The organism is Nocardia gamkensis NBRC 108242 (genome assembly GCF_001612985.1).
Taxonomy (GTDB): domain Bacteria; phylum Actinomycetota; class Actinomycetes; order Mycobacteriales; family Mycobacteriaceae; genus Nocardia; species Nocardia gamkensis.
This window is the reverse complement of the sequence record NZ_BDBM01000019.1, coordinates 1-114,289: the sequence shown is the minus strand read 5'-3', so window position 1 is coordinate 114,289 and position 114,289 is coordinate 1. Positions and strand designations below refer to the sequence as shown.

The window sequence follows — 114,289 nt, the reverse complement described above, 5'->3', positions numbered from 1 at the left end:
GGTCAACGGGGGTAGGTCGAGGGTGGTGCGGATCCCGGGCGGCGCGGCGCAGAGGTAGGTGACGGCGTTGACGGCGCGGTTGGCCGCGTATCGCGGCGACATGGCGCTCATCCGGCTCGGGTCCACCGGGTAGCGCAGATCCATCTCGATCGGTGTCTCGCCGTCGATGGCCACGTGCCATCCGGTCTCGCGCACCGGCCAGCCCGGCCGCAGTGCGGAGGTGCAGTACCACGTGGACCGTAAGCGCAGCAGGACACGGCCGCCGCCCCGTCCGGAGACCGTGATGCGCTGTGCGGCCACGGTTCCCGCCGCCAGCGTGGTGAACTCCAGCGGCACGTCGTGCTCGGCGAGCGCGACCTCGCCGACCACTTCGAACGCGTCGAGGGGCAGGCGGACGGCGTCGGCGACGAGCCGCAACGACGGACCGAAGGTATGGATGGCGTGGGCGAGGCGCTGTTCGTCGAACGGTGCCGGCGAGGTACCGAAACCCATTGTCTCCACGAGCAATCGCGACATACCCGGGCGGGCGAGGTCGACACTCTCCTCGATCGTCAGCCGGTCGATCCTGCGCTGGACCGAGCTGAGTGCGACGGGAAGCGTTTCGGTCACGAAACCCGGCGCGATGCCCGTGCTCAGGATCGAGGCCCCGCCGAACCAGCACGCCGCCTCGATCCGCGCGCATACCTCGGGGTCCACGGTGTCGGGGTGCCGCAGGTCGCCGTGCGTGGTGACCACGTTGACGCCGGCGACCAGGAGACGGCAGACGTCGTCCACGTCGAAAAGGCGCGGCATGTACAGCACGCAGTCGGCGCCCAGTGCCAGAATCTCGTCGACGTCCGTGGTCGCGGCGACGCCGGTGGTGCTGCCGGATCCGCACAGGACGCCGGCGTCGACGCCTGCCTTGGCGGGATCGTGCACCCGAACACCCGCGAGCACGAGGTCGGGATGATCGAGCACGGCGCGCAACGCGTGCGCCCCGACGCCGCCGGTTGCCCACTGGATGACCCGATAGGGGCCTGGTGTGGCGTCGTGACCGTGCGGCCGTCGATTCGGGTTCATGGGGGCGTCCATTCCGTAGTCGGGGAGGGAGGAGTTACGGCCGGAACCTGAGCAGGCCCTCCTGCGCGAATGATGCGACGAGCGTCCCGTCTCGGTCGAAGACGTCGCCCTTGCCGAAACAGCGGCCGTGTGCGACGAGTGGACTGTGGTGGCGCAACAGCAACCACTCGTCGGTGCGGAACGCGCGGTGGAACCAGATCGAATGCGTGATAGTCGCCGAGGTGAACGCGGTGCCGTTACCGCTCTGGCCGAATCCTTCCAACGGGCGCAACGCGGTTCCGATGGGGCTCAGGTCGGTCGCGTAGGCGGTCAGAGCGGCGTGTAAGTCCTCGGGTACCCGTGGGGTCCGCATCCACAGCTCGTAGTCGGGCGGATGCGCGTCGGTCGAATCGAGGTCGGTGGTCGATCGGGTCTCCCAGGGCAGGATCGGCACGTCGGTGCGGTGCCGCGGTCCGGGCACAGGGGGGATGCCCGGAACGGTCTGGTGCTCCGGACCGTCCTCATGGGCATGCATCGAGACGACCGCGGTGGCGACGACGTCCCGCTTCTGCCGGGCCGTGACGGTGAGCGCGGCGAACGAGCGGCCTTCGTGCTGGCGCTGCACGATGTAGAAGACCGGCGAGTCGCCCTTTCCTTCGTGGGCGAACACCACGTGCAGGGATTTGACCGCCTTGGCGGGGCAGGCGGACATGGCCGCACGCACGATCTGCGCCAGTAGCTGCCCCCCGTACAGCCAACCGTGGTCGAGCCGCTGGCTGGGACCCTCGTACACGGTCAACGTCTCGCGGCGGCGGCCATCGGTCGCGGGCCGGGTTTTCGCCGCTCCGGACGCCGGTGAAGTCGGCCGCTGGCGTAGGTCGAGGCAGGTGAGCAGCTCACTCCAGAGGTCAGGCATACCTAATTGTATGTCGATTCTCGTAAACGAGAATTAAATTTCCCGAAGCGGCCGCAATCGGCTAGACCGGGTCGAACGCCGAGATCCGCCATGCGCTGTCGGCCTTGCGCAGGGTGACCCGGACGCTGCTCGCGGCGAGGGCCGGGTCGGGTTTCTCCGCGCTCGTGGTGCTCTGGTTGATGAACACCAGGACCACCGCCTCGTCCTGCCGCTGTTCCGACACCGCGGCGCGCACGACGGTCGCGGTGGTCCGGACCGACTTCTGCTTGGCGGCGGGCGCCACGACCTGCTGGGTGAACTGGCTGTAATACGACAGGAAGTCGCCGGTGAGAAAGGACTTCGCGGAATCCAGATCCCGGTCGAGGGTGTCGGGTGCGTAGGACAGCAGCGCCACCGTGCCGCGCGAGGCGGCATCCAGCGCCGCCGCGGCGTCGTCATCGGTCCGGCTGTCGGGCCGGTATTGCAGGAAGAACAAGCACGCTGCGGTGGCGACCGAGGCGACGACGAGTACGGCGAGTAGGGCCGGGACGTACTCGGTCCGCAGCGTGTGGGACAAACCGCGCGCTGAGCCCGGCTTCCTGATGCGCTTCGTTCCGGGAGATTTCGTGTCCGTCGGCGCGTGCGCGTCCTGCTCGGTTCCGGTCTCACGCGCGACGACCGATGCGCTGTCGGTGGTCACGGTACGAACTCGACTTTCGACATCTTGAGCTGATCTCCGTCCCGGGTCACGGTCACGCTCAGCCGCCAGGCGCGAGGTTCTTGGCGTGCCCCGGCGGAATTGGTGACCTGCGAGGTCGCGGCGACGAGGACGACCGCGGAATCCTTCGTCATCGACTCGATCGCGGTGGCGTTCACCTTGCCCTCGGTGGCGACCTGCGATTGCTGGATCACGGTTGTGAAATCGGTGGCCCGCGCTTGGAAGTCGCCGCGGAAGGATCCGGTGGAATTGTCCAGGACCCGCTGCACGTCCTCGTTCGCCCGTTTGAAGTCGAGAGTCGTCAAAGCGACGACGCCTTGCCGTGCGGCGGCGGTGAATTCCGCTGCGCGACGGTCGTTCTCGGTGATGTCGTGATGGTGCCGGATCGAGTATCCGCTGCCTGTCAGTGCCAGGGCGATCACGACGAGGGCGGCGGCGACCATCGTGGAACGACTGCGGAGGCGGCCGATGAGAGTGCTGCGGAACCGGGTGCGCCGCGGAAGCGACTCGGCCTCGGCCGGATGCGCGATGTCAGCGGGGTGGTCGTCCGCCGACGTGGTTGGCTGCGCCGGATCGGCCGAGTGCGTGTCCGCGCGGTGGCCCGGCGTCTGTTGTTCGCCGGGTTCATCCTCCGCGGCTGCCTGCTCCGCAGGTGCCTGTGCGCTTTGCGTTTCCACAGCGACGGGCCGCTGCGGGGCGGTGCGCGCTCGGCGGCGCGACTCGGCCGCCCGAACCCGGGCGCGGGCTGCCTCGGCGCGCGCCTCGGCTGCCTGTGCCTCCGCCTCCGCGGCCTCGGCGGCCAGCGTGAGTTCTTCGGCGTCGGCCTCGTCGAGCGGGCTGCCGGCCGAAGCCTGTTCATCACCGTCCGACAGGGGTGGCGATTCGACGGTGCGTCCGGTGCTCGGGCTCATCACCACCTCCGCGGTGTCGCAACGGATCGTCGAGCGGGACTGGTCATCACGACTCCGATTGCGTCGACTTTGACGAGAATGACGTTATCACAGCAATGTGCATACGAGCCGCGATCGGCCGCTGCTGCCGCCGATAAACGCCAGTTAGCCAGCGAAAATAGCATTTTCGATGGATTCGGATGAGGCCGTGCCACCTTGGGTCAGTCCAGCGGTCCGCGCATGCGGATCATTCCTCACATGAGCGTCGCGCGGCTCGCGCGGCGACGACCTGCCGGACCGCCGTGGTGTCCGCGCCGAGCGCGGAGGCGCGCGAAGCGGGGCGGGCCTCCAGGCCAGCGCGGTCGAGGCCGGGATGGTGCGGCCGCTGAGCACCAGGTAGCCGGTTCGCCAGCGGCCGATGCGGCGGGTGACGCTGACCGTCCCGCCCGCCCCGGGGAGGAGCCCCAGGTTCAGTTCGGGCAGGCCGAATTTGCCCGGGTGCGGTTGTCGAACGCGTTGTGCCGCTGCGGCCGGTCGAAACGGATCGTCACCATGTGGCCGCCGCGGACGACTTCCAGCGGGCCGGACACCTCCGCCGGGATCACCGCCGGTTCGCGTTCACGCAGCCAGGTGCGGAACTCCGGCCCGCCTTGCAGGGTCGAGTACGCCAGCGACTCGGTGAGCAGGCCGGTCCGCACGTCCGTCGTCTGCGCGGCGCGCAGGACGTCGTCGCAGATCGTGGCGGCGATGAGGCAGCGTTCGAAGTGTTCGCGCAGTTCGGCCACGGTCTCCTCGACCGAAGCGACGGTGACGACCCGCGGATCGTCGCTCTCCGCTTCGGTCAGGGTGAAACTGGCGGTTCCAGCCAGTGCTCGGCCGCGGGCCCGGTGGGGTTCGTGGCGACCGCCACGACGACTCCCGATGGCGCCGCGTCGATTCCCGCGTCCGGTGCGGAGGTCGCCTCGATCACTCGGAACACCAGTCTTCGACCTTCCTCGTGCGTCGGCATCCTCGCCGGTGGCGGCCACGAAAGGGCTCCTCGGCCGACCTTGCATCCAGTGTGAATATGCTATTCTCCGAAATCGAGAATGACGATACCGTCGTGCGGAGGGTGCGGAATGAGCGTTTCGCTCTTGCTGGACATGGCTGCCTCGAGCAACCCGGACCGGCTCGCGGTGGTGTGCGACGAGGTGCGCTGGACCACGTCCGAGCTGAGCGCGCGCGTCCAGGGAGCGGCCGCGGTGATCGCGAACTCCGGCGCGCGGAGCGTGGCCTACGTCGGTACCGGCGGACACCTGCTGCCGTTGTTGATCTTCGGATCGGCGGGCGCGGGAATTCCGTTCACGCCCTTGAACTATCGGCTCGCCGCCGACTCCTTGGCCGAACTGATCGCTCGGCTGGAGGATCCGCTGGTGGTCTGCGACGAGGAGTACCACGACATCGTCGCGGCCTCCGGCGCCAGGATCATGCGCTCGTCCGCGTTGGTCGAGGCGGCGGCCGCCGTCGATCCGGTCACCGACGCCGAGCCGCCCGATCCGGATCAGGTGGCCGTCGTGCTGTTCACCTCCGGGACGACCTCCAAGCCCAAGGCGGTCGAGCTCTCGCACAACAACCTGGTCAGCTACATCACCGGGACGGTCGAATTCGACTCGGCCGAACCCGCGGACGCGGCGCTGATCTGCGTACCGCCCTACCACATCGCCGGTATCGGCGCGGCGCTGTCCAACCTGTACGCGGGCCGAACGATGGTGTACTTGCGCAACTTCGACGCGGCGCGGTGGATCGAGCTGGTCGCCGGTGCGTCGGTCACCACCGCGACCGTGGTGCCGACCATGCTCGATCGCATCGTGACCGAATTGGAGCGCTCGGGGGCGAGGTTGCCGACCCTGCGCACCCTCGCCTACGGCGGATCCAAAGTCGCGCTGCCGCTGGTTCGCAAAGCACTCGACCTGTTGCCCGAAGTGGGTTTCGTCAACGCATACGGCCTGACCGAGACCAGTTCCACGATCGCGGTGCTGGGACCGGAGGACCACCGGGCCGCGCATCGCTGCGCCGACCCGGCGGTCGCGCGGCGGCTCGGCTCGGTGGGGCAGCCGGTGCCCGGCATCGAGGTGCAGATCCGGGACGATCACGGGCGGGTGCTGCCCGCCTGCGCGACCGGGGAGCTGTTCGTCCGAGGGCCTCAGGTGTCCGGCCGGTACACCGGGATCGGCTCGGTGCTGGACGACGAAGGGTGGTTCCCGACCAAGGACGTGGCGATGCTCGACGCGGACGGTTACCTGTTCGTCGGCGGCCGCTCCGACGACACGATCATCCGCGGCGGCGAGAACATCGCGCCTGCCGAGATCGAGGATGTGCTGGTGGAGCACCCAGCGGTGCGCGAGGTGGCGGTGATCGGCGTGGAGGACGCGCAGTGGGGCCAGATCATCGTGGCGGTGGTGGTGCCCGCCGACGGCGCCGCACCGGACCCCGAGCGACTGCGCGACTACGTCCGAGCCGGGCTGCGCGGCTCCCGCACGCCCGACCGGGTCGTCTTCCGGGATTCGCTGCCCGCGACACCGACCGGGAAGGTGTTGCGCCGCGCACTCGTCGACGAGTACGGCCCGCAGCCCGCGGCGGATGTCGCCGTCAATACGTAGTCACCGTCAGGAAAGGATGACAATGGTCAAGAACGGCACTCGCCTGCGCAGCCAGGTGTGCGACACCGAGGTGATCGTGGTGAAGGCGGCGGACAGTCTCGCGGACCTGCGCGCCGGGGGCGTCCCGATGATCCCGATCGGCGCCGAACGCCCTGCGGGCGCCGAGCCCGCCGCGGGCTGCACCGACGGCAACCTGATGGGCAAGCGCTATGTCGACGATTCCGGCGCGGAGATCCTCGTGACGAAGGCCGGGATCGGCACGCTCAGCGTAGGTGCCACACCCTTGGCGCTGAAGGAAGCAAAGCCCCTGCCGGCCAGCGACTGACCTGACCGGGTTCTCGCAGCCTCACGGCTCCGGCGCGTGGCCGGTGTGAAGGCGAAGCGGAAGGAAGCGAAACGTGGCGGAATCGAAGATGCTGGTGTTCTCCAATGCCGTGGAGGGCCAGGACGATGCGTTCAACGAGTGGTACGACAATCAGCATCTCGCCGAGGTGGTCGACGTGCCGGGCGTGTCGAGCGGGCAACGGTTCGAGATCGTGCCCGCCGCCCTGCCCGGCGGAAGCGGCGAGGCGCCCGCGCACCGGTATCTGGCGGTGTACGAGCTGAGCGACGATCCGGACGCGGTCGTGCAAGTGTTCCTGGCCCGGGCGGCCAACGGGGAGATCCGGCTCAGCAAGGCGCTGGATGTCTCGACGCTCGCCGTGTCGGTGTGGCGCGCCCGCGGCGACGGGCACGCGGCGGACTGACGGATCCACCGGGGGCGCGTCGAAGGCGTCGCCCCCGGTGACTCATCGCCGTGCCACCGCCAGCATCTCCTCGACGGAGAAGAACTTGACCCGGGGTCGAGCGGCCGCGGCGCCGCGCTCGCGCTCCGCGGCGTCGATGGCACGCCACCCCGACCAGCCGACCGCGTCGGCGCCCCGCTCGGCCAGCCGTGCGCGCAAAGCCGCCCGGTCGGCCACCTCCCGGGACAGGGCTCCGCTGTGGAAGTCGGCCAGCAGCGCCGCGACGGTTTCCGCGGCGCAACCGCGGTTGGTGCCGATCACGCCGCGCGGCCCGCGTTTGATCCATCCGGTGACGTAGACGCCGGGCAGCGCGGCGCCGGTGTCGTCGATCACACGGCCCCGCTCGTTGGGGACGGTGCCGGTGCGCGCGTCATACGGCAGGCCGTCGACCGGACTTCCCGTGTAGCCGATCGACCGCAGCACCAGTGCGGTCTCGATCGAGTCGGTGTCGCCGTCGGGGGAAGCCGCGAGGAAAGCTCCCTCGGCGGTGATGTGGTTGCGGACGGTACGCACGTGCTCCACCCGTTCGCCACCGACGATCTCGACCGGCGAGGTGAGGAACCGGAACACGATCCGCTTGTTGCCGGAAGTGGCGGGGCGCGCGGCGAATTCGCGCGCGATCTCCAATTTGAGCGCCGTCTCCACGTCGTCGTCCTGGTGCGCGGCGAGGTCGCCGCCCTCGATGATCACGTCGACACCGGCGAGGTGTCCGAGCGCGTGGAACTCGCCCACCGAGAACGCGGCGTCGCGCGGACCGCGGCGCCCGAGGACGACGACCTCCTCGATGCGGCTGTGCGCCAGGGCTTCCGAGGCGTATTCGGCGATATCGGTGGCGGCGAGGTCCTCCGGTGTCATCAGCAGTACCCGGGCCACGTCCAGCGCGACGTTCCCGTTTCCTACGATCACCGCCCGGCGCGACGACAGGTCGAATCGGTGCGCGGCATGGTCGGGGTGGCCGTTGTACCAGCCGACGAAATCGGCGGCCGCGTGGTGGCCGGGCAGGCGCTCGCCGGGGATGCCGAGATCGCGGCTCGCGGAGGCGCCGACCGCGTAGATCACCGCGTGGTGGTGGGCCAGCAGATCGGCATGGGTCAGCGTCCGTCCGATCTCCACATTGAGATGGCAGGCGAAGCGATTGTCGGCGAAGGCGGCATCGAAGATGCGCACCACCGACTTCGTGCGCTGGTGGTCGGGCGCCACTCCGGCCCGGATCAGGCCGAACGGCGTTGGCAGCCGCTCGAAGAGGTCGACCTCGACGCCGCTGTCGAGGAGTTCGGCCGCGGCGTAGCAGGCCGCGGGCCCCGCGCCGACCACCGCCACGCGCAGCGTGCCCTGAGCGATCGGCGCGCGCGTGCTCGGCGGCTCGATCACCCCCGGCTCCAAGGGGTGGCGGCGGAAGTACGCCGCGTTGATCTCCCTGAACCGTTCCAATTCGGGCGGAAGGTCGTACTCGGAGTAGATCGCGTCGACCGGGCACTCATCGACACACGCGCCGCAATCGATGCAGGTCTCCGGATCGATGAACAGCATCTGGGTGCCGGGTGCGTCGGCCCCCTCGGTGGGGCGGATGCAGTCGACGGGGCATGCCGCCACGCAACTGGCGTCTTTGCAGCAGTTCTGGGTGATGACGTAAGCCACCGGCCGACCTCCTCGAAGTATGGCGCGAACCGCCAGGGCCCACCGGAAGTGTAAGTCAAATTATCTACATAGGAGAATATCATTCTTGCTCAGGACGTGCGGCGGCCCGTGATGCCGTGGGCGCAGAAGGCCCAGACCTCCTCGGGCGTGAGCGGTTTCGCGTCGGGATCCGCGTTCGCCGGCTGCGAGGTGAACATCACCGTATGCATGATCATCGCGGCGAGACGGCGCGGATTGGCGGCGGCGGTGAGCCTTCCCGCCGTCTGCGCGTCCGTCATCAGCTCGGTGAACAGGGCGAACAGCGACGCATGCGCCATCCTGACCTCGGTGGGATGGGAGCTGAGCAGCTGCGGTGAGAACTCGGTGAACAGCGGCCGCCGCGCGTCCGGATCCGGTCGGCACAACTGGAACAGCAATTCCACCGCTGTCCGCAATCGGTCCAGGGGTTCGCCGCTGTTGATCGTGGCCGCCCGGATCTGCTCCACGGTGCGGCCTAGCGCGTCCTCGTAGAGTGCGAGCAGCAGTTCGTGCTTGCCGTCGAACTGTAGATAGAAGCTGCGCAACGACTGCCGCGACCGGTCGACGACCTCCTGGACGGTGAAATCCGTACTGCCCTTCTCGGTGATGATCGCCTGCGCCGCGTCCAGGAACCGTTGCACTCGCTGCCCGGCCCGCAGCTTCGCTGTTCGCAGCGACCGCTCCACCGCGCGCTGCTTCCAGGCAGGCTCGCGCCGCCCCTCCACGTCAGTCATGGTCGCCGCGTCCCGCGCGCCGACTCGCCCGCATTCGCCGCGAACCACGCATCACCGCATGATACTCGTTCGGAACCCTCATTCTTCGCCTCCGGCGCTTAGCATCTGAGAATTGAAACTACTATTATCTTGAATGAAGAACCATATTCTCAATACGATGCGAGGGAACGGGTTTCCCGGACAGTCGTCGAGGAGGACGATCGGATGTTGCTGGAGTTCGACTCCGATCAGCGTTTGTGGCAGGACACTGTGCGCGAGGTGCTCGCGCGGCACTGTCCCGCCGCGCTGATCAGGGACATCGCCGATCGTGGCGCGGATGCCGGGCCCCTGTGGAAGGTCTATCGCGACCAGGGGTGGACCTCGCTGACCGACCCGGGTGACACGGTCGAGCTGACGATCCTGCTGGAAGAACTGGGGCGAGCCACCGATCCGACACCCTACCTGGCCACGATGACCCACTACGCGCCCTTGACCGGTGATCCCGACCCCGCGACGGCGGGAACCGCGGTGTTCGACGGCATCTCGGCGCATCGCGACGGGGCGACATGGATCTTGAACGGCACCGCCCAAGCGCTCGACGGCGACCGGGCCGAACGGGTGGCGGTCGCTACCCCGGCCGGGGTGTTCGTGCTTCCCGCGGATCGAGTCGCCGCGCGCCGGATCACGGTCTTCGACCCGCTGCTGCACGTCGCCCAGGTGACGCTGGAACAGGTACGCGTCGATGCGGGCGACCGGCTCGACCGCGATGTGCGGCACGCCAGGGAGGTCGCGCTCACCGGCCTGGCGGCCACCATGGTGGGAGCGTGTCAGCGGGTGCTGGACCTGGTCGTCGAGCATGTCGGCGTGCGCCGCCAGTTCGGGAAGCCGATCGGCGCGTTCCAAGCGGTCGCGCACAAGGCCGCCGACATGCACGTCGCCGTACAGCGTGCGCGCGCGCTGACCTATTGGGCCGCGCTGACCGTCGCCGCGGGCGATCCGCGGCGGCATCTGGCCGCCGTCATGGCCAAGGCGGCCGCGGGCGAGTGCCAGGCGGTGGTCTTCCGGCACGGCCTTCAGCTCTTCGGCGCCATGGGCTACACCTGGGAGAACGATGCGCAGTTCGCGCTGAAACGGGCCAAGGCCGGGGAACTGCTCCTCGGCGGCGCCGACGAGCATCGCGCCACGATTGCGAGGGAATACCGTGCAGCTGAGCTTCGATGACAATGTGGAAGCGTTCCGCGCCGAGTTCGTCGAATTCCTCGACCGGCATCTGCCGCCGCAGGCCGCGGCGGGCGAACGTCCGCGATCGACCTCCCATGTCCCCGACTGGGCGCGGCAGTGGCAGCGGTTGCTGTTCGAGCACGGCTGGCTGGTGCCGGGCTACCCGCCGGAGTTCGGCGGCCGCGACGCGGGAATCCTCCAGCAGTACGTGCATCGCGAGGAGCTGGCCCGGCGCGGCATCTACGAGAACTTCAATCCGCAGGGCGTGGGTATCGTCGCCGCCTCGCTGATCACCTTCGGGACGCCGGAGCAGCAGCGGCGCTGGGCGGTGCCGATCCTGCGCGGCGACCTCACCGCCGCGCTCGGGATGAGCGAGCCGGAGGCGGGCTCGGATCTGGCCGGCCTGCGTACCAGGGCGGTCCTGCGCGGTGACCGGTTCGTCGTGGACGGGCACAAGATCTGGACCTCGGGCGCGCACGATGCCGACGTCGTGCTCGCGTTCGTGCGGACCGATCCCGACGCGCCGAAACACCGGGGCATCTCGGCCCTGCTCGTTCCGACCGATGTGCCCGGAGTGCGCTGCCGTCCGTTCGCCTCGGTGTGCGATCCGGACGACCTGGATTTCAACGAGGTGTTCTTCACCGAGGTGGAGGTGCCCGCCGAGAACCTGGTCGGCGAGCTGAACAAGGGCTGGCGGGTGGCCAACGGCTCGCTCGGGCACGAGCGCACGCTGCTGTGGCTCAGTTTCGCCGACCGGCTGGACGGCCTGCTGGCCGACTTCCGGCCGGACACCGCCGTGGCCGCCGATCGCTACGCCGGTCTCGTGCTCGACGCGCACGCGCTGCGCCTGCTCGGATCCGACGCGCTTGCCAAGGCCGCCCGCGGCGAAGACGACGGGGCCGCGCTCTCGGTGCTCAAATTGCTGGGATCCGAAGCGGTGCAACGCGGGGCCGAACACGCCCTGGCGGCCGCCGGGCCGAACGGTCTGCCGCATCCCGATGTCACCGCGCGGCACAGCGTGTTCAACCTGGAAGAGACCGCGCCGGGTTGGTTCGAGCGGTTCGTGCGCAGTTTCGCGGGCACCATCGCGGGCGGCACCTCGGAGATCCAGCGCAACATCATCGCCGAGCGGATCCTCGGCCTGCCCCGGCAGTGACGGGCCCGCCCGGTCGGCATCGGCTCACGCCGCCGACCGTGAACCCATTGCGCACCAGCGTATTTCGAATCGACCGGCCGCCGGTCGGGTGTCGGCCCCAGGATCACTCGATGAGCGAGATGGCGGCGCGCGGGCATTGCGCCACCGCGTCACGCACGGGGGATTCGACGTCCGGGGTCACCTCCGGCCGCAGAACGTGCAGTTCGTCTTTGTCGTCCAGTTCGAACACCTCGGGGATGATGCCCACGCAGATGCCGTTGCTCTCGCAGGCCCGGTAATCGACCTCGATCCTCATCGCGCCGCCTTCGTCTCGCAGTGTGACCGGCCCGCCGTGCGAACCGCCGATGCCGTGGTTGCGGTGTGTTCCGCCCGCTTGCCGTGTTCGCTCATCGAACCGGCACCCGGTCTGCCCGGCGGATCGCCGACGCGGGGTGCCGATGTGCGCCGCCACGCTTGCCGTGCTCATTCATCGAAGCGGCTCCTGACCCGCCCCGTCGGCCGCCGGAACCGTTGGGAGAGCGGGGGCTTCGGGTTCGGGCATCGCGATGATGGCGTGCACGGGGCAATCCAGCAGCGCGCGCAGCACCGCGTCCTGGTCGGCCGCGGCCACGACACCGGTCCCCTCCAGCGCGGCGTAGCCCCAGTCGTCGAGCGAGAAGTGCGCGGGCGCGTGCTTGGCGCACAGGCCGAATCCGTCGCACAGCGTGCGGTCGAGACGAATCCTCATCAGGCCACCCCTTCCACGCCGAAGGGTCGCTCGGCCACCCGGACACCGCAGGCGCAGAGGGGGCAGCGGCCGTCGAGATGCGCGCTGACCTCCGCGCCGAACCGCGCCAGCAGTGTGGCCGCGGCGTTGGCCGCGCCGTCGAGGGTTCCGCACGCGCCGCGGCCGCGCAGCACCACCGACCATCGCCGCAATCGTTCGATGTCCGCGGCGTTGGCCTGCCCGTCACGCAGCGCGGTGGCCGCCGCCGCCATCGCGGCGGTCCCGTTGAAGCAGGACCCGCACTGGCCCGCGTTCTCGCGGTCGAAGTAGCTCAGCACCGCCGCGGCCACGGCGACGGGGCACTCGTCGGTGAGCACCGAGATCGCCCCGCACCCGAGCCCGCTGCCGAGGGCCCGGATCGACTCGTGGTCCAGGGTGGCCGTCAGCACCGCGCGGTCGAGCATGCCCGCGAAATAGCCGCCCATCAGTGCGCCGCGCACGCTCTCGGACGCCACGCCGTGCAGGGCGAGGACATCGGTGAATCTCGTGCCGTGCGGCAGTTCGTACAGTGCGGGCGGACGCCCGCCTCCCGTGACGGTGGCCAGGAAGGTACCCGGGGAATGCTCGGTGCCCACCGCACGGAACGCGGCGGCGCCGTGCCGCTGGATGAACGGCAGATGCGCCAGGGTCTCCACATTGCCGACCATCGTCGGCAGCCCGTCGACCCCTTGTTCGAACGGTCGCGGCGGCTTGTCGGAGGGCTTCGCGGGGCCGCCGTTGATCGCCCGGATCGCCGCGGTCTCCTCACCGGCGACATAGGCCGGGTCGACGGTGACCAATTCGATGGCGACCTCGCCGATTCCGGCGGCGTCGAGTTCGGACAGCGCGGCGTCGATACAGCGCGCGGACTCCGGATCCGAGACGTAGACGTAGGCCCGCCGCGCGTCGACGATAGCCGCTGCCAGGCGCACTCCGTCCAGCACCAGGTGCGGGCGGTGACGCATCAGCCACTTGTCCTTGACGGAGGCGGGTTCGCCCTCCTCGCCGTTGGCCACGACCACGGTCTCGCGCCCGCGCCGCCCGGCGTCCCGGACGCCGGTGAGTTTGATCGCGATCGGGAATGCCGCGCCGCCACGGCCGAGCAGCCCGCTGCGCCGCACCTCTTCCAGCACGGCCTCGACCGAGCCGAGCGGCAGGTAGCCTCCGGCCTCCCGGTACGCGGCGAGATCTTCGGCGCTGTCGCTCATCCGCAGCAGGCGCGGCACGCAGCCGGGCGCGGGGGCCACGGTGAGCCCCGCGACCGGCTCGACAGTTTCTTGCATGGCAACCTCTTCTGGCTGGATTCCGAGCGAGGGACGCCCCGTCGTCCGGATGCGGCGGTTACGCTTTCCGCCATGAGAACCGCGGTGCTGCGTATCAATGTCGACCCGGCCGGGCAGCTCACCGCGGCGCAGATGGCGGACGGGTCGGCCGAGCTGCGCGCCCACGCCGCCTCGATTCCGGCCCAGCTCATGGACGACGATCCGGCGGCGCGGCCCACGGGAGGACGTGAAGTCCGATTGCTGGTCGAGACAGACGATCCCGACGCCGCGATGGGCGAGGCGGTGCGGGTGTGCGCCGCGGCGTTCGGCACCGCCCCGGTGGCGGGTGTGGTCACCTTCGCCAGCCGAGGGACCGATGACGACGCCCACGGCGTCCTGGCCGGTTTCGGCGTGACCGGTGAGATCACCCGGGCGCCGGACGCCGACGGCTTCGACGTGGTGTCGGTGACGCTGCTCGAGTCCGACCTGGAACGGGTGCCGGAGAGCCGGATCCACACCGCCCTGGAGGCATCGTTGAACTGCGAGGTACGAATCCTCACCCGGTGAACGGGGCGAGCGGGCGCGGGGCAACCATGGGGGCCCGGCCATCAGCCGTCCAGGAACTTCAGGATCGCGGGCGCGGCAAGCACCCAGGTGTCGAACATGTTGTAGTGGACGACCTTCCCGGCGGCGCGTTCCTCGATCGCGCGCTCCCAGGCATCCTCCGGCCACGGTGGATCGATCAGCGTCGAGCCCTCGATCAGGCAGCTCACCTCGAGTGACGTGCGTTTGGGATGGTCGAGATCCCCCGCCCCGCCACGGATGATCAACGTGGGGACGCGGATGCGGTCGAACATCTCGTCGTCCACGCCGGGGATCGTCTGTCCCGGCTTCGGGACATAGGCGCCCAGCCAGCGCAACGACAGTTTCACGAACTCGTCGCGGTCCAGGTTCAGCAGGCGTTGCTCGTTGGCGGGGTTCGCGGCGATACGCTCGCGCCACTCCCGCAGCCGCGGCAAGCCCGCGACGCCGCTTCCGCGCACGACCTGCAGGCTGGGCAGCACGTAATACGCGCCCAGGTTGAACACCCCGTAGATGCCGCCCACGATGTTCCAGAGCACCAGTTTGCTCACCCGGTCGGGGTAGAGCATGGCCGTGAGCATCGAGTCGCGGGCGCCGCCGGATCCGCCCGCGAGCACGCACGGGCCCGCGCCCAGCACGGCGAGCAAGCCGTCGAGCGTCTGCGCCCGCATGTGCGACTCCGTCTGCCCGTAGAACTGCACATCGGAGCCGCCGCAGTTGGGGCGGTCCCACAGCAGCACCGTGTAGCCGCCGGCGACGATGGCTTCGGCCAGCGGGCGCAATCCCGGCACGTCCATGCCGAACCGGCCGCCCGGCGTCAGGACGACGAGTTCGCCGCGGTCACCGAGGACCTCGTACACCACCTTGCCGCCGTTGATCTCCACCGAGGACACGCCCGCGGCGCCGATTTCGCTGTTCACGCGGCGCCTCAGGCCATGACCACGACGTCGTCGCCGACGATCCGGACGGGATAGGTGCGGATGCTCCACTCGGGTTTCACCGCGGTGGTGCCGGTCGCCAGTTCGAAACCCCACTGATGCCAGGGGCAGTAGATGTATTCCTTGTCCCGCACCATGACCGCGTCACCGGGAACGGACTCGTCGACGACTGTGCGTCCGCGGGCGCGGCCCGCGCACAGCGGGCCGCCCTCGTGCGGACAGTAGTTCGCGATGGCGTAGAAGGTCCCGTCGACGTTGTACACGCCGACCCCGTGCCTGCCGATCGGCACCACCTTGGACGAGCCCGGGGGGATCTCGTCGACGGTCGCGACGACGTGCTCGCGCCCTTGTGCCAGCCGTGGCGTCTCGGATTCGTCCGGCACTCAGAACACCCGCCTCTGGCCGTCGATGGCGGGCACCGTCTCCGGCAGGTGATAGGTCTCGATGCCGTTGCGGTACATCACGCGGTCGCGGGCGTATGCCGGGAGGTGTTTGACCAGCCAGCGGGGGTCGTCGAAGGTCCAGTGCGGGTAGTCCGAGGAGTACAGCAGGATCTTGTCCGCCTCCATCCATTCGAACGCCCGGGTGAGTTCGGTCTTGTCCTCGGGATAGTCCAGTGGCTGGGTGGTGAATCTGATGTGCTGCTTGACGTATTCCGACGGTTTGCGCCGAATTCCGGTCCAGGACCTGCGCGCTGCGTAGATCGCGTCCATCCGCCACATCAGGGGCAGGATCCAGGTGAAGGCATGCTCCACGAACACGATTCGCAGCGTCGGGAAACGGTCGAACACCCCGTCGAAGATCAGGCTCATGATCTGGTTCGCCGCCAGCAACGAGTAGGTGACCATGAAGTCGTGGTTGTAGCTGGGGAAACCGACCGGCGGCATGGGCATCGTCTCGTAGGCGCCGCGGCCGAGATGGCAGCTGACCACCAGATCGTGCTTGGTGGCCGCCGCCCAAATCGGGTCGTACCTCGGATCGCCCCAGGCCGGGCGTGGTTCGGCCTTGATGAGGATCTGCGCCATGTACGGGTGCCCGGCCCAGTGCTCGATCTCGCGGACCGCGCCGTGCGGGTCGTCGATCGCCGCGCAGATCGAGCCGCGCCACCGCTGGTGCCAGTTGTTCTCCGGGTCCAGCCAGTGATTGGCCAGCCAGTGGTTGACTCCGGTCGCCAACGCCTGGGTGGCCTCGGGAAGGCGGGTGGCCTTGACCGTGGGCTCGAGGATCGCGATGTCCGAGCCGGCTTCCACGATCAACTGCCGGAAGGCCAGTTCCGGGTCGCTACCGGGGAATTCGCCGTCGGCGGGAAAGGTGTCCACGCGCATCGCGAAGGAATGCGCGTAGTCGGGAGCGTCGTAGATGATCGTCTCGCCGACCCGGTGGCTGAGAAAATACGAGCTGCGATACGGCTCCGGGATGTACTCCACGAGTTCGCGGCGCCGTGGCACGGGGTGCACGTCCGAGTCGACAACCCGGACGGCGACCTGATCGGGCGCCGGGGCGCGGTGCTGCTGGTGGGACAGCGTCATGGTCGTCTCCCTTGTTCGCGACTACTCGGAGACCAGCCCGGCCGGGACATCGATCCCGTAGAGCTGGGCGGCGTTGCGCCAGCAGATCTTTTCGCGCTGCTGGGTGGTGAGCGTGGACGGCAGCACATCGACATTCGCGCAGTGCCAGTGCGGATAACTGGAGCCGAACATCACCATGTCCTCCTTGCCGGTGAAACCGAGCCATTCGGAGGCCCATTCGGTGTCGCCCGGCCCGTCGAGGCTGCCGTGGACGAAGAAGACGTGACCGGGCAGGTAGTCGCTGGGCATCCGTGGCGCCCACGGCGTCTGCTCCAGGTGTGGCCTGCCGAAGGTGTCCATCCGCCAGGTGAAGGGGGTGAGCAGATCGGCCGCGCCGTCGGCCCAGACGAACCGCAACCGGGGCAGCCGCTCGAACACTCCTTCGGCGATCATGTTCATCAAGTGGTAGACGTAGTTCAGCGACATGAACCCGAGGTACTGCTCGTAGGTGCGGGTGTGCCCCGACGGCGTGGGCGGGAAGGCGATACTCTCGCCGGTTTCGATGTGCGCGGCCACCGGCAGCCCGGCTTCGGCCGCCGCCTCCCACAACGGCCAGAACTGCGGCTTGCCGTACAGTTCGCGCGACTGCAACGGGACACCGACCTGGACCACGCCGGGATGGTCCGCCCACCTGCGGATCTCGCGCAGCGCGCCCGGGGTGTCCTCGGGGTTCACCCGAATGGTGCCGCGATAGCGGGACGCGTACGCCCCGGAATCCAGCCACCGCCCCACCATCATCTCGTTGTGCGCCGACAGCATCGCCGTGGTCAGGTGCCGGTCGGGCAGGATGCCCCGGGTCATGGGATGCAGGATCGCGACGTCCACGCCTCGCGTCTCGAACAGCTGCTCGCCGACCACGTCCGGATCGGAACCCGGGTATCCGCGGGAAGGTCCCCTGGTTCCCTCGGCGTACTCCCCGCCGGGAGCGCCGTACCAGTCCAGCTCGGCATCCGGGATGCCACGGCTCTTGTACGGCTCGCGCAGGAAGCCGCGCATATCGTCGTTCGAAGCGAAGAAGATGTGCACGCTGCCGTCGATGACGGGCATGCTGGTGCCGTCGGAAAGCGTAATCATCCGATGTCTCCCGGTGGCGTCAGTCGATCCGCGCGACGTCGGGGCGCTCGGTCACCGGCGCCGCCAGTCGCTGCTCGTCGCAGATCCGCTGCAATCTCTCCAAGGTCTCCTCCAGTCCGGCGCCCAGGCGCGGCCCCGGTGTGAAGGTGGCGGGCAGATGCCGCATGCCCTGGATCACCCCGATGGTCTCGTAGTGCACGGTGCCCTCGGGATCGCAGCGGTAGTCGGGCATCCGGTCGAGCACGGCGGTGAGCATGGATTTGAACACGGTGCGCGCGACGTTCGACCCGATGCAGCGATGCACGCCGAGGCCGAAACTGAAGTGCCGGTTGCCCTTGCGATCCAGGACGACCTCGTTCGGATCGGGGAAGATCGCGGGATCGCGGTTGGCCATCGCCCAGGAAAGCCACAGGCGGTCACCCTCTTCGAATCGGGTGTTCTCGACGACACAGTCGGCCGAGATGGTGCGCCCGTCACCCGGCGCGGGGGTGAAGAAGCGCAGGAACTCCTCGGTCGCCGGGGCCAGCAGAGTGTCGCGTTCGCGGCTGAGCAGCTCGCGCTGGCCGGGGTGATCCGACAGCCATTCCAGCGAGTGCGCGGTGAGCGCGGTGGTGGTGTCGAATCCGCCGCCGATGATCAGGCCGAGCATGCCCAGCAGTTCGAGGTCCGGCGCGGGCTCGCCGTCGATCCGCAGTTCGGTGAGGGCGTGCACCAGGCCGGGCCGCGGGTTCTGCTTGATCTCGGCCAGGTTGGTCAGCAGATCGATGCCCATCGCGCGGTGCATCTCGGCGACCCGTGCAGCGTCGGGCGAATCCTCCGGCGTGTACACCGAGGCGTGCACCGGCTCGCTGTAGATGGACCACTGTCGCAACGGGATTCCGAGCATGGCCAGGGTCAGCACGGCCGGAACGACATTGGCGAGGTCGTCGACGAAATCGATGCGCCCGCTCTCGATCCTCTCGTCCAGGCTCGCCCGCACGATCTCGTCGATGACCGGCTCCCAGCGCCGGACCGCGGCAGGCGAGAGGTAGGGATTGAGCACCTGGCGGTAGAGCCGGTGCTCCGGATCGTCCATCTCCAGCATGCCGCCGCGCACCACCTGCGCGCGCCGGGCGGATGGGATGGAGATCCCTTTGTAGCCCTTGCGTTCGCCGTGCAGATCGTGGTCGTTGGAGACGTGCGGGCAGCGGGCGAGTTCGAAGACCGCGTTGCCGCCGCCGGCCACCCAGTGACCGTCGTAGGTGTCGCTCCACGCGATCGGGCACTTGGCGTGCAGTTCCTCGGTGATCTCCTGGAACCGGTGCCGGTATTCCGGTGTGTGCCGGTCGAACTGGTACCGGTTCTTCTTGCGGTCCTCGTCGGCGACTGCGTCGTCAATGCTCACAATGTGTTCCTCTGCTGCTCACGGAATGCGGCGCGCCCGACGCCGAGCGCCTCAGGCGAGGGAGATGGCCCGTTCGGGGCACTGCTGGTCGGCCGGGACTTCGCCAGCGATGGCCGTCGCGTGTCCGTCGACGTCGCTCAGCTCGAATGCCGCTGGTGCGTTGATCGAGCACGGGGTGTGTCCCTGGCAGCGATCCGGATCCACTCGGACCTTCATCGTTCGTTCCTCCGCAATCGTCGTGGGGTGCCACGGGGCCGGCGCGTCGATCAGCTAGGCGCCGGTGATGAACGCGGCCTCGCCTTCGGCTCGCACCACAGCTGAACCTTCCGTTCTCTTCGATGGCCACAGCGCCAGGCCGTGACGACCGATCACGCGTCGGCTGGTACGCCGCGGTGTGCCCGCACAGGCGGTGCGTCCGCCGGGCGGCCGACGTTCGCGCAGCCGGGGTCCTGGCGCAAGGCTCGCCGGATCGGGTACGGGCTGGCCGTCTCGGTGCAAGAATCAAACTTGCCGTCAATGAGAACGGTACTCTACCAAAAGTGTCGCCACAAGCCGCGCCTATTCAGCGGATTTCACCTGCTCAGGCGGCATCCGGGTGTGGCTCGGTGGATCAGTCGGACGCCTGAGGCAGCGCTGCCGACGCATGATCGGATGAATTGATCTCGTTTTTGGAGAATATTGTTTCCGTAATGGCGGGAAGCGGTTCGTCCGGACGCATCGGCCGATGCCGGCCGTGCCGGGTCGTTGCCCGCCGATACCGAACGGCCGCGCACGACGGCGCCGGTCCCGAGAAGTGAGTGAGAGTGCCGAGATGCGAACGGTTCCCGAGGAATTGCGAGTCCGCTATGAGCGGGAAGGCTGGTGGCGCCGGGAGACGCTGGGCGAGCTGCTGGTCCGTGGTCTCGCCGCCGCCCCCGGCACCGAGTTCCGGGTGCATTCCGATGTCCGCCCGTGGTCGGGCACTTTCGCCGATGTCGAACGCGTCGCCCGCAGGCTCGCGGCGGGTCTGCGGGCACGTGGCGTCGGTCCGGGTGACGCGATCGCGTTCCAGTTGCCGAACTGGATGGAGGCCGCCGCGACCTTCTGGGCCTCCGCGATCCTCGGGACGGTGGTGGTGCCGATCGTCCACTTCTACGGCCGCAAGGAAGTCGGGCACATCCTCGAGGTCGTCCGGCCCGCCGTGTTCATCACGGCCCACCGGTTCGGCAGGCTGAGTTTCGACCCAGACGTGAGCGCCGGGGTTCCGCTGGTCGGGCTGGTGGAGATCGACTTCGATCACCTGCTCGCCGACGAGCCCATGGCGGGGGTGGCCGCCGTGGATCCGTCGAGTCCCGCGTTGATCGCCTTCACCTCGGGAACCACCAGCGCGCCGAAGGGCGTCGTGCACAGTCATCAGACACTGGGTTGTGAAGCAAGGCAGCTCGCCGAGCGGACCGCGTCGGATCGGGGCAAGCAGCTCACGGCCACCCCGGTGGGGCACTTCATCGGCATGGTCGGCGCCTTCCTGATTCCGGTGTTGCACGCCAAGCCGGTGCACCTGGCCGACGTCTGGGACCCGGGCCGCGCGCTGGCGCTGATGCGCAGCGACGGCATCTCGATCGGGGGCGGTCCGCCCTACTTCGTCACCAGCTTGCTCGACCACCCGGACTTCACCCCCGAGCATCTGCGGCACGTCCGATATGTCGGACTCGGCGGATCCGCTGTCCCGGTCTCGGTGACCCGCAGGCTCGCCGATCTCGGCCTCGTCCCGTTCCGCGCCTACGGCAGTACCGAGCATCCGTCGATCACCGGGTCGCGGTACACAGCGCCCGAGGAGGAACGGCTCTACACCGACGGCAGGCCGATGCCGGGTGTGGAGATCCGGCTGGCCGAGGACGGCGAAATCCTCAGCCGCGGACCCGATCTGTGCCTCGGCTACACCGATGACCTGCTCACCGTCCGCGCCTTCGACGCGGACGGCTGGTATCACACCGGTGACATCGGCGTGCTCGGCGCGGACGGCTGCCTCACGGTCACCGACCGCAAATCCGACGTGATCATCCGCGGTGGCGAGAACATCAGCGCGCTGGAAGTGGAGGAGGTGCTCGCCGAACTGCCCGCGGTCGCCGAAGCGGTGGTCGTGGCCGTGCCGGACGAGCGCTTCGGTGAGACGGTCGGCGCCGTGCTGCGCATCCGGCCGGGGCGCGTGCTGCCGTCCGCGGAGGAGGTGCGCGCGCACTTCGCCGCCGCGGGCATCGCGCGCCAGAAGTGGCCAGAGCGGTTGTTCGAGGTCGAGGACTATCCGCGGACGGCGAGCGGCAAGGTGCAGAAACATCTCGTCCGGGCGGGGATTGCCACATCCGCGAGATGAGAATACCATTCTTCTCAGTTGCAAATGGAGGTCTCGCTACTTCGATCGCCCGCAGGTCGCTCGAAGCATCCGCCCGGCGGATTCGCGGTTCCCCCACACGCAGTCCTCCGGGCCCCGGCTCGGAGTCGACCGTGCCGATCCGATCCGGGCGCCCGCGCGGTCTCGACTTCGAATCCGTCGGCTCGGTAGGGGCCCCGAAGCGCCCGCCGAGTCCGGCTCCAACGAGCGGGTCCGGCGCGCCAGAGGCTCACCCGTGCAGCCGAAAGGAAGTCGCCGCAGTGCCTTCGCAGCAGCAGGAACGGTCCGCCAGCACGGCGGACGCCGAGGTCGACGTCGTGGTCCTCGGGACCGGCGCCGCCGGCCTGACCGCCGCCCTCGGTGCGGCGGTGCACGGCGCGTCGGTGGCGGTCTTCGAGAAGGCGGCGACCGTCGGCGGGACGAGCGCGGTGTCGGGCGGCATCGCGTGGATTCCCGCCCACGACCGCTGCGCCGACGGACCGCTGAGCGTGGCCGACGCGCTGAGTTACCTGCACGCCCAATCGCTGGACTCGATGGACGACGAGCTGGTCGAGGTCTTCGTGCGCACCGGTGCGGCGATGGTCGACTTCGTCGAGGCGCACAGCGGTGTGCGCTTCGAGATCGCCGACGGCTTCCCGGACTACAAACCGGAACTGCCCGGCGGCAGGCCCGGCGGCGGCCGCTCGCTGAGTCCGGTCGCCTTCGACCTGGCCCGGCTCGGAGTGTGGCGCGACCGCATCACCGCCTTCCCGGCGGACTGGAGCAACGTCGGATTCGACGCCGAGACGCGCGCACGGCTGCACGCCACGGTCGCCGACGAGTCGGCCGACCTCTGCGTAGCCGGAACCGCGCTCGTCGCGGGCTTGCTCGCCGGCGTGCTCGACGCCGGAGTGATCCCACGAACCGGGGCAAGGGCCACGGAGTTGATCGCCGAGGACGGCGCTGTCACCGGTGTCCGGATCGTCACGGCCGCGGGCGAATCGACGATCCGGGCGCGCAGCGGTGTCGTCCTGGCGACCGGCGGATTCGAATGGGACCCGACCCTGATCCGCTCCTTCCTGCGCGGCCCGATGCACGGCGCCGTGTCGCCGCCGAACAACACCGGAGACGGGCTGCGCATGGCGATGGCGCACGGCGCGGACCTCGGCACGATGAGCGAGGCGTGGTGGGTGCCGATCGTCCGGATTCCCGGCGACACCATCGAGGGCAAGCCGCGCAGCCGCAGTGTGCGCCTCGAACGGACGCGCCCGCGCAGCATCATGGTCAATCGCGCGGGCAGGCGGTTCGTCAACGAGGCGTCGGAGTACAACTCGATGGCAGGCGCGTTCCACTATCTCGATCCCAAGGGCGGCTACGTCAACGATCCCGGCTGGATCGTCTTCGACGCCGTCCATCTGCGACGCTACGGCTTCCTCGGTATCGCGCCCGGCGATCCGGTCCCCGAATGGTTCTGCGAATCCGCGGATCTCGCCGAGCTCGGGAAGAAGACCGGTATAGACCCGGACGGTCTCGCCGCGACCGTGTCCGCGTGGAATCGTCATGTCGCCGCCGAGGTCGACCCCGACTTCGGGCGCGGCTCGAGCGCCTACGACGGCTGGTGGGGCGACGAGCGCGCCGCCACCGTCGCCGGCCGCACCCTCGGTCCGATCGATACCGCTCCCTACTACGCCGTGCCCGTCACCGTCGGGGCGATGGGAACCAAAGGCGGCCCACGCACCGACCGGGACGGACGCGTGCGGCACGTCAGCGGGACGGTCATCCCCGGGCTGTTCGCCGCGGGCAACGCGATGGCCGGGGTGACCGGCCGGGCCTACGGCGGAGCGGGCGGAACCATCGGCCCCGGGATGGTGTGGGGCTTTCGCGCCGGATACGCCGCGGCGACCGGGAAATCGGTCGAGATCTGAGCACAGAGCGAGAGGCATCGCGCCTGCCCCGCCGCGATGGCGAACAGGCCTGGTTCTACGGAGGATAACGAGTTGCCGGAATACGAGAGCATCTGGAGCGATCTCCAAGGCGTCCCCTTCACCCAGGGATACCTGGACGTCGGCGGCGTCCGGACCCGCTACCTACACGCGGGCGATCCGACCTGCCCGGCTCTCGTCCTGCTGCACGGGTCCGGGGGGCACGCCGAAGCCTACGTCCGCAATCTGGAGTCCCACGCCGTGCACTTCTCGACGTGGTCGATCGACATGCTGGGGCACGGCTACACCGGCAAACCCGGGCATCCGCTGGAGATCTCGCACTACGTCGAGCACGTCATCGGATTCCTCGACGCGGTGGGCGCGCGCCGCGCCTGCGTCAGCGGCGAGTCGCTGGGCGGCTGGGTGGCCGCCCGCGTGGCGATCGATCATCCCGAGCGTGTCGACCGCTTGGTGCTCAACACCGCGGGCGGGTCCCAGGCCGACCCGGAGGTCATGCGCCGCATCGTCACGCTGTCGATGGCGGCGGCCACCGACCCCACCTGGGAGACGGTGCAGGCCAGGATCAAGTGGCTGATGGCCGACAAATCGAAGGACTACGACGACGTGGTCGCCAGCAGGCAGCGCATCTACCGGCAACCGGGCTTCGCCGCCGCCATGCGCGACATCATGGCCTTGCAGGACCCGGAGATCCGGCGGCGAAACCTGCTGGGGCCCGGTGACTACGGCCGGATCACCGCGCCGACCCTCGTGCTGTGGACCAGTGACGACCCCACCGCAGACGTCGGTGAGGGCAGGCGGATCGCGTCGATGATCCCCGGTGCGCGCTTCGAAGTCCTGCCGGGTTGCGGGCACTGGCCGCAGTACGAGGACGCCGAGACCTTCAACGCCCTGCACCTCGACTTTTTGCTGGGCGGCTGACCATGGCCGAGCGGAGGATCTCCACCGCCCCCGACGTCGACGTGCTCGTCGTGGGTGCGGGCCCGGTCGGCTTGACGCTGGCCAACATGCTCGGGATGTACGGTGTGCGCGCCCGGGTGGTCGAGGAACGCCCGAGCCTCATCGACTACCCGCGCGGCGTCGGCCTGGACGACGAATCGCTGCGGACGTTCCAGGCGATCGGGTTGGCCGACCGCGTTCTGCCGCACACCACCCCGAACCAGATCATGCGGTTCGTCGACGCCCGGCGCAGGCTGCTCGCCGAGATCGCCCCCACCGACGAGCAATTCGGCTGGCCGAAACGCAACGGGTTCGTCCAGCCGCTGGTCGACGCCGAGCTGCTCGCCGGGCTGGCCCGTTACCCGCACGTCGAGGTGGCCTGGGGGACGGCCATGGTCTCGTGCGCGGAGGCCGGCGGGCGGGTGACGGTCGAACTCGCCACCGACAGCGGGCCCTCCACCGTGACCGCGCGATACGTGGTGGGCTGCGACGGCGGGCGCAGCGCCACCCGGCGGCAGATGGGGGTCTCGTTCGAGGGCACCACCTCGCCGACGCGCTGGCTGGTGGTCGATCTCGCCTCGGATCCGCTGGGGCATCCCAACATCGAGGTCGCCGCCGATCCGGCGCGGCCGAACGTGTCGGTGTCGATCGCGCACGGCATCCGGCGCTTCGAGTTCATGATCCACGACGACGAACCCGACGAACTGGCCGAGGATCCGGCGTTCGTGGCGCGGATGGTCGCGCCGTTCGTCCCGCATCCCGAGCGGCTCGAGGTCATCCGGCGCCGGGTCTACACGCACCATTCCCGGATCGCGGGCGCCTTCCGGCGCGGCCGCCTGCTGCTGGCAGGCGACGCCGCGCACCTGATGCCGGTGTGGCAGGGGCAGGGTTACAACAGCGGGATCAGGGACGCGGCCAACCTCGGCTGGAAACTCGCCGCTGTCGTCCGGGGGCAGGCGGGCGACGCCCTGCTCGACAGCTACGACCTGGAGCGCCGCAAGCACGCCAGGGCGATGATCGATCTTTCGACGATGGTCGGCCGGGTGATCTCGCCGACCGATCGCAAAGTGGCGGCGGTCCGCGACGCGCTTGTTCGCGCCGCGGCCGCGATTCCCCCGGTGAAACGCTATGTGCTGGGCATGCGGTTCAAGCCGATGCCACGCTACGAGCGCGGGGCGGTGGTGCACGACTGGTCCCGTTCGCCGAAGTCCTCGGTCGGCACCCTGTTCGTGCAGCCCCGGGTGGACACCAGAGACCGCACCGACGTCCTGCTCGACGAGGTGCTCGGACCGTGGTTCGCCGTGCTGTGCTGGAACAACCGGCCCCGCGATGTGCTCGGAGCGACGGCGTTCGAACGATGGAAAGCCCTGGGAGCGCGGTTCTTCGAGGCCCGCCCGTCGGCCCAATTGCGCTGGACCGGTCACGACGACCCCGACGTCGTCGTCGTGGGCGACCGAACCGGCGCGCTGAAACGCTGGTTCGACGGCCAGCTCGACTCGGTGCTGTTCCTGCGGCCGGACCGCTGCGTGGCGGGGGCGTCCATCGCGCAACAGGCGCCGGAACTGAGCGCGGCCCTGCTCGACACGCTCGACCTGCTCCGAGGAGGAAACGATGCCGCTGGCCGTGTGCTGCGTCTCGCACAGCCCTCTTCTTGACCTCCCCGGGCCGGAACGAGAATTGCTCGAGGACATCGAGTCGGCCCTCGACGAGGCGTCGCGGTTCGTCCGCGACTTCGACCCGGAACTGGTCGTGGTGTTCGCGCCCGACCACTACAACGGGTTCTTCTACAAGCTCATGCCGCCGTTCTGCATCGGCACGGCGGCCACCGGAGTCGGCGACTACGGCACGCACGCCGGGCCGCTGGACGTCCCCGCCGACCTGGCGGCCGAGCTGGCCGAGGCGGTGCTCGCGGCCGGTGTCGACGTGGCCGTCTCGATGACGATGGAGGTCGATCACGGGACGGTCCAGCCGCTGCAGCGGCTGCTGGGCGCCGCGACCGCGCGACCGGTCGTCCCGATCTTCGTCAACTCGGTGGCCGTGCCGCTCGGTCCGCTGCATCGTGCCAGAGCGCTGGGCGCGGCCGTTGGCGCGTATCTGGCGACACTCGGCAGGCGGGTGCTGGTGCTGGGTTCGGGCGGGCTGTCCCACGACCCACCGGTGCCCGCGCTGGCCACGGCCACCGGACCCGCGCTGGAGCGGATCGTGCACGGCGGGCAGATGACCCCGCAGCAGCGAAATACCCGGCAGGAGAGGGTGATCGAAGCCGCCCGCGAATTCGCCGCCGGGCGCGGCGGGCTCCGGCCGCTCAACCCCGAGTGGGACGGGCGCTTCCTCGAGATCCTCGACCACGGGCGGCTCGACGAGTTCGACGACTGGGCCAACGCGGCGATCACCGAGGCCGCGGGCAACTCCGCGCACGAGGTGCGCACCTGGGTCGCCGCCTTCGCGGCGCTGGCAAGCCAGGGGCCGTACCGGACGACGGTGCGCTACTACCGATCCGCTCCCGCGCTGATCGCCGGGTTCGCCGTGCGAACCGCCCTCGCGGACGCGGGCCGGGACAACGATTCGACCGCCAGGAGGTGAGCGTGACATCCGAACCGATCGACGCACCCGTGTCCGGCACCGCGAAGTCCGGAAACACCGGAGAATCAACGGAGTTCGACCATGCCGTCGATGTCCTGATCGTCGGCTCCGGCGGCGGCGGGCTGACCGCCGCGCTGGCGGCCGAGGCGTCCGGACTGTCCGTCCTGGTGGTCGAGAAGGCTGCCTACTACGGCGGATCGACCGCGCTGTCGGGCGGCGGCATCTGGGTGCCCGGCGCCCCGGCGCAGAAGCGCGACGGCTACACACCCGATCCCGACGGGGTGGTGGAGTACCTGCGCGCGATCACCGAAGGCCTGGTCGGCGACGCTCGCCTGCGGGCCTATGTCGCGAAGGCGCCGCGGATGATGGAATTCCTCGAACAGCGCAGTCCGTGGCTGCGGTTCGTGTGGAAACCCGGCTACGCCGACTACTACCCGGAACTGCCCGGCGGCTCCGCGCAGGGCAGCACCATCAACGTGCCGCCGATCGATCTGCGCATGCTCGGCGACGAAGAGCAGAACCTGCTGCGTCCGCTGGCCTTGGCCCCGAAGGGAATCTGGCTGGGGCCCAAGGATCTGCGGCTGTTCTACCAGGTGCGCCAGTCCTGGCGCGGCAAAGCCGTGCTGGTGAAACTGGTCTGGCGGATGTTCCGCGCCAGGGTGTTCGGTGACCGGATCGCCGCCATCGGCCAATCCCTGGTGGCCCGGCTGCGGCTCGCACTGCGGGAGCGCGACATCCCGCTCTGGCTGAACGCGCCGATGACCTCCCTGATCACCGGAGCCGAGGGCGGCGTGGTCGGCGCGGTGGTCGAGCGCGACGGGCAGCCGTCGCGGATCCGGGCCGAACGCGGCGTGATCCTGGCCACCGGCGGCTTCGATCACGACATGGCCTGGCGCAAGGAGCACCAGCCGGTCGTGGACCAGGACTGGAGTTTCGGCAATCCGCAGGCCATGGGCGACGGCATCCGCGCCGGGCAGCAGGTCGGCGCGGCCACCGACCTGATGGACGAGGCGTGGTGGTTCCCGGCCATCCAATGGCCGGACGGCCGGCTGCAATTCATGCTCAACGAGCGCATGATGCCTGCCCAGTTCATCGTCAACGGCGCGGGCGAGCGGTACATCAACGAGGCCGCGCCGTACATGGATTTCGGCCACGCGATGATCGAGGGCCAGCGGTCGGGTACCACGCACATCCCGAGCTGGCTGATCACCGACGTGCGCTCCTGGCGCCGCTACGTCGTCGCCGGGCACCTGCCGTTGCCGAAGATCCCGTTCGCACCGGTGCCGACCGGCCGGAAGATCCCGCAGGCCTGGCTGGACTCGGGCGTCGTCGTGGCGGCGAACTCCTGGACGGAACTCGCGGCGAAGATCGGCGTGCCCGAGGATCGCCTGCGCGCCACCGCGAAGCGATTCGACGAACTCGCCCGCAACGGCCACGACGACGACTTCCAGCGCGGCGACAGCGTCTACGACAACTACTACGGCGACCCCACCCTGCCCAACCCCAACCTGTATCCGCTGGGCAAGCCCCCGTACTACGCGTTCCGGATCATCCTCGGCGATCTCGGCACCTCGGGCGGCCTGCGCACCGACGAGCACGCCCGGGTGCTGCGGTCCGACGGCACCGTCATCCCGGGTCTCTACGCCGTGGGCAACACCTCCGCGGCGGTCATGGGCCGCAGTTACGCGGGCGCGGGCGCCACGATCGGGCCCGCGATGACGTTCGGCTACGCCGCCGTCGAGCACCTGGCGGGTAGCGCGACGGCGGCCCACACCGAAACCGCCCGCGACAACTCGACATTCGATTCCATCGGAGGAAGTAAGTAAATGAAGATATCCCTGTTCTACGAATTCGCGCTGCCGCGGCCGTGGGTGCCGGACGACGAGCGACTGCTCTTCAAGGAAGGTCTCGCGGAGGTGGAGGCCGCCGACAAGGCGGGGTTCTCCACCGTCTGGCTGACCGAACACCACTTCCTCGAGGAGTACTGCCATTCCACCGCGCCGGAGATCTTCCTGGCCGCCGCCAGCCAGCGGACCGAGAACATCCGGCTCGGTTTCGGCGTCATGCATCTGCCTCCGGCGATCAACCATCCGGCCCGGGTCGCCGAACGGGTCGCCACACTCGACCTGATCTCCGATGGACGGGTGGAGTTCGGCACCGGCGAATCGTCGTCGGTGGGCGAACTCGGCGGATTCGACATCGATCCCGCCGATAAGCGCGGGCAGTGGGAGGAGGCCCTGGAGGTCGCCATCCGCTGCATGATCGAGGAGCCGTTCACCGGTTTCGAGGGCGAGCACATCCAGATGCCCGCGCGCAATGTGATTCCCAAGCCGCACCAGCGCGCGCATCCCCCGGTGTGGGTGGCCTGTACCCGGCCTTCCTCGGTGCAGATGGCGGCACGGTTGGGCGCGGGTGCGCTGAGCTTCGCCTACACCGGACCCGGGCCGCTGGCGGATCGGGTCCGCGGGTACTACCAGGAGTTCGAGGACAAGGCCGAGCCGTGGCTGCCCGTGCTCAACCCGAACATCCTGGCCATCGGCGGCGATCTGTCGATGATGGTCGCGCCCACCGACGAGCAGGCTCTCCAGCGACTGGGACTCGGCGGCGGGTTCTTCTCCTTCGGGATCATGCACTACTACATGACCGGCCAGCACACCCCCGGTCGCACGGGTGTGTGGGACCGCTACCTCGACGCTGTCGAGGAGGACGAGACGCTGGCCTACGGGCCGGGCCGGGGCGCCATCGGATCGCCGGACACCGTACGCGAATTCCTGCGCGGCTACGAGGAGAGCGGCGTCGACGAGATCATCCTGCTGCTGAACCCGCGCAGCCACGAGGCCACCATGGAGTCCATCGAACTCATGGGCAAGCACGTGCTGCCGGAGTTCATCGAGCGCGACGAGAAGGCCGTCGCCGCGAAGGCCAAGCGCCTCGAGCCGGTCATCGAGAAGGTCGAGGCGCGGCGTAAGCCGTTGGCCTCCCCGGCATTCGACGAGAACTACGCGTTCGGCGGCCTGCCCACCGGCCGGGGCGGCTCCTTCACCGCCAGCGAGATCCCCGAAGCCATGGCCGAGATCAACGAGGGCCGGGTGCAGGCCGCGCAACGCGCCAAGGAAGAAGCGCAGTGATCCCCGGACGAGAGGGAGACAGAGCAGATGCCCGAGGTCGAACGAGCAGATGAGCTGTGGCGCTACGACGGCAAGCGGGTCGTCGTGACCGGATGCTCGTCCGGGATCGGCGCCTGCGTGGCCCGTCAGGTCAGGGCACTCGGCGGCCGCGTGACCGGTCTGGACGTGGCAGAGCCGGCCGGTGACCTCGACGAATTCCATCGAGTGGACATGGCCGACGCCGCGTCGATCGAGCGCGCCGTCGCCACGCTAGGCGGCGGCGTCGACTCCCTGTTCAACGTCGCGGGCGTCTCCTCGGGCATCGGCGACCCCATCCGCGTGGTCACGATCAATTTCCTCGGCCTGCGGCAGTTCACCGATGCGCTGACGCGGTCGATGGCGCCGGGAGCCACGATCGCGAGCGTGTCCTCGCTCGCGGCGGCCGGCTATCTCGAGCACCGCGAGCAGGTCGGCGGCCTGCTGGACACCGCGGACATGCAGGCCGGAATCGCCTGGTGCGAAGCCCATCCCGACGCCGTGGCCGACGGCGGTTATCGGTTGTCGAAGGAAGCGATCATCTACTACACGATGCGTAACGCCGTCGCCCTGGGGGCGCGCGGCATCCGGATCAATTGCACGGGTCCGGGAGTGACGCAGACGCCCATCCTGGAGCAACTGCGCGCGGCCTACGGCCAGGAGTATCTCGACACCATTCCCAAGCCGCTGGGCCGGGTGTGCGAACCGGCCGAACAAGCGGCCGCCTTGCTGTTCCTCAACAGCCGGGCGGCGAGTTACGTCACCGGCCAGGTGCTCTGGGTCGACGGCGGGAATGTGGGCGCCCGGATCGCCGGTGTGGACGCGGGCTCATGACCGCCGGAATACCGGCACTCAGCGTGAAAGGAGAAGCAGCGTGGCCGATCTGACGGAATTCCGGCGTGTCGCCGACGGTGTGCGCAATTGGGGCCGATGGGGCGCCGCCGACGAACTCGGCACGCTCAATTTCATCACCCCGGACAAGGTCACCCAGGCGGCGGGCCTGGTACGGCACGGACGGGTGTTCCCGCTCGGCGTCGACTTCGGCTCGTCCGGACCGCAGGGCGCGTTCAAGTTCCGGCACAACCCGGTGCACGTGATGACGGTGGACGGCGGCGACGCGCGAACCTTGACCGAGTACGGCCCGAAGTGGTTGCGCAACAGCGTCGGACGCGAACTCAGCGGCTTCTTCGAGGACAACCCGTTCCGCTTCAACGACGATCTGATCATCATGCCGCTACAGGCGGCGACGCAGTGGGATGCGCTGTCGCACGTCTACTACGACGACCACCTGTACAACGGTTTCCCGGCGAGCTCGGTCACCAGTCTGGGCGCGTACCACTGCGGGATCGACAAGGTCGACGGCAAGGGCATCACGACCCGCGGCGTGCTGCTGGATCTGGTCCGCCACCGCGGCGCCGACACCTTCCTCGCGGCGGGCGACCCGATCACCCCCGACGAGCTGGACGAGGTCGCCGAGGCACAGGGCGTCGAAGTCGGACGCGGCGACATCGTGCTGATCCGCACCGGCTGGTGGGCTCGCTTCCTCGAGGCGGGCGACGGCACGGAACCGTACTCGGGCCTGGACTGGCGGTGCGCAACCTGGCTGCACGAACGGGAGATCGCGGCCGTGGCCGCGGACAACCTCATGGTCGAGGACCCGGTGTCCGGAGTGGACGGCACCTTCCTGCCGCTGCACATGCTCTGCCTTCGGGACATGGGACTGATGCTCGGCGAGTACTGGGATCTCACCGCGCTCGCGGCCGACTGCGCCGCGGACGGCGTCTACGAATTCCAGCTCATCGCACCGCCGTTGCGCGTGATCGGCGCCGTCGGATCCCCCATAAATCCGATCGCCATCAAGTAGGGACCTTCAGAGGAAAGCACGAGGTATCGGTCATGACCGCAGGCGCGAGAAGTGCGACCGCCCCCGAGGTGGCCGGTGACGGGCGGCCGTTCGTCGTCGGCATCGGCGGCACGTTGCGGGCGGGTTCGTCGACGGAGCAAGCGCTGCGGCACTGCCTGGCGGCGGTGGAACGCCACGGCGGGCGCACCGCGCTGTTCTGCGGCGAGGAGATCAACCTGCCGATGTACAACCCGCACGACCCGGTCCGCACCGAGCGGGCGACCGCACTGGTGGAGGCGCTGCGCGGCGCGGACGCGGTGGTGATCGGCTCGCCCGGCTACCACGGCGGCGTCTCCGGCCTGGTGAAGAACGCCCTCGACTACATCGAGGATCTGCGCGGGGACGCGACGGTGTACCTGGACAACAAACCGTGGGGCTGCATCACCTGCGCCTACGGCTGGCAGGCCGCCGTGGGAACGCTCGGACAGTTGCGGGTGATCGGTCACGCGTTGCGGGCGTGGCCGACTCCGCTCGGCGTCGCGATCAATTCCGCGGAACCGATCTGGGATGCCGAGGGCAGGCTGACCGACGAGACGGTCAGCGCTCAGCTCGAGCTGCTCGCCACGCAGGTGCTGACCTTCGCCCCGGCAGGCGGGGCCCGCGCATGACGACCCCGCCCCGGCAGGCGGCCCGGACCAGGGTGGCCGAGGCGACGGCCGCCCTCCGGGACGGGCGGATGATCCTTGTCCTCGGCGAGGCGGACGGTGGGTGCCGGGGCGATCTGGTGATGGCGGCGCAACGCATGACGGCCGAAGCGGCCAAGGCCATGACCATCATCGGATGCGGGCTCATCCACGTATCGATGCGCTCGGCGGCGCTGGACGTGCTCGGGATACCGCCGGCCGATCCGACCTCCACCGGGCCGGGCCGCGAGCTGTTCCGGGCGTCGGTGGGCCTGGCCGGAACCGAGGCGGGCGGCGTCCGTGCCTCCCACCGCGCCCACACGATTCGCGCGCTCGCCGACCCGGCGAGCACACCGAGCACGTTCACCCGGCCCGGACACGTCTTCCCGCTCGGCTGCGCCGCCGATGGTGTGCTGTCGGTGCCCGCATCCCCGGAGGCCGCGGTCGACTTGGTCGAGCTGGCGGGAATGGCGCCCGTGGGGGTGCTGTGCGAGGTCTGCGGCGCCGACGGCGAACAGGCCGGGCGGACCGAACTGCTCGACCTCGGTCGCGAACACGGGTTGCCGGTGGTGTCGATCGATGACCTGGTCGTCTACCGCCGCCGCGAGCTGTGCCGGGTGCGCCGACGCGGCGTCGCTCGGATTCCGCTGCCGATGGGGGAGTTCCGTGCGATCGGATTCACCGACGGACTGGATCGCGAACACGTCGCGTTCGTGCACGGCGATCCGTTGGCGGACCTCGCGCCGCTGGTATGCCTGCACTTCGAATGCCTCGCCGGTGACGTCTTCGGCTCCCGGCACTGCGGATGCCGGGCCGAACTCGATCACGCACTGGATCGCATCGCGCGGTCCGGCAGCGGCGTGCTCGTCTACATTCGCGCACGCAGCACCGCTGTGCGGGAGACCTTGCGCGCTTGCCGACCGGATGCCCAAACGCCCTGTGCACAGGCGCATTCCGCCGACCACAGCGACGTCCGATCGGCCTTCGACATTCTCGAGGAACTCGGGTTGCGCGAAGTCCGGTTGCTCGGCGATGCGGTCGACACCGCGGTCGAACCGGAGCAGGTGCGCATCGTCGAACGAATTCCGTTGCCGGACAGCCACCGAGGCGCGGTGACTCTCGCACCGCCGCACATCGACCGGATAGGAAGCGTCTCGTGATCGCGCAGCGCAGAACCGTCGTGGTGGACGGCTGCACAACCGCCTACCTGGAAGCGGGAGCGGGCGAACCGGTGGTGCTGCTGCACGGCGGCGAGTTCGGCGCCTGCGCGGAACTGGGCTGGGAGCACACCATCGACGCCCTCGCCCCGCGCTACCGGGTGCTGGCCCCGGACATGCTCGGCTTCGGCGGGTCGGCGAAAGTGGTCGACTTCAACGACGGCCGCGGTCTGCGGATCCGGCACATCGCACGCTTCCTCGCGACCCTCGGCGTCGAGTCGGCGCACTTCGTCGGCAATTCCATGGGCGCGATCAACCTGCTCGTCGACGCGACCTCGACGGCGCCGAGGCTCCCGATGCGCAGCCTGGTGGCGATCTGCGGGGGCGGGGAGATCCAGCGCAACGAGCACATGCGAGCGCTCTACGACTACGACGCCACGCTGTCCGGGATGCGAGCCATCGTCCGGGCGCTGTTCCACGCGGAGTCGTACCCGGCCGACGAGGATTATGTGCGCAGACGATACGAATCGAGCATCGCCCCCGGTGCGTGGGAGGCGTTGGCGGCCGCGCGGTTTCGCCGTCCGGGGGCGGATGCGCCGCCCGCCCCGTCGAGTGAGCGGGCCTACGAGCGCATCCGCGTGCCCGTCCTCCTCGTCGAAGGCGCCTGCGACAAGTTGCTGCCCGCGGGCTGGTCGGCGGACATCGCGGCGCGCATCTCGGACGGACGTTCCGTCGCCGTGGCGAATGCGGGGCACTGTCCCCAGATCGAGCAGCCCGAGGTCGTCAACGACCTGCTGCCGGCATTCCTCGGTGAGCTGACGAAAGGAAATATGGCATGACCGACGAATTGGCGGGCAAGGTCGCCGTAGTCACCGGCGGCGCGTCGGGTATCGGCAGCGCGATCGTGGCGCGGTTCGTCGCCGAAGGCGCCCGCGTCGTGGTCGCCGACGTCGATTCCGAACGCGGCGCGGCGTCGGTGGCCGGCTACGGCGCGGCGGCGATCTTCGAGCAGATCGACGTCGCCGATCCGGCGCAGGTCGAGCGGCTCGTGGACCGCGCGGTGCGGACCTTCGGCGGCCTGGATGTGATGTGCAACAACGCGGGCATCTCCGGCACCATGCACAGGAGCCTGCTGCACGACGATCTCGCCGACTTCCACCGGGTGCTCGGCGTGAACCTGCTCGGCGTCATGGCGGGCACCCGCTTCGCGGCCCGGCACATGGCCGACAACGGCGGCGGCTCGATCGTCAACGTGTCCTCGGTCGGCGGCATCCAGGCGGGCGGGGGAGTGCAGAGCTACCGGGCGTCCAAGGCGGCGGTCGTGCACTTCACCAAATCGGCGGCGATCGAGCTGGCGCGGTTCGGCATTCGCGTCAACTGCATCGCGCCCGGCAACATACCGACTTCGTTGCTCGCCTCCTCGGCGGCGACGATGTCGGCCGAGCACGGCGAGCGGTTCACCAAGGCGATGCGCGAGTCCATGGCGGCGGACCGACCGCTGCCGCGCGAGGGCACGCCCGAGGATGTCGCGGAGGTGGCCGTGTATTTCGGCAGCGACCGATCGGGGTACGTCACCGGCACGATGTTGCCGGTGGACGGCGGCACGGTCGCGGGTAAACCCCTGAAACCACGCAAGAAGCCGGCGGAGCAGTCCGTCGCGGCGGGCCCGCGATGACCCGCCGCACCGGAGTCCTCGTCGTCGGAGCCTCGGCCGCGGGCCTGGCCACCGTGGAGGCGCTGCGGCGGGGCGGGTACCGCGACCGCATCACACTGCTGGGCGCCGAACCGCACCTGCCCTACGATCGCCCGCCGCTGTCCAAGCAGATCCTCTCCGGCACGTGGCGGCCCGAGCGCACTCTCCTGCGTGCGCCGCGCCTGCTGGCCGAACTCGACATCGACGTCGTCCTCGGGTCGCCTGCCCTCGCCCTGGACGCCGCCACCCGCACCGTGCACACGGCGACCGGCGCGGTGACGGCCGAGAACATCGTGATCGCCACCGGAGCGCGACCGCGAAGGCTGCCCGCGCCGCCCGGACTACACGGCGTCCACGTACTGCGCACGCTCGACGACGCGCTCACGCTGCGCGACGACCTGGCGGCCCGTGCGCGCGTGGTCGTGGTGGGCGAGGGTGTGCTCGGCGCGGAAATCGCCGCCACCGCACGGCAGTCCGGCCACGACGTCACGATGACGGGTCCGCAGCGCGCCCCGATGGCGGCGCAGCTGGGCGTTCCGGCGGGGGACCTGCTCGCCGATCTGCACACCGGCAACGGAGTCCACCTGCGGCTCGGCGTCGGCGTCTCCGGTCTCACCGACCGCGACGGCGAAGTCACCGGCGTCGTCCTGGAGACGTCCGAGACGTTGCCCGCGGACCTGGTGGTGGTCGCGATCGGGGCGGTGCCCGCCACCGAATGGCTGGTCGGTAGCGGGCTTTCCCTCGCCGACGGTGTGGTCTGCGATGCGTGCTGCCGCGCCGCCGACGGCGTTTACGCCGTCGGCGACGTCGCCCGGTGGCACCATCCCGCGCTGCGGACGACCCTCCGGTTGGAGAACCGCACGAACGCGACCGAACAGGCAGGGGTGGTTGCGGCGAACATCCTCGGCGCCGAGCGGGCGTATCAGCCGATTCCGTATTTCTGGAGTGATCAATTCGGCACCAAGATCCAGGTGTACGGGACGATCACGGCCGACGCGCGGGCCACGATCGTCGACGGCGACCCGGACGACGGCCGATTCGTCGCGCGCTTCGAGCGAGGCGATGGCGTCACCGCGGTGCTGGGCTGGAACATGCCCAAGCAGGCCAGGATCCAGCGGCAGCAGGTGGCCGACGCGCACGCCGTGCTCGCCTCGCCCCCGACCCCCGCTCACTTCCCGTAGGAAGAAGGTCCCGATGAAAGTGACTGTCGATCAAGTCAAATGCGTCGCGGCCGGGCATTGCGTCATGCACGCGGCCGACGTGTTCGATCAGCGAGACGAGGACGGCATCGTCGTCCTGCTCGACGAGAACCCGCCGGAGGAACTCGCCGAGGACGTGCGCCAGGCCGCGGCGGTCTGCCCGGCCATGGCCATCCACATCGAGGAATGAACCTGCATCCCGCGGTTCTTCCGCACCCGATCACCCAGGAGCGAACAGTGTCCGAAGCATCGACCGATACGACCACCGCCGCGACGGAGGTTCCCGACTATCCCATGCCCAGGTCGGCCGGATGCCCGTTCGCCCCGCCGCCCGAGGCGTTGCGGCTGGGCCGGGGCAAGCCGCTCAACCGCGTCCGCATCTGGGACGGCAGCACCCCCTGGCTGGTCACCGGATATGCCGAATTCAAGACCCTGATGTCGGATCCGAGGGTCAGCGTTGACGATCACCGGCCCGGCTTCCCGCACTGGAACGAGGGCATGGCGGCGATCGTGGACAGCAGACCGAAGTCGCTGTTCACCACAGACGGCGAGGAGCACAGCCGGTACCGGCGGATGCTCACCAAGCCGTTCACCTTCAAGCGGGTGGAAGCGCTGCGGCCGGTCATCCAGCAGATCACCGACGAGCACATAGACCGGCTGCTGGCCGGGCCGCAGCCCGCCGACCTGGTCGAGGCGCTGGCGCTGCCGGTGCCGACGCTGATGATCAGCGAGATGCTCGGCGTGCCCTACGAGGACCACGAGTTCTTCCAGAAGCACGCCACCGTCAACGTCGACCGGTACGCGACCAAGGAGCAGGCCGCCGAGGGACGCGCGGGTCTGGCGCGGTATCTGGTCGATCTGGTGAAGAAGAAGCTGGAAAGCCCCGCCGAGGATGTGGTTTCCGATATCGCGGAGCGGGTGCGCGCCGGGGAGATCGATATGAAGGAGGCGGCCCAGCTGGGGACCGGCCTGCTGATCGCGGGCCACGAGACGAGCGCCAACATGATCTCGCTCGGAGCCCTGGCCCTGATGCGCAACCTCGATCAGTTCGCCCTGCTGCGCGATACCGACGATCCGAAGATCGTCGTCAGCGCGGTCGAGGAGCTGTTGCGGTACCTCAGCATCATCCAGAACGGACAGCGGCGCGTCGCGATCGGGGACATCGAGATCGCGGGGGAGACCGTCCGGGCCGGAGACGGCCTGATCTTCGACCTCGCACCGGCCAACTGGGACGAAAAGGCATGGGAGCAGCCGGATCGGCTGGATCTGCGCAGGGCCGCCGGTCAGCACCTGGGGTTCGGCTTCGGCCCGCACCAGTGCGTCGGGCAGCAGCTCGCCCGGGCCGAACTGCAGATCGTCTTCCGGACGCTGGTCCGGCGCGTTCCCACACTGCGCTTGGCGATTCCGTTCGAGGAAGTCCAGTTCAAGCACGACCGGCTCGCCTACGGGTTGTACGAGCTGCCGGTGAGCTGGTAGGGCGTCGAGCCGAATGCGCTCGGCCGCAAGATTTCCTGACGGGCCACTGAGAATGTTATCTCCAAAAAAGAGAAGAGGCGAACCACTGTGACTACAAGCGCGGCCAGCGACGTCTACTACGATCCGTACGACGTCGATCTCAATGCCGATCCCTATCCGATGTTCAAACGGCTCCGCGAGGACATGCCGCTGTACTACAACGAGAAGCACGACTTCTACGCGGTCAGTCGCCACGCGGATGTCAACGCGGCGCTGCTGGACAAGGACACCTACAGCTCCGCGCGCGGTGCGATCATCGAACTGATCAAAGCGAACATCGAGATTCCCTCCGGCGTGCTGATCTTCGAGGATCCGCCGATCCACGACATCCACCGCAGCCTGCTCTCGCGCATGTTCACCCCGCGCAAGATCCGCGCGCTGGAGGACAAGATCCGTGAGTTCTGCGCGCGCAGTCTCGATCCGCACGTCGGTACCGGACGGCTGGACTTCATCGCCGACATCGGCGCGCAGATGCCGATGCGCACCATCGGCATGCTGCTCGGCATCCCGGAGGAGGATCAGGAGGCCATCCGCGACTTCGCGAACGAGCAGATGCGGACCGAGGAGGGCAAGCCGATGAAGGCCGCCTCCGAGGGCATGGCCAGCGGCGACATCTTCGCCGCCTACATCGACTGGCGGGCCGAGCATCCCTCCGACGACATCATGACCGAGCTGCTCGACGTCGAGTTCGAGGACGAGACCGGCGCCGTGCGCAAGCTGCGCCGCGAGGAGTTGCTCACGTACGTGAACGTGGTCTCCGGTGCGGGCAACGAGACCACGACCCGGCTGATCGGCTGGGCGGGCAAGGTTCTCGCGGAGCATCCGGACCAGCGCCGCGAGCTCGTGGCGAACCCGCGGTTGATTCCGAACGCCATCGAAGAGCTGCTGCGCTTCGAACCACCCGCGCCGCATGTGGCGCGGTATGTGACCCGCGATGTCGAGGTGCACGGCCGGACCGTGCCGGAGGGCAGCGCCATGATGATGCTCATCGGCGCGGCCAACCGGGACCACCGGCAATTCCCGCCGGACGGCGATGTCTTCGACATCCACCGCGACACCCGCCAGCATCTCTCGTTCAGCGTCGGCACGCACTACTGCCTCGGATCGGCGCTGGCTCGCCTGGAGGGACGGATCGCGCTCGAGGAGATCCTCGCGCGGTTCCCCGAGTGGGAGGTGGACCTGGCGAACGCGAAGCTGTCGCCCACCTCGACCGTCCGCGGCTGGGAAACGTTGCCCGCGTTCACCTCCTGAACCGTTTCCGGTGCCGCGCGTGGCGGATGCGAGTGCACCACATGGATTTCCGCGGGCGACCGGGTGATGGAGGGGAGACCCGGACCGAAGATCAGCGAGCCGGCCGCGGCTGCCTCGGGACTCGGGTTCGCTCCCGCGGTACCGGTTCCGGCTCGCAGTCGGTGATGCCGCACGCCGCGCACAGCCGCTTCGCGACGGTGGGGGTCATCCGCGCCGTGCGGAGACGAGCGCGGAGGTCGTCCAGGCGCTGCGGGGGATGAGGACGCATCCGAGTAGCTGCGGAATGGTGGGTTGCTCTCCCAGGGCGAGGGCGCCGACGAGCGTCAGCATGAGCATGGCCGCATTCACCGCGCGACGGCGGGAAGGCCTCCGATGACGCCGTCGGCCTCCAGCGCGCGGATCTCCGTCTCGCTCACGCCGAGGGCGGTGAGCAGTTCGGTGTTGTGCTCGCCGAGCAGGGGCGCGTGCGTCCGGTGGTAGCGCCGCGGACCGGCCGAGGACCGGAACGGCACCGTGCTGTGTCCGGCCGTCCGGGCGACGGGGTGGGCGACGGCCTCGAAGAAGTCACGGAACCGCAGCTGTGGCAGTTCGGTCTGCCGATGCGGCTGCATGACCTTCGCGACCGGGACACCGGCGTTCCAGAGGACGCGGACGATCTCGTCGCTGTCGCGCTGCGCGCACCATTCGGCGAGCCGCTCGTCGATCAGGTCGTGCCTGCGGCGGCGCCCCGGTGCGGAGGAGAGTTCGGGATCCAAGGCCCAGAACGGGGTGCCGAGCGCTTCGCGCAATCGCCGCCACTGCGCGTCGGTGGCGACCGCGATCGCCACCCAGCAATCCTCCCGGCCGAATTCGTCCACTCCCGCCGCTCGATAGAGATTCTGTGGCGCCGCGCAGGGGCCGCGGTTGCCGTCGCGTTCCAGCAGCGCGCCGTAGGCCGAGTATTCGATCACTTGCTCGGCGGCCACGTTGAGCGCGGCCTCGACCATAGCGGCCTCCACCAGCACTCCCTGACCGGTGCGCCGCCGGTGTTCCAAGGCGAGCAGCAGGGCGTTGAGCGCGTGCACGCCCGCATTGGGATCACCGATGGAGTAGGGCTCCACGGGGTTCTGGTCCGGGTAACCGGTCAGCCAGGTCAAGCCGGACGTGTCCTCGATGACGTACGCGAAGGCGGGATTGTCACGCCAGGGACCGTCGAGGCCGAATCCCGGCATCCGGACCATGATCGTGTCCGGCCGCCGTTCCCGCACGGCCGGGTAGTCCAGGCCGATCTGTTCCAGGACGCGCGGCGTGTAATTCTCGACGATCACATCGCACGTGGCGGCCAGCCGCTTCAGCAGATCCCGCCCTCGCTCGGAACGGAAGTCCAGCGTGAGGCTCTTCTTGCCGGTGTTGAGCCCGGAGAAGATCGGGGACTTCTCCCACCATTGCTCTTCGGTCGGCGGCACACCCGCGATGAGGCGGGTGCCGTCGGGTCGCCCGGCCGACTCCACATGGATGACCTCCGCGCCGAGCATGGCGAGGAAGTGGGTGCACGACGGTCCTGCCCAGAACGTCGTGAGATCCAGGACGCGAAGTTCGCGGAACGGCAACGGATCCGGCACGCCGTCGCGGGCCGTGCTCGCGCGCTCGCGGCGCCGGGCTCGGTACTCCTCGGTGTGCTCACCGAGCCGGGGAGCGGGTTGCGGGTCGCGCAGCAGCGTGGGCCGGGTGCGGTACGGCGGGCCGGGCTGGACGAAGCCGTCCCGGGGATTGACCGTGAAGAACTTGCGCGCCACATGATGATCCATGGTGGGCGCGTCGGCCCCGTTGACCACGGGACCGTTGGGAATGCGGAAGGCCGTCGCCAGGTCGCGGATCACCTCGGCGGGCTGCTCGGCCATCCAGGCGAAGATCTCCGGCGCTTTCTCGTTGGCCCGCTGGGTGATCGCGGGGTTGGGGTCTTCCTCGATCCACTCCGGATGCCCGACCATCGCGCACAGGTCGAACCACTGCTGCGCGGTGCCGCAGCCCACCGCCACCAAGCCGTCGGAGGCGGTCGCGACCCCGGGCACGCTGCGCCGTCGTTCCGTGCGGAACGGCCGTCCGAGGGCGTCGAAGAACGAGACCGGGAAATAGGTGAGCCCGAGGATCTGGGTTTCCAGCACGGACAGGTCGACCAGTTCGCCGGCACCGGTTCCGAGCGTGCGCAGCCGCGAGGTCATGGTGGCCGCGCAGGCGTAGGCGCCGGCGAACCACTCACCGATCCGGCCGCCCACGTGCACCGGAGCGCGGTCCGGCGCACCCCGGCCGAGCCCGACGATACCGCCGGACCAGGCCTGCAGGGTGAACTCGGTGGCCGGGCGATCGTGCCACGGCCCGTCGAGACCGAAGGGGGTGATCGCGGTGACCACCAGGTGCCGGTGCGTGCGCCGCAGCGCGGCGGCGGTGAACCGGGGATGCTCGGTGAGCCGCGACCCCGGGGACCACACCACGATGTCGGCCGAGGCCAGCAGACCGTCGACGAGTTCCAGGTCGGCGGGCGCGCCTGGGTCGGCCACCACACTCTTCTTCGAACAGGCCAGGAAAGCGAACAGCGCGCCGTCGGCGCCGGGGGCGAGTTCGGTGTGCGAGGCCGACCAGCGCCGGAGCAAATCCCCCTCCGGCGCTTCGACTTTGATCACCTCCGCGCCGCCGTCGGCCAGTAGTTTGGTGCAATACGCACCGGCGATCCCGGAGGAGAGGTCGACCACCACGCATCCGCGCAACGGCGGCTCGACGGGGCGTTCGGCGCTGCTTGCGGATTCCTTCGATGCCATGACCCTCACCGTTCCGATCCCCGGCGCGCGGACTCAGACCTGCTTCTCGCGACCCGACTTGCTGAGCCGGAACTCCGGCGGGAACTGCGCGTCGTTGTCCTTGACCGAGTTGTTGAGCCCGCCCTCGAAGGCGTTGTCCAGCATGAGTTCGTCGTCGTCGGCGTGGATGTGGCCGCCCATCGACTCGAAGAACCCACTCAGCAAGCTGCCCATGTACTCGCCTTGGTGCTGCTTCATCACCTCGAAGAAGACCTTCTGCATGAAGACCGTGTCGGTGGGCCGGTTGCGCGCACAGGCCCGCGCGTACTTCTCGGTCTCGGCCTCGAGTTCCGCCCGGGGCACGACCTTGTTCAGGAAGTTGCACTCGTACATCTCCCGCGCCGTGAACGCCCGGCCGGTGAAGACCATCTCCTGGAACCGGCGCAGGCCCATCGTCTGCGCCCATGTCCACATCCGCGGTCCCCAGCCGTAGTACCGGAAGGACGGGTGACCGAAGAGGGCGTCGTCGGAGGAGATCACCAGATCGGCGTCGGCGGCCTGGTAGAAGTGCCAGCCGTAGCAGTAGCCCTTCACCTCCAGGATGCTGATCTTCTTGAACTCCTGCAGGCTGCGGCAACCGGCTTGGGCATTGGCGTACCACTGGCTGATGGTGGCGCCGTGCCGGAAGGACTCCCTGGGGGGATACCGCACCTCGTCCTCGCCGATCTTGTACTCGCTCAACCGCGGACCCTGGGTCGGCGCGTTCTGCACCGCCATGAACTCGGGGAGGTCGGCGCCGGTGCCCAGATCGTCGCCCGCGCCGCGCACGACGAGCACCTTCACCTCGTCGTCGACGTTCGCGCGGTGCAACAGGTCGGCGTAGCGCAGGCGCGCCGCGATGGTGGGCGCGTTGAGATGGTCGGGCCGGTCGAACGTGATGGTCGCGATCCGGGTCTCTGGGTCCTTCTCGTAGCGGATGATCTCCTCCGCCGAGGGCTGCTCGGTACCAGGCATGGGCGGGCTCCTTTGCCGAAGTCGAAAGGTGTCCGGAACCTCGTGCCGGACACGGTTGTTCGGTGCTCCGGCGGTTCCGGAGCGCCGAACCCTAGTGCTCCCAGTGCGGAGCGACGGTGAGCACCTCGGCGCCGTCCTCGGTGATCAGCACCGCGTCGCGTCCGAACACCGCGCCGACCCCCGATTCCCACACATACGCGGTGACGGCCAGCACCATGCCCGGTTCCAGGCGTTCGGCCTCGGCACTCGCCCGCAGCTGGGAGGTCACCACCGGCGGATCGAAACCCATGCCGAGTCCACGCGCCACCGGCATCGGCGGCAGCGGTTCGCCCGCGATCTCGTAGGCGGCGAGCAGATCCGTACCCGCCGATCCGGGACGGCAGGCCTCGATCAGGCGCGCCCACAACCCGTCCCAGCGCCGGTACAGCTTGCGGACGCCGTCGTCGCCTTCCCCGCCGACCGGCCAGGTGCGGCCCACCTCGCCGATGTAGCCCTCGCCGAGGACGCCGGAGGAGAAGGCCACCAGATCGCCCGGTCGCACGCGCCGGTCCGCGCCCGCCCGGCGCCACGGGTGCTCCCGTGAGGTCACCCAGGCCGAATCCTGCGACGCGGGGGTGCTGACGCCGCCTGCGGTCATCGCTTCCAGCAGCGCACCGATCAGCGCCTGTTCGGTGACCTCCGGCGCGAGCCGGGCCACCGCCGCGGACAGACCGGTCTCGGCGATCCGGAGCGTCCCGCGCAGAACTTCCACCTCGTGGGCGGTCTTGATGCGGCGCGCGGCGCGCATCGCGAGCTCACCGTCCACCAATTCGGCGCCGGGGAAGGCGGTCGGCAGCAGTTTCGCGAAGGTGGGCGACAGCGCGTCGGTGCCGACCCGCCGCGCGGTGGCGGCTCCCTCGATACCGCGCAGCACGGCGATGGTGTTCACCGGGTTCCACGCGATGCCGTACAGATGCTCGTGCGGGATGTCGTCGGGGACGCCTTCGTCCCAGGTGCTCAGCAGATGCACCGCGCGCGTCCGGCGCACCACCGTCGCCACCGGACCGAACGGGCGGGTTCCCGCGACCCACAGTTGCGGTGTGCCCGACACGTAACGGGCGTTGGCCTGACGTCCGAGAACGAGGACGTCCAGATCATGGGCTTCCATCTGTGCCAGGGCACGATCGCGCCGCCCATGTCGCAGGGCGCGATCGTCCGGCACGACCTCAACGGCCATAGGGGGCATAGGGATAGTCGGTGAGGGCCGTCCAGCCCTCCTCGGTGATCACGATGATTTCCTCGCTTCGGTAGCCGCCGGTGCCGTCCTCCCAGACGACCGGCTCCAGAACCAGCACCATGTTGGGTTCGAACACGAAGTTCTCGTCGAACTCGTCGCCGAGATCGGTGCCGATCATCGGCATCTCGGCGGCGCTCACGCCGATTCCGTGTCCCAGGTAGAAATGCGGCAGCCACGGCTTGGCGCCGCCGTTGGCGGCGATCGCCGCCCGGGCGAGGTCGGCCGCGGTGGCGCCGGCCCGGGTCACGTCCAGCACCGCGGTGAGGATCTCCCGCCAGCGCTCGAACTGCCGCTGCTGGCGTGCGCCGGGCTCGGTGCCCACCGTCCAGGTGCGGCCGAAATCGGAGCAGTAGCCGCCGTAGGTGATGCTGACATCGGTCCAGAGCACGTCGCCCGCGGCCAGTTCTCGCTCGGTGGTCAGCAGCGGGAGGGCGAGATCGCCGTGCGTGGTCCAGACGCCGTCGGCCTTGGTCTCCGGCATGACCTGCCAGATGGCGTCGAGCATGGTGGCGGTGGCGCCCAGTTCGAAGGCCCGGCGCACGAAGCTCGCCGACAGGTCGATCTGCCTGCGCCCGGGCGCCAGCGCCGCCTGCACGTCGACCATGGCCTGCTCGGTGATCCGGCACGCGGTGCGAATGCAGGCGATCTCGTCGGGCGTCTTGATCAGTTTCGCGGCGCCGATCACGGTGGCGGCGTCCGGCGGAGGTCCCCCGGGGAACAGCGTGGACCGCGCGCGCAGCATGGCGCCGGTGCACTCGTCCACCGCGATGGCCGACCCGGCCGGAACGAGATCGGCGATCAGCCGCGCGAAAGCCGCCACGCCTTCGTCGAATTCGAGGTAGACGGGTCCGTGCAGGTGATCGGCGGGAAGATCCGACTCCGCCGAGGCTCCTTCCCGGAAGGGCAGGAACAGGTGCGGCCACGGATCGCCCGCCACGACCACGGCGACGGGCCGCTCGACGTGGGCGAGTCCGGCGTCGCCGAGCGGCCAGTTCGCCCCGGTCGAATACACGACGTTGCTGTTGTTCAGCAGGATCAGGGCGTCGACGCCCTGCTCGGCCATGGCGGATCGCAGCCGCGCTCCGGTGTCGCGCCGCATGCGGGCGCGATCCGGTACCTCGGGGATCTCGATGGACGAGGTGGTCGCGACGGGGGACGACGTCATGACAGACCCAGGAATTCCGCCACGTTGCCGCTGACGATCCGGGCGGCGTCCTGCGCGCCGACGGCCTGCACGACGGCTTCCAGGGACTTCTCCGAGTAACCGAAGGTGCTCTCGTTGTGCGGGTAGTCCGACGACCACATGACGCGGTCGCGGCCGATGTGGTCGATCAGCGACAGGCCGAGCGGGTCCACCATGAACGACGCGCGCATGTGGTTGTCCCAGTAGTGGCGCACGTCGTGCTCGACCGGACGATCGAGCATGTGCTGGAAGGAGGCCAGCATGTGCTCGGCGTCCTGGATCGCCGAAGGCACCCAGTTCACCCCGCCCTCGAACCAGCCGATGCTGAGGCCGGGATGCCGGTCGATGATGCCGCTGAAGATGTACTTGGAGAACAGCTCACGGAACGGGGCGACGTTGTGCATCATGCCGACGGCGACACTGTTCACCTCGCAGGGGCTCGACAGCGGCGACTCACCGATGTGGTGGGAGACCGGCACACCGGACTCCTCGATCGCGTCCCACACCGGGATCATCGCGGTGCTCGCGTAGTCGATGACATTGCCCTCGTCGTCCTTGCCCGCCGACAGCGGCAGCAGGAAAGTCTTGAGTCCCAGCGACTTCAGTTCGGCGAGGGTGCGGCGCGCGCCGTCGGCGTCCCACCAATTGATCAGCCCGACGCCGTAGAAGGTGCCGCCGGACTGCTCCTGCAACTCCGCGATGTAGGCGTTGTACACCCGGAAGGAGAGCTCTCGAATCTCCTTGTCCGGGTAGAACAGCAGCGCGAGCAGGGCGTTGGGGAACGCGAGTTCCTTGGCGATGCCGTCGGCGCGCAGATCGGCGATGCGTGCGTCCAGGTTGGCGCTGCCGGATCCGTCCAGCGGGTCGTACTGCATCAGTACGTGGCTGAAGTCGCCGGGCAGGAACGACCTGCCCTTGCGGCCCAGCTGGTAGGCGCCGTCCTCGTACCACACCCGCGGGGCGCGGTCCTTCAGCGATTCCGGGAATCGCTCGTAGAAGATGTCGTGCGCCAGCGAGATGTGGTTGTCCGCCGAGAACACCTCGGTGCCGGGCGGCAGGCCCACCGAACCCTCGGCGTGGCCGCGGCGGTCCTTCGGCGGACCGAATCCGCCGGGCGGGTACAACGAGGCACTGCTGGTCGGAACCGACATCTTGACCCTCCCATGGATCTGTTCGCTGCACGGAACCGCGGTCACGTCGGCGGGGTGGCGAACGCGGACTTCGGCGGCGGCGTGCTGGACCGCGGCCGCGGATCCGCCCGGCTTCGGTGGCCCGGCTCGCGACGACCCGCGCGGCGGCGATCCTGCTCGAATCGCTGCGGCTCCATCGTGGGAATGACGTTATCACATTTCGAGAAGGTGACCTACGCATCCAGCTTGCGGAGCCGCACAAAACCGGTTTCAGCTGCGAGAATGTGATTATCGCTCAGAATGGTGAGAAAGAAACTGGTCGGACGGGGCGTCCATGGCTGGGCGAAGCTTCCGCTGGCGGCGTCGAGCTCCAGCGCTGCGGGAGAGGGGCGTTTCCAGGGAGCCCGGAACGGTCGTCATGAGACCCTTGTCACATCGGCAAAACCAACCTACTGTGTGTTCACTAGGTTTGATCGAAACAGGGATTCCCGTGACCACTCCTCGTCCATATGCCTCCCTGCTGGCCAAAGGTGAAGACCGCAGGCAGCGCATCCTCGCCGTCGCTCAGCGACTGCTGACCCGAAACGGTTGGCGCAGTACGACGCTGGCGCAGATCGCCCGCGAAGCCGGCGTGAGTCCGGCCGGACTGCTGCACCATTTCCCGTCCAAGGAGCAACTCCTGCACGCCGTGCTCGACGCCCGCGACGCCGACGACGCCCGCGAAGCCGACGTGACCGGAGACCTGTTCTCGGAGATCCGCAAGGTCGCCGACCGTATCCAGCGCTCACCGGAACTGGTGGGCACCTTCGTAGTACTGCTGGTGGAGAACCTGCTGCCCGAGGCTCCACTGCACGAGCGCCTGCTCGACCGTTGGAAGGTGGCCGTCGGCATCGTCGCCGACGTGATCCGTCGCAACCAGGAGATCGGACGGTTCCGGCCCGATTTCGATCCTGACATCCGGGCCGTGGAAATCGTCGCTTTCATCAATGGAATGGAGATCTCATGGATGCTCGACCACTCGATCCCGCTGGCCGAGGTGTTCCACGAGTACACCAGGTCACTGGCCCGCGACTTCGCGCCGGATGGGGAACGATGAGATACCGGCTCGACGTCGTCGCGACCAGTGTCGTCGATGTCGTCGAACACGCGGGCGGCTGGCTGTTCGACCGCTCCGTCGCCGGATGGGACGTCACGGTGCTCGTCGCCGACCTGTCGGATACGCGGCCGCTGCGCATCCTCGGCGCGGAGGTGCTGGAACTCGAGCAGGTGCTCGCCTCGCGGGGGCAGGGGCGTCAGCCGCACGCGCTCGCGGTCGCCGCCGACGTCTGCGAATGTGATCGCCGGGCGCGCCGGGGGCTGTTGAAGGCCCTGGACGACGGTGGCGTTCAGGTGGTGGTCTGGGGTGAGGGCTGGCCGTCGCCGCCGGAGCACCGGGTCGATCCGGTGCTGCACCGGCTCAGTGTGGCCGCGCAAGCGTTCAAAGCCCAGGCGCTGACCGCGGCGGCGGTTCCGGCCGCCTCGGTCGGGACCACCGAGGTCTTCCGCAGTGGGCTGTCGGCGTTCCCTCCCATCGGCGCCGACCTCAGTCCCGTCGGCTGACCCCCGCTCCGTCTCGAAACCGCTTCGCGCGCGGCTCATCCCGGCCGTTGCTCACCCCGTGCTCCGTGCCGCCGCTGCTGGTGACCGTGTCGCCGTGGCGGTCTGCGCCCCCGTCCACATCGGCAGCAGGAAAGTCTCGAGTTTCAGCGACCTCGGTTCCGCGAGGGTGCGGCGCGCGCCGTCGGCCTCGCCCGGTCGGCCGGATGGGTAGAGCTGCCTGCTCCCGGTAGGGCGCGTCATGGGAAGGGGGCCCGCGCCCCGAACCGATCTCCTCCGCGTATTGAATTCTCATATGAGGTGTGTCACCGTGTGCATATATGAGAATGGCATTTTCCACCGCCGAGAGGGTGATTAATGCAATCCGAGGCCGATACGACGCGGAGGCGTCGCCGCTTTCTATCGGGACACGAGGTGCGCAGCACGATCACTCGGGCTGCGGCGGGTCCGATGCAGGCCGTCGGAGGGCTGTTCGCCATGTCGGCGGACGCGGTGCGGTTCTTGTTCCGAAGACCGTTCCAGACCAGGGAATTCCTCGAGCAGGCGTGGTTCATCGTGCGGGTCTCGCTGGTCCCGACGCTGCTCGTGGCGATCCCGTTCACGGTGCTGGTGAGCTTCACGCTCAACATCCTGCTGCGCGAACTCGGCGCCGCGGATCTCAGCGGCGCGGGCGCCGCGTTCGGCGCGGTGACCCAGGTGGGTCCGATGGTCACGGTGCTGATCGTCGCCGGGTCCGGCGCGACGGCGATGTGCGCCGACCTCGGCTCGCGCACCATCCGCGAGGAGATCGCGGCGATGCAGGTGCTGGGCATCGATCCGGTGCAACGACTCGTGACGCCTCGGATGCTGGCCTCCGGCCTGGTGGCGTTCCTGCTGAACAACCTGGTGTGCATCATCGGCGTGATCGGGGGCTACGTGTTCTCCGTCTACGTCCAGGACGTGAATCCGGGCGCTTTCGCCGCGGGGATCACGCTGCTCACCGGGATCGACGAGGTGATCATCTCCTCGATCAAGGCCCTGCTGTTCGGTCTGGTGGCCGGGCTCGTCGCCTGCTACCGGGGCTTGATCGTGACCGGCGGGGCCAAGGCCGTCGGCAACGCGGTCAACGAGACCGTGGTCTACGCCTTCATGTCCCTGTTCGTGATCAATGTCGTCGTCACGGCGATCGGCATCCAGATGACCGTGCGATGAAGGAGCGGCGCTGGTGACTCTGATCGCGCGCTACCCCAAGACCATTCGGCGCATCCGGCGGCCGTACCAGGCGCTGGGCCGGATCGGCGACCATGCCGTCTTCTACGTGAAGGCACTGGTGTACGCACCATTCGGGGCCTGGCACTACCGTCGTGAGACCGTCCGGCTCATCGCCGAGATCAGCATGGGCTCCGGGGCGCTGGCGGTGTTCGGCGGAACGGTGGTGATCGTCGGATTCCTCACCCTGGCCACCGGCGGCACCCTCGCCGTGCAGGGCTACAGCTCGCTGGGCAACATCGGCATCGAAGCGCTGACCGGCTTCCTGTCGGCGTTCATCAACGTGCGCATCTCGGCGCCGGTGGTCGCGGGCATCGGACTGGCGGCGACCTTCGGCGCCGGGGCCACCGCGCAGCTGGGCGCGATGCGGATCAACGAGGAGATCGACGCGCTCGAATCGCTGGCGATCGAACCCATCCCGTACCTCGTCGGCACCAGGATCGTCGCGGGCATGATCGCGATCGTCCCGTTGTACGCCCTCGCGGTCATCGCCTCGTTCATCGCGAGCAGGGTGACCACCGTCGTGCTGCTCGGTCAGTCCGCCGGGTTGTACGACCACTACTTCGGGACCTTCCTGAACCCCATCGACCTGGTGTGGTCGTTCCTGCAAGCGATCCTGATGGCCCTGACCATCCTGTTGATCCACACCTACTTCGGCTACTTCGCCAGCGGAGGACCGTCCGGTGTCGGCATCGCGGTGGGAAACGCCGTGCGGACGTCGCTGATCGGGGTCGTGTCGGTGACGCTGCTGGTGTCGCTGGCGGTCTACGGCGCCAACGGAAACTTCGATCTGTCCGGTTGAGAGGTGCCGATGTTGTCGACGATGAAGTCGCTCGCCCGGGCGACGGCGCGCCCCGCCGCCGGGCTCGCCTCGATCGCCGTGGGAATCGCGGTGATCGGCCTGAGCGTGACCATGTTCAACGGCGGATTCGCCGACACCGTGCCGGTGACCGTGCTGTCGCCACGCGCCGGACTGGTGATGTATCCGGACGCCGACGTCAAGATGCGCGGGGTCACGGTGGGCAAGGTCGAGTCGATCGGTGAACGCGCCGACGGGCTCGCGTCGATCCGGCTGGCGATCGATGCCGGACAGCTGCACCTCATTCCCGCCGACGTGCGGGTCGACATCGCCTCCACGACGGTGTTCGGCGCGAAATTCGTGCAGCTCGTCCCGCCGGAACATCCCGCGGCGCAGGCGATGCGGGCCGGACAGGTGCTCGACGCCGAGCACGTCACGGTGGAGATCAACACCGTGTTCCAGCAACTGACCACGGTGCTCGGGCGCATCGAGCCGGAGAGGCTCAACGAGACGCTCGGCGCGATCGCCGCCGCCACCGGCGGACGCGGCGACAAACTGGGCCTGATGCTCGGCGACCTGGAAAGCTTCCTCGCCAGGCTGGAGCCGGGACTGCCCGCGCTGCGCGCGGATCTCGCCATGGCGCCGCCGGTGTTGAACGCCTATGCCGACGCGACCGACCCGTTGCTGGAGACCGCACGCAACGCAAGTGCGATCAGCCGGACGATCGTGGACGAACAACACAATCTCGACGCCCTGCTGATCGGGCTGATCGGCTTGTCGGACACCGGAACTCCGGTGCTCGCCGGCAACCACGCCGCGCTGGACAGCGCGCTGACGGCGCTGGTGCCGACCACCACGCTCACCGACGAATACCACGAGGCGCTGACCTGCGCGCTCGACGGGCTCGGGTGGTTGTCGCGGTCGAAACCGGTCGACGTGCCAGGGCTCGGCCTGTCGGCGAACTTCCTGTTCGGCACCGAACCGTACCGGTATCCGCGCAATCTGCCGAAGGTGGCCGCCACGGGCGGTCCGCAGTGCTCGGTGCTGCCGGTCCCGTACGAGGGGCGGCCGCCGTTCGTCGTCGCCGATGTCGGCGCCAACCCCTTCGAGGAGGGAAACCAGACCGTGCAGCTGAACGTCGGCAACCTGCCGCAGGCGTTGTTCGGCCCCTACGCCGGGCAATCGGGCAACGGCGGTCCGCGATGAGCCCGCGCACTTCGCCGCTGCTGAAATTCGGTGTGTTCGCGGCGGTCATGCTCGTGCTGTCCGGATTCCTGCTGCTCGTGTTCGGCCAATACCGCAGCGGATCGCGCGTGGAGTACGCCGCCGTGTTCACCGACTCGTCCGGGCTGCGTCCGGGCGACACCGTCCGGATCGCCGGCGTGGAGGTGGGCACGGTCCGGCGGGTGTCGTTGCGTGACGACCACCGGGTCAGGGTGAGTTTCGACGCGGAGCGCGGCGTCGCGCTGACGAACGGCACGGCGGTGGCCGTCCGGTATCTCAACCTCGTCGGCGACCGCTATCTGGAACTGTCCGACACCGCCGGACCGGCCGGAATCCTGGCCGCGGGCACCGAGATCCCGGTCGAGCGGACGTCGCCCGCGCTCGACCTCGACCTGCTGCTCGGCGGCTTGAAGCCGGTGATCCAAGGCTTGGACGCCCGCGAGGTGAACGCGTTGACCTGGTCGTTGCTGGAGATCTTCCAAGGCAAGGAGGGCACGCTCGACTCGCTGCTGTCGCGCACCTCGGCGTTCACCACCACGCTCGCCGGCCACACCGAGGTGATCCAGCAGCTGATCGATCACCTCGGCACCGTCATGGCGACGCTGGCGAAAAACGGCGACCAGTTCGCGGGCACCATCGACCGGCTCGAACAGCTCGTCACGCACTTGTCCGAGGATCGCGATCCGATCGCCGCGGCGATCGACGCCCTGGACAACGGCACCGCGACCATCGCCGATCTGCTGACCGGGGCCCGGCCGCCGCTGGCAGGCACTGTCGACCAGCTCGCGCGGCTGGCTCCGCTGGTCGACCAGGACAAGCGGCTGCTCGACGACGCCTTGCAGCGAGCCCCGGGCAACTTCCGCAAACTGGTGCGCACCGGCGCCTACGGCAACTTCGTCCAGTACTACATCTGCGCGGTCACGGTCCGGGTGACCGACGACTCGGGGCAGGTGGCGGTGCTGCCCTGGATCAAGCAGGAAACCGGAAGGTGCAGCGGATAGCCATGCTGGAGTACCGCGGAAGCCATCTGGCCCGGCACGGCGTGATCGGCGTCGTGCTCGCGGCCTGCGTCATCGCGATCGGGCTGCAATCCCAGCGATTCATCGAGTGGGCCGACAGCGTGCGATACCAGGCCGTCTTCAGCGAGGCGGGCGGGCTCGCGGCCGGCGACGACGTGCTCGTCTCCGGCATGCGAGTGGGCCGGGTGTCGGATGTCTCGCTGCGCAGGGGCGATGCCTGGGTCACGTTCGCGATCGATGAGACCATCCGGCTCGGGGACGAAAGCGCGGCGCAGATCAAAACCGGTTCGCTGCTGGGAAAGCGGGTGCTGACCCTGGTCTCCGCCGGGGAACACACCCTGCGGCCCTCCGGCGTCATCCCGCTGGAGCGGACTTCCTCGCCCTATTCGCTGACCGACGCGGTGGGCGATCTGGCCGCCAACGTCTCGGAGATCGACACCGGCGCGCTCAACCGGTCACTGGACATGCTGTCGGCGACACTGGACCGGATCGCGCCGCAGCTGGGCCCGGCGTTCGACGGACTGACCCAGCTGTCCCGGTCGATCAACAGCCGCAACGGCTCGCTACGCGACATGCTGCACGCCACCGCCGATGTGACCGCGATTCTCGGGCAGCGCGGCGAACAGGTGAACGCCCTGATCCTGAACGCGAATTCGTTGCTCGGCGTGCTGGCCGCGCGCAGGCAGGCGATCGTCGACCTGCTGGCCAACACCGCCGCGGTGGCCAGGCAACTCTCCGGCTTGGTCGCCGATAACGAAGCCGAGCTCGCGCCGACCCTGGACCGGCTGAATTCGGTGGTGGCGATGCTGGAGAAGAACCGCGACAACATCGCCGCGGCGATCCCCGGCCTGGCGAAAGTCGCGCTCACCCAGGGCGAAGCCGTGTCCGGCGGGCCGTTCTACAACGCCTACGTCGCGAATCTGATCCCGGCCCAGCTCATCCAGCCCGCCATCGATCAGGCCTTCGGCATCCAGCCGCCCAGCCAGTTCCCGATTCCGACGCCGGAGCCGCCCCGATGAAGAAGAGAATCCTGGCAGCGGTGCTGGTCTTGTCGCTGATCGTCATCGGCGCTCACCTCGGATACCGGGCCGCGTTCGGCCCCCGGACGATTCGTGCGGTCTTCGCCTCCGCCACCGCCATCTATCCGGGTGACGACGTACGCGTGGCGGGTGTGGAAGTCGGGCGGATCGTCTCCATCCAACCGCGCGGCACCAGTGCCGAGATGGTGCTGGCCGTCGACCGCGACGTACCGATTCCGGCCGACGCCAAGGTGGTGATCGTCGCCCAGAGTCTCGTCGGCGCCCGCTACGTGCAGCTGACGCCCGCCTACCGCTCGCAGGGGCCGACGCTGCCAAACGGAGCGGTCATCCCCTTGGAACGCACCGCCGTCCCGGTCGAATGGGACGAGGTCAAGACCCAGCTCACCCGGCTGGCCACCGAACTCGGTCCCGGACTCGACCTGGCAGGCAGTTCCACCGGCCGGTTCATCGACCGCGCGGCGGACGCGATGGCGGGCAACGGGGACAAGTTGCGGCAGACCCTGGCGCAGCTGTCCGGCATCGGACGGGTACTGGCCGACGGCAGCGGCGACATCGTCGGCATCATCACCGAATTGCAGCACTTCGTGACGGTGCTGCGCGACAGCGATGTGCAGATCGTCGAATTCCAGAACCGGCTGGCCAGCCTCTCGAGCGTGCTCGACGACAGCAGATCCGAACTCGACGCCGCGCTGTCGGAGCTGTCGGTCGCGGTCGCGGACGTCCAGCGGTTCGTGGCCGCCAACCGCAGCGGCGCGTCCGAACAGGTTCAGCGGCTGGCGGAGGTGACCCGGAATCTGGTGGATCACCGCGGCGACGTCGAGGAACTGCTGCATATTTTCCCGACGAGCATCGCCAACTTCTACAACATCTACAACCCCGACACCGCGACCGAAGCGGGCGTATTCGTAGTGAACAACTTCTCCAGTCCGGTGCAATTCGTGTGCTCGTCCATCGCAAGTCTGGAGCAGACGACGACCGCGGAGGCGGCGCGCAAGTGCCGCGATTACCTCGGCCCGGTGATCGGGCTGCTGAATTTCAATTACCTGCCTTTCCCGGTCAATCCGCTGCACGGACCGACCGCGCGCCCGGAAAGTCTCATCTACACCGAAGATCATTTGATTCCGCAGGTGGTGGCGACCGAGAGTCCTCCGCCGCCCATGCCCAGCACCGCGGACATCCTGTTCCCCGGCGGAAGGCGTTGACGTGAGAATTCTTCCGAGACGGGGTGGCCGACTGCTGGCGGTGGGCGCCTGTTCGCTGCTCACGCTCACCGGATGCGGCTGGCACGGAGTGAACTCGCTGCCACTGCCGGGGGCGCCCGGACAGGGCCCGGGAGCGACCGTCATCCAGGTCGAGATGGCGAATGTCGGTACGCTGGTGTCGAATTCGCCGGTGCTCGTCGACGACGTGGTGGTCGGCAGTGTGAGCGGGATCCGGCTCGACGGGTGGCACGCGGTGGTCGAGGCGTCGATCCGCGCGGACGCGGTGGTGCCCGCGAACGTCGTCGCGACGATCGGGCAGACCAGTCTGCTCGGTTCCAGTCACCTCGCGCTGAACACTCCCGCGGGGGCCGTACCGTCCGGGCGGCTGGCCTCGGGAACCCGGATTCCGCTGAACAAGTCCTCGACCTATCCCTCCACCGAACAGACGTTGGCGTCGCTGTCGGTGGTCGTGAACGGCGGCGGGCTCGGACAGCTCGGTGAGATCATCGGCAACCTGAACGACGCCTTCAGCGGGCATCAGGACCAGATCGGTTCGCTGCTGGTGCGCCTCGACACGATGATGGGCGTGCTCGACGGTCAACGCGACGACATCATCGCGTCGATCGACGCGCTCAACCGGCTTGCAGGCCGGTTCGCCGAACAGCGCGACGTCGTCACCGAGACCCTGCGACGACTTCCGCCCGCCCTCGACGTCCTGCTGGCGCAGCGGCCGAACATCACCGCGGCGCTGGATCGGCTGCGCACCTTCAGCGACACCGCCACGGCGGTGATCACCGATGTCCGAACCGATCTGCTGACGAACCTGCGCAACCTGGAGCCGACGCTGCGCGCGCTGGCCGACGTCGGCCCCCAGATCGACGCGGCGCTGGCGTACGCGACCGTGTTCCCCTACGGCCAGTCCGTCATCGACCGCGCGGTCCAAGGCGACTACCTGAACCTGTTCGCGACCGTCGATCTCACGGTGCCGCGGCTGAAACGGGAGATGCTGCTGGGCACGCCGTGGGGTGATCCGACCGCCGTGGTGCAGGCGGCGGTCGGGGACCCGGGTTACGCCCAGCAGACCTCCGACCCGCTCGGTGCCGGGATCGCGCCGCCGCCCACCGGAGGCCGCTGATGCTGCTGTCGCGTTTCGTCCGCGCCCAATTGCTGATCTTCGCGGTCCTGTCGGTGGTCGGGCTGACCACGATGGCGACCGTCTACATGCGCTTGCCCAGCCTGGCGGGTGTCGGCACCATCAGCGTGTCCATGGAGCTGCCCACGACCGGTGGGCTCTATCGCTTCGGCAATGTCACCTATCGCGGCGTCGAAGTGGGCGAGGTGAGCTCGGTCGACCTCACCGGCGACGGCGTGCGGGCCACGCTGAAGATCGACAGCTCCCACCACATCCCCGCCGACCTCACCGCGGAGGTGCGCAGCGTGTCCGCGGTGGGCGAGCAGTACGTCGAGCTGCGGCCCCGCACGGACTCGCCGCCCTACCTGCGCGACGGCTCGGTGATCGACCTGCGCCACACCACGGTTCCGCAGCCGGTCGGCCCGATGCTGGACGAGCTCAGCAGCCTTGTGGGCAGCATCCCGACCGACAAGCTGCACGAACTGCTCGACGAACTCTTCCGGGGCATGCACGGGGCCCGAGACGATCTGGACTCGCTGCTGACTTCGGCGCAGACACTGGCCGCCGAGTTGAACGGAACAGGGGACCGGACCCGCACGCTGATCGAAGACTCCCGGCCGCTGCTGGATTCCCAGGTGCGATCCGCCGACGCCATCCGGATCTGGACGCGCAGCCTAGCCGGCGTCAGCGGTCAGCTCGTCGCCGACGACCCCCGGATCCGCGCGCTGTTGCGGTCCGGACCCGGATTCACCACGGAGGTCGCGCATTTGCTCGACTCGGTGAAGCTCACGCTGCCGATCCTGCTTTCCGACCTGACGTCCATCGGGCAACTCGGCGTGACCTACAACGCCGGGCTGGAGCAGATCCTGGTGCTGCTGCCGCCGGCGATCTCGATGATCCAGGCGGTGCAACCGAATCGCAACGCCTCCGGGCTGGGCCTGGGCGACTTCCGGCTCGGCGGCATCTCCGATCCGCCGGCCTGCACGGTCGGTTTCCTGCCGCCGTCGGCGTGGCGATCGCCGGAGGAGACCGACACCATCGACACCCCGGACGGGCTGTACTGCAAATTGCCCCAGGATTCCGATATCGCGGTGCGCGGCGTGCGCAATATCCCGTGCGCGAACAACCCCGCCAAGCGGGCGCCGACCGCGGCGCTGTGCAACAGCGACGAGGAGTTCCGGCCGCTCGCCACCGAGCAACCCCTGCTGGGCCCCTACCCGCGCGACCCGGGCCTGGAAGGGCAAGGCATTCCGCCGGATGCACGCTGGTCCCCGGGTGCGCCACCACCGGCCGCTCCCGCGAACTCCGAGGGCCCCTCGATCGGCATCGCCCGATACGACCCCCGGACCGGCAACTACCTCGGCCCGGACGGCCGTCTCTACCAGCAGAGCGACCTGGCGTCCGCGCCCGGCCGGGGCTGGACCGACATGCTGCCGCACTGACCGTCGCGGTCTCGGCGATCGCCTTCGGCGCAGCGAGGCCATGCGCGTGGCGACGGTGAGCGCGAATTCGAAGCGCCCGTGGCGGTGGCTAATTCGCGTGACTCGTGCCGCCGAATGACACATACTCGACCCGCACGAGTCGAGATCGGGGAGGTAAGGGACTTGAAGCTGGCGGAGGCGTTGACTTTGCGCGCGGATGCGGCGCGGCGGATCGAGCAGTTGCGTGCTCGCGTTGTGAGCAATGCGCGATTCCAGGAGGGGGAGGAACCCGCCGAGAACGCGGCGGCACTGCTCATCGAGGCGCAGGAGGTGCTCGGCGAGTACGAGACGCTGATCCGGCGCATCAATCGCACCAACGCCGCGGCGCGGATCGGAACCGACGGCACCTTGACCGACGCACTGGCCCGCCGGGACGCGTTGCGCCTGCGGCACTCCCTGGTCACGGCCGCCGCCGACGCGGCGGCGGGCAAGGGGCAGCCGGGGTACGCGCGCCAGCTGCGGTCGGAGCTGAAGATGTTGTCCGCGTTGCCGGTGGCCGAACTGCGCGGGCAGGCCGACGACCTCGCCAGGCAGCTGCGTGAACTCGACGTGCGCATCCAGCGCTCCAACTGGGAGGTCGAGCTGCTGGACTGACCTGAGGGAGTGGAGCAGGTAGTCGTCGCGGAGGCGTGCACGAACCCGGGGCCGGACGGGATATTCCGGCCACTTTCCGGCGCACGATGGGCAGTGCGAGGGGTTCGACTCCCCTTCTCACACCGCAGCCCAGCATCGCGCACAGGAGACAGTGCACAGCGCACAGCACACCACCATGTGCAGATCCGTGACGGCGAGGGTGGGCAAGGGGCACTCCACGCCTCGTTAATCCCAGAGTTCCCCGCACGGCAGGGGAGGCAGGCCGGGGCGGACGTTGTCGTCGACGGTGATCACGAATCCGGTGTGGGCGCCCAATTCGGCGACCACGTCCGCGATCTGCGCCGCGCCCGCCTGGTAGTCCATGGCGAAAGCGCCCGTGTCGATGTGGAGGTGCCGCATTGGGCGGGTGCTCGCGATATTCCGGGTCATCAGGGCGCCGATCGGGCGGAGCGTTTACGCAGCAGGAGGGCGAGCAGCAGGGCGAGTACACCGACGAAGGCCAACCCGCTCAGGCGCGTGGCGCTGCTCGCGCCGGCGGTTCGGAGCAGGTCGATCGGCTCGGCCGGCTTGCGCGGCGCGGTCGCCGCGGGCGAGGCGGCCGGTGTCGCGGCGTCGCCGGCTTTCGAGACCGCTTCGACGATGTCCGCTTCCGGGGTGGCCGAGGCGGTGATCTCGTCGGCGAGATTGGTGGCGAACTGGCCGATGAGCGTGCCCGCCACGTCGGCGAGCGCGCCGCGCCCGAATTGCGCGGGCTTGCCGGTGATCGCCAGATCGGTGTCCACGAAAACGTCCGTGCTGCCGTCGGATTCGACGAGCCGGCAGGTGATGGTGGCCTTGGCCGTTCCGTTGCCGCGGGTTTCGCGGCCGCGTCCCTCCAGCACGGCGATCCCGGCGGCCTCGTCCTGGGAGACCACTTTGATGACGCCGCTGTAGCTCAGCCCCACGGGTCCGAGCTTGACTTTGATCTTGCCGTGGAAGTCGTCGCCCTCCCGGGAGGTGATCGTGGCGCCGGGAACGCACGGGGCGATGCGCTCCAGATCCAGCAGCACCTGCCAGGCCTGCGCAGCCGGAACCGGGATGGTGAAGGTGTTGTCGAGTTTCATGGAAGTCCTTCGGTGCTCACGCGTGCCTCGCGGGTCTCGGTCGCGGCGTTCATCGAATCGGCGGCGGCGCGCACCGCGCGGACGATGCCTTGATATCCGGTGCACCGGCACAGGTTCCCGGAAATGGCCTCGCGGATCTCGGTCTCGGAGGGGTCGGGATTGTCGCGCAGGAAGGCCGTGGCCGACACGATGAAGCCGGGGGTGCAGAAGCCGCACTGCAACCCGTGCTTTTCCCGGAACGCCGCCTGCACCGGGGACAGTTCGCCGTCCGGTCCGGCGATGCCTTCGACAGTGGTGAGTTCGGCGCCGTCGGCTTGCACGGCGAACACCAGGCAGGCCCGTACGGCCTGTCCGTCGAGCATGACCGTGCAGGCGCCGCACACGCCGTGTTCGCACCCGAGATGGGTGCCGGTCAGACCGCACTTGTCGCGCAGATAGTCGGCCAAGGTGAGCCGGGGCGGCACGCGGTCCCGGCGGAGGGCGCCGTTGATGCGCACCTCGATGTCGACGTCAGTCATTCCCGGCCTCCTCTACGGCGCGCCGCCATGCGCGCGCCACCATTGCCGCTCCGACCCTGCGCCGGTAGTCGGCGGAGCCGTGCACATCCGACGAGATCGCGTTCAGTCCCGCGGTCGCGCTGCGGCCGATCTCCTCCGGCGTCGCGTCGACGGGACGCCCGATCAGCTCGGCTTCGGTCCGCGTGGCCCGCAGCGGGGTCGGCGCCAGGCCGAACAAGCCGATCGCGCACCGCTCGACGCGGGAATCCGCGTCCAGCCGGACCGCCACGGCCGCGCCCGCCATCGCGAAATCCCCACTGCGGCGGGTGAATTCCTCGACGGCGAAGCCGCATCGGCCGTGCCACACGGGGAAGACGATCGCGGTGACCAGCTCGTCGGGCGCCAGGTCGGTGGTCCACATGCCGGTGAAGAACTCGGCTGCCGGGATCGTGCGCCTCCCGCGCGGCGAGAGTGTCTCGATGCGGGCATCGAGGGTCAGTGCCACCACGGGGTATTCGGCCGCGGCGTCGGCGTGCGCGATAGCGCCGCCGATCGTTCCCCGGTTGCGGATCTGGAAGTGCCCGATGAGTGGAGTGGCCCTGGCCAGCAGCGGCACTCCTCGGCGAACGTCCTCGGACCGGCCGACCTCGGCGTGGGTGGTCGCCGCGCCGATCCGGACGGAATCTCCCTCGGTCTCGATGCCACGCAGCTCGTCCAGGCGGCGCAGGTCGACCAGATGCTCGAAGACGGCCAGCCGCAATGCCAGCATCGGCACGAGACTCTGCCCGCCGGAGATGATCTTGGCCTCGTCGCCGAGATCGGCCAGGAGGGCTACGGCCTCCTCGGCGGTCGCGGGTGCGTGGTATTCGAAGCTCGCCGGCTTCATTCGGGACCCTTTCCGGCGGCACGCGCCTCGTCCAGCAGCGTCACGATCGTGGCCGGGGACAGCGGCAGCTTCGAGATCTCCACCCCGAACGGCGCCAGGGCGTCGATCACGGCGTTGAGGACGGCCGGGGTGGCCCCGATGGCCCCACCCTCGCCGACGCCTTTGAAATTGCCGGGGCCCGGGCTCGGGGTCTCGATGTGCCCCACCTCGATCGTCGGTGATTCGGTGGCCGTCGGCAGCAGGTAGTCCAGGAAGGTGGTGGCCACCGGATTGCCGCTTTCGTCGTAGGCGAGATGCTCGTAGAGCGCGCCGCCGATGCCCTGCACGGTGCCGCCGTAGATCTGGCCTTCCACGACGTTGGGGTTGATCATCGGACCGCAGTCCTCGCTGACGATGTAGCGCAGCAGCTTCACCTGTCCGGTCTCGATGTCGACCTCGCAGGTGCACACGTGGGTGGCGTTGGCCCAGATCGCCAGCTGCGGGGTCTTGTGGCGTCCGCTCGCCTCCAGCCCGGGCGGCACCCCCGGCGGCAGCGAATCGGTCTGGAAGTAGGCGATTTCGGCGATCTCGGCCAGTGACAGGCTCTTGTCGGGCGTCCCGCGGATGGTGGCCCGGCTGCGGCTGAACTCGATGTCGTCGGCGCTCGCGCCCAGCCGGTGCGCGGCGATCGCCAGGATGCGTTCCCGCAGCATCGACGCCGTGCGGGCGATCGCGCCCGCCGTCATCGAGCCGGACCGGCTGCCACCGGTACCGCCGCCGAACGGTGTGATCGCGGTGTCGCCCTGAATCGTTCGCACATCCGCCAGCTCCGCCCCGAGCGCGTCGGCGGCGAGCTGGACGACGGTGGTCTCCAAGCTGTTACCAGCGGAGCCGCCCGCGACGTAGACGTTCACCTTGCCGCTCGGCTCGATGCGGATGGTGGCGCCCTCGGTGCTCAGGAACGGGCTGCCGCCGGTGGTCGGCTCCACATAGGTGCAGGTGCCGACGCCCAGGTAGCGGCCTTCGGTGCGGGCTCGGCGTTGCAGGTCGCGGAAGCCTTCGTAATCCAGCATCCGGACCGCTTGCTCCAGCGTTTCCAGCGGTGAGATGTTGTCGAAGGTCATGCCGTTCGGGTTCGCCCACGGCAACTCGTCACGGCGCAGCATGTTCCGCCTGCGCAGCTCGATCGGGTCGATGCCGATCTGCCGGGCGGCGTGGTCGAGCAGGATCTCGCGGGCCACCGATTCGAACTGCCACGGGCCACGGTAGGCGAGGCGGCCGACGGTGTTGGAGTACCGGAATTTCGCGGTGAACGAGGCTTCCGTGATCCGGTACGGCCCGGGGAACAGGATCCCGACCACGACCCCGCCGGTGAGCGGCGACGGCGTCGGATAGGCGCCCACGTTCTGCACGTGGTCGATGGCGGCGGCGAGGATCTTTCCTTCGCTGTCGAACGCCATCCCGACGTCGGCGTGCTCATGGCGCGACATGCCCGCGGCCATCAGGTTCTCCTGGCGGTCCTCGATCCACTTCACCGCGGTGCCGAGTTTGCGTGCCGCCAGCAGGACGCAGGCGTCCTCGCGCAACGGGACCTGCTTGAGGCCGAATCCGCCGCCGGTGTCGCGGGCGATGACGCGCACCTGGTGTTCCGCGATCCCGAGCAGCCGGGCGCAGAACCCGCGCACTTCGTGTGGTGACTGGGTGGAGCTCCAGATCGTCATCTCCGCGGTCGGCGCCGACCAGTCCGCCACGATCCCGCGCGTCTCCAGCGGGACCGGCAGGTATGCCTGCTGAAAGATCGTCTGCCGCACCACATGCGCGGCTGAATCGAACACCGGCGCCAGATCGGCGGCGGGGCGTCCGCCCAATTCGCCCGCGGAGTTCCCGGCGAACGCGGCGTGCACCAGGTTCGGCGAATCCGCCGCGGTGACGTAGTCGACCACCGGTTCCAGTGGCTCGTAGTCGATGACCACCAGTTCGGCGGCGTCCTCGGCCACATACCGGTCGATTGCGATCACCAGGGCCACCGGGTCGCCGACGAACCGCACCTCCTCCTCGGCCAGCGGCGGCCGTGGCACCGGCGGGAAGCCGACGATGTCCAGCGCGTAGGAGATCTCGTGGACACCGGAATTGAGGTCCGCGGCGGTGTAGACGGCCAGCACGCCGTCGAGTTCGAGTGCGGCGGAGACATCGATGTCGCCGATCGTGGCGCGGGGGAGCGGGCTGCGGATGAAGCACGCGTGTGCCATACCCGGCCGGGTCACGTCGTCGACGAAGGTTCCCTTGCCGGTCACCAGGCGCGCGTCCTCGATGCGCGGCACTCGCGTGCCGACGACACCGGTCGTGGTACTGAACTCGGTCCGGGTCATCGGTGGGCTCGCAGGTGCATCGAGCGGGATCGGCCGCGGGGCGGCTCGGGCGAAGTCATCCGGTTGATCCTCCGTTCACCTCGGGCGCCGGGCGGCGCGCCCGCATCGCGGTTGTTACCCCGGCGAATCCGGACATCGGGGGTGGGGCCCAAGCCGGGGCAAGCCTCGTGCCGGGGTGCCGATCGGTTGCCGCTCGCGAATGCTGAGCACGTGTTTAGCATCGAGGTTCGCACGCTGTCAATTCCGCCTATGTCGAAAATGATTATGACGCTAGTATTGAATGAGAATAGCATTCTCACCGCTTCGGCAGGCGAAGACGCCGGACGGGGCGGCCGGAAGGCGCCTCCGTGCGGGGCGACGATCGCCGAGAGGTTCACCATGCGCGAACTCGCTACCCACCTGCTGCGCTGGCATGCCGCGAACGCCGAGTACGTGCTCGCCACCGTGGTGCGCGTGGCCGGTAGCGCGCCCCGGCCGGCCGGCGCGACCATGGCGGTGGACGGATCCGGGAATGTGCGCGGCAGCCTGTCGGGCGGGTGCGTGGAGGGTGCGGTCTACGAGCTGTGCCGAGAGGTGCTCGCGTCCGGCGAACCCGTCCGCCGGACGTTCGGCTACAGCGACGCCGACGCCTTCGTGGTCGGCCTGACCTGCGGCGGAGAGCTGGAGATCTTCGTACACCGGATCACCCCGAGCGAGTATCCGGCCGTCGAGGCCGCGCTCGATCCGGACGGTCCGATGACGTTCGTGCGCGACTTGGACTCCGGCGCCGTGGGCGCGCTGGGACCCGCGAGTGCCACCGGCGCCGAGTTCGATGACGCGGTGGTGCGCCAGGCGCGCGCGATGCTCGACCTCGGCGCGACCGGTGTGCGCGTCGTGGGCTGCGCGGACCGGGAGCGCACGGTGTTCATCGAATCCTTTGCCCCCGCACCGCGCATGCTGATCTTCGGCGCCACCGATTTCGCCACCGCGCTGTGCCGGGTCGGCCGGCTGCTCGGGTACCACGTCACCGTGTGTGAGGCGCGTCCCGCCTTCGCCGACCACGCCCGGATGCCGGACGCCGACGAAGTGGTCCGCGACTGGCCGCAGCGGTATCTGCGACGCACGCGAGTCGATGCGCGCACGGTGATCTGCGTACTCACGCACGATCCGAAGTTCGACGTCCCGGTGCTCACCGAAGCGCTACGCCTGCCCGTGGCCTACGTGGGCGCGATGGGATCCCGCCGGGCCGACCGGGACCGGCGGCTCCGGTTGCGCGCCGCCGGCGTCACCGAGGAGCAATTGCGGCGGCTGCACTCGCCGATCGGCCTGGAACTGGGCGGCCGGACGCCGGAGGAGACGGCCGTCGCGATCGGCGCCGAGATCGTCGCCGTGCGGCGCGGCGGCTCCACGCGGCCGCTGTCCGCGACCGATCGGCCCATTCATGCCGGTGTTATGTGCCTCGAGGCCGGTGACCCCATCGGGATCTGACGTACACGATCGACGCCATGAGTGTCGACGCCACCGTAGGAGGCGCGCCCGGTGGATCACGGCCCGTTCGACGCGGCCCGCGCCACCTTGTTCGTCGAGCGGGACGTGCACGACTGCCGCTCGGTTGACTCGGGACACGCCACGAACCGAGCGCGGCCGTACCTGCCCGCAGGCCGGTTTACCACGGGAATGGCGTATCGGCGGCCGTCCACGGCGGTGCTGTTGCCGACCCGACGCGGACCGAGTGCTCGTTCAGTCGAGAAACAAGTCCGGCGTAGGGTTTTCGCCGCCGCCGTATCCGGACAGATCGTCCACCCCGGCGTAGAACGAGAGCGCGTCCGCGTCGATGAAGCAGTTGCCGGTGACCTGCTTCGCCGGCCGGGTCAGGATGGCGAGGGCGGCGTCGGCCATGATCCGTGGGCTGCGGGCGGCCGCGAGCTGCCGCTCGCCGTCGGCCAGGGCTGCGACCGCCGAGGTGGCGATATAGGTCTGCGGCCACAGGCAGTTGAAACCTATTCCGGCGTCGGCGAATTCGGCTGCCCAGCCCTGCGACAACAGCGTCATGCCGTACTTGGAGAGGGTGTAGGCCGGGTGGGCGCCCAGCCAGCGGGGGTTCAGGTTGATCGGGGGCGCGATGGTCAGCACGTGCGGGTTGGCCGAGTCGCGCAGATGCGGCAGGCAGGCCTGGGTCAGCAGGAACATGCCGCGGATGTTGATGTCGTGCATCAGGTCGAACTTCTTGACCGGCAGCCGCTCGGTCGGTTCGGTGGCGATCGCACTGGCGTTGTTCACGCACACATCGATGCCGCCGAACCGCCGCACCGCGGTGTCGACGACGCGCCGCACGTCCGCTTCGTCGCGCACGTCGCCGACCACGGCGGCGGCGCGTCCGCCCGCGGCTTCCACCTCGGCGGCCGCCGTGTGCACGGTGCCCGGCAGGCGGGGGTGCGGCTCGGCGGTCTTGGCCAGCAGCACCACGTTCGCGCCCTCGGCGGCGGCCGCGAGGGCGATCGCCAAGCCGATGCCGCGGCTCGCGCCGGACACCACCACGGTGCGATCGGTCAGCTGTCGGTCCTGGTCCGGCATCGTTCTCCTCGGTTGTGGCGGGCGCGTCGACCCGGTGGCACCACTCGAATGGTATTGGCATTCTCATTTTTCGCAAGTACGGTATTCAATGATGAACAACCAAGTGCAGACCTCCTCCGGGATCCCGCTGCAGCCGAGCTACGGACCGGACGCCCGGCGGGATGAGCCGCCCGCTCCGGGCGCCTACCCCTTCACCCGCGGCAATTTCGCGACCGGCTACCGCGGGCGGCTGTGGACCTTCCGGCAGTACTCCGGTTTCGGGACCGCCGAGGAGTCCAACCGCCGCTACCGGTATCTGCTGGAGCAAGGCGGCACCGGGCTGTCGGTCGCGCTCGATCTGCCCACCCAGTGCGGGTACGACTCCGACGACCCGGAGGTGAGCGAAGAAGTCGGCCGGGTCGGCGTCGCGGTGGACACCCTCGCCGATGCCGAAGTGCTCTTCGACGGCATCCCGCTGGACCGGATCAGCACCAGCTTCACCATCAACGGCACCGCCGCGATCCTGCTGGCCTTCTACGTGGCGGCCGCGGAGAAGAAGGGCGTGCCGCGCGCGAAGCTCACCGGCACGATCCAGAACGACATCCTCAAGGAGTACGCCTCGCGGGGCACATGGATCTGGCCGCCGGAGCCGTCCTTGCGCTTGATCGCCGACACCATCGAGTTCTGCGCGGCCGAGGTGCCGCGGTTCAACGCGATCTCGGTGGCGGGCGCGCACTTTCGCGATGCGGGCGCGAACGCCGTGCAGGAGATGGCCTTCACGCTGGCCGACGGCGTCACCTACTGCGACACCGTGATCGAACGCGGCCGGATGACCATCGATCAGTTCGCCCCGCAGATCTCGTTCTTCTTCTACACGCACGGCGACTTCTTCGAGGAGATCGCGAAATACCGCGCCGGACGCCGCCGGTGGGCCACCATCGTGCGCGAACGCTACGGCGCGACCACCGACAAGGCCTCGATGTTCCGCTTCGGCTGCGTGGCGGGCGGCGCCTCGCTCTACGCGCCCCAAGCGCAGAACAACCTGGTTCGCGTCGCGTACGAGGCGCTGGCCTCGGTGCTCGGCGGCGTGCAGTCGATGTTCACCGCCGCGTGGGACGAGCCGTTCGCACTGCCCAGCGAGGAATCCGCGACGCTGGCGCTGCGCACCCAGCAGCTGCTCGCCTACGAGACCGGGGTGACCAGGGTGGCCGACCCGCTCGGCGGCTCCTACTTCGTCGAGGCGCTCACCGACGCCACCGAGGCCAAGATCATCGAGATCATGCACGACCTCGAGCAGCACGGCGGCATGGTGCGCTGTATCGAGGACGGGTACTTGCAGGGCCTGATCGCCGACGAGGCTTACCGGCTGCACCAGGCGGTGGAATCGGGTGAGCGCCCGGTGGTCGGGGTGAACAAGTTCGTCTCCGACGAGCCCGCGCCGGACATCGGCACCTACGAACTCGACGCCGACGGGCGCGAACGGCAGTTGAAGCGGCTGGCCCGCGTGCGATCCGAGCGCGACGCCGGGACCGTCCGCGACACCCTGGCCGCTCTCTCGCGCGCCGCGGAAGGAGACGAGAACCTCATGCATCGCCTCATCGATTGCGCGAACGCCTATTGCACGGTCGGCGAGATGACCGCCGCGCTGAAGTCGGTGTGGGGCGAATTCCAGCAGCCGGTGGTGTTCTGATGCCCGCTCGTGTGCTGGTCGCCAAACCGGGGCTGGACGGGCACGATCGCGGCGCCAAGATCGTCGCCCGCACGCTGCGCGACGCCGGATTCGAGGTCATCTACACCGGAATCCGCCGACGTGTGGAGGACATTGTCGCCATCGCGCTGCAAGAGGATGTGGCCGTCGTCGGCCTGAGCATTCTCTCCGGCGCGCACGTCGCGCTCACCACCCGTGTGGTGGACGCGTTGCGCGCCGCTGACGCGAGCGACATCGCGGTAGTGGTCGGTGGAACCATCCCGCAGGCGGACGTGCCGCGGTTACTGGAAGCCGGTGCGGCAGCGGTTTTTCCGACGAGCACTCCGCTGGAGACGCTCGTCACCGAGATCCGCGCGTTGACCGGGCACCCGGCCCCATGACCGGCCGGGTGCCGACTTCGGACAGCTTGGAGGAATCGTGCGCATCGGAGTGATGATCGGGCCGGAGAAGGGCGATTCGGGGCGCAAGCTCGAACGGATGCTGCGCGACATCGAGTGGGCGGAGTCGGCGGGTCTGGGCACGGCGTGGATTCCGCAGATCCCCACCGATTTCGACGCGCTGATCACGATCGCCGCGATGGGACTGCGCACTTCCCGGATCGAGTTGGGCACCGCGGTCGTGCCCTTACAGACGCAACATCCGATCGCCTTGGCGCGGCAGGCGCTTTCGGCGCATGCCGCGGCCGGGGGCAGGCTGGCGCTTGGCGTGGGCCCGTCGCACCACTGGATCGTGCGGGACATGCTCGGCCTGCCCTATGACAAACCGGCCGCCTACACCCGCGACTACCTCGAGGTGCTGCACGCCGGATTGCGCGGGCCGGGCCGGGTGGACGTGCAGAACGCGACGTTCACCGTGCACAACCCGCTCGATCTCGGGCCGGTGGCGCCCGTGCCGGTGCTGGTCGCCGCGCTGGGACCGGTGATGCTGCGCATCGCGGGCGAACAAGCCGACGGCACCGTGCTGTGGATGGCCGACGAGCGCGCGATCGCCGATCACGTCGTCCCGAAGATCAGCAAAGCGGCGGCCGATGCGGGCCGTCCGGCTCCGCGTGTGGTCGCCGGACTGCCGGTGTGCCTGTGCGAGCCCGGCCGGGTAGACGAGGCGCGCGAGCGGGCCAACCGCATCCTGGGCGAGGCCGAGATCTCCCCCAACTACCAACGGTTGCTCGACCAAGGCGACGCCCGTGACATCGGCGACCTGTGCCTGGCCGGCGACGAAGCGCAGATCGCGGCCGGATTGCGCCGCTACGCGGAGGCGGGCGCCACGGATGTCTCGGTGCGGCTGCTGCCGATCGGCGAAACCCGGGACGAACTGGTGGCGTCCAAGCAGCGCACGCGGGAGATGATCGCCGAACTCGCCAGGGAGTCGCGGTGAGTCCTGCGGGAGCGGGGCCGCTGGCCGGGATCCGGATCCTGGAGGTGGGGACCATGCTGGCAGGCCCGTACGCCACCATGATGCTCGCCGATCTGGGCGCCGAAGTCACCAAACTGGAACCGGCGGGCGGCGACATCTCCCGTCAGGTGAGCGACAGCTACTTCGCCAGCCTGAACCGCGGAAAACGCAGTATCCGCGTGGAATTGAGCACCGAGCAGGGACAAGCGCGGCTCGGCGAACTCGTCGCCGGGTCACACGCGCTGCTGGTGAACCTCAAACCCTCGGCGATCCGGCGGCTCGGTCTGACCTACGAGGCGTTGCGCCGGTGGAACGAGAAGATCGTCTGTGTCGCGATCACCGGCTACGGCCTGTACGGCGGCGACGATCCGGCCTTCGACTACGTGATCCAGGCGGCGGCCGGGATCGCCGCCCTCACCGGTGATCCCGCGGGCCCGCCGACGCTGCCGGGGTACTCGTCGGCGGACAACTCGACCGGTCTCACGGCGGCGCTGGGGCTGCTGGCGCAGATCGTCTCCGGTCGTGGCGGCCAGGTCGACGTGTCGCTGTTCGAAGTCATGCTCTCGCAACTGAACTACCATGCCGCCGCCTACCTGAACGACGGCAAGCGGCCGCAGCGCCGCCCTTATGGGGCGCATTCGTATTACGTTCCGGCGCAGATCTTTCCGACCGCCGAGGGTTATCTCGCGTTGTTCGTCACCCACGACGGGTTCTGGAAGACCTTCGCCGCGGAGGCGGGTGTCGACGGATTCGAGTTGATGGCCGACCGGGTGACCAGTCGCGTCGAGGTGCTGGCCGCGGTGACCGCCGCTCTCACGGCCGACACCGCGACCGGATGGGAAGCGCGGCTGCGCCCGCTCGGAATTCCCGCCGCCGCGGTCCGTGACCTGCCGGAGGCGCTGGAGGCGAGCCCGGAGGCCGTGGTGACGGCGGGGGACTTCCGGCTCGTCGGCAGCCCGATCCGGATCGCGGGCTATGAGCCGCAGTACGCGCCGCCACCTCTACTGGGCCAGCACGGGGGCTGAAAAGCGCGCCGCCGGATTCGGTGGGGGCGACCGCGCCGCGCGCCGCATGCTCGGGCCGACTCGACGCGGCGCGCTCGTCCCACGCCGACGGCGCAGTTGCGCGTCGGGACAGTGCGGTCGGGTGCCGCGGCGGCACAGCCGATGTCGAGGCGGAACCCGACTGCGCGGACCCGCCTCGCCGCTCACTCGTAGTCGACGGTGATCGAGTCGGTGTCCGGTACGGCCTGGCAGGTGAGCACGTAGCCGTCTTCCAGTTCGTCATCGGTCAGTGCGTTGTTCTGGCGTAGCGTCGCGCTTCCGGTGGTCACCTTGGCGATGCAGGTGGCGCAGTTGCCCGCCTCGCACGAGAACGGCGGGGCCAGCCCGCCCCGGCGGGCGCTCTCCAGCAGAGTCTCGCCGTCCTTGCGTGGCACCGTCTTCTTCTTGCCGTTGAGGATGATCGTCACGGCGCCCGCCGCCACGGGCGGTGCGGAAGGAGCCGTAGACGGGCGGGTCACGCTGTCGGCCGGGGCGGCGTCCACAGCGTCGGGAAGGGGCGCGGGCGCACCGAACCGCTCGCTGAACACCACCCCCGGACCCGGGAGCGCCAGTTCGACCATCTCCATGAACGCCTCGGGTCCGCAGACGTAGTTATCGGCGTGGCCATCGGTCCCGACGAAGGCGCGCACCGCCGTGGGGTCGAGGAAGCCGCTTTCGGCGTCCAGGTGCCGGACCACCTCGAGCCGATCCGGGTAGCGCCGCGCCAGCTCGGTCAAAATCGCTTCGAAGAGCACCGAATCGGCGTCGCGGTCGGCGCACAGCAGCCGGACCCGCCGCCCCGTGGTGGCCAACGCGCATTTGGTGAGCGACAGGATCGGCGTGATGCCGCTGCCGCCGCTGAAGCCCAGCAACGGTACCTCGGTCTCGCGCAGGCAGAAGCGCCCCGCCGCCTTGGTCATCTCCACCTCGTCACCCTCGGAGAGATGGTCGTGCATCCAATTCGACACGGCCCCACCCGGCACCCGCTTGACCGTCGTCATCAATTCGCCGTCGGTCTCCGGCGCGCTGGACATCGAGTACGACCGGAACAGCTCCGTCCCGTTCACGGCGATCTTGAACGTGCAGAACTGGCCGGCGCGGTAGGGGATCGGCCCGTCGTGCGGCGCGAGCACGAACGTGCGCGCGTCGGCGCTCTCCTTCACGATCCGGGTCACGGTCGCGCGCTGGAACAAAGAGGGTCTCGCCATGGACCGCGTCCTCCTGGTATGAAGATTCTATCCGAATGAGAATTATATTCTCACTCACGAGACGGGATCTCTCAAATGCTCTCGACCACCGCTTCGAGCGCGCTCGTCTTCGAGGGGCGGGCCTACCCGAGGACCGAACTCGACGATCTCGCGGCCGGTCTGGCGTCCGAACTGGCCGAGCGCGGAGTGCGCGCCGGAGACCGCGTCGCGCTCATGTCGTCGAACCGGCCGGAGTTCGTCGTCGCGGTGCTGGCCATCTGGCGGCTGGGCGCCGCGGCGGTGCTGATCAGCCCGGCGTGGAAGCACGACGAGGTCGCGCACGCGGTGGCGGTCGCCGGGCCGAGCCAGGGCGTCGGCGACAATCCGGTGCTGGCCGAGGTGCTGCCGATGCGGCACCTGGACGCGCCGATCGTCCCCGCCCGTCGCGGCGATGCGCCGCCGGACCCGGCCTCGGACGCCGTGCTGGTGTTCAGTTCCGGCACCACCGGAATGCCGAAGGCGGTGCGGCACACCCACGCGTCGCTGGCGGTCGCGGTGCGCCAGTGGACCGAGGTTCTCGGCCTCACCGCGAGCGACCGGATCCAGATCGCCACCCCGCCCTCGCACATCCTGGGGTTGCTCAACATCGTGACCGCGCTGCGAACGGGCGCGTGGATGCGCCTGCACCGCCGCTTCGACCTCGAGACGATGCTCGGCTGCATCCAGGACGACCGGATCACCGTCGAAATGGCCGTCGCGCCCATCGCTCTCGCCCTCGCCGGGCACCCGCAGCTCGAGTCCTACGACCTCGGTTCGCTGCGCTACATCATGTGGGGCGCGACGCCGGTGACGGTCGGCGTGGCCGAGACCGTCACCCGGCGCACGGGAGTGCGCTGGGTGCCCGCCTACGGCGCGAGCGAGTTACCGGTGATCGCGTGCAACCCGCTGGACGACGCGCGGCTGGACACGGTGGGCAAGGCCGCACCCGGCGTGCGCGTACGGGTGGTCGCGCTGGACACCGGAGAAGTCCTGCCGCCCGGGGAGATCGGCGAGATCCAATGCCGCGCGGAGTCGGTGATGGCCGGCTACCTTCCCGCCGAGGAGACCGCCCGCGCCTTCGACGACGGCTGGTACCGCACCGGCGATGTCGGTTACGTCGATGACGAAGGCTGGATCCGGCTCACCGACCGGGCCAAGGAGATGATCAAGGTGCGCGGTTTCCAAGTGGCGCCCGCCGAGATCGAGGCCGTGCTGCACGGTCACCCGGAGGTGACCGACTGCGCCGTGTTCGGTGAGCCCGACACCGCGGACGGCGAGGCGATCGTCGCGGCGGTGGCCTGCGCGGAGTCGGTCACCGCCGACGAGCTGATCGCCCTGGTCGGCGAGCGCCTGGCCCGGTACAAGCGGCCGCGCCGCGTCGTGTTCGTGCCCGAGATCCCGCGCCTGCCCTCGGGCAAGGCGCTGCGCCGAGTACTGAAGGAGCGCTATGGACGTCCGTCTGACGAGTGAACAACGGCAATTGCGCGATGCCGCGGCGAAATTGGCCGACGACCTCGGCCCCGGGTCGGTCGCGGGTCTCGACGAGGAGCCCCGCCTCGCGCGCCTGGAACGAACGGTCGCGGCCACCGGCTGGCGCGCCCTGCGCACCGACGGCGCCTCCGGGGTCGAGGTCGCGATCGTGGCCGAGGAGTTCGGCCGCGGTCTGGTCGACGTCGCCTTCCTCGGCCCGGTGCTTGCCGACGACCTGCGCAGGCGCTGCGGCGCCGACGATCGCGGCTGGACGATCGCGGTCGGTGACCGCGCCGTCGACGCGCGCGGCAGCGAAGGGGCGCTACTCGTCGCAGGCGAGCAGGTCCTGGCCGCACCACTGGGTGCCACACTGCCCGGCGCGGATCTGACCCGGCGCACCGCGACGGTCGCGGACGAACGCAGGCACATCGGGGAACTCGCGGCCGAGGAGGCCACCCGATGGCACGCGCTGGCCGTCACCGCGACCACCGCCGACCTGCTCGGCGCCGCCCGCGGCGCGCAGGATCTCGCCGTCGAGTACGCGAAGGTCCGCGAGCAGTACGGCCGCGCGATCGGGTCCTACCAAGCCGTGGCGCATCTGCTGGCCGAGAATCGCGCGCTGATCGAAGGGGCGATCAGCGTGTTGCGGCACGCGGCCTGGGCGGTCGACGAATTGGCTCCGGCGCGAGCACTACAGGCCGCGCGGATCGCCAAGGTCTACACCGCACGGGCCGCCCGCACCGTCTGCGAGACCTCGATCCAGGTGCACGGCGGCATCGGCAACACCTGGGAGTGCCTCGCCCACGTCTACCTGCGGCGCGCGCTGGTCTCGACCGAACTGTTCCCCGTCCGCCTGGAGGAGATCGACCTTGGACTTTCGTGATTCATCGCAGGAGGCCGAATTCCGCGCGCGGCTGCGCGCCTGGCTGGCCGAGACGGCGGGGCAGTTCCCGACTTCGGGCGACGACTACTGGGCGCGCCAGGGCGAATGGCATCGCGCGCTGTACGCGGCGGGATTCTTCGGGTTGTCCTGGCCGAAGGAATTCGGCGGACACGAGCTGCCACCGGTCTACGACGTGATCGTGGACGAGGAACTCGCGCTCGCCGGTGCGCCGCCGCGGCCCAGCCTCGGCTACCTCGTGCAGGGCTTGGGCCGCCACGGCAGCAAGGAACTGCAGCGCCGCTTCCTGCCCGGCATGATCGACGGCACCCAGCGCTGGTGCCAGGGCTTCAGTGAGCCGGGCGCGGGCTCCGACCTCGCCGCGCTGCGCACCACCGCGACCCGCGACGGCGACCACTATGTGGTGCACGGCCACAAGATCTGGACCAGCTACTCCGACGTCGCCGACTGGTGTCTGCTGCTGGCCAGGACCGACCCGCACGCGCCACGGCACAAAGGCATCTCGGCGTTCGTGATCGCCATGGCCCAGCCCGGCGTGCAGCAGCGGCCGCTGGCCATGATCAGCGGTGTCACCAGGGAGTTCGGGCAAGTGCTCTTCGACGGTGCGACGGTGCCCGCCGATCAGATGGTCGGCGAGCCCGGTGACGGCTGGAAGCTGGCGATGACCGTCGTCGGGCACGAACGCGAGCCGTCCACCCTCGGGTACGCGGCCCGTTACGGAAAACTGGTGCGCGAGTTGGCTTCCCGGCTCGACGGTCGCGCGCCGGAGGAACTGTCCTGGGCGGCGGTGCAGACCGAGATGCTGCGCTTGCACGTGCGGCGGCGGCTGTCCGAACAGCTGGACGGCGTGGTGCACGGTCCCGACGGCTCACTGGACAAACTGCTCATGACCTGGGTGGACCAGTCGGTCGGGCACGCCGCGCTCGCCGTCGGCGGTACGGACGATCCGGAACTGCTCGGCAGCTACTTCTACAGCCGCGCCCAGAGCGTCATGGGCGGCACCTCGCAGATCCAGAAGAACATCATCGCCTCGCGCATCCTCGGATTAGGAGTTTGACCATGTACGACTTGCCGGAAGAGATCCACGTCGAAGCCGACGGACCGATCCGCATCATCACGCTCAACCGGCCCGACGCGCTCAACGCCGTCAACGACGACCTGCACACCGGTCTGGCCCGCCTCTGGCCCCGCCTGTCCGACGACCGGGAGGCGCGCGTCGCGGTGCTCACCGGCGCGGGCAAGGCGTTCTCGGCGGGCGGGGACTTCGCCTATCTCGCCGAGCTGGGCAGCGATGCCGAGCTGCGCGCCAAGACGATCGCGCACGGCCGCGACATCGTGCTCGGCATGGCCCGGTGCCGGGTGCCGGTGGTGGCGGCGGTGAACGGCCCCGCGGTGGGCCTCGGCTGCAGCCTCGTCGCCCTGAGCGACATCGCCTACATCGCCGAGACCGCCTACCTGAAGGACCCGCATGTCCAGGTCGGCCTGGTCGCCGCGGACGGTGGCCCGCTGACCTGGCCGCTGCACACCAGCCTGCTGCTGGCCAAGGAGTACGCGCTCACCGGCGCGAAGATCCCCGCCGCGCGGGCCCGCGAGATGGGCTTGGTCAACCACGTGGTCGCCGATCCGCGCACCGAGGCGCTGGCCTGCGCGAAACGCATCCTGGAATTGCCACGCCAAGCGGTCGAGAGCACCAAGCGCCTGCTGAACCTGCACTTGGAACGCGCGGTGCTGGCAACCCTGGACTACGCGACCACCGCGGAGGATCTGTCCTTCCAGACCGCGGAGTTCCGGGCGGTGATCACCGCCCTCACCGCGGGACGGGAGTGACGCCGGATCGCAGGCCGCGATCGTTCTCGCCGCGTGATCGCGAAGAACATGGCCCGCAAGACAATTCGTAGCAAACCGTGCCCCCGTAAACTGTGCTTGGCCAAGTGAACATCCGCGGGGCACACTCTATGTAACGACGTCCGGCGCGGCCGGTCGAACGCGGGGGCGAGGTCCGACAGCAGATGAGGATTCGGCCGAGGCAGCAGTTGCTCGAGCTGTGGCGAGCGGTGCTCGCCTGTTCCTATCCGGACGGAACCTGGATCTGGGGCGGACGCGACGGCGCCAATTCCATCAGCGACGCCGAGCAGCTGCTGTGCCTGTTGTATCCCGCGACCGAGATCGAAGCGTTCGCGCTGGACCAACCGAACGACATGAGTCCCGACGTCAGGTCCGCGCTCGCCCCGTTCGGCGAGGAGACCCGCATCGGCGGGGTTCTGGTCGCCCTGGTGGAGGAATACCTGCGCCGCTACACCGGACCCGATGGCGAGCCGGTCTTCGCCAGCGGCTCCTACCTGCGCTCCGGCGACGGCGGCACGCTCACCGACGCGCAATCGGCGGTGGAGGTGGTCGACTCCTACTCGATGTCGCTGAGCCTGTGCATCGCGGCGCTGCGGTTCCTGCGCGGATTCCTGCGCTTCGTCAGCGGCGAGGTCCGGCTGGAGGCCCGGCAATTGCGCGCGCGGATCCCCGCGGTGATCGAGCTGGTCAGCGCGCGGCTCACCGCCGCGATGGCGGGCCTGGTCCGCAGTTTCGTCATCCACACACCGGAGCCGAACACCGAGTTCGGGCAGTCGATCATCTACATGCTCAACCAGACCCGCACGCCGCCCGACGAGATCATCGAACGGCTGTCGGCCCAGCTGGAACGCCTACGGGTGCAGGCGGCCAACGAGGTCAGGCTCAGCCAGACCACCGAGGTCGATATCGCCGACGACGGGCGGCTGTTCGAATGCGGCTGGAGCTGGGGCATCGTGCGCAGCGCCGAACCCATCGACCTCGTGCCGGGCCGGGTCAGCAGCGCGACCGGGCACGCCGAGCCCCGTCCGTACCTGTATTTCACCGCTGTCGCCCTCGACGGCATCATCGACCTGTCGTCGCAGCGCATCCGGGAACTCGATCTGCTGACCGACGAGCAGCGCACTCTCGCCGACGCGCTGCAACTGCGCTTCGAGCTGACCCGCAACTACTGGTCGAGGGTGGCTCGCTTCGGCAACGGCCGCTGGCCGCTGGAGGACATCCCGTGGCGCACCGCCGACGGCGAGGAATCGGAGTATTTCAGTCTCGTGGTCACCGCCATGCTGATCCAGGACCTGGTCTATCGGGAGAGCACCGAGGATCTGACCCGCACGGTGGCGGTGCTCGACCAACTGGCCCGCCGCGGACGCATCACCAGCCGGTTCACCGTGGGTGATCCCGCAGCGCCGCTGCACTATCCGGGTGTGCGCCTGAACCTGGCGGGCAGCGAGGACGCCGCAGAGGGAACCCAATTGGTCTGGTACGTGCCGGATTTCGCGACCATGCTGCTCAAACGCTGCCTGCAGGCCGCGCGCCTGCGCACCGACGTGGACACCCGCGACCGGCTGATGGCGCTGGCCGAGGCCGCGATGGATCATCTCGACCAGCGAGTGCTGCGGGACGGCCCGGTGATCGGCCTGTGGGACGACATCGGCCGGGTGGTCGGCGCGGCGGACACGCGATTGGACGGGCCGTCCTGGTTCGTCACCGAGCGAATGATGGAGTGCCTGGTCATCGCGTACAGCACTTTCGAGCAACCCCCGCTGGCCCCCCAGGCGATGGTCGCCCGCGCGGTGGACCTGCTCAGCGAGGCCGAGCATCTGCTCAATCAGGAGGAACTGGAGGTCGAGGGCCAGGACTCCTCGCCGAAACAGGCCGCGGTCACCCGCATCCGGCAATCGCTCGACCGAGCCCGCCGGGTGCTGCGCGAGCGTCCAGGCACCGCGTACAGCCTCGCCACCCAGGCGTTGGTCCAGCTCGACGAACTGGCGTACGCCCGCCGGGACGCGACGCGGTAGGGGCCAGGCATGCTGGTGTTCTCCACCTCCGACAAGGGCGGCACCGGACGCTCGGTGACCAGTTGCAACATCGCCTACCGGCTGTGTCTTTCCGGCCTCGACGTCGCCTACGCCGACTTCGACCTCGGCTCGCCCACCGCCGGTGCGCTGTTCGAGATCGGTGCGGCCGAACGCGGCGTGCCGCGCGGCGGCGTGCATTCCTACCTGCTCGGCGAGAGCGGAACCGTGGCCCGCGTCGATGTGGGCTCGGCGACCGATCGGCCGGACCTGCGCCGGATCGGTCCCAACTCCGGCCGGTTGGTGCTGCTGCCCGGCGACGAGGGCGGCGCGGAGTTCCTCACCGGTGACGACGCCGTGGTGGAGCGCTGCGCGGAACTGCTGGTGGCGCTGGATCAGGAGTTCCGCGTGGTGATCGTGGATCTCAGCGCGGGCCGGTCGGCCGCCCTGCAGATCGCTCTCCAGGCCACCGCGTCGCCGCAACTGCGCAGGCGCACCGCCCGCTGGTTGATCTTCCACCGCTGGACTCGCCAGCACATCGTGGCCGCCGCCGGTCTGGTGTACGGCCCGCACGGTCTGCTGAAGGCGGGCGCCGAATGCGGCCACGACCCGGAGGAGTTGCTCGGCTCGGTGCGTTATGTGCGCACCGCCGTGCCCGACTCCAACTGGGATGGGGTGGCCCAGCGCCCGGCGCAGGCGGCGTGGCTGCAAGAGCAGGACACCGCGTTGCGGCGGCTGGCCACCGCCAAACGGCTCGGCGCGACCGCGAAGCTCGGCGACACCCCGATGGAACCGGTGTTGCAGCGGCGCGAACAGCTCATCCTCGACGCCGACGTGAACGCCCAGATCGCCAACGCCGAGACCGCGCTGGCCTATGCCGAACTGGCTCGCCGACTGGTCGACATCGCCACGTGGGAGAGGCTGTAGATGCGGGATACACAGGGCTACAGCGAGGCGACCGAGCAGCCTCGGATCGCTTCGGTTCCGTTGTCGCACTTATCTATCGAGGTAGGGCACTTCTACCTCAACGAGATCACCTCCGATATCGAGCGGGTCACCGCGGAGTTCCGCCGCATCGTGCCCTTGGTGTCGGCCTTCATCGAGTCGGCCAAGGTGCAGTTCGGCCCGAACGCCCGCGTGAGCACCTGCTATCTGATCGACGACTACTTCCATCCCGACACCGATCCCTCCGCCATCCTCACCAAGCTGCTGGACGCCGCGGACGAATCCGGACTGGTCATCGACTACCTGGCGCGCGAGTCCGGCTGCTGGCGGGCCTCGAAGTTCGTCGAGGGTGTGGCGTTCGGTGAGCCGATTCCCGTGGCGGAGATGGTGGCCGCGCGTATCGTCGCCGAGCCCGCGCCGCCGAGTACCGGCCGCAGGCCGCCGACCGCGGAATCGGGCTGGCTGTGCAACGGACGCCGCTCCTCGGAGGACGAACACAATCAAGCCATGCGCCGGCGTACCTATCGGCCACCGGAGGAGTTCGGCCGCCGGGAGCATTCGATCTTCCTCGACGTGGAGTTGTGGAGCAGGCACGTCGTCGACGGGGTGACGGTCACTCGCTGGTCGTGCCCGTTCCTGGCCGCCGTCTGGCATCTGCTGCGGCTCGGCATGCTGCGCTATCACGGTGCCGCCGTGGCGGATCCGCAACCGTGGCGCCGCGAGGATCTCGCGCCACGGCGCTGGTCCGACCTGCCGCCGGTGGTACAGCTCAATCCGTCCGCGGCGCCGTTCGCCGCCTACAAGACGCTGTCGATGCTGCCCAAGCGGTACATCGGCATCGAGCACGCCGTGCGGCTGGTGCTCGACCACCTCGACCTCGACGACGACGTGGTCGAGCAGACCATCACCCGCGGTGCGGGCGAGGTGCCGCCGGTGCCGGTGCCGCGCAAGGTCAGCGATCGGCTCTCCCACCTGCTGCTCGACGGAGCTTGACATGGCCGCGACCACGCCTCTGGTCGTCCTCGGTGAAGTGCGCACCTGCCTGCTGCCGTCGTCGACCGCGCTGACCGGCGCGGAGGCCTGCGATCTGCTGGCGCTCATGCCGGGCTGCACGGTGCGCTGGCGGGAGCGGCCGGGCACGCTGGCGGTCTCGCCGACCACCGCGGTGGGCGTCGACTGTGATCTGGCCTTGGGCGAGCAGACCGCGCACATCGTCGGAACCGTGGCCACCAGCGCGGTCCTGTCCGGCGGACGCGTGCTGCAATCCACCGCGTGCACCAGGGTGGCGCGCGCGGCAGGCCGGCGCAGACAGACCTGGTCGCACTACCTCAGCCAGAAGGGGATGACCGAGGTCATCAGCCGCATTCCCGAAAGAGCCACCGCCGGTGCCGCTCTGGCCGAGGGGTTCCTCACCGGCCGCGCCGACGTCGACACACTGGATTTGGCCTCGATCAGCGAACGCCTGCTGACTCGACTGCGCGCCGACCCCAGGCTGGACCAGACGCCGCCGGCGCGGGCGGGAACCACTCGGCTGCGCTGGACGGCCCGGATCGGAGGCAGCGCGGGCCCCGCCGCCGCCCTGCACCTGGACGACGCCACCCTCCGCACCGTCCGGTTGATCGTGCGCGACGAGGCGGACCTGGATGATGCGCAACGGTTCTGTGAGGATCTGGCCGCGCACGACTGGCTGCTGACCGTCGTCACCGCCGCGCTGGCGGAGGCCCAGCGCTTCCCCTCGCACAGCCGGGAACGCACCGACATCCTGGCCCCGGTGCTCGAGGATCTCGCCGGGCTGTGGATGCCCGGAGCCCACACCCCGGCGTCGATGCGTGCGTTGTGGCGCGAGCTACAGGTCGATCCCGGATTGTCCCGTCAGTGGAACGCGCTGGTCGCCCAGCTACAGAACCGGATCGCCGTCGCGACACTGAACGCGTTGCGGCACAAGGAACTCGACACCGAATGGTAGCGACCGCTCCGGCTACATCCGGAACCATTTGCGCACCAGCAGCGCGAAGAACACCGACATCGATACCGTGCCCGCCCACGCTTCGACGGCGAACAGCGGCCGCGCGGCCGGGCGCAGATTCTCCGTGTCACCGGGGCCGAGTGGATTGATGAATCCGGTCACGCACGTGTAGACGGTGGCAGCCGGTGAGGAATCGCCGCTCAGCAGCAGAGCGGCGACGGTGAACAGCACCAGCTGCACGGCCACCCAGCCGAGCAGCCAGAACGGCCGGTAACCGTAGCCGCACAGGATGAAGGACAGTCGCCCCGGCCAGCGCCGTGGGCCCCGCGGCAGCGCGAGGGTGCTGGCCCGGGCCAACCGCAGACCGCAGCGGTCCTGTGCCTCGTCGTCCTCGTTCATCCGGTACAGCGCGGCCCCTCTCCGGTAGGCCAGCGCCGCGTGAGCGGGCAATCCGGCCGCCGAGAGTTGGGTACCCAGCCGTTCGTACTCCTCGGCCAGCATGGTGTTCTGCCGGCTGCTCAGCCGCAACGGACCACGGAATTCGACCTCGGCGGCCAGCAACGCCGCCGTGATCGCGCTCGGTACCCGCCAGTCCGCCTCGTCGGGCGCCGGTTGCCGCGCGGCCGCGTACAGGTGCCGGAAGACCAGCGAGTCGGAATGCCGCCGCGCGCTGGGCGGGTCGTAGTCGGCGAGGATCGCCTCGGCATGCGCGGTGAACCGCTCCAGCTCGGCCTGCTCGGGGCGCTCGCCCCGATCGATCTCGGCGGTGTATTCGTCCGCGCGCCTTGTGATCCGGGTCGAGACGGATGCGACGAAGGGCGAAATCTCCCCCATGTCACGAGTCTAGCGGGCGGCCCTTCAGCCGGTACTCGAAAACGTCTCGCGGCTCGCCCGGCCCGAAGTACCGGTCGTCGTGCTCGACGAATTCGAATCCCGCGCGCTGGAACAGGTTGCCGGCCAGCCGGTTGTCCGGCCGCACGGTCAGATACACCACCTCGGCGCCGATCTTCCGGCAGGTCTGCAAGGTGCGGGTCAGCAGGGCGTGGCCATACCCTTCGCCCTGGAACCTCTTGGCCACCGCGAACGTGAACAGCAATGCCCGGCCGGACTTCTCCAGCGTCAGCGCGTAACCGATCACGGCGCCCTCCACCTCGGCGACCAGCCATTCGGATCCGTGCAGGTCGAACAGCTGGCGCAGCATCAGGTACAGGTACGGCTCGGCGAACACCTCGGCCTCGATGGCCGCGATGTCCTCGATATCGGCGAAGCGGGCCTGCCGGTATTCCGGCTGAGGCGCTTTGGCGATGTTCATCCGCTCCCTACTGCCAGGGCATAGACCGTCCGCTTCCAGCTTAGAACACCCATTCGGCAGCGAATCGCCACGTAAGTGGGTTCATAGTGCGTAAGGTTACCGCAGGGCTTGCAGTCGCTGGATTATTGCTGGGCTCTGGGCTCTGGGCTCTGGGCTCTGGGTGCTGGGTGACAGCGGGTGTCGCGGGGTGTTCGGTAGGAGGGGATGAGGCTCACCGGTCAAGGTGACGAGTGCCTCGGTCACATCGGATCAACCTGTCGAGGGTGGCTCCTGACTCGTGCAGTCCAGCGCGGCCGCTGTCAGGCCACGGCTCCATCTTCGCGTCGCGGCCTTCGCGATCGCGAAGGCGATCTCGCGCGGGTAGCTGGGTCTCGAGTATCAGGTCGACCTCACGCACCCACGAATTTCCGGTGCCGAAGAGACCTGCGCGCAACTAGCCTCGTACCGTCACCACGGATCTGCATCGGGCGGCACTGATCACCGAAACCGACGCGCTCGCAGAACTTCTGCGTGAGGCTGATCCCGCAACCCCGATTCCCACCTGTCCCGGCTGGACACTGGCCGACCTCGCCACCCACGTCGGACGGGCCCAGCGATGGGCGGCGGCGATGATCACCGAACGATCCACCGAGGAACTCGACATCCGAGCAGTACCCGATGGAGCACGGCCCGCCGACCCGCAGGCAGCGGCACGATGGCTGTCGGAAGGCGCCCGGCTCGCCCTCGCCGCCGTCGACAGCACCGGCCCAGATGCCGAGATCTGGACCACTCTCGGAACGCCACGCCCGGTCCACTGGTGGATTCGCCGCCTCGCCCACGAGGCCGTCGCGCACCACGCCGACGCTCTACTGGCTCTCGGGCGACCGGTCTCGCTCGACCCCGCCGTGGCTGCCGATGCCATCAGCGAATGGCTCGACCTGCTGAGCGTCGGACTCACCCGCCGCGCCGAAACCGTCCTGGCCGCCGACACCACCTTGCACCTGCACGCCACCGACCCGGAACTCGGCCCCGACGGCGAGTGGATCATCCGCCCCTCCGGTCGCTCGATCACCTGGGAACACACCCACGCGAAGGCGACCGTCGCCGTGCGGGCACGCGCCTTCATCCTCCTGCTCGTCCTACTCGGACGCATTCGACCCGATGATCCCGGAGTCGAAATTCACGGTGAGCCGGGCATTCTGACCCGGTGGCTCGAACGAACCCCGTTCTGACCACGTCGAGCACACTGGCCCCGTCGATCTCGATGGACGGGACGCTGCGGAAGAGGTCCCACAGACTGTGGTGCTCGTCGCCCGCGCCGATCAGTACTTGTAGAAGCCCTCGCCGGTGGCGATCCCGAGCTTGCCCTTGTCGATGTAGTTCTCCTTCAACCACTGGGCCAGCCGCTGGGAGTCCTCGTCCTCGTTGTGGACGAGGATGTTGTAAGGCGTGGTCAGACCGATGATGTCGAGGATGCGGAACGGCCCGGCCGGGGCGCCGGTGCCGATCTGCCAGGTCTTGTCCACCGCCTCGGGATCGGCGTAGCCGCCCGCCGCCAAGCTCATGCCCGCGTTCAGCAGCGGTACCAGCAGCGAGTTCAGGACGTAACCGGCCTTCTCCTTGTGGATCTCGATCGGCACCATGCCGATCGCGGAGGCGAAGTCGACCACGGCCTGGTATACCTTCGGGTCGGTGTCGGTCGTGCCCATGATCTCGGCCGTGTTGAAGTGCCACACCTGATTGGCGAAGTGCAGCGCGAGGAACCGGTCCGGGCGGCCGGTGAAGTCCTTCATGGCGCTGGGCAGCAGGGTGGAGGAATTGGTGGCGAAGATGGCGCGCTCCGGAGCGACCTGGGAGAGCTGCTCGTAGGTCTGCTGCTTGATGCTCAGCACCTCGGGAATCGCCTCGATGACCAGGTCCGCGTCCTCCACCGCCTGCGCCAGATCGGAGGTCAGCGCGATACCGGCCGCCGTCTGCTCCGCCTTGCCGTCCCCGCCGCCGGGTACCTGCTCGCGGTAGACCGCCGCGAGCTTGTGAAATCGCTCCTCGGCTGCGGCCAGCGCCTTGTCGTCGATGTCGTAGGCCGTCACCTCGAAACCGCGGAAGGCGGTCTGAAAGGCGATCTGGGACCCGAGCACCCCGGTGCCCAGGACGGTCACCTTGCGAATGTCGATGGTCATTCGTTTCTCCTCTCGACTGTTGCGAAGAAGCCCGCGACGATCTGGGCGACCTGTGCCCGCAGATCAGCGCGGGCGTCGTGACCGGGATGCGCCCCGGTCGCGTGCCGGGCCAGCAGCAGATGCGCGGCGGCGAACAGGCTGCGCCCGGCCCATCGCGCCTGTTCGTCCAGATTCTCGGACTCGAGTCCCCGAGCGCGTGCGTCGGCCGCCATTCGCTCGGCCATCATGGTCTCCAGTCGGTCGACCAAGGCCAGGCCCTCGCGGCGGTACGTGTCAGCGGGCGATCCGAACAGCAACTCGCGCTGATATACGACGGTGTTTCCAGGATGGCGTTCACCGGCCTCCAGCAGCGGCCGGAGCATCGCGATCACCGCCGCCGCGGTATCCGCCTGCGCTCGAGCGGCTTCCGCGGCCTCGGCGAGGGCGGCCCGGAAGTCCTCGTTGTAGACCATCAGCAGCAGCTCACCCTTGGTAGCGGCGTACCGGAACAATGTCCCGGCGGCGATCTCGGCACGATCGGAAATCTGCTGCGTCGTGACACCTTCGAAGCCGCGTTCAGCGAACAGCGCCGATGCGGCCTCGAAGATGCGGGACTGCTTGTCATGGACCTTGCGGAGGCGCCGTCCGACCTGTGAGAACTCCGTCGATGCGAACATCCGAACACCTCCGGCCGACCAAAACTGAGTGGACTCATTTTCTAGCGTACTCACAGTAACCGAGCCCGCAACCTCGAGGACAAACCGGCGAAGGCCGCACCCGCTGGGAACCGACCGATCCGACGGCGTGGGAGTCCGGCTCAGCGCATCGCTACCCGGGTATGACGCGGCGGAGGCAAACAGCACATGCGGGACGTGCACGACTGCGAATCTCGCTGCGAAATCGCGGTCGGCGATCCGGCTCGACATCTATAGGTTTCCGCTGCGATAGCTAGGCATGGGAAGGATCGAGAGCACACTCCGTCACCGACCCGGGTCGGTGTAGAACCAGCGAAACCCGTTCCGCGGCGCAGCGGGCCGTCACGTGTCGCATCGACGACTCCGGGCGGCGATGCCGCGAAGTGGGCGGCCGAGGCAGTTCGGACTCGCCTGCGCGGCGGCGGTTATTTCGGCGGGAACCGCAAAGCGCCGTCGAGCCGGATGACTTCACCGTTGAGATAGTCGTTCTCGATGATGGCGGTCGCCAGCTTGGCGTACTCCTCCGAACGGCCCATACGCTTGGGGAACGGTACCTGCGGCCCCCAGTAGGCCTCCAATTGGTCGGCGGCCTTGCCGTAGGCGGGCGTGTTCACGGTGCCCGGGGCGATGGTCACCACGCGGATGCCCACCGGCGAGAGGTCGCGAGCGGCCACCAGGGTCATCCCGACCACGCCGCCCTTGGCCGCGGCGTAGGGAAGCTGACCGACCTGCCCCTCGAACGCGGCGATCGAGGCGGTGTTCACGATGACGCCGCGCCCGCCCTCCTCCTGCGGGTCGTTCTTCGCGATCGCGGCCGCGGTGAGACGCAGCACGTTGAACACGGCGGTCAGATAGAACTCGATGGTGGTGCGGAAACCGTCGAGGGGCAGTGGCGCGCCGTCCTTGCCGATCAGGCGGCCGCCTTTCGCGGGACCGCCGTGGGTGTCCACCGAGATGCGCAGCGGCCCGAGCGATTGCGCCTCCGCGATGGCGGCGAGGACGGAGTCCTCGTCGGTGGCGTCGGTGTGCACATAGCGGATTCCGAGCTCGTTCTCGAGCTGTTTGCCCTTGTCGTCGGCGACGTCCGCGACCACGACCTTCGCCCCGGCGGCGTGCAGGCGCCGCACGGTCGCCTCGCCCAGCCCTCCGGTCCCGCCGACGACGAGCGCGGAGCTTCCACTGATCTGCATGTCGTAATCCTATCTTGCAAGTCGTACTCTCATATTGAGAAAATAATATTCTCATGACTGTCGGCATGAGCACCGAAGAGTCGCCGCGCCGCAATCGCGTCGCCCGGAATGGAGGCCCCCAATGCCCGAAGCCGTCATCGTGTCCGCGCTGCGGACGCCCATCGGTACCGCACGGAAGGGAACGCTGCGCGACACCAACGCGTTCGATCTGGCTCACCACGTGGTCGGCGCGATCGCCGAGGGGCTCGACCCGGCCCGGATCGATGACGTCGTCCTGGGTGAGGGCCGTTACGGCGGCGGCGTGCTGGCCCGGCACGCGGCCGTGACCACGGGGCTGACCAGGGTGCCGGGCCTGGCCCAGAACCGGCATTGCGCGGCGGGAATGTCCGCGGTGCAGACCGCGGCGGCCGGGATTCGCTCCGGCATGGACGAACTCGTGATCGCGGGCGGGGTGAATTCCGAGTCCACCGCACCCAAAGCACGGTTCAGGGTCGGCGCGGACGAGTGGATCGATCCGTGGGTGTCGCCGAGCCACCCGGACCGCCCGGACGCCCCCGCGCTGGACATGTCCATCACCGTGGGCTGGAACGCCGCGGTCAAGGCGGGCATCTCCCGTGCCGAGATGGACGCCTGGGCCCTGCGCTCGCACCGCAACGCGATCGCCGCCATCGACGAGGGCCGGTTCAAAGAGGAGATCGTGCCCATCGAGACCCCGCACGGCCTGTTCGACACCGACGAGCATCCCCGGCGCGACACCAGCCCGGAGAAGCTGGCCTCGCTCAAAGTGCTGCATCCGGAGATCGAGGGCTTCTCGATCACCGCGGGCAACGCCTCCGGCGCCAACGACGGCGCCGCCGCGCTCGCCATCGCCAGCGATCGGCTGGGGCTGCCCGCGCTGGGTTACATCCGTGCCTGGTCGTCGGTGGGAGTCGATCCCGCCGATACCGGTCTGGCTCCGATCGAGGCGATCACCAAAGCGGTCTACCGGGCGGGGATCTCGCTGTCGGCGGTCGCGCTGATCGAGATCAACGAGGCCTTCGCCTCTGTCCCGATCGCGGCGATCCGCGCACTGGACCTCGATCCGGACAAGGTGAACGTCAGCGGGAGCGGCTGCTCGCTCGGGCACCCGGTGGCCGCCTCGGGAGCGCGCATGATCGTCACGCTGGTCCACGAATTGCGCCGTCGCGGTGGCGGTTTGGGAATCGCGGCGATGTGCGCGGGCGGTGGCATGGGCGCGGCCACCGTCATCGAGGTCCCCGCTCCGTGACCGCATCGCACTGCGGCGCGGCGGGATGGGCGTGAGCCTGGCGTCGGCGACCGTCGCCGAGTTGCTGGCCCTGGCGCGCGCCGGGTCGGCGCGGGCGACGGGCCGGTTGCTGAGCCTGGTCGAAGGGGACCGCCGGGAGGAGGTGCAAGCCGCACTCGAGCCGCGCGCGGTCCGGGTGATCGGCGTGACCGGCCCGCCCGGAGCGGGCAAGTCGACGACGATCACCGCGCTGGCCGGCGTCTACCGCGCGCGCGGGCTGCGGGTCGCGGTCCTGGCGGTCGATCCGTCCTCGCCGTACAGCGGGGGAGCGCTGCTGGGGGACCGGATCCGCATGGCGCAGCACATCGACGACCCCGGTGTGCTGATCCGGTCGCTGGCCACGCGCGGACACCTGGGCGGGCTGGCCGCCGCGGTTCCGGCCGCTATCCGGCTGCTCGCCGCGCTGCATTACGACGTCGTGCTGCTGGAGACGGTGGGGGTGGGGCAGTCGGAGATCGAGATCGCCGCGGTCGCGGATCCCACGCTGGTGATCCTGAATCCCGGTGCGGGCGACGCTGTCCAAGCCGCGAAGGCGGGCCTGCTGGAGGTGGCCGACCTGCTGGTGGTGAACAAGGCGGACCGGGAGGGCGCCGAACAGACCGTGCGTGATCTGCGGGCCGAATCCGACGTGCCGATCCTCACCTTGGTCGCCGCGCGCGGCGAGCGGGTCGCCGAATTGGCCGAGGCGATCGAGGCGCACCATCGCGCCGACAGCCCGGCGCGGCGCACGGCGCGGGCCCGCGCGCAGATCCTCTCACTGGCGCAGACGCGGTTGCGCGCACATGCCGAGCTGGACCGGCTGGCCGCCGCCGTCGCGGCGGGCGAATGCGACGCCTACCGCGCGGCCGAACAGTTGCTGCCCGCGCCGCGGTGACACCGTCGTCAGGTCTGGGGGATGCGCACCATGGCTTCTTGGGCGTAGGAGGCCACCAGCGTGCCGTCCTCGGTGAGGATGTCGCCGCGGCCGTAGGCGCGAGCCTGCGCGAGCAGCGGGCTGTGCTGGCGCAGCAGCAGCCATTCGTCGGTGCGGAAACGGCGATGGAACCAGAGGGTGTGCGAGGTGACGGCAGAGACGAACGCGGTGCCGTTGCCGCCCTGGGCGTATCCGTCCAGCGGCAGCAGCGCGGTGCCGATGAGCGTGAGGTCGGTCGCGTAGGCGGTCAGCGCGGGCGCCAGCGCCGGATCGACTTGCGGGGTGCGCATCCAGAACTCGAATTCCGGTGGGGCGGCGCCGAGATCGTCGAGGTCCACGCTCGCGCGAGTCTCCCAGGGCAGCAGGTCCCACTCCACCTTGTGCTCGGCGGACAGCAGCTCCGGCGGCGCCGCGACGGACTGCCGGTGCGGGCCCTGTTCCTCCGCGTGCAGGGAGACCGAGGCGGTCGCCACGACGCCGGTGGACTGTTCGGCGACCAACGACAGCGTGGCGAAGGAGCGGCCCGCGTGGTGGCGGTGCACCCGGTAGCGGATCGGCTCGTCGGTGCGGCCCTCGCGCGCGAACACCGTGTGCAGGGACTTGATCGACTTGTCCGGGATGCCCGCGGTGGCCGCCCGGACGAACTGGCCGAGCAATTGGCCGCCGAACACCCGGCTGTAGGGCAACCGCAGATTGCGGCCCTCGAACACATCGTCGCCGGAGGGTGTCGCGGACAAGTCGAGGCAGGAGACGAGATCACTCCACAGATCGGGCATGAGCCCGAGTGTAAGTCAAATTCTCCTTCAGGAGAATAGCGTTCTCAACCGCGAGCGAAACCGTGCGCGCAGAAGTTCCATACTTCGGACGCGGTGATCGGATGCTGCGTCTCGTCGTCGGAGGCTCCTGCGGACTGCGCGGTGAACATGACGGTCTGCATCACCATGGCCGCGGTCCGGCGGGAGTTGACCTCCGGCCGCAGCTGCCCGGCGTCCTTGGCCAGATCCATCAGTTCGGTGAACAGGGCCAGCATCGGCGCGTGCGCGACCTTCACGTGGTCGGGATGCGAAATCAGCAGCTGCGGTGCGAAATCGGTGAACAGCGGCCGCTGCGCCGCGGGGTCCGGCCTGCACAGCTCGAACAACAGCTCGACGGCCACCTGGAGCTTGTCCAGCGGGTCGGTCTGGCCGTCCGCGGCGGCGCGCAGCTGCTCGGACGTGCGGCTCATGGCGTCCTCGAACAATGCGAGCAGCAGCTCGTGTTTGCCGTCGAACTGCAGGTAGAAGCTGCGCAGGGATTGCCGGGAGCGGTCGACGACCTCCTGCACCGTGAAGTCGGTGCTGCCCTTCTCGGTGATGATCGCCTGAGCGGCGTCCAGGAACCGTTGCACGCGCTCCTCGGCGCGCAGCTTGGCGGTGCGGAGGGAGCGCTCGACGGCGCGCTGCTTCCAGGCCGGTTTCTCGCTCGGGCTGGTCACGGGCGCCTCGGTCCTCGGTCACATGAAGAGAACATGAATGCACTGTACCGGAGAACGGTGTGTCATCGGGTTCCTGGGTCATCGTGTCCGACCTCCTGACGAGACTACCCTTTCCGGTATCGAGAATGCTATTCTCGCAGCCATTCAGGCATCGGCGCGGGAAGGAGGCAGGCCGTGATGATCGTCGGACACCGCTCCGGCCGGCCCGGCCGCATTTCGGCGCGCCGTCGTGACCGGGCACGCGCCCGGCTTTCCCGGACTCGAGGAGCTCGTTTTGTACATTCGCTATGAGGTCGCGGACCGGATCGCCACCATCACCCTGGACCGGCCGGAGGCGGCCAACGCGCAGAACGGCGAACTGCTCGACCAGCTCGACGCCGCCTGGGTGCGCGCCGCGGAGGACGACGACGTCGCGGTCATCGTGCTGCGCGGTGAGGGCAAGCACTTCTCGGCGGGCCACGATCTGAAGGACAAATCGTGGCCGGACCCGAGCAAGATCACCCTCGACCGCATCTACGGGCTGGAGTCGCGCCGCTACCTGGAGTACTCGCTGCGCTGGCGCAACGTACCGAAACCGTCCATCGCGGCGGTGCAGGGCCGGTGCATCGCGGGTGGCCTGCTGCTGTGCTGGCCGTGCGATCTCATCGTGGCCGCCGACGACGCGCTGTTCTCCGACCCGGTGGTACTCATGGGTATCGGCGGCGTCGAATACCACGGCCACACCTGGGAACTCGGCGCGCGCAAGGCGAAGGAGATCCTGTTCACCGGCCGACCCGTGACCGCCGAAGAGGCGCGGCAGGTCGGCATGGTGAACAAGGTGGTGCCGCGCGCCGAGCTCGACCAGCAGACCAGGGAACTGGCCGCGCAGATCGCGACGATGCCCCCGTTCGGGCTGCGCCAGGCCAAGCGCGCGGTCAACCAGACACTGGATGTGCAGGGTTTCTACGCCGCGATCCAATCCGTGTTCGACGTGCACCAGACCGGTCACGGCAACGCGCTGAGCGTCAACGGATTCCCGATCCTGGTCCGGCTGGACGACATGAAGGCCAACATGCAGTAAGCCGGTTCTCCGGCTCCATCGTCTGCCGGAGCGTTCCGGCAGTATTCGCACGGCCCTTGCCGCCTCGAAAGGGACACCGTGTCCGTGCGATCCACCGGCGATCGGGCGCATACGCGTCCGGCGCCCTCGCTGTTCCCTTTTCCGAAAACGAGGATTCCATGCGCGATTCCATCCTTCGCAAGGCCGTGGCGTGTTGTGGCCTGGCCGTCGTCGCGGCCGCGGCATTGTCCGGCTGCGGCGACGACGACGAATCGACCGGCACCGCGTCCAGCACGTCGGTCGCCGCGGCGACCAGTGCGGCGCCCGCCCAGGCCGACGCGGCGACCACCAAGGCGATCACCGACGTGTACACCGGCTTCTTCAGCCCTTCGACCCCGCCGGACCAGAAGGCCGCGCTGGTACAGAAGGGCGATGTCTTCCTGCCGATCCTCCAGGCGCAGGCTGCCAACCCGCAGTCCCAGGGCACGTCGGTGACGGTCTCGGCGGTGAAGCTCGTGGACGCGAACAACGCCGATGTCACCTACACGCTGTTGATGGGCGGCAATCCGGTGCTGCCGAACCAGACGGGGCAGGCGGTCAAGGACGGCGGCCAGTGGAAGGTCGCCACCGCCACGTTCTGCGCGTTGATGACACTCCAGGGCGGTACATCGCCTGCTTGCTGATCGCCGCTGCGCACCGAAAGGCCCGGCACCGGAGTGGATTCCGGTGCCGGGCCTTTCCCGGTGCGCCGGCTACAACTGCGCCATCCGAGGAGCACGACCCGCGGTACGAATCTGCGCGCCCGCCTCGCGGATGAGTTCCCTTGTGCTGCCGAGCAGTCCGTCCAAGACCAAGGTGCGGCGGACGTGCCGGTGCAAGTCGTGCTCGGCGGTGAATCCGATGCCGCCGAGCACCTGCTGACAGTGCCGGGCGGCGGTGAGCGCGGCCTGGCCCGCTGCGGCCTTGCCCAGCAGTGCCCCGAGTTCGCCCTCGGCGGTGTCCAGCGCGGCCTCGGCGCCCTCGAGCGCGACGAGGGTTTCCGCGAGCCGGTGCCGGACCGCCTGGAACGAGGCGAGCGGGCGTCCGAACTGGGTGCGTTCCAGCGCATGCCCGCGGGCCAGCGTCAACATCGCTCGGCCGGTGCCGAGCAGCCACCACCCGAGTGCGCGCCGCCCGGCCGCGATGGCCTGCGCGGGTAGCTCGGTTCCGGCCGCCACGGTGCGCAGCGGCAGCTCCTCGTCGACGGCTGCGCCTGGCTCGCCGTCGCGCTCCCACACCACCCAGGCCTCACCCGCGAACGGCAGGGGAACCGGACCGGGATCCGCGTGTCCGGCCGCGTGCCGGACGACGTCGTCGAGGACCGCGGCGTGCGCGCCGGTCTCGCCGAGCAGCCGGAAGACGAGGGGGACAGCGAGTTCGGGCCACTCGGCGAGCAGGTCGGGCCAGCCCAGTGCGACCAGCGCCGTGTCGAGCTGCGGCCCGGTGGCGGCCGCCATGGTCTTGCGCAGCGTTTCGGTGAGCAGGGCGAGTTCGGCCCGGTCGAAGCCGGATTCGGCCACCGTCACTCCTTTCCCAGGTCCAGCAGGCGGCGGGCGATGATGTTGCGCTGGATCTCGGCGGTGCCGCCGTAGATCGTCGCCGCACGGGAGTAGAGGAACTCGGTGCGCCACGGCGAGTCGGTGAGTTCCACCGCACCAGGCAGCAGATCGCGCGCGGTGTCGAACAGCCGCTGCTCGGCGGTGGCCAGCAGCACCTTGTCGACCGACGTCTCCGCGCCCAGCCGTGCGCCGCCCGCCAGGCGCCGCTGCGTCGCGTGCGAGCGGCATCGCACCGTGTGCAGCGCCAGGTACGCGGCGCCGAGTTCGGCGTCGTCGGCGATCGTGGACTGTTCGAGCACCCGGTCCAGCCGGGTGAACAGATAGGCGATCCGGTGCCAGAAACAGGTCGAGCGCTCGTAGGGCAGCAGATCCATCGCCACTCGCCAGCCGTCGCCGGGCTTGCCCAGCATCCGCTCGCCCGGCACCGTCACGTCGTCGAAGAAGACCTCGGCGAACTCGTCCACGCCGTGCATGGTGCGCAACGGGCGGACGGTGATGCCGGGGGAGTCCATGTCCACGAAGAAGGCGGTGATGCCGTCGTGGCCGGGCCCGGTGCGGGTGAGCAGCACACAGCGAGCGGCGTACTGGGCCAGGCTGGTCCACACCTTCTGGCCGCTGACCACCCAGTCCGCACCCCGCGGCGTCGCCTTGGTGGTCAGCGAGGCCAGGTCGCTGCCCGATCCGGGCTCGGAGAATCCCTGGCACCACTGCTCGCGGCCGGACAGCAGCAGCGGCACCATCGCGGCGGCCAATTCGGCTCGCGCGTAGGAGATCACCGTCGGCGCGAGCACTTCGATCATCGAATAGATGCCCGGTTCGGCCAGGTCGCGCGAGGCGACCTCCTCGCCGAGCACCGCGCGCAGCGCGGCGGGCCCCCCGAGCCCGTGCACGGCGGCGGGCCAGCCGTAGCGCATCCAATCCGCGTCGTACAAGGCGCGTCGCACCCGCAGCAACTGTTCGACCTGGCCGTCGAGCGAGTGGTCGTTGCCGGGGGTGAGGTCGTTGTCATCCAGCCAGGCGCGCAGGTCCGACCGGAACGTGGCGACATCTCTCATGCTTTGGAACGCTCGAAGGCGTGCGGGATCCCCGAGTCGTGCTCGCCGTTGCGGCGGATGAACGTCATCGCGCGCGTCCGCAGCCGCCATCCGTCCGCGGTGCGTACGAGGGTGTCGGTGTAGTACCCGATGCGCATGTCGTGCGTGCTGTGCTCGACGAAGCACAGCGGCTGGGTGCCGGTGGCGGTATCGCCGTCGATGTCGAGAGCCGGTATGCCGGTGAGGAACAGGCCCTTCGGCGCGGCGGCGACCAGTTCCGGGAACAGATCCAGGGTGTAGGTGTCGCCGAAGGCGCTGTAGCTGCCGTCCGGCGTGAACACCGCGAGTAGGCCCTCGATGTCCCCCTTGGTGATGGTCACCGCGTACCGGGCCAGCACCTGCTGGATCTCCAGCAAGTCGTCACTTCTGGACATGAATTCTTCCGCCTTTCATCACGAAGCGCACGTCCCGGGTGATGGTGATGTCGCGCACCGGGTCGCCGGGAACGCCGATCACGTCGGCCAGCAACCCCTCCGCCAGCCGGCCGCGGTCCTGCACGCCGACCAGCTCGGCCGAGGCCACCGTGGCGGCGCGCAGCACGTCCAGCGGCGGCAATCCGCGCTCCACCAGCGCCACGAGCTCGTCGGCATTGCGGCCGTGCGGAATCGCGGGCGCGTCGGTGCCCACCGCGATCTTCACGCCCGCCTTGTAAGCGGCCAGCACGGAAGTGCGGGCCTTGGGGAACATCTCGGCCGCCTTCGCCTGGAGCGCGGGGTCGGCTTTCGAGACGTCCATGGCGTCGGCCAGCCGGGTGGTCGGTACCAGCCAGGTGCCGTGCTCCACCATCAGGTCGATCGCCTCGTCATCGATGAGGAAGCCGTGCTCGATGCAGTCGATGCCCGCGTGCACCGCGTGCTTCACCGCGTCGGCGCCGTGCGTGTGCGCGGCCACCTTGAGACCGCGCCGGTGCGCCTCGTCGACGATCGCGCGCAGCTCCTCGTCCGAATAATGTTGCGCCCCCGGCGCTCCGGTGAGCGACATGACCCCGCCGGAGACACAGATCTTGATCAGCTGCGCGCCGTGCTTGATCTGGTATCGCACCGCCTTGCGCACCTCGTCCACGCCATTGGCGATGCCCTCCTCGAGGGTGAGTTTCAGTACGTCGGGAGCGAAGGCGGAGAACATGGTCGGGTCGAGATGACCACCCGTGGGCGTGATCGCGTGCCCGGCGGGCACGATGCGCGGGCCTTCGATCCAGCCCGCGTCGATCGCCTTGCCCAGCGCCACGTCCAGCAGGTAGCCGCCGGTCTTCACGAACAGCCCGAGATTGCGGACGGTCGTGAAACCGGCGCGCAGCGTCCGGCGGGCATTGCCCACCGCGCGCAGCACGCGCAGTGCCGGATCGTCCTTGACGCTGGAGGCCAGACCGGTCTCCCCGCGGCCGCCCATGAGGAGGTTGACCTCCATGTCCATCAGACCCGGCAGCAGGACGAGGTCACCGAGATCGACGACCTCGCCCGTGACGGCGCCGCCGACACCGGCGATCCGGTCGTCCTCGATCCGCAGGATGCCGGGCCGGACGATCGAACCGGTGTCGAGGTCGAGCAGACCGGCGGCCTTCAAGGTCAGCGCCGCCACGGGTCAGACCACCGGCTCGCGGACGATATCCAGGTACGCGGCACCGGAATCCGGCACTCGCGGCTGCTTCCACACTTCGATCGGGAACGACACCATCACCAGCGACTGCAACAGGTGGAACAGGTTGCGAACCTCGTCGGGCAGGTCGTTCCAGTCGTACTTGTCGATGTAATCCATGGCGGGCTGCAGGCGCGGGAAGACGGTGTCGTACAACCGCTGCATCTCGTCCATGGAGGATGCCAGTCGTTTGGCGTAGCGTTCCGGCTCGGTGGCCAGGATCCAGTCCGAGAACGGTGCCAGGTCGGCGAACTCGGCGGGCAGCGGCGCGGTGTGCGCCCGGTCGGTGGGCTGGTCAGTGGGCGCGGCCATCGCGGTACTCCTCGACGATCTTCTGAGCGGTCTTGTGCAGGTGGCGGAGCAGGATCTCCTGGTCGTTGAGCGGGAACTCGGTGACCTCACGGGTAGCGATCATGGTCTGGGTCGCCTCCAGGGTGTTCGCGTCCTGCAGCGCGTATTCCTTGAAGGTCACCGCGGCCAGTTCCTGGGCCAGCCGCTCCCTGGCATTCGTGGCGGGCACGAAATACAGGCTCGCCTCGAAGATGTGCCGGTCCACCGCGGTCGGCCAGTAGTGGTAGGTCAGGTACCAGCCCGGCGCCCAGAACAGCAGGGAGAAATTCGGGAAGAACTCGAATTCGTCGACGCCCCAGGCGCGATGCTTGGCCGGGTTGATGCCCTGCGGCAGCGGCTCCAGGCCCTCGATGTCGGGGCGGTCCCACGGGCCGAACAGGCCGCTGCGCAATTCGCGCTCGATCGGCTTGACCATCGTCGGGTCCTTCGGCGGTGCCATCCCGCCCCAGGACGAGATCATCGAGTGCGGAGCCGCTATCTCGTAGTGCAGCGCTTCGTAACCGACGCCGTAGAGCTTGTCGGCCTCGTCCTTGACCGCTTGCTTCTGGTGCAGCACGGGTGCGTGATAGAACTCGGCGAACGCGTCGATGAACAGCTTCCAGTTGCTGCCGATTTCGGCCCGGTAGCTGAAGACCTCGGTCATCCGGTCGAACGGGTACCCCTCGAGACCCTTGGCCAGCGGACCCAGGTATTCGGTGAGCGGCTTGGCGTTGTCGTCGAGGTTGACGAAGATGAAGCCCTCCCACACCTCGCAGCGCACCGGCTTCAGACCGAACTTGTCCTTGTCCAGGTCGAAGAACTCCTTCTCCTGCTGGACGAAGGTGAGCTCGCCTTTGAGGCTGTAGCGCCACGCGTGGTACTTGCAGGTGAACTGGCGGCAAGTGCCCGCGGTTTCCTCGCCGGGGTAGTCGTCCCAGACGAGCTTGTTCCCGCGATGCCGGCAGATGTTGTGGAACGCCCGCACCGCGCCATCGTTGTCCTTGACGATGATCAGTGAGGTGCCGACGCAGGCCAGTTCCTTGGTGAAGTAGCTGCCGATCCGGGGCAGCCGGTTGATCCGGCCCACGTTGAGCCAGTTCTTGCGGAAGATCGCCTGACGCTCGTCCTCGTAGAAGGCGGGATCGATGGAGTCGGTGTAGTCCACCGGCTCGGTACCCAGCTCGGGATAGTTCTGCGTCCAGCTCCCGGCAGCGGGTTTGGTGAAGTGTGCCAAGGGATTACCTTTCGTGGTCCGGCGATGCGCCGGAGGTGTCGAATGCCGTGACCGGTGGGCCGTGCCGGCCGAGCGGCGACGGGGTTCCTCGGCTGTCACCGGGCGCATCCCGCATGACGGGTCGCCACCGGCCTTTCGTCAGCCGTTCCGGATGACATGCGCCTCCGTTCGTCCAAATGAGAATAGCATTCTCAAATTCAACTATTAGATTTCCATGTGGCTGCGCCACTGTCAACGCCGATCGTGTCAGCTCTTCCGGAGCGAGGCCGGTCAGCGCCTGGGCGTCCCGATCGCTACGGTTGACGACCTCGCTCTCCAAAGAGCAGATATTGATTATCCGAATCTGAGAAGATAGTTTCCCTGACAGCGAGTGTGCCCTCGGGGCACGTGCTGCTCATCGACGAGCGAGGGGCGAGATGCCGGCGACGGCCCGGACCGATCGGATGCCGGAGCAGCCCACGGAGGAGGAACTACGGTGAAACCGCAGCGAATGGTCGTTGCCGCGATGGCGGTCGCGCTCTTGGTGGCCGGCTGTGGCCGCGAGGGCGGTGGACGCGGAACCGATGAGGGTCCGGGCCAGGCCGCCTCCGGCAACTTCGGAGACCTGACCAGCGTCTGCCGGCCCGGAAACGCGAAAAGCGCGTCCGCGCAGGGCGTAACGGCCGGCGAGATCGAGGTCGGAGTCTTCTCCGACATAGGTTTCACGAAGAATCCCGACCTGGTCGACGCGGCGAAGGTGTTCACCTCCTGGTGTAACGCCGCCGGTGGCATCAACGGGCGCAAGCTGGTGACCAACCTGCGCGACACCAAGCTCATGGAGGTGCGCCAGCGCATGCTGGAGGCCTGCCGGGAGGACTTCGTCCTCGTCGGCGGAAGCGCCGCGCTGGACGGGCTCGGCGTGAAGGACCGGCTGTCGTGCCTGCTGCCGGAGTTCCCCGCCCAGGTGACCCAGACCGCGAACACCGGGTCCGACTTGCAAGTGGGCGGCGGCTCCTCGGCCTCCGAAGCGGTCAACCCGTACACCGGTTTCCAGGACTGGCTGATCAAGGAGGCCTACCCGAGTTCGGCCGGTGCGGTCGGGATGATCAACGGCGACTCGCCGATCACCAAGGTCATGGGCGAGAAGCTCACCGAATCACTGACCGCGAACGGCGCGAAGATCGTCTACAACGACCTCTATCCGCTCGCGGGCGTGTCGGACTGGACGCCGTACGCGCAGGCGATCAAGGCCAACAACGTCAAGGGCCTGATCTTCTTCGGGGAGTTCCGCTACCTGGCCAAATTGCAGGACGTGCTCACCAGCATGAACTACGAGCTGGACTGGATCGACGCCAACGCCAACTCCTACAACCAGTCGTTCCTCGACGTCACGAAGGGCTCCCTGGCCACCCAGAACAACTATGCCGATCTGAGCGGGACCGCACCGCTGGACGCGGCCGCGCAGGTGCCCGCGGTGCAGCAGCTGAAAGACCTGTTCGAGCAGTACGCGCCGAGCAGCGCGATCACCTTCCAGGTGCTGCGGGCCTTCCAGTCGTGGTTGCTGTTCGCCAAAGCGGCGACCAGCTGCGGTGACAACCTCACCCGCGCGTGCGTGTACGACACCGCGAGCAAGGAGACCGCGTGGACCGGCGGAGGCTTGCAGGCGCCGGTCGATCTGTCCCGGCCGCTGGCCGAGCAGACCCGGTGCTTCAACGTCCAGCAGGCCACGCCCGACGGCTGGAAGACCGCGGATTTCAAGCCGAACACCGGCGTATTCCGCTGCGGCTTCACCCCTTACAAGTACACCCGGGATTTCGGCAAGCCGCTGACCCTCGCCGATGTCGGCAAGAGCCGAAGCGACCTGAAGTGACGGAGCGTTCGCGCTGATGGAGCAGTTCATCGCCTTCGGGATCGTCGGCCTCAGCACCGCGGCGATCTACGCCGTGATCGGCAGCGGTCTGGTGCTCACCTACACCACGACCGGCGTGTTCAACTTCGCGCACGGCGCCGCGGGGATGATCTCGGCGTTCGTCTACTGGCAGCTCACCGTCGGCTGGGGCCGGCCCGCGCCGATGGCGATCGTCGCGGTGCTGCTGGTCTTCGCGCCGCTGTTCGGCTTGCTGTTCGGCAAGGCGCTGGCGCCGACGCAGGGGCTCGGTGACGCCGAGAAACTCGTGATGACGATCGCCTTGCTCAGCGGGCTCATCGTGCTGGCGCGCTGGATCTGGAACCCCAACGAGTCGCGGTCGCTGACCAGGTTCTTCGCCGACAAGCCGTCGATCGACCTCGGCCCGGTCATCATCACCTGGCATCAGGCGCTGACCATGGCCGTCGCCGTCGCGGTCGCCGCCGCGCTGCGCATCCTGCTGTACCGCACCAGGATCGGCGCGGAGATGCGGGCCACCGTGGACGACCGCGCGCTGGTGGGCCTGACCGGCGCCGATCCCCGGCGGGCCAACCGGATCGCCTGGATGCTGGGCATCGAGCTTGCCGCGATCGGCGGCATCCTCATCGCGCCGACCGTGGCGCTGGATGCCGCGCAGCTGTCGCTGCTGATCGTCAGCGCCTACACCGCGGCCATCTTCGGGCGGCTGCGCAATCTGCCGATGACGTTCGCCGGCGCGGTGGTGGTCGGCCTGCTGGAGAGCTACCTCACCGGATACCTGCCGCAGAACGAGTACCTGCCCGGCCTGCGGCTGGCAGCCCCCGCGCTGCTGTTGTTCGTGGCGCTGCTGATGTTCCCGCACGGCAGGTTGCGCGGTCGCGACCGCAAGCTCAGCCCGGTGCCATCGCCATCGATCAACGGTTCGCTGGCGTTCGCCGTGGTCGTGGTCGTGGCCGGATTGATGCTGGCGACCATGCTCACCGAATCCGACCTGATCACCTACGGCGCGATGTTCGCCTGGGGCGTGATCGCGCTGTCGTATGTGCCGCTGCTGGGTTTCGCGGGCCAGATCTCGCTGTGCCAGCTCAGCCTGGCCGGTGTGGGCGCGGTGGCCTACGCGCATCTGGGACCGGAGGGCCAGTGGTGGGCGCTGCCCGCCGCGATGGGTATCGCCGGCGTGGTCGGGGCCGTGGTCGCGGTGCCCGCGCTGCGGCTGTCCGGGGTGTACCTGGCCCTGGCGACGGCGGCATTCGCCGTCATCCTGGATCGCTGGATCTTCACGCTGCCCTCCTTCGAGATCCTCGGCGTGCGGATCTCGCTGTTCGACCAGGGCTCGGTGTCGCTGGTCGGGCCGGATCTGTTCGGCATGGAACTGGACACCACCGCCGAGGTGACCGTCTTCGCCGCGGTGTGCCTTGCGGTGGCGGGCCTGGCGGTGGCGCTGTTGCGGCGCAGCCGATTCGGGCGTCGCCTGATCGCCTTGCGCGACAGCGAGGCCGCCTACGCGACCCTCGGCGGCAGCCTGCTGGCGGCGCGCGTGCTTGTCTTCGCGCTGGCGGCGGCCATCGCCGGACTGGGCGGCGCGCTGTACGGCATGCAGGTGCGGGCCGTCGCGCCCGAACAGTTCAATCTGGTCGCCGGACTGCCGATCTTCCTCATCGTCACCATCGCCGGTCTCGGTGCTGTCGGTGCGGGCCTGTTCACCGGCGCTGTCTTCGCAGGCCCGCTGAACGTGATCCCCGTGCTGTGGCCGGGGCTGCAAAATCTGGCGCAGGTGCTGCCCGCGCTCGGCGGCATCGCCTTCGGTGGCGGCGTGCTGAAGGACGGGGCGATCGCCTCGATGCGCGACGAATGGTTGCCGATGCTGCGCGACCGGATCGTCGCCCCGCTGCTCGCGCTGCTGGTCCTGGGACTGTGGGGGCTGCGTCTGATCGACGTCGTCGACGGGTGGGGATTCACCTTCGGTGTGGTGGCCGCCGTGGTGGCGGCGCGCGTCTTGCACGGAGTGCGGGCGCGGCCCGCGCCGGACCCCGCGCAGGTCCCGGTGGAGTGGTGGGGCGTGCGGCGCCCGTGGACATCCGACGACGAGGAGGTGCTCGATCGTGCCGTCGCTACTGGAAGTTGACGATGTCACCGTCGTCTTCGGCGGCAACCGCGCGCTCGACGGCGCCGGATTGCGCGCCGAACGCGGCGCGGTGACCGGACTGATCGGCCCCAACGGCGCGGGCAAGAGCACGTTGTTCGACGTGATCTGCGGACTGCGCAAACCGACCCGGGGACGGGTGGCGATCGACGGCGCCGACGTCACCCGGCTCGGCCCGTCCCGCCGCGCCCGGCACGGGCTGGCTCGCACCTTCCAGCGGCTCGAGTTGTTCGGCAGGCTGAGCGTGCGCGACAACCTGCTGGTCGCGGCCGAACTCGGCCCGCAGCGCAGGCACGCCGCCCGGATCGTCACCGAGATCATCGACCGGCTCGGCCTGCACGAACTCGCCGACGCCTGCGCCGACGAGCTGCCGACCGGCACCGGCCGCCTGGTGGAAGTGGGCCGGGCCATCGCGGCGCGGCCCAGCCTGATCCTGCTCGACGAGCCTGCCGCGGGCCAGGACCACACCGAGACCGAGCGATTCGGCGAACTGCTGCGGTCGCTGGCCGACGACGGCACCGCGGTGCTGCTCGTCGAACACGACATGGGCCTGGTGATGAACGTCTGCGACGAGGTGTTCGTGCTGGATCTCGGCAAGGTGATCGCCTCCGGGCCACCCGCGGTGATCCGCGCCGACCAAACCGTGCTCGCGGCCTATCTGGGAGACATATGAGCGTGCAGAGTGCAACCGAACCAGCGACGGCCACAATGTCTTCCGGACCCGTCGAACTCCTCGGCCTGCGCGAGGTACGCGCCGCCTACGACGCCATCACCGTGCTGCACGGCGTGGACCTGGACGTCGCGGCCGGGCAGGTGGTGGCACTGCTCGGGCCCAACGGCGCCGGCAAGACCACCGCGCTGAAGGTGATCGCGGGCATCCACCCGGTCGCCTCCGGACGCCTGACGCTCGGCGGGCGCGACGTCACCGGAGCGGACCCGCGCGAGCTGGCCCGCGCGGGCGTCTGCCTGATCCCCGAGGGCCGCGGGGTGTTCCCGAATCTCACCGTGCGCGACAACCTGCTGATGATGACGTTCACCGGACGGTCGAGGGAGGAGATCGAGGAGATCGCCTTCAGCCGGTTCCCGATCCTCGGCAAACGCGCGGGTCAGATCGCGGGAACCATGTCCGGCGGCGAACAGCAGATGCTGGCGCTGGCGCGTGGGCTGGCGACCGATCCCGCCGTGCTGCTGCTCGACGAATTGTCCATGGGCCTGGCCCCGCTGGTGGTCGGCAGGCTCTACGACGAGGTCGCCGAGATAGCCCGCCAAGGTGTCGCGGTGCTGGTGGTCGAGCAGTTCGCCGCCGCCGTGCTGGACATCGCCGATCACGCGGCCGTCCTGGTACGCGGCCGGGTGATGCGGCAGGGACACCCCGACAGCGGAATCCGCAACGAATTGGCAGCCCTCTACCTAGGAAGTTCCACATGACCGAATCTCGCGCGGAGCGTTTCGTCCGCGAACTGCAGGACTTGAAGATCCCCGATCCGGCGGCAGGCCGCTCCGGGCTGTGGCTGCGCACCGGCGTCACGCTCATGGTGGCCGGTGTGGCGGTGGCGGTGCTGGCGTATTTCATGTCGCACGGCACGACCGACGCACTGGCACAGCGCGACGCCATCACCCTCGCCCTGGGCGGGGTGGCGGCGAGCGTGGTGGGTTCGGCGCTGTTCCTGCGCTATTCGCTGACCAATTTCCTGCGCTTTTGGCTGGCGCGCCAGTCCTACGACCTCGACGAACTCGGTAATCGGGTGCTCGGCGCGGAGATTCGCTACGACGGGGTGGCCTCGGCGCCGCGCTGAGCCACCGGCTGCGGGATCGAACGAACACCCGCAGGCCATCACGGACACGCCTGCTCCGACCGGGGCCGAGGACAGGCGGTGCACGCCGTGCCCGGCGAAACCTCGCCGGGCACGGGAAACGCCTCGGTGCACTGCCGCGCCGGGGGACGGGGATCGGCTCGCGCGTCATCCGCCTCGACTGGGGAGACGGAGGGCCGAACGCGCGGTACCGAGCGGTCGCCGTCGGGTGCCGCCGGTGCGGGAGGGCTGGATCGACCTTCCGCACCGGCGTGTACCGCGAGCGACCGCGATACGAGGAAGTGGAGGTGCGGAAGTGTCCGGTGACACGAACGCCGAGGGCATGAATTTCGAGCTCTCCGAAGACCAGGAGCTGATCCGGAGATCGGTGGCCGAGTTGTGCCGCAAGTTCGACGACCAGTACTGGATGGCGAAGGACCAGGCACACGAGTTCCCCACCGAGTTCTACGACGCCGTCGCGGGCGGCGGCTGGCTGGGCATCACCATCCCCGAGCAGTACGGCGGCCACGGACTCGGCATCACCGAGGCCACCCTGCTCGCCGAAGAGGTGTCGCGCTCCGGCGGCGGAATGAACGCCGCCAGCTCGATCCACATGTCGATCTTCGGCATGCATCCGGTGGTGGTGCACGGTTCCGAGGAGTTGAAGCGACGGACCCTGCCGCGCATCGCGACCGGCGAGCTGCACGTGTGCTTCGGTGTGACCGAACCCGGTGCGGGCCTGGACACCCCGCGCATCACGACGTTCGCCCGCCGCGACGGCGACCACTACGTGGTGAACGGGCGCAAGGTGTGGATCTCGAAAGCGCAGGAATCGGAGAAGATCCTGTTGCTGACCCGCACCACCCCCTATGACGAGGTCGCCAAGAAGACCGACGGCATGACGCTGTTCCTCACCGACCTCGACCGCGCGCACGTCGACATCCGGCCGATCGCCAAGATGGGCCGCAACGCCGTCACCTCCAACGAGCTGTTCATCGACGACCTGCGCGTGCCGGTGGAGGATCGGGTCGGCGAGGAGGGCGCCGGGTTCCGCTATCTGCTCGACGGGTTGAATCCCGAACGCATGCTGATCGCCGCCGAGGCGCTCGGCCTCGGCCGGGTCGCGTTGGACCGGGCGGTGCGGTACGCGAAGGAACGCGTGGTCTTCGACCGGCCGATCGGCATGAACCAGGGCATCCAGTTCCCCCTGGCCGATTCGCTGGCCCGGCTGGACGCGGCCGAGCTGATGCTGCGGAAGGCCACCTGGCGCTACGACAACGGGAAATCCTGTGGGCGCGAGGCGAACACGGCCAAATACCTGTGCGCCGACGCCGGATTCACCGCCGCCGACCGAGCGCTGCAGACACACGGCGGCATGGGATACGCCGAGGAATACCACGTGTCCCGCTACTTCCGGGAGGCGCGCGTGATGCGCATCGCCCCCGTCAGCCAAGAAATGATCTTGAACTACCTGGGTTCGCACGCCCTGGGATTGCCGAGGAGCTACTGATGGCGCAGCAGACACTGTTCGATCTCACCGGGCGTTCGGCGCTGGTCACGGGCGCCGCGGGCGGGATCGGCTCCGCGGTGGCGCAGGCGCTGGCCACCGCGGGCGCGGCCGTGCTGGTCACCGACGTCGACGGCGCGGCGGCCCGCGCCGTCGCGGAGAAGATCGTCGCGAACGGTGGCACCGCGGCAGGGCGGGCGCTGGACGTCTCCGACCGGGACTCCGCCGCTGCGGCCGCCGAGCAGGCCGCCGGACTCGCCGACGGCGTGCTGCACATCGTCGTGAACAACGCCGGGGTCACCGCACCGGCGATGTTCGCCGACACCACCGCGGAATCGGTGCGGCGGCTGTTCGACATCCACGCGCTGGGCACGATCAACTGCGCGCAGGCGGCGTTGCCGTTCCTGCCCACCGACGGCACCGGGCGGATCATCAACGTCACCTCCGCCGCGGGCATCGTCGGCACGCTCGGCCAGGTGAACTACTCCGCCGCCAAGGCCGCGATCATCGGCATCACCAAATCGCTGGCGAAGGAACTGGCGCGCAAGAACATCCTGATCAACGCGCTCGCCCCGCTGGCGGCGACGCCGATGACGCACACCATACGTACCGACGATCGGTTCTCCGAGCAGATGCTCAACCGGATCCTGTTGCGCCGCTGGGCCGAACCGGAGGAAGTCGCGGGCGCGTTCGTCTTCCTCGCCTCCGACGCCGCCTCGTTCATCACCGGCCAGGTGCTGCCGGTGGACGGCGGCACGGTGATCTGATGACCGCCCCCGCGCAGCGTCTCGCGCCGGATGGCGGGTCCTCCGGGCCGGGACCACTCGCCGGTGTCACGGTGATCGCCTTGGAACAGGCCGTATCCGCGCCGATGTGCACCCGCAGTCTGGCCGATTTCGGCGCCCGGGTGATCAAGGTGGAGCACCCGGACGGCGGCGACTTCGCCCGGTACTACGACGATGTGGTGCTCGGTCAGGCCGCCCACTTCGTCTGGGTCAACCGCGGCAAGGAGTCGGTCACCCTCGACCTGAAATCGCCCGCCGGGGTGGACCTGCTGCACCGCTTGCTGAGCCGAGCCGACGTACTGGTGTCCAACCTCGCGCCAGGCGCCGCCGCCCGCCTCGGCCTCGCGCCCGCGGACTTGGCCGCGCGACATCCGGACCTGATCGCGGTGGAGATCGACGGGTTCGGCGCGGGCGGTCCGCTGTCCCACAAACGCGCCTACGACCTGCTCGTCCAAGCCGAATCCGGCGTCTGCGCGGTGACGGGCACCGCGGACGCGCCGGCCAAGCCCGGCCCGCCGGTCGCCGACGTCACCACGGGCTTGTACGCGGCGCTGTCGATCCTCGCCGCACTGTGCGGCCGGGGTCGGGGCGCGGCTCACGGCAACACGATCTCGGTGAGCCTCTTCGACACCATGGCCGAGATGATGGGCTATCACCTGACCTACGCGCGGCACACCGGTGTCGATCAGCAGCCGCTCGGGATGAGTTCGCCCGCCGTGGCGCCCTACGGCGCGTATCCCACCGCCGACGGGCGAACCGTGGTGCTGGGCACCACCAACGACCGGGAGTGGCGGCGGCTGGCGACCGACATCCTGGAACGGCCGGATCTCGCCGCGGACGAACGATTCCGCACCAACCCCGGGCGGGTGCGCCACCGCGGCGAGATCGACGACGCGATCGCCGCGTGGTGCCTGCGCCACGACCTGGCCCGGATCCAGAAGATCGCCGACGACGCCGGGATCGGCAACTCCTGCTACCACCGCCCCACCGAGGTGCTCGACCACCCGCAGCTCACCGAGCGCGACCGCTGGCGCAGCATCGAGACCCCCGCGGGTCCGATCCCGTCGCTGCTGCCGCCCGCGATCCTCGCCGGGTTCGAGCCGCCGATGGGCCCGGTGCCCGGCCTCGGCGCGCACACCGACGCCGTGCTCACCGAACTGGGTTGCACCGCAATGGATATCGAAGCGCTGCGGGACGCCGGAGTGATCGGATCACGCCGATGACCGGCGAGTCCGTGCTGCTTTCGGAGGATCGCGACGGCGTGCGCACACTGACGCTGAACCGGCCGTACCGCAAGAACGCGATCGATGCCGAACTCTGGGCGGCGCTGGCCGACGCGCTGCGCGCTGCCGCGGCCGACCGCGCGGTGCGCGCCCTGGTGCTCACCGGCGCGGGCAGCGCGTTCTGTTCCGGCGCGGACATCTCGACGCCCGACAACGCGCACCCGGTCTACCGGATGCGCGCCCTCACCGACGTCGCTGTCCTGCTGCACGAACTTCCCCTGCCCACCGTCGCGAAAGTCACCGGCGTCGCGGTCGGCGCGGGCTGGAATCTGGCCCTCGGCTGCGATCTCGTGGTGGCCACCCCGCAATCGACGTTCGCGCAGATCTTCACCCGCCGCGGACTGTCGCTGGATCTGGGCGGCTCCTGGCTGCTGCCCCGGCTGATCGGCCTGCAACAGGCCAAGCGGCTGGCGCTGCTTGCCGAGACGATCGACGCCGAACAGGCTCGCGATCTGGGACTGGTCACCTGGGTGGTGGCACAGGAGGAGATCGACGGGTTCGTCACCGAGCTCGCCGCGCGCCTGGCGGCCGGACCGCCGGTGGCGCTGGCCCAGACCAAGGCGCTGCTGCACGAAGGCGCGGGCTCGACACTGCGGGAAGCGCTCGCGGCCGAGTCCAGGGCGCAGGGACTGAACTTCGCCACCGCCGATGCCCCGGAGGCGTTCGCGGCCTTCGCCGAACGGCGCGAACCACGGTTCACCGGCCACTGGACCGTCCGGCGGCCGCCGATCCGCGCCGCCGGTAATTCCGAGAACGGGAGATGAGATGCGTGAGGTAGTCATCGCCGGGGCGGTCCGCACCGCCGTCGGCAAACGTAACGGAGGACTGTCCGGTGTGCACCCGGCCGACCTGTCCGCGCTGGTGCTCACCGCGCTGGCCGAGCGCTGCGCCCTCGATCCGGCGCTGATCGACGACGTGATCTGGGGCTGCGTCTCCCAGGTCGGCGACCAGTCCAGCAACATCGGCCGCTACGCCGTGCTGGCGGCGGGCTGGCCGGAAAGCGTTCCGGGCACCACGGTGAGCCGGGCCTGCGGTTCCAGCCAGCAAGCGCTCGATTTCGCGGCGCAAGCCGTGCTCTCCGGACAGCAGGACATCGTGATCGCCGGCGGAGTCGAAGTGATGAGCCGGGTGCCGCTGAACGCGGCGAAGGCTTCCGGTGCTCCCTATGGGCCGAAAGCGTTGGCGCGCTACGACGGCTTCGCGTTCGATCAGGGCATCTCGGCCGAATTGATCGCGAAGAAGTGGGGATTCGGCCGCACCCGGCTCGACGAGTACTCCGCGCGCTCGCACGAGCGTGCCGCCGCCGCCCAGGACGCGGGCGCCTTCACCGACCAGATCGTGCCCGTGAGCACCGAAGCGGGCGTGGTGGACGCCGACGAGGGGATCCGGCGCGGCACCACCGCGGCGAAGCTCGCCGGGCTGAAACCCGCGTTCCAGGACGACGGTGTGATCCACGCGGGCAACGCCTCACAGATCTCCGACGGCGCGGCCGCCCTGCTGGTGACCACCCCGCGCAAGGCGCGCGAGCTGGGCCTGACGCCACTGGCCCGCTACCGCGCGGGCGCCGTAGCCGGCTCCGATCCGGTGCTGATGCTCACCGGCCCGATCCCCGCGACGGAGAAGGTGTTGCGCAAAGCCGGTCTCGCGCTGGGCGATATCGGCGTCTTCGAGGTGAACGAAGCGTTCGCGCCTGTCCCGCTCGCCTGGCTGGCCGAGACCGGCGCCGACGAATCGCTGGTGAATCCACTGGGCGGAGCGATCGCGCTCGGGCACCCGCTCGGCGGATCCGGCGCCGTCCTGCTGACCCGGATGCTGCACCACATGCGCGACAACGGCATTCGCTACGGCTTGCAGACCATGTGCGAGGGCGGCGGCACCGCCAACGCCACCGTCGTCGAACTGATGTCCTGAACGGGAGGCCCGCCGTGCGACGAGAGCTGTTCACTGCCGACCACGAGGCGTTCCGGCAGCTGGTCCGGGATTTCGTGGAGAAGCGGATCGTGCCGGACTACTCCGCGTGGGAGAAGGACGGCAGGATGCCGCGCGAGATCTTCAGCGAGATGGGCGAACTCGGGCTGCTCGGCTTCGCGGTACCCGAGGAATACGGGGGAGCGGGCATTCGCGACTACCGCTACAACGTGATCCTGCAAGAAGAGGCGGGCCGGGCCTTGGTCACCCTCGGCACCGTGCGCACCCAGCTCGACGTCATCCTGCCGTACTTCCTGGAGTACGCCGACGCCGCGCAACGGCGGCGATGGTTTCCCGGGCTGGCGTCGGGGCAGCTGCTCACCGCGATCGCCATGACCGAGCCGGGCACGGGCTCGGATCTGGCGGGGATGCGAACCAGCGCGGTGCGCGACGGCGACGACTATGTGCTCAACGGCGCCAAGACCTTCATCACCGGCGGTCTGCTCGCGGACCTGGTGATCGTGGTGGCCCGCACGTCCACCGACCCGGACAACCGCCGCGCGGGGCTCACCCTGCTGGTGGTGGAGGACGGAATGCCGGGCTTCACCCGCGGCCGCATGCTGGAGAAGATGGGCTGCAAGGTGCAGGACACCATGGAGCTGTCGTTCCACGACGTCCGGGTACCGGTCGCCAACCGGCTCGGCGCCGAGGGCGCGGCGTTCGGCTATCTCGGGCACAATCTGCCACAGGAACGGCTCACCGTCGCGGTCGGCTCGGTCGCGCAGGCACGGGCGGCGATCACCGCGACCGTCGACTACACCAAGCAGCGCAAGGCCTTCGGCACCCCGGTGGCCTCGTTCCAGAACACGAAGTTCGAACTCGCCGCGATGTCCGCGGAAGTGGAAGCGGCGCAGACGATGGTCGACCGTGCGGTGCTCGACCTGGTCGAGGGCGCCTTGTCCGGAGCGGACGCCGCCCGGGTCAAGCTCTTCTGCACGGAGGTACAGGCCCGCGTCGTGGACCGCTGCCTGCAATTGTTCGGCGGGTACGGGTACATGATGGAGTATCCGATCGCCCGGTTGTACACCGACGCGAGGGTGGCGCGAATCTACGCGGGCACCAGCGAGGTCATGAAGATGATCGTGGCCCGGGACCTGGGCTTGTCCTGAACATCGCCGCGCGGCGTAACGGCTCTGGTGCGGCGACGGATAAGACGTGCAGCCGCAGTACAACTGGGCATGCCGATCAGCGAACAGCAGAGGGGAACTCATGCGCTCGGTCACCAGGTTCGTCACAACCGCCGCAGCCGCCGTAGTGGCCTGCGCTCCGGCATTCGTCTTCGCGGGCACCGCCTCGGCGGAGGCCGTCGATCTCCCGGTCCTCTACACCACGGCGACCGAAGCGGGCTTGTGCTACGGGACGATCCGCGGGAACGTGGATCAGGACTCCTCCTCGGGACTCCATCTCACCAGCGCCTTCGAAGGCATCGGTACCTGCGCGACCACCGCCTACGTCTCCTGGCACAACATCGACACCGGTGCCCGCGGCAACACCACCATCAAATTGGTCGGCTCGTGGTACAACTCGGCCACCATCCCGTCAGGTCCCGGCCACATCGAATTGTCCGTCACCACCAAGGAATTCTTCCACTCTCCCGATTCGGTCCAGGTGCAATACGTCATCCCGGGATAGACCACCGGCAGGCGGCGCCCGCCGCGATGTCCCTGGGACGAAGCCCGCACCATCGCTATCTCGCGGGCGGCGGGCACCGCACCGCTGGGGAGCGTCCTCGAGCTGGGCCACAATACGTCGCGTGAACGCAACACGCCCCGGTCCCAACCGAAGCCGACCACGCGGCCAGGCGTCTGCGCCGCGGGCCGCTGTTCCGGACGAGGCGGGGGAGAACCGCCTCGCCCTGGCCGCGACGACCGACGCCCTGATAGCGCTGATCGTCGGATTGGCATTGTCGCAGCGTGTCTTTCCTGCCTCCGACGGTGTCGCGGAATTCCTCGGCGCGTTCGTTCCGTGCGTGCTCGCGGTGTCATTCGCCAACCACGTACTCGGCACACTCCTGTTGCGCGGCAGTCTCGCGAAACTGGTGTTCGGAATGCGGGTAGTGCGATGGAAGGACGGCCGACGTCCGCGTATATGGCAGACGGTCGCACGATGGTTGTTCGGATTCGTGGTGATCGGGCTGCAATACCTGCTCGAAGGCGCGAGCGTGGGCCAAGCCTGCGGGTTGCGTACGGTGCGCCGCCGCGACCAGCGCCACCCGGCGCATCAATCAGCGGCAAACCAATGAGCGCCGCTCAGCCCCACTCCGGTGCACCGCTCACGTAGGCACCGAACTCACCAGACCGGAATTCGAAAGCGGCTGAACAGCGCAACTATCGCGTCCTTTTCCCGCCGGAGTCTTGGGCCCGGTGCTCCTAGCGTCGGTGCGATGAAAACGGATTCGATTCCGGACACGCGGGGCACCGCGCTGCGGACACCCGTCGTTTGGTTCATGTCGCTGGCGGCCGCGCTCGGCACCGCGACCATCTATCCGCTGCAACCGGCCATCGCGGAAGTCGCCGGTTCGCTACACGCCTCACTCGCGGCGGTGGGCACCGCTCTGGCGTGCGGGTCGCTCGGCTATCTGGTGGGGCTGGCGCTGCTGGTACCGCTGGTCGACCGGTTCTCGCCGCGGGTGGTGCTGTCGGCCCAGTTCGGTGCCCTGGCCATCGCTCTGGCGGCGAGCGCGGTGGTCGGTTCGGCCTGGCTGCTCGGCCCGGTCGTCGGCCTGATCGGGGCGGGATCATCGGTCGGTGCGCAGTTGAGTTCGGTGGCCGGACGTCTCGCGCAACCACGACGGCGGGCCACTGTCCTGGGCGTCGTCACGGCGGGCATTTCGGCGGGGATCCTCGCGGGGCGGATCGTCGGAGGTTGGCTGGCGGATGCGATCGGTTGGCGCGGAACGCTTCTCGCGTTCGCGGTGGCGTGCGCGGCTATCGCGGTCACCGCCCGGTTCGCGCTTCCCGCCGTAGCGGGGAATGCCACGGTGGGTTATCTGGCAACGGTGCGCGGACTTCCCGGACTGCACGGCCGATATCCGGCCCTGCGTCTGGCGGCCGGTCGCGGCGCCCTTTGGTTCTTCGCCTTCTGCACGATCTGGGCCGGACTCCCGGTCGCGCTGTCCCAGCCGCCGTTCTCGTACTCGCCGGAACGGATCGGCATGTACGCCTTCGCCGGACTCCTCGGTGTCGCCGCCACTCGCGTCTCGGGGGCGTGGACCGACCGCATCGGCGCGCGGCGAGTGATCGCGATCGGGCTCGTGCTCGCCATCGCCGCCTCGGCGGCTCTGGGCGCCTTCCTGTCGAATACGGTCGCAACCCTCGTCTGCCTCGGCCTCTTCGACGCCGGACTGTTCGCGGCCCAGGTAGCCAACCAGAGCACGGTCCTCGCCATCGACCCGGCCGCCCCGGCTCGCTTCAACAGCGCCTACATGATCGTCTACTTCATCGGCGGCAGCTGCGGCGCCGCGTTCGGCGCCGCCGCCGTCGGCTGGTTCGGCTGGCCCGCCACCGCCGCACTCGCCGCCGCGGCCATCGCTACCGCCATGGTGGTCACCCTGACCACGTCGCGCACCGGACCCGATCTCCGGGCGGTTGCGGGACGGCGCGCGGGAGATCGTGCCCTCGAGCGCGGAGTGCGGGATGTGTCGGCGATGGACGGTAGGTAACCGTTTGGACGGTGTGGGCCGTCGCTGAGGTTTCGGCGATACGCTGGGCAGTGGTGAAAGGTGCGCGCATGTTGCCTGCTGTCGGAGACATGCTGGTGGGGTCACGCCCGAGCGATGACCGATGACGATCCGCTGCGGACACGCCGTGAGGTGACAACGCCTCTCACGGCGGAGCTGGCCACGGCTGGTTTCGAGAACGCGGTGGAGATCGGTCGCGGGGGTTTCGGTGTGGTGTATCGCTGTCGGCAGGTCGCGCTGGACCGGACGGTGGCGGTGAAGGTGCTGTCCGCCGAACTGGACGCCGACAACCAGGCCCGGTTCGCGCGGGAGCAGCGCGCGATGGGCAGGTTGACGGCGCATCCGAACATCGTCACCGTGCTGGAGACCGGTGCGATCGGTAGCGGGCAGCCCTTTCTCGTGATGCCGTATCACCCGCTGAATTCGCTGGACGCGTGGATACGACAGCATGGTCCGCTTCCTCTGGAGAGGGTGTTGTCGATCGGGGTGAAGATCGCCGGTGCACTGGCCAGCGCGCATCGCCTCGGCATCGTGCATCGGGACGTGAAACCGGGAAACATCCTGCTCACCGAGTACGGGGAGCCCGCGTTGACCGATTTCGGTATCGCGCATATCGCCGGCGGATTCCAGACCGCTGCGGGCATTGTGACCGGGTCGCCCGCCTTCACCGCACCGGAAGTGCTGGAAGGCGTCGATCCGACCCCGGCCGCGGACGTCTACGGGCTCGGCGCCACGCTGTTCTGCGCGCTGACCGGCCATGCCGCCTTCGAGCGGCACAGCGGGGAGAACGTGGTGGCACAGTTCGTCCGGATGTCCACCCAGCCGGTGCCGGACCTACGGGAGAAGGGTCTCCCCGAGGACGTGTCGGCGCTCGTGGAAGCCGCGATGAGCCGAGACCGCCACGAGCGGCCCTCGGCCGCGGCGCTGGGTGAGGCCATCCGGCAGGTGCAGCAGGGCCGCGGGTTCTCGGTAGGTGAGATGGCATTGCTGGGCGAATCGGATCTCGAGCATCCCGACGGGATGCTCGGGCGTCGGGGCGAGAAGCCACCGTCGCGGGGGTGGCGTACGCCGATGGCGGCTGCGCGGGACCACAGCGGCGAGCTGCCGCTCGAGCTGACCAGTTTCGTCGGCAGGCGCGCCGAAGTGTCGCAACTGAAGAAATTGCTGTCGGCCTCGCGGCTGGTGACGTTGACCGGCATCGGAGGTGTCGGCAAGACACGGCTGGCGCTACGCGCGGCGACGCAGGTGCGCCGCGATTTCGCAGACGGGGTGTGGCTGGTCGAGCTGGCCGAGGTGTCGGATCCAGCCCTGCTGGTCGACGTAATGGCAGCCGCCCTCGGCGTACGGAACCAGTCGGCCGCGCCGCTGCTCGAGGTCCTGACCGACTTCCTGGCCTCGCGCGAAACGCTGCTCGTGGTGGACAACTGTGAGCACGTGGTGGAGGCCGTGGCCGGGCTGACGGAGACGTTGCTGCGGACTTGTCCGGATCTGCGGATCCTGGCCACCAGCCGGGAACCGCTGAATATCGCCGGAGAGACGGTGCTGCGGGTGGCGCCGTTGCTGGTGCCGGACCCGGAACGGGAGCCCACCCTGGCGGGGTTGCCGCGCTTCGACGCGGTGACGTTGTTCGCCGACCGCGCCGCGGCCGCGGTGCCGGACTTCGAACTCGACGAGGGCAACAAGGCCGCCGTCGCCGGAATCTGTGCCCAGGTGGACGGGTTGCCGTTGGCGATCGAGCTGGCCGCTGCGCGGATGCGCACCATGTCGCCGGAGCAGATCCTCGCCCGGCTCACCGACCGGTACGCGCTGCTCACCCGCGGCAGCCGTACCGCCCCCGCACGGCAGCAAACGCTGCGGTGGTGTATCGCCTGGAGCTACGAGTTGTGCACCCGCGCCGAACAGCAGCTGTGGGCACGGCTGTCGGTGTTCGCCGGCAGTTTCGAACTCGACGCCGCCGAAGAAATCTGCGGTCCCGACAGGGGGGCACTCGACGCCGCTGCGCAAAGTCCGCTGGATGTGCTGTCGGCCCTGGTGGACAAATCGATCCTGATCCGGGAGCAATCGCATTCCGTGGTGCGCATCCGGATGCTCGAGACTTTGCGAGACTACGGCCGGGAGAAACTGCGGGAGTCCGGCGAGGACACCGAGCTGCGCCGTAGGCACCGCGACTGGTACCAACGCATGGCGCTGAACGCCGAGGCCGAGTGGATCAGCCCCCGGCAGCCCGATTGGATCGCCCGGCTCGAACGTGAACAACCCAACCTGCGCGAAGCGCTCGAATCCTGCCTGACCGACAACAGCCGGGCAGCGGCTGAAGCAGGGTTGCGCATCGTCTCGGCGCTGCACGAGTTCTGGAGCTTTCGCGGCCTGTACGGGGAAGGCCGATTCTGGATCGACCGCGTCCTCGCCCACCCCGGCGCGCAATCGATACCCGACCGCATCAGTGCCCTCCGCGCGGCCTGCGAGGTTGCCGCGCCACAGGGGGATTTCCAGGCCACCGCCGCTTTCCTGGCGGAGGGACGAGCACTCGCCGCCCAGGACCCCACCCCCGCCATCGAGGGACAGCTTGCCTACGCCACCGGCATCGTCGCACTCGCCATGGGCGAAGCGGCCGACGCGTCCTCGTCCCTCGAACGGGCGGTGGATCTGCTCAGCGCTGACCCAACCGGGGAACTGTACGTCAGTGCGCTGGCCATCCTCGCATGGTCATACGAACTGCGCGGCGATATGACCCGGGCGTGCGAGCATTACCGCCGAGTGCTTTCCATTACCGAAGCCCGAGGCGAACTGCTCTATCGTGCGACCGCGTTGCGCGGCTTGGGCGTCGCCGCACGCCAGCAGGGCGAGCGAGACCGTGCCCAACGGTTGCTGGAGGAGGCGTTGCGAATCAATCGGCGGTCCAACAGTCCGGTGCTCACCGCGTTCGGCATCGAGGCGCTGGCCTGGACCGTCGCCGACCGGGGCGACGTCGAACGCGCCGCTGTGCTGCTGGGAGCCGCCCAGGGAAACTGGCTGGCGGGCGGCAGCGTGCGCGCCGTCTTGCTGAGCATGTCGCGCTTTCACAAGGAATGCGAGCGAACGACGCGAGGCGCGCTCGGTGCTCGCAGATTCGACGCCGCCTTCCGGCAAGGCCAGGCGATGGGAGTGGACGCTGCCGTCGCCTACG

General features: G+C 69.2%; 108 protein-coding genes and 1 pseudogene (1 of these 109 cut by a window edge). 67 read left to right on the top strand and 42 right to left on the bottom strand.

Features of this window, described 5'->3' with window-relative positions; genetic code table 11:
• The 5 genes and pseudogenes from NG1_RS17585 to NG1_RS17565 all read right to left on the bottom strand — a co-directional run.
• A protein-coding gene (locus NG1_RS17585; RefSeq protein ID WP_062972228.1) for an NAD(P)H-dependent amine dehydrogenase family protein crosses the window boundary here: on the bottom strand, positions 1 to 1,059 show its 5' portion. 15 nt of this gene lie to the left of the window's left edge; the window shows 1,059 of its 1,074 coding nt (coding positions 1-1,059); the start codon lies at positions 1,057 to 1,059; its stop codon lies off the left edge, out of view.
• Between the two features lie 34 nt (positions 1,060 to 1,093).
• Positions 1,094 to 1,954, bottom strand: coding sequence for an acyl-CoA thioesterase (locus NG1_RS17580; RefSeq protein ID WP_062972144.1), 861 nt, complete (start codon positions 1,952 to 1,954; stop codon positions 1,094 to 1,096).
• 61 nt (positions 1,955 to 2,015) lie between these two features.
• On the bottom strand, positions 2,016 to 2,633 hold the full coding sequence (locus tag NG1_RS17575) for an Rv1363c family protein (protein WP_062972142.1): 618 nt from the start codon (positions 2,631 to 2,633) through the stop codon (positions 2,016 to 2,018).
• Positions 2,630 to 3,562 carry an Rv1363c family protein gene (locus tag NG1_RS17570; protein ID WP_245659938.1) on the bottom strand — a complete coding sequence of 311 codons (933 nt, stop codon included), beginning with the start codon at positions 3,560 to 3,562 and terminating at the stop codon, positions 2,630 to 2,632. Before NG1_RS17570 ends, NG1_RS17575 begins: the two co-directional genes overlap by 4 nt.
• Before the next feature lie 327 nt (positions 3,563 to 3,889).
• Positions 3,890 to 4,520, bottom strand: a pseudogene (locus tag NG1_RS17565) (hypothetical protein); the annotation flags it as partial.
• A gap of 139 nt (positions 4,521 to 4,659) precedes the next feature.
• On the opposite strand from NG1_RS17565, the gene NG1_RS17560 reads away from it, so the two are divergent.
• The 3 genes from NG1_RS17560 to NG1_RS17550 all read left to right on the top strand — a co-directional run bounded on the left by NG1_RS17560 (position 4,660) and on the right by NG1_RS17550 (position 6,926).
• Complete coding sequence (locus NG1_RS17560) at positions 4,660 to 6,180, top strand: class I adenylate-forming enzyme family protein (protein WP_062972138.1); 1,521 nt, start codon at positions 4,660 to 4,662, stop codon at positions 6,178 to 6,180.
• 22 nt (positions 6,181 to 6,202) lie between these two features.
• On the top strand, positions 6,203 to 6,505 hold the full coding sequence (locus NG1_RS17555; RefSeq protein ID WP_062972136.1) for a hypothetical protein: 303 nt from the start codon (positions 6,203 to 6,205) through the stop codon (positions 6,503 to 6,505).
• Between the two features lie 73 nt (positions 6,506 to 6,578).
• On the top strand, positions 6,579 to 6,926 hold the full coding sequence (locus NG1_RS17550; protein WP_063910369.1) for a DUF4286 family protein: 348 nt from the start codon (positions 6,579 to 6,581) through the stop codon (positions 6,924 to 6,926).
• Positions 6,927 to 6,968: 42 nt separating this feature from the next.
• Here the strand turns inward: NG1_RS17550 and NG1_RS17545 are convergent, their stop codons facing one another.
• On the bottom strand, positions 6,969 to 8,603 hold the full coding sequence (locus tag NG1_RS17545; protein WP_062972130.1) for an FAD-dependent oxidoreductase: 1,635 nt from the start codon (positions 8,601 to 8,603) through the stop codon (positions 6,969 to 6,971).
• A gap of 89 nt (positions 8,604 to 8,692) precedes the next feature.
• Positions 8,693 to 9,355 (bottom strand): TetR/AcrR family transcriptional regulator, encoded by a 663-nt coding sequence (locus tag NG1_RS17540; protein ID WP_062972226.1) that lies wholly within the window; start codon positions 9,353 to 9,355, stop codon positions 8,693 to 8,695.
• A gap of 204 nt (positions 9,356 to 9,559) precedes the next feature.
• On the opposite strand from NG1_RS17540, the gene NG1_RS17535 reads away from it, so the two are divergent.
• On the top strand, positions 9,560 to 10,555 hold the full coding sequence (locus NG1_RS17535) for an acyl-CoA dehydrogenase family protein (protein ID WP_062972127.1): 996 nt from the start codon (positions 9,560 to 9,562) through the stop codon (positions 10,553 to 10,555).
• Positions 10,536 to 11,711, top strand: a complete 1,176-nt coding sequence (locus tag NG1_RS17530; protein ID WP_062972124.1) for an acyl-CoA dehydrogenase family protein — start codon at positions 10,536 to 10,538, stop codon at positions 11,709 to 11,711. The genes NG1_RS17535 and NG1_RS17530 overlap by 20 nt, the downstream gene beginning before the upstream one ends.
• A 103-nt stretch (positions 11,712 to 11,814) precedes the next feature.
• On the opposite strand, the gene NG1_RS17525 is transcribed toward NG1_RS17530, so the two are convergent.
• The 3 genes from NG1_RS17525 to NG1_RS17515 all read right to left on the bottom strand — a co-directional run bounded on the left by NG1_RS17525 (position 11,815) and on the right by NG1_RS17515 (position 13,739).
• Positions 11,815 to 12,006, bottom strand: a complete 192-nt coding sequence (locus NG1_RS17525) for a ferredoxin (RefSeq protein ID WP_062972225.1) — start codon at positions 12,004 to 12,006, stop codon at positions 11,815 to 11,817.
• Between the two features lie 171 nt (positions 12,007 to 12,177).
• On the bottom strand, positions 12,178 to 12,438 hold the full coding sequence (locus tag NG1_RS17520) for a ferredoxin (protein ID WP_062972121.1): 261 nt from the start codon (positions 12,436 to 12,438) through the stop codon (positions 12,178 to 12,180).
• Positions 12,438 to 13,739 (bottom strand): NADH-ubiquinone oxidoreductase-F iron-sulfur binding region domain-containing protein, encoded by a 1,302-nt coding sequence (locus tag NG1_RS17515; protein WP_062972118.1) that lies wholly within the window; start codon positions 13,737 to 13,739, stop codon positions 12,438 to 12,440. The genes NG1_RS17520 and NG1_RS17515 overlap by 1 nt, the downstream gene beginning before the upstream one ends.
• 72 nt (positions 13,740 to 13,811) lie before the next feature.
• Between NG1_RS17515 and NG1_RS17510 the strand changes: the two genes are divergently transcribed.
• Positions 13,812 to 14,285 (top strand): hypothetical protein, encoded by a 474-nt coding sequence (locus tag NG1_RS17510; protein WP_062972116.1) that lies wholly within the window; start codon positions 13,812 to 13,814, stop codon positions 14,283 to 14,285.
• 41 nt (positions 14,286 to 14,326) lie between these two features.
• Here the strand turns inward: NG1_RS17510 and NG1_RS17505 are convergent, their stop codons facing one another.
• The 6 genes from NG1_RS17505 to NG1_RS17480 are packed head-to-tail and all read right to left on the bottom strand — an operon-like array spanning position 14,327 to position 19,480.
• Positions 14,327 to 15,193, bottom strand: coding sequence for an alpha/beta fold hydrolase (locus NG1_RS17505; protein WP_062972223.1), 867 nt, complete (start codon positions 15,191 to 15,193; stop codon positions 14,327 to 14,329).
• A gap of 35 nt (positions 15,194 to 15,228) precedes the next feature.
• Complete coding sequence (locus NG1_RS17500) at positions 15,229 to 15,621, bottom strand: Rieske (2Fe-2S) protein (RefSeq protein WP_040864065.1); 393 nt, start codon at positions 15,619 to 15,621, stop codon at positions 15,229 to 15,231.
• A complete protein-coding gene (locus tag NG1_RS17495) occupies positions 15,622 to 16,767 on the bottom strand; it encodes an amidohydrolase family protein (protein ID WP_062972114.1) in 1,146 nt (381 codons plus the stop codon). It abuts the gene before it with no gap.
• A gap of 21 nt (positions 16,768 to 16,788) precedes the next feature.
• On the bottom strand, positions 16,789 to 17,880 hold the full coding sequence (locus NG1_RS17490; protein ID WP_062972112.1) for an amidohydrolase family protein: 1,092 nt from the start codon (positions 17,878 to 17,880) through the stop codon (positions 16,789 to 16,791).
• 19 nt (positions 17,881 to 17,899) lie between these two features.
• Positions 17,900 to 19,264: a cytochrome P450 gene (locus NG1_RS17485; RefSeq protein WP_062972110.1), complete on the bottom strand. Its 1,365-nt coding sequence runs from the start codon at positions 19,262 to 19,264 to the stop codon at positions 17,900 to 17,902.
• A 51-nt stretch (positions 19,265 to 19,315) separates the two neighbouring features.
• Entirely contained in the window at positions 19,316 to 19,480 is a 165-nt protein-coding gene (locus NG1_RS17480) for a ferredoxin (RefSeq protein WP_062972108.1), read from the bottom strand.
• 595 nt (positions 19,481 to 20,075) lie between these two features.
• Between NG1_RS17480 and NG1_RS17475 the strand changes: the two genes are divergently transcribed.
• The 17 genes from NG1_RS17475 to NG1_RS17395 all read left to right on the top strand — a co-directional run bounded on the left by NG1_RS17475 (position 20,076) and on the right by NG1_RS17395 (position 39,557).
• A complete protein-coding gene (locus tag NG1_RS17475; protein WP_062972221.1) occupies positions 20,076 to 21,614 on the top strand; it encodes an AMP-binding protein in 1,539 nt (512 codons plus the stop codon).
• 278 nt (positions 21,615 to 21,892) lie between these two features.
• A complete protein-coding gene (locus NG1_RS17470) occupies positions 21,893 to 23,536 on the top strand; it encodes an FAD-dependent oxidoreductase (protein WP_062972107.1) in 1,644 nt (547 codons plus the stop codon).
• 72 nt (positions 23,537 to 23,608) lie between these two features.
• Positions 23,609 to 24,472: an alpha/beta fold hydrolase gene (locus NG1_RS17465; RefSeq protein ID WP_062972105.1), complete on the top strand. Its 864-nt coding sequence runs from the start codon at positions 23,609 to 23,611 to the stop codon at positions 24,470 to 24,472.
• 2 nt (positions 24,473 to 24,474) lie between these two features.
• On the top strand, positions 24,475 to 26,145 hold the full coding sequence (locus NG1_RS17460; RefSeq protein ID WP_062972104.1) for a bifunctional 3-(3-hydroxy-phenyl)propionate/3-hydroxycinnamic acid hydroxylase: 1,671 nt from the start codon (positions 24,475 to 24,477) through the stop codon (positions 26,143 to 26,145).
• Positions 26,102 to 27,073 (top strand): 3-carboxyethylcatechol 2,3-dioxygenase, encoded by a 972-nt coding sequence (locus tag NG1_RS17455; RefSeq protein ID WP_062972103.1) that lies wholly within the window; start codon positions 26,102 to 26,104, stop codon positions 27,071 to 27,073. The genes NG1_RS17460 and NG1_RS17455 overlap by 44 nt, the downstream gene beginning before the upstream one ends.
• A 29-nt stretch (positions 27,074 to 27,102) precedes the next feature.
• Entirely contained in the window at positions 27,103 to 28,899 is a 1,797-nt protein-coding gene (locus NG1_RS17450) for an FAD-binding protein (RefSeq protein ID WP_062972217.1), read from the top strand.
• A complete protein-coding gene (locus tag NG1_RS17445) occupies positions 28,900 to 30,201 on the top strand; it encodes an LLM class flavin-dependent oxidoreductase (RefSeq protein ID WP_062972102.1) in 1,302 nt (433 codons plus the stop codon).
• A 27-nt stretch (positions 30,202 to 30,228) separates the two neighbouring features.
• The gene (locus NG1_RS17440; RefSeq protein WP_062972101.1) at positions 30,229 to 31,050 is read left to right on the top strand and encodes a coniferyl-alcohol dehydrogenase; all 822 of its coding nucleotides are present in this window, start codon (positions 30,229 to 30,231) and stop codon (positions 31,048 to 31,050) included.
• Between the two features lie 40 nt (positions 31,051 to 31,090).
• On the top strand, positions 31,091 to 32,080 hold the full coding sequence (locus NG1_RS17435; protein ID WP_062972100.1) for a cyclase family protein: 990 nt from the start codon (positions 31,091 to 31,093) through the stop codon (positions 32,078 to 32,080).
• Positions 32,081 to 32,112: 32 nt separating this feature from the next.
• Positions 32,113 to 32,727: an NADPH-dependent FMN reductase gene (locus NG1_RS17430; RefSeq protein ID WP_051174726.1), complete on the top strand. Its 615-nt coding sequence runs from the start codon at positions 32,113 to 32,115 to the stop codon at positions 32,725 to 32,727.
• Positions 32,724 to 33,902 (top strand): 3,4-dihydroxy-2-butanone-4-phosphate synthase, encoded by a 1,179-nt coding sequence (locus NG1_RS17425; RefSeq protein WP_062972098.1) that lies wholly within the window; start codon positions 32,724 to 32,726, stop codon positions 33,900 to 33,902. Before NG1_RS17430 ends, NG1_RS17425 begins: the two co-directional genes overlap by 4 nt.
• Complete coding sequence (locus NG1_RS17420) at positions 33,902 to 34,738, top strand: alpha/beta fold hydrolase (protein ID WP_373686168.1); 837 nt, start codon at positions 33,902 to 33,904, stop codon at positions 34,736 to 34,738. Before NG1_RS17425 ends, NG1_RS17420 begins: the two co-directional genes overlap by 1 nt.
• Positions 34,735 to 35,574 carry an SDR family NAD(P)-dependent oxidoreductase gene (locus NG1_RS17415; RefSeq protein WP_062972095.1) on the top strand — a complete coding sequence of 280 codons (840 nt, stop codon included), beginning with the start codon at positions 34,735 to 34,737 and terminating at the stop codon, positions 35,572 to 35,574. The genes NG1_RS17420 and NG1_RS17415 overlap by 4 nt, the downstream gene beginning before the upstream one ends.
• The gene (locus tag NG1_RS17410; protein WP_062972092.1) at positions 35,571 to 36,773 is read left to right on the top strand and encodes an NAD(P)/FAD-dependent oxidoreductase; all 1,203 of its coding nucleotides are present in this window, start codon (positions 35,571 to 35,573) and stop codon (positions 36,771 to 36,773) included. Before NG1_RS17415 ends, NG1_RS17410 begins: the two co-directional genes overlap by 4 nt.
• 13 nt (positions 36,774 to 36,786) lie before the next feature.
• A complete protein-coding gene (locus NG1_RS17405) occupies positions 36,787 to 36,981 on the top strand; it encodes a ferredoxin (RefSeq protein ID WP_062972091.1) in 195 nt (64 codons plus the stop codon).
• Positions 36,982 to 37,085: 104 nt separating this feature from the next.
• Positions 37,086 to 38,267, top strand: a complete 1,182-nt coding sequence (locus tag NG1_RS17400; RefSeq protein ID WP_245659942.1) for a cytochrome P450 — start codon at positions 37,086 to 37,088, stop codon at positions 38,265 to 38,267.
• 87 nt (positions 38,268 to 38,354) lie between these two features.
• Positions 38,355 to 39,557 (top strand): cytochrome P450, encoded by a 1,203-nt coding sequence (locus tag NG1_RS17395; RefSeq protein WP_062972089.1) that lies wholly within the window; start codon positions 38,355 to 38,357, stop codon positions 39,555 to 39,557.
• Between the two features lie 204 nt (positions 39,558 to 39,761).
• Here NG1_RS17395 and NG1_RS38850 read toward each other — a convergent pair whose 3' ends face one another.
• The 6 genes from NG1_RS38850 to NG1_RS17370 form a co-directional block, all read right to left on the bottom strand.
• On the bottom strand, positions 39,762 to 39,893 hold the full coding sequence (locus NG1_RS38850; RefSeq protein ID WP_281218232.1) for a hypothetical protein: 132 nt from the start codon (positions 39,891 to 39,893) through the stop codon (positions 39,762 to 39,764).
• 8 nt (positions 39,894 to 39,901) lie between these two features.
• Positions 39,902 to 42,352, bottom strand: coding sequence for a CaiB/BaiF CoA transferase family protein (locus NG1_RS17390; RefSeq protein ID WP_062972087.1), 2,451 nt, complete (start codon positions 42,350 to 42,352; stop codon positions 39,902 to 39,904).
• Positions 42,353 to 42,385: 33 nt separating this feature from the next.
• On the bottom strand, positions 42,386 to 43,345 hold the full coding sequence (locus tag NG1_RS17385; protein ID WP_062972085.1) for an enoyl-CoA hydratase/isomerase family protein: 960 nt from the start codon (positions 43,343 to 43,345) through the stop codon (positions 42,386 to 42,388).
• 91 nt (positions 43,346 to 43,436) lie between these two features.
• Entirely contained in the window at positions 43,437 to 44,561 is a 1,125-nt protein-coding gene (locus tag NG1_RS17380; RefSeq protein WP_062972083.1) for a M24 family metallopeptidase, read from the bottom strand.
• Positions 44,551 to 45,786 carry a M24 family metallopeptidase gene (locus NG1_RS17375; protein WP_062972081.1) on the bottom strand — a complete coding sequence of 412 codons (1,236 nt, stop codon included), beginning with the start codon at positions 45,784 to 45,786 and terminating at the stop codon, positions 44,551 to 44,553. Before NG1_RS17375 ends, NG1_RS17380 begins: the two co-directional genes overlap by 11 nt.
• Positions 45,783 to 46,955: an amidohydrolase family protein gene (locus NG1_RS17370; protein WP_062972212.1), complete on the bottom strand. Its 1,173-nt coding sequence runs from the start codon at positions 46,953 to 46,955 to the stop codon at positions 45,783 to 45,785. The genes NG1_RS17375 and NG1_RS17370 overlap by 4 nt, the downstream gene beginning before the upstream one ends.
• A gap of 469 nt (positions 46,956 to 47,424) precedes the next feature.
• Between NG1_RS17370 and NG1_RS17365 the strand changes: the two genes are divergently transcribed.
• From NG1_RS17365 to NG1_RS17315, 11 genes are all read left to right on the top strand, one after another.
• Positions 47,425 to 48,030, top strand: coding sequence for a TetR/AcrR family transcriptional regulator (locus NG1_RS17365; RefSeq protein ID WP_373686164.1), 606 nt, complete (start codon positions 47,425 to 47,427; stop codon positions 48,028 to 48,030).
• Positions 48,027 to 48,533 (top strand): hypothetical protein, encoded by a 507-nt coding sequence (locus tag NG1_RS17360; protein ID WP_062972079.1) that lies wholly within the window; start codon positions 48,027 to 48,029, stop codon positions 48,531 to 48,533. Before NG1_RS17365 ends, NG1_RS17360 begins: the two co-directional genes overlap by 4 nt.
• Before the next feature lie 447 nt (positions 48,534 to 48,980).
• A complete protein-coding gene (locus NG1_RS17355; protein WP_210749897.1) occupies positions 48,981 to 49,721 on the top strand; it encodes an MlaE family ABC transporter permease in 741 nt (246 codons plus the stop codon).
• A 13-nt stretch (positions 49,722 to 49,734) separates the two neighbouring features.
• On the top strand, positions 49,735 to 50,580 hold the full coding sequence (locus NG1_RS17350; RefSeq protein ID WP_373283831.1) for an MlaE family ABC transporter permease: 846 nt from the start codon (positions 49,735 to 49,737) through the stop codon (positions 50,578 to 50,580).
• Between the two features lie 21 nt (positions 50,581 to 50,601).
• Positions 50,602 to 51,783 carry an MCE family protein gene (locus NG1_RS17345; RefSeq protein WP_062972210.1) on the top strand — a complete coding sequence of 394 codons (1,182 nt, stop codon included), beginning with the start codon at positions 50,602 to 50,604 and terminating at the stop codon, positions 51,781 to 51,783.
• Positions 51,780 to 52,802 carry an MCE family protein gene (locus NG1_RS17340; protein ID WP_062972076.1) on the top strand — a complete coding sequence of 341 codons (1,023 nt, stop codon included), beginning with the start codon at positions 51,780 to 51,782 and terminating at the stop codon, positions 52,800 to 52,802. The genes NG1_RS17345 and NG1_RS17340 overlap by 4 nt, the downstream gene beginning before the upstream one ends.
• Before the next feature lie 2 nt (positions 52,803 to 52,804).
• Positions 52,805 to 53,839, top strand: coding sequence for an MCE family protein (locus NG1_RS17335; RefSeq protein ID WP_062972074.1), 1,035 nt, complete (start codon positions 52,805 to 52,807; stop codon positions 53,837 to 53,839).
• The gene (locus tag NG1_RS17330) at positions 53,836 to 55,062 is read left to right on the top strand and encodes an MCE family protein (protein WP_062972072.1); all 1,227 of its coding nucleotides are present in this window, start codon (positions 53,836 to 53,838) and stop codon (positions 55,060 to 55,062) included. Before NG1_RS17335 ends, NG1_RS17330 begins: the two co-directional genes overlap by 4 nt.
• 1 nt (position 55,063) lies before the next feature.
• Positions 55,064 to 56,197, top strand: coding sequence for an MCE family protein (locus NG1_RS17325; RefSeq protein WP_245659937.1), 1,134 nt, complete (start codon positions 55,064 to 55,066; stop codon positions 56,195 to 56,197).
• Entirely contained in the window at positions 56,197 to 57,636 is a 1,440-nt protein-coding gene (locus tag NG1_RS17320; protein ID WP_062972070.1) for an MCE family protein, read from the top strand. The genes NG1_RS17325 and NG1_RS17320 overlap by 1 nt, the downstream gene beginning before the upstream one ends.
• Positions 57,637 to 57,798: 162 nt before the next feature.
• A complete protein-coding gene (locus NG1_RS17315; protein WP_040864045.1) occupies positions 57,799 to 58,269 on the top strand; it encodes a DIP1984 family protein in 471 nt (156 codons plus the stop codon).
• Positions 58,270 to 58,494: 225 nt separating this feature from the next.
• Here NG1_RS17315 and NG1_RS17310 read toward each other — a convergent pair whose 3' ends face one another.
• Genes NG1_RS17310 through NG1_RS17290 form a run of 5 tightly spaced genes read right to left on the bottom strand, consistent with a single transcriptional unit; the run spans position 58,495 to position 63,103 of the window.
• Entirely contained in the window at positions 58,495 to 58,668 is a 174-nt protein-coding gene (locus tag NG1_RS17310) for a hypothetical protein (protein WP_157114095.1), read from the bottom strand.
• A gap of 29 nt (positions 58,669 to 58,697) precedes the next feature.
• The gene (locus NG1_RS17305) at positions 58,698 to 59,372 is read right to left on the bottom strand and encodes an SRPBCC family protein (protein ID WP_062972066.1); all 675 of its coding nucleotides are present in this window, start codon (positions 59,370 to 59,372) and stop codon (positions 58,698 to 58,700) included.
• Positions 59,369 to 59,890 carry a (2Fe-2S)-binding protein gene (locus NG1_RS17300; protein WP_062972064.1) on the bottom strand — a complete coding sequence of 174 codons (522 nt, stop codon included), beginning with the start codon at positions 59,888 to 59,890 and terminating at the stop codon, positions 59,369 to 59,371. The genes NG1_RS17305 and NG1_RS17300 overlap by 4 nt, the downstream gene beginning before the upstream one ends.
• The gene (locus NG1_RS17295; RefSeq protein ID WP_062972062.1) at positions 59,883 to 60,755 is read right to left on the bottom strand and encodes an FAD binding domain-containing protein; all 873 of its coding nucleotides are present in this window, start codon (positions 60,753 to 60,755) and stop codon (positions 59,883 to 59,885) included. Before NG1_RS17295 ends, NG1_RS17300 begins: the two co-directional genes overlap by 8 nt.
• On the bottom strand, positions 60,752 to 63,103 hold the full coding sequence (locus NG1_RS17290) for a xanthine dehydrogenase family protein molybdopterin-binding subunit (RefSeq protein WP_062972060.1): 2,352 nt from the start codon (positions 63,101 to 63,103) through the stop codon (positions 60,752 to 60,754). Before NG1_RS17290 ends, NG1_RS17295 begins: the two co-directional genes overlap by 4 nt.
• A gap of 378 nt (positions 63,104 to 63,481) precedes the next feature.
• Here NG1_RS17290 and NG1_RS17285 point away from each other — a divergent pair, with 378 nt between their 5' ends.
• The gene (locus tag NG1_RS17285; protein WP_062972058.1) at positions 63,482 to 64,570 is read left to right on the top strand and encodes an XdhC family protein; all 1,089 of its coding nucleotides are present in this window, start codon (positions 63,482 to 63,484) and stop codon (positions 64,568 to 64,570) included.
• A gap of 252 nt (positions 64,571 to 64,822) precedes the next feature.
• Here the strand turns inward: NG1_RS17285 and NG1_RS17280 are convergent, their stop codons facing one another.
• A complete protein-coding gene (locus tag NG1_RS17280) occupies positions 64,823 to 65,656 on the bottom strand; it encodes an SDR family oxidoreductase (protein ID WP_062972056.1) in 834 nt (277 codons plus the stop codon).
• Positions 65,657 to 65,747: 91 nt separating this feature from the next.
• Between NG1_RS17280 and NG1_RS17275 the strand changes: the two genes are divergently transcribed.
• From NG1_RS17275 to NG1_RS17260, 4 genes are read left to right on the top strand one after another with little or no spacing between them, the layout of a single operon-like run.
• The gene (locus tag NG1_RS17275; protein ID WP_062972208.1) at positions 65,748 to 67,325 is read left to right on the top strand and encodes a methylmalonyl-CoA mutase family protein; all 1,578 of its coding nucleotides are present in this window, start codon (positions 65,748 to 65,750) and stop codon (positions 67,323 to 67,325) included.
• Positions 67,325 to 67,723, top strand: a complete 399-nt coding sequence (locus NG1_RS17270; protein WP_062972054.1) for a cobalamin B12-binding domain-containing protein — start codon at positions 67,325 to 67,327, stop codon at positions 67,721 to 67,723. Before NG1_RS17275 ends, NG1_RS17270 begins: the two co-directional genes overlap by 1 nt.
• A gap of 37 nt (positions 67,724 to 67,760) precedes the next feature.
• Positions 67,761 to 68,717 carry an LLM class F420-dependent oxidoreductase gene (locus tag NG1_RS17265; RefSeq protein WP_062972052.1) on the top strand — a complete coding sequence of 319 codons (957 nt, stop codon included), beginning with the start codon at positions 67,761 to 67,763 and terminating at the stop codon, positions 68,715 to 68,717.
• Positions 68,714 to 69,760: a CaiB/BaiF CoA transferase family protein gene (locus NG1_RS17260; RefSeq protein WP_062972050.1), complete on the top strand. Its 1,047-nt coding sequence runs from the start codon at positions 68,714 to 68,716 to the stop codon at positions 69,758 to 69,760. Before NG1_RS17265 ends, NG1_RS17260 begins: the two co-directional genes overlap by 4 nt.
• 182 nt (positions 69,761 to 69,942) lie before the next feature.
• Here NG1_RS17260 and NG1_RS17255 read toward each other — a convergent pair whose 3' ends face one another.
• The gene (locus NG1_RS17255; protein ID WP_062972049.1) at positions 69,943 to 70,986 is read right to left on the bottom strand and encodes a ferredoxin--NADP reductase; all 1,044 of its coding nucleotides are present in this window, start codon (positions 70,984 to 70,986) and stop codon (positions 69,943 to 69,945) included.
• Between the two features lie 75 nt (positions 70,987 to 71,061).
• Here NG1_RS17255 and NG1_RS17250 point away from each other — a divergent pair, with 75 nt between their 5' ends.
• The 8 genes from NG1_RS17250 to NG1_RS17215 all read left to right on the top strand — a co-directional run bounded on the left by NG1_RS17250 (position 71,062) and on the right by NG1_RS17215 (position 80,143).
• Complete coding sequence (locus NG1_RS17250) at positions 71,062 to 72,474, top strand: class I adenylate-forming enzyme family protein (RefSeq protein WP_062972047.1); 1,413 nt, start codon at positions 71,062 to 71,064, stop codon at positions 72,472 to 72,474.
• Complete coding sequence (locus NG1_RS17245) at positions 72,452 to 73,357, top strand: acyl-CoA dehydrogenase family protein (protein WP_062972045.1); 906 nt, start codon at positions 72,452 to 72,454, stop codon at positions 73,355 to 73,357. The genes NG1_RS17250 and NG1_RS17245 overlap by 23 nt, the downstream gene beginning before the upstream one ends.
• Positions 73,344 to 74,432, top strand: a complete 1,089-nt coding sequence (locus NG1_RS17240; protein ID WP_062972043.1) for an acyl-CoA dehydrogenase family protein — start codon at positions 73,344 to 73,346, stop codon at positions 74,430 to 74,432. The genes NG1_RS17245 and NG1_RS17240 overlap by 14 nt, the downstream gene beginning before the upstream one ends.
• A 2-nt stretch (positions 74,433 to 74,434) precedes the next feature.
• The gene (locus NG1_RS17235; RefSeq protein WP_062972042.1) at positions 74,435 to 75,202 is read left to right on the top strand and encodes an enoyl-CoA hydratase/isomerase family protein; all 768 of its coding nucleotides are present in this window, start codon (positions 74,435 to 74,437) and stop codon (positions 75,200 to 75,202) included.
• A gap of 182 nt (positions 75,203 to 75,384) precedes the next feature.
• Entirely contained in the window at positions 75,385 to 77,235 is a 1,851-nt protein-coding gene (locus NG1_RS17230) for an SCO2524 family protein (protein ID WP_062972040.1), read from the top strand.
• Between the two features lie 9 nt (positions 77,236 to 77,244).
• Positions 77,245 to 78,159, top strand: coding sequence for an SCO2523 family variant P-loop protein (locus tag NG1_RS17225; protein WP_062972038.1), 915 nt, complete (start codon positions 77,245 to 77,247; stop codon positions 78,157 to 78,159).
• Positions 78,160 to 79,170: an SCO2522 family protein gene (locus NG1_RS17220; RefSeq protein WP_062972036.1), complete on the top strand. Its 1,011-nt coding sequence runs from the start codon at positions 78,160 to 78,162 to the stop codon at positions 79,168 to 79,170.
• Position 79,171: 1 nt separating this feature from the next.
• Positions 79,172 to 80,143: an SCO2521 family protein gene (locus NG1_RS17215; protein ID WP_062972035.1), complete on the top strand. Its 972-nt coding sequence runs from the start codon at positions 79,172 to 79,174 to the stop codon at positions 80,141 to 80,143.
• 12 nt (positions 80,144 to 80,155) lie between these two features.
• Here the strand turns inward: NG1_RS17215 and NG1_RS17210 are convergent, their stop codons facing one another.
• Complete coding sequence (locus tag NG1_RS17210) at positions 80,156 to 80,977, bottom strand: hypothetical protein (RefSeq protein WP_062972034.1); 822 nt, start codon at positions 80,975 to 80,977, stop codon at positions 80,156 to 80,158.
• A 1-nt stretch (position 80,978) separates the two neighbouring features.
• Complete coding sequence (locus tag NG1_RS17205; protein WP_062972032.1) at positions 80,979 to 81,455, bottom strand: GNAT family N-acetyltransferase; 477 nt, start codon at positions 81,453 to 81,455, stop codon at positions 80,979 to 80,981.
• A 458-nt stretch (positions 81,456 to 81,913) separates the two neighbouring features.
• Between NG1_RS17205 and NG1_RS17200 the strand changes: the two genes are divergently transcribed.
• The gene (locus NG1_RS17200) at positions 81,914 to 82,666 is read left to right on the top strand and encodes a maleylpyruvate isomerase family mycothiol-dependent enzyme (protein WP_062972030.1); all 753 of its coding nucleotides are present in this window, start codon (positions 81,914 to 81,916) and stop codon (positions 82,664 to 82,666) included.
• Between the two features lie 90 nt (positions 82,667 to 82,756).
• Here NG1_RS17200 and NG1_RS17195 read toward each other — a convergent pair whose 3' ends face one another.
• The 3 genes from NG1_RS17195 to NG1_RS17185 form a co-directional block, all read right to left on the bottom strand.
• Complete coding sequence (locus NG1_RS17195) at positions 82,757 to 83,614, bottom strand: 3-hydroxyacyl-CoA dehydrogenase (RefSeq protein ID WP_062972029.1); 858 nt, start codon at positions 83,612 to 83,614, stop codon at positions 82,757 to 82,759.
• Positions 83,611 to 84,270 (bottom strand): TetR/AcrR family transcriptional regulator, encoded by a 660-nt coding sequence (locus tag NG1_RS17190; RefSeq protein ID WP_062972028.1) that lies wholly within the window; start codon positions 84,268 to 84,270, stop codon positions 83,611 to 83,613. Before NG1_RS17190 ends, NG1_RS17195 begins: the two co-directional genes overlap by 4 nt.
• A 443-nt stretch (positions 84,271 to 84,713) precedes the next feature.
• On the bottom strand, positions 84,714 to 85,478 hold the full coding sequence (locus NG1_RS17185; protein WP_062972026.1) for an SDR family NAD(P)-dependent oxidoreductase: 765 nt from the start codon (positions 85,476 to 85,478) through the stop codon (positions 84,714 to 84,716).
• Between the two features lie 121 nt (positions 85,479 to 85,599).
• Between NG1_RS17185 and NG1_RS17180 the strand changes: the two genes are divergently transcribed.
• Together NG1_RS17180 and meaB are read left to right on the top strand one after the other, a co-directional pair.
• Positions 85,600 to 86,745, top strand: a complete 1,146-nt coding sequence (locus NG1_RS17180) for a thiolase family protein (RefSeq protein ID WP_062972025.1) — start codon at positions 85,600 to 85,602, stop codon at positions 86,743 to 86,745.
• A gap of 25 nt (positions 86,746 to 86,770) precedes the next feature.
• The gene (gene meaB, locus NG1_RS17175) at positions 86,771 to 87,658 is read left to right on the top strand and encodes a methylmalonyl Co-A mutase-associated GTPase MeaB (protein WP_062972024.1); all 888 of its coding nucleotides are present in this window, start codon (positions 86,771 to 86,773) and stop codon (positions 87,656 to 87,658) included.
• A gap of 8 nt (positions 87,659 to 87,666) precedes the next feature.
• On the opposite strand, the gene NG1_RS17170 is transcribed toward meaB, so the two are convergent.
• Together NG1_RS17170 and NG1_RS17165 are read right to left on the bottom strand one after the other, a co-directional pair.
• The gene (locus NG1_RS17170) at positions 87,667 to 88,473 is read right to left on the bottom strand and encodes an acyl-CoA thioesterase (protein ID WP_062972023.1); all 807 of its coding nucleotides are present in this window, start codon (positions 88,471 to 88,473) and stop codon (positions 87,667 to 87,669) included.
• Positions 88,474 to 88,517: 44 nt separating this feature from the next.
• A complete protein-coding gene (locus NG1_RS17165; RefSeq protein ID WP_062972022.1) occupies positions 88,518 to 89,171 on the bottom strand; it encodes a TetR/AcrR family transcriptional regulator in 654 nt (217 codons plus the stop codon).
• 274 nt (positions 89,172 to 89,445) lie between these two features.
• Here NG1_RS17165 and NG1_RS17160 point away from each other — a divergent pair, with 274 nt between their 5' ends.
• Positions 89,446 to 90,231: an enoyl-CoA hydratase gene (locus NG1_RS17160; RefSeq protein WP_062972207.1), complete on the top strand. Its 786-nt coding sequence runs from the start codon at positions 89,446 to 89,448 to the stop codon at positions 90,229 to 90,231.
• 158 nt (positions 90,232 to 90,389) lie between these two features.
• Positions 90,390 to 90,893 carry an MTB12 C-terminal domain-containing protein gene (locus NG1_RS17155; RefSeq protein WP_062972020.1) on the top strand — a complete coding sequence of 168 codons (504 nt, stop codon included), beginning with the start codon at positions 90,390 to 90,392 and terminating at the stop codon, positions 90,891 to 90,893.
• A 69-nt stretch (positions 90,894 to 90,962) separates the two neighbouring features.
• Here NG1_RS17155 and NG1_RS17150 read toward each other — a convergent pair whose 3' ends face one another.
• From NG1_RS17150 to NG1_RS17125, 6 genes are all read right to left on the bottom strand, one after another.
• Entirely contained in the window at positions 90,963 to 91,706 is a 744-nt protein-coding gene (locus NG1_RS17150; RefSeq protein WP_157114099.1) for an acyl-CoA dehydrogenase family protein, read from the bottom strand.
• A 65-nt stretch (positions 91,707 to 91,771) separates the two neighbouring features.
• Positions 91,772 to 92,863, bottom strand: coding sequence for an acyl-CoA dehydrogenase family protein (locus NG1_RS17145; RefSeq protein ID WP_062972016.1), 1,092 nt, complete (start codon positions 92,861 to 92,863; stop codon positions 91,772 to 91,774).
• The gene (locus NG1_RS17140; RefSeq protein ID WP_062972014.1) at positions 92,860 to 93,276 is read right to left on the bottom strand and encodes a nuclear transport factor 2 family protein; all 417 of its coding nucleotides are present in this window, start codon (positions 93,274 to 93,276) and stop codon (positions 92,860 to 92,862) included. The genes NG1_RS17145 and NG1_RS17140 overlap by 4 nt, the downstream gene beginning before the upstream one ends.
• Entirely contained in the window at positions 93,263 to 94,480 is a 1,218-nt protein-coding gene (locus tag NG1_RS17135; protein ID WP_245659936.1) for a metal-dependent hydrolase family protein, read from the bottom strand. The genes NG1_RS17140 and NG1_RS17135 overlap by 14 nt, the downstream gene beginning before the upstream one ends.
• A gap of 3 nt (positions 94,481 to 94,483) precedes the next feature.
• A complete protein-coding gene (locus NG1_RS17130) occupies positions 94,484 to 94,849 on the bottom strand; it encodes a hypothetical protein (RefSeq protein WP_051175871.1) in 366 nt (121 codons plus the stop codon).
• Entirely contained in the window at positions 94,833 to 96,101 is a 1,269-nt protein-coding gene (locus NG1_RS17125; protein WP_062972012.1) for an aromatic ring-hydroxylating oxygenase subunit alpha, read from the bottom strand. The genes NG1_RS17130 and NG1_RS17125 overlap by 17 nt, the downstream gene beginning before the upstream one ends.
• A 490-nt stretch (positions 96,102 to 96,591) precedes the next feature.
• On the opposite strand from NG1_RS17125, the gene NG1_RS17120 reads away from it, so the two are divergent.
• From NG1_RS17120 to NG1_RS17050, 15 genes are all read left to right on the top strand, one after another.
• Positions 96,592 to 97,950, top strand: a complete 1,359-nt coding sequence (locus NG1_RS17120; RefSeq protein ID WP_062972203.1) for an ABC transporter substrate-binding protein — start codon at positions 96,592 to 96,594, stop codon at positions 97,948 to 97,950.
• Positions 97,951 to 97,966: 16 nt separating this feature from the next.
• Positions 97,967 to 100,090 carry a branched-chain amino acid ABC transporter permease gene (locus tag NG1_RS17115; protein ID WP_062972010.1) on the top strand — a complete coding sequence of 708 codons (2,124 nt, stop codon included), beginning with the start codon at positions 97,967 to 97,969 and terminating at the stop codon, positions 100,088 to 100,090.
• Positions 100,068 to 100,781: an ABC transporter ATP-binding protein gene (locus NG1_RS17110; RefSeq protein ID WP_062972006.1), complete on the top strand. Its 714-nt coding sequence runs from the start codon at positions 100,068 to 100,070 to the stop codon at positions 100,779 to 100,781. The genes NG1_RS17115 and NG1_RS17110 overlap by 23 nt, the downstream gene beginning before the upstream one ends.
• Positions 100,782 to 100,816: 35 nt before the next feature.
• On the top strand, positions 100,817 to 101,536 hold the full coding sequence (locus tag NG1_RS17105; protein ID WP_062972004.1) for an ABC transporter ATP-binding protein: 720 nt from the start codon (positions 100,817 to 100,819) through the stop codon (positions 101,534 to 101,536).
• Entirely contained in the window at positions 101,533 to 101,904 is a 372-nt protein-coding gene (locus NG1_RS17100; protein ID WP_062972002.1) for a hypothetical protein, read from the top strand. Before NG1_RS17105 ends, NG1_RS17100 begins: the two co-directional genes overlap by 4 nt.
• A 340-nt stretch (positions 101,905 to 102,244) precedes the next feature.
• Entirely contained in the window at positions 102,245 to 103,411 is a 1,167-nt protein-coding gene (locus tag NG1_RS17095; RefSeq protein WP_062972201.1) for an acyl-CoA dehydrogenase family protein, read from the top strand.
• Positions 103,411 to 104,175, top strand: coding sequence for an SDR family NAD(P)-dependent oxidoreductase (locus NG1_RS17090; RefSeq protein WP_062972000.1), 765 nt, complete (start codon positions 103,411 to 103,413; stop codon positions 104,173 to 104,175). Before NG1_RS17095 ends, NG1_RS17090 begins: the two co-directional genes overlap by 1 nt.
• Positions 104,175 to 105,416, top strand: coding sequence for a CaiB/BaiF CoA transferase family protein (locus tag NG1_RS17085; RefSeq protein WP_062971998.1), 1,242 nt, complete (start codon positions 104,175 to 104,177; stop codon positions 105,414 to 105,416). Before NG1_RS17090 ends, NG1_RS17085 begins: the two co-directional genes overlap by 1 nt.
• Entirely contained in the window at positions 105,413 to 106,240 is an 828-nt protein-coding gene (locus tag NG1_RS17080) for an enoyl-CoA hydratase/isomerase family protein (RefSeq protein WP_062971996.1), read from the top strand. Before NG1_RS17085 ends, NG1_RS17080 begins: the two co-directional genes overlap by 4 nt.
• A 1-nt stretch (position 106,241) precedes the next feature.
• Positions 106,242 to 107,387: a thiolase family protein gene (locus NG1_RS17075; RefSeq protein WP_062971995.1), complete on the top strand. Its 1,146-nt coding sequence runs from the start codon at positions 106,242 to 106,244 to the stop codon at positions 107,385 to 107,387.
• A gap of 14 nt (positions 107,388 to 107,401) precedes the next feature.
• Positions 107,402 to 108,553, top strand: a complete 1,152-nt coding sequence (locus NG1_RS17070) for an acyl-CoA dehydrogenase family protein (protein WP_062971994.1) — start codon at positions 107,402 to 107,404, stop codon at positions 108,551 to 108,553.
• 100 nt (positions 108,554 to 108,653) lie between these two features.
• Complete coding sequence (locus NG1_RS37485) at positions 108,654 to 109,076, top strand: hypothetical protein (RefSeq protein WP_062971992.1); 423 nt, start codon at positions 108,654 to 108,656, stop codon at positions 109,074 to 109,076.
• A gap of 121 nt (positions 109,077 to 109,197) precedes the next feature.
• Positions 109,198 to 109,686 (top strand): RDD family protein, encoded by a 489-nt coding sequence (locus NG1_RS37480; RefSeq protein WP_062971990.1) that lies wholly within the window; start codon positions 109,198 to 109,200, stop codon positions 109,684 to 109,686.
• A gap of 141 nt (positions 109,687 to 109,827) precedes the next feature.
• Positions 109,828 to 111,105, top strand: a complete 1,278-nt coding sequence (locus tag NG1_RS17055; protein ID WP_062971987.1) for an MFS transporter — start codon at positions 109,828 to 109,830, stop codon at positions 111,103 to 111,105.
• A 114-nt stretch (positions 111,106 to 111,219) separates the two neighbouring features.
• A partial coding sequence (locus NG1_RS17050) for a protein kinase domain-containing protein (RefSeq protein WP_062971985.1) occupies positions 111,220 to 114,289 on the top strand: 3,070 nt, incomplete at its 3' end.

Coding starts and splice junctions, on each gene's coding strand:
- NG1_RS17215 (WP_062972035.1), top strand. CDS start 79,172: ATGGCCGCGACCACGCCTCTGGTCGTCCTCGGTGAAGTGCGCACCTGC.
- NG1_RS17410 (WP_062972092.1), top strand. CDS start 35,571: ATGACCCGCCGCACCGGAGTCCTCGTCGTCGGAGCCTCGGCCGCGGGC.
- NG1_RS17145 (WP_062972016.1), bottom strand. CDS start 92,863: ATGAGAGATGTCGCCACGTTCCGGTCGGACCTGCGCGCCTGGCTGGAT.
- NG1_RS17335 (WP_062972074.1), top strand. CDS start 52,805: ATGCTGGAGTACCGCGGAAGCCATCTGGCCCGGCACGGCGTGATCGGC.
- NG1_RS17130 (WP_051175871.1), bottom strand. CDS start 94,849: ATGGCCGCGCCCACTGACCAGCCCACCGACCGGGCGCACACCGCGCCG.
- NG1_RS17455 (WP_062972103.1), top strand. CDS start 26,102: ATGCCGCTGGCCGTGTGCTGCGTCTCGCACAGCCCTCTTCTTGACCTC.
- NG1_RS17220 (WP_062972036.1), top strand. CDS start 78,160: ATGCGGGATACACAGGGCTACAGCGAGGCGACCGAGCAGCCTCGGATC.
- NG1_RS17290 (WP_062972060.1), bottom strand. CDS start 63,103: ATGACCCGGACCGAGTTCAGTACCACGACCGGTGTCGTCGGCACGCGA.
- NG1_RS17320 (WP_062972070.1), top strand. CDS start 56,197: ATGCTGCTGTCGCGTTTCGTCCGCGCCCAATTGCTGATCTTCGCGGTC.
- NG1_RS17415 (WP_062972095.1), top strand. CDS start 34,735: ATGACCGACGAATTGGCGGGCAAGGTCGCCGTAGTCACCGGCGGCGCG.
- NG1_RS17490 (WP_062972112.1), bottom strand. CDS start 17,880: ATGATTACGCTTTCCGACGGCACCAGCATGCCCGTCATCGACGGCAGC.
- NG1_RS17105 (WP_062972004.1), top strand. CDS start 100,817: ATGTCTTCCGGACCCGTCGAACTCCTCGGCCTGCGCGAGGTACGCGCC.
- NG1_RS17425 (WP_062972098.1), top strand. CDS start 32,724: ATGACGACCCCGCCCCGGCAGGCGGCCCGGACCAGGGTGGCCGAGGCG.
- NG1_RS17095 (WP_062972201.1), top strand. CDS start 102,245: ATGAATTTCGAGCTCTCCGAAGACCAGGAGCTGATCCGGAGATCGGTG.
- NG1_RS17305 (WP_062972066.1), bottom strand. CDS start 59,372: ATGAAACTCGACAACACCTTCACCATCCCGGTTCCGGCTGCGCAGGCC.
- NG1_RS17475 (WP_062972221.1), top strand. CDS start 20,076: ATGCGAACGGTTCCCGAGGAATTGCGAGTCCGCTATGAGCGGGAAGGC.
- NG1_RS17370 (WP_062972212.1), bottom strand. CDS start 46,955: ATGTCGGTTCCGACCAGCAGTGCCTCGTTGTACCCGCCCGGCGGATTC.
- NG1_RS17085 (WP_062971998.1), top strand. CDS start 104,175: ATGACCGCCCCCGCGCAGCGTCTCGCGCCGGATGGCGGGTCCTCCGGG.
- NG1_RS17210 (WP_062972034.1), bottom strand. CDS start 80,977: ATGGGGGAGATTTCGCCCTTCGTCGCATCCGTCTCGACCCGGATCACA.
- NG1_RS17140 (WP_062972014.1), bottom strand. CDS start 93,276: ATGTCCAGAAGTGACGACTTGCTGGAGATCCAGCAGGTGCTGGCCCGG.
- NG1_RS17555 (WP_062972136.1), top strand. CDS start 6,203: ATGGTCAAGAACGGCACTCGCCTGCGCAGCCAGGTGTGCGACACCGAG.
- NG1_RS17270 (WP_062972054.1), top strand. CDS start 67,325: ATGCCCGCTCGTGTGCTGGTCGCCAAACCGGGGCTGGACGGGCACGAT.
- NG1_RS17375 (WP_062972081.1), bottom strand. CDS start 45,786: ATGACGTCGTCCCCCGTCGCGACCACCTCGTCCATCGAGATCCCCGAG.
- meaB (WP_062972024.1), top strand. CDS start 86,771: ATGGGCGTGAGCCTGGCGTCGGCGACCGTCGCCGAGTTGCTGGCCCTG.
- NG1_RS17230 (WP_062972040.1), top strand. CDS start 75,385: ATGAGGATTCGGCCGAGGCAGCAGTTGCTCGAGCTGTGGCGAGCGGTG.
- NG1_RS17495 (WP_062972114.1), bottom strand. CDS start 16,767: ATGACGCTGTCCCACCAGCAGCACCGCGCCCCGGCGCCCGATCAGGTC.
- NG1_RS17150 (WP_157114099.1), bottom strand. CDS start 91,706: ATGGCGGCCGCCACCGGGCCGCAGCTCGACACGGCGCTGGTCGCACTG.
- NG1_RS17390 (WP_062972087.1), bottom strand. CDS start 42,352: ATGGCATCGAAGGAATCCGCAAGCAGCGCCGAACGCCCCGTCGAGCCG.
- NG1_RS17540 (WP_062972226.1), bottom strand. CDS start 9,355: ATGACTGACGTGGAGGGGCGGCGCGAGCCTGCCTGGAAGCAGCGCGCG.
- NG1_RS17445 (WP_062972102.1), top strand. CDS start 28,900: ATGAAGATATCCCTGTTCTACGAATTCGCGCTGCCGCGGCCGTGGGTG.
- NG1_RS17205 (WP_062972032.1), bottom strand. CDS start 81,455: ATGAACATCGCCAAAGCGCCTCAGCCGGAATACCGGCAGGCCCGCTTC.
- NG1_RS17300 (WP_062972064.1), bottom strand. CDS start 59,890: ATGACTGACGTCGACATCGAGGTGCGCATCAACGGCGCCCTCCGCCGG.
- NG1_RS17185 (WP_062972026.1), bottom strand. CDS start 85,478: ATGCAGATCAGTGGAAGCTCCGCGCTCGTCGTCGGCGGGACCGGAGGG.
- NG1_RS17440 (WP_062972101.1), top strand. CDS start 30,229: ATGCCCGAGGTCGAACGAGCAGATGAGCTGTGGCGCTACGACGGCAAG.
- NG1_RS17330 (WP_062972072.1), top strand. CDS start 53,836: ATGAAGAAGAGAATCCTGGCAGCGGTGCTGGTCTTGTCGCTGATCGTC.
- NG1_RS17245 (WP_062972045.1), top strand. CDS start 72,452: ATGGACGTCCGTCTGACGAGTGAACAACGGCAATTGCGCGATGCCGCG.
- NG1_RS17380 (WP_062972083.1), bottom strand. CDS start 44,561: ATGGCCGTTGAGGTCGTGCCGGACGATCGCGCCCTGCGACATGGGCGG.
- NG1_RS17515 (WP_062972118.1), bottom strand. CDS start 13,739: ATGCAAGAAACTGTCGAGCCGGTCGCGGGGCTCACCGTGGCCCCCGCG.
- NG1_RS17080 (WP_062971996.1), top strand. CDS start 105,413: ATGACCGGCGAGTCCGTGCTGCTTTCGGAGGATCGCGACGGCGTGCGC.
- NG1_RS17100 (WP_062972002.1), top strand. CDS start 101,533: ATGACCGAATCTCGCGCGGAGCGTTTCGTCCGCGAACTGCAGGACTTG.
- NG1_RS17295 (WP_062972062.1), bottom strand. CDS start 60,755: ATGAAGCCGGCGAGCTTCGAATACCACGCACCCGCGACCGCCGAGGAG.
- NG1_RS17155 (WP_062972020.1), top strand. CDS start 90,390: ATGCGCGATTCCATCCTTCGCAAGGCCGTGGCGTGTTGTGGCCTGGCC.
- NG1_RS38850 (WP_281218232.1), bottom strand. CDS start 39,893: ATGCTCATGCTGACGCTCGTCGGCGCCCTCGCCCTGGGAGAGCAACCC.
- NG1_RS17405 (WP_062972091.1), top strand. CDS start 36,787: ATGAAAGTGACTGTCGATCAAGTCAAATGCGTCGCGGCCGGGCATTGC.
- NG1_RS17510 (WP_062972116.1), top strand. CDS start 13,812: ATGAGAACCGCGGTGCTGCGTATCAATGTCGACCCGGCCGGGCAGCTC.
- NG1_RS17190 (WP_062972028.1), bottom strand. CDS start 84,270: ATGTTCGCATCGACGGAGTTCTCACAGGTCGGACGGCGCCTCCGCAAG.
- NG1_RS17355 (WP_210749897.1), top strand. CDS start 48,981: ATGCAGGCCGTCGGAGGGCTGTTCGCCATGTCGGCGGACGCGGTGCGG.
- NG1_RS17340 (WP_062972076.1), top strand. CDS start 51,780: ATGAGCCCGCGCACTTCGCCGCTGCTGAAATTCGGTGTGTTCGCGGCG.
- NG1_RS17195 (WP_062972029.1), bottom strand. CDS start 83,614: ATGACCATCGACATTCGCAAGGTGACCGTCCTGGGCACCGGGGTGCTC.
- NG1_RS17385 (WP_062972085.1), bottom strand. CDS start 43,345: ATGCCTGGTACCGAGCAGCCCTCGGCGGAGGAGATCATCCGCTACGAG.
- NG1_RS17115 (WP_062972010.1), top strand. CDS start 97,967: ATGGAGCAGTTCATCGCCTTCGGGATCGTCGGCCTCAGCACCGCGGCG.
- NG1_RS17235 (WP_062972042.1), top strand. CDS start 74,435: ATGTACGACTTGCCGGAAGAGATCCACGTCGAAGCCGACGGACCGATC.
- NG1_RS17275 (WP_062972208.1), top strand. CDS start 65,748: ATGAACAACCAAGTGCAGACCTCCTCCGGGATCCCGCTGCAGCCGAGC.
- NG1_RS17535 (WP_062972127.1), top strand. CDS start 9,560: ATGTTGCTGGAGTTCGACTCCGATCAGCGTTTGTGGCAGGACACTGTG.
- NG1_RS17090 (WP_062972000.1), top strand. CDS start 103,411: ATGGCGCAGCAGACACTGTTCGATCTCACCGGGCGTTCGGCGCTGGTC.
- NG1_RS17310 (WP_157114095.1), bottom strand. CDS start 58,668: ATGCGGCACCTCCACATCGACACGGGCGCTTTCGCCATGGACTACCAG.
- NG1_RS17480 (WP_062972108.1), bottom strand. CDS start 19,480: ATGAAGGTCCGAGTGGATCCGGATCGCTGCCAGGGACACACCCCGTGC.
- NG1_RS17055 (WP_062971987.1), top strand. CDS start 109,828: ATGAAAACGGATTCGATTCCGGACACGCGGGGCACCGCGCTGCGGACA.
- NG1_RS17460 (WP_062972104.1), top strand. CDS start 24,475: ATGGCCGAGCGGAGGATCTCCACCGCCCCCGACGTCGACGTGCTCGTC.
- NG1_RS17170 (WP_062972023.1), bottom strand. CDS start 88,473: ATGCCCGATCTGTGGAGTGATCTCGTCTCCTGCCTCGACTTGTCCGCG.
- NG1_RS17525 (WP_062972225.1), bottom strand. CDS start 12,006: ATGAGGATCGAGGTCGATTACCGGGCCTGCGAGAGCAACGGCATCTGC.
- NG1_RS17225 (WP_062972038.1), top strand. CDS start 77,245: ATGCTGGTGTTCTCCACCTCCGACAAGGGCGGCACCGGACGCTCGGTG.
- NG1_RS17520 (WP_062972121.1), bottom strand. CDS start 12,438: ATGAGGATTCGTCTCGACCGCACGCTGTGCGACGGATTCGGCCTGTGC.
- NG1_RS17560 (WP_062972138.1), top strand. CDS start 4,660: ATGAGCGTTTCGCTCTTGCTGGACATGGCTGCCTCGAGCAACCCGGAC.
- NG1_RS17250 (WP_062972047.1), top strand. CDS start 71,062: ATGCTCTCGACCACCGCTTCGAGCGCGCTCGTCTTCGAGGGGCGGGCC.
- NG1_RS17120 (WP_062972203.1), top strand. CDS start 96,592: ATGGTCGTTGCCGCGATGGCGGTCGCGCTCTTGGTGGCCGGCTGTGGC.
- NG1_RS17345 (WP_062972210.1), top strand. CDS start 50,602: ATGAAGTCGCTCGCCCGGGCGACGGCGCGCCCCGCCGCCGGGCTCGCC.
- NG1_RS17285 (WP_062972058.1), top strand. CDS start 63,482: ATGCGCGAACTCGCTACCCACCTGCTGCGCTGGCATGCCGCGAACGCC.
- NG1_RS17430 (WP_051174726.1), top strand. CDS start 32,113: ATGACCGCAGGCGCGAGAAGTGCGACCGCCCCCGAGGTGGCCGGTGAC.
- NG1_RS17360 (WP_062972079.1), top strand. CDS start 48,027: ATGAGATACCGGCTCGACGTCGTCGCGACCAGTGTCGTCGATGTCGTC.
- NG1_RS17075 (WP_062971995.1), top strand. CDS start 106,242: ATGCGTGAGGTAGTCATCGCCGGGGCGGTCCGCACCGCCGTCGGCAAA.
- NG1_RS17255 (WP_062972049.1), bottom strand. CDS start 70,986: ATGGCGAGACCCTCTTTGTTCCAGCGCGCGACCGTGACCCGGATCGTG.
- NG1_RS37485 (WP_062971992.1), top strand. CDS start 108,654: ATGCGCTCGGTCACCAGGTTCGTCACAACCGCCGCAGCCGCCGTAGTG.
- NG1_RS17570 (WP_245659938.1), bottom strand. CDS start 3,562: ATGAGCCCGAGCACCGGACGCACCGTCGAATCGCCACCCCTGTCGGAC.
- NG1_RS17180 (WP_062972025.1), top strand. CDS start 85,600: ATGCCCGAAGCCGTCATCGTGTCCGCGCTGCGGACGCCCATCGGTACC.
- NG1_RS17580 (WP_062972144.1), bottom strand. CDS start 1,954: ATGCCTGACCTCTGGAGTGAGCTGCTCACCTGCCTCGACCTACGCCAG.
- NG1_RS17280 (WP_062972056.1), bottom strand. CDS start 65,656: ATGCCGGACCAGGACCGACAGCTGACCGATCGCACCGTGGTGGTGTCC.
- NG1_RS17400 (WP_245659942.1), top strand. CDS start 37,086: ATGCCCAGGTCGGCCGGATGCCCGTTCGCCCCGCCGCCCGAGGCGTTG.